We start from the raw sequence: 115,343 nt of genomic DNA on the forward strand, positions 1-115,343 counted from the left end.
GCCGAGGATGCGGCCGATGCCTGGGGCATCTCGCTGGAGCAGCTCTTTTCCGGCGTCAACGTCGTGCTCTATTCCGGCACCGGCATGCTCAACACGCTGCTGTCGCGCACCGGCCGCCGGCTCGGCCTGATCACCACCAAGGGTCTGGAAGACATGATCCTGATGGGCCGCGGCCTGCAGGCCTGGGCCGACTATTCCTATGCCGACAGGCTGCATGCGGTCACCCACCACCATCCCGATCCGCTGGTGCCACGCCGCCGCACCCATGGCGTCACCGAGCGCATCGACCAGTTCGGCGACATCGTGCTGCCGCTCTACGAGCATGAGGTTGCGATCGCGGCCAAGAAGCTGATCGCCGACAAGGTCGAAGCGATCTGCATCATGACCATCTTCTCGCACGTCAATCCGGTGCACGAAAAGCGCATCGCCGAGATCTGCCGCGAGGAGGTGCTGAAAGCCGGCGCCGACATCCTCGTCTACACCAGCCACGAGGTCCGCCCGGTCATCCGCGAACAGTCGCGGCTGAACTCGGTGCTGATCGAGGCCTACGCGACGTCCCGCGGCCGCAAGCAGCTCAAGGGCATCGAGGACGTCTCGAAGAAATACGGCTTCAAATACGGCGTGCAGACTTTGCTCTCTTTTGGCGGCCTGACCTCGATCAATCATCCGCGCCTGCACGAAACCATGATTTCGGGCCCGATCGGCGGTATTCTCGGCGCGGCCTATGTCGGCAAGCTCATCGGCAACGACTCCCTGATCTGCTCGGACATGGGCGGCACCTCCTTCGACATGGGCGTCATTTCGCGCGGCCAGACGCGGATCGAGAACGAGCCGCTGATGGACCGTTTCAAGCTCAACGTGCCGACGCTGCATCTCGACACGATCGGCGCCGGCGCCGGCATGATCCTCAAGGTCGACCCGCTGACCAAGAAAGTCTCGCTCGGGCCGGAAAGCGCCGGTTCCGACCCCGGCCCCATCTGCTTCGCCAAGGGCGGCACCGAACCCACCATCGCCGATTGCGACGCCATACTAGGCCGCCTCAACCCGTATTATTTCCTCGGCGGCAAGGTCGTCTTGCAGGTCGAGAAGGCGCGCAAAGCGTTTGAGGAAAAATGCTCCAGCATCCTTGGCGTCGGTGTCGAGGAGGCTGCCGAAGGCATGATCGACATGCTGGAAGACGATGCCAACAACGCGCTGCGCCGGGTCATCTCCGGCCAGGGCATCCATCCCTCGGAATTCACGCTGCTGTCCTATGGCGGCTCGGGTCCGCTGCATCTGGCCGGCTGCTCCAGGGGCATCGGCTTCAAGGACATCATCACCTTCCAGTTTGCCGCCGCCTTCTCGGCCTTCGGCTGCACCACCGCCGATTTCATGCGTCGGCATTCGGTCTCGACGCAGCACGACATCGGCGCCCGCGCAAGCGATGACGAGCTGCTCGCTTTCGGCAAGAAGGTCACCGACGTCTGGAATGATCTCACCAAGGCGGCGGTCGACGAGATGATCAGCGACGGCCATATCAGAGACAAGATCAAGACCGTGCCGTTCCTGATGATGCGCTACACCGGCCAGCTCGAGGATGTCGAGGTCATGGCACCGCTTGCCGAGGTCAATTCGGCTGACGACATGCGTAGGGTCATCGACGAATTCGAGGCGGTCTACGCCAAGGTCAACCATCGCGTTTCGCGCTATGGCGAAGCCGGCTTCACCATCACCGAGCTCGGATTGATCGCCACCGCCGACAAGGTCAAGCCGGTGCTCTTGAAGCGCCCGCTCGGCAAGTCGGCCCCGGCAGCAGCGCACAAGGGCGTGCGCGAGGCCTATATCGGGGGACGCTGGCACAAGGCCAATCTCTACGAGATGGACCTACTGCAGCCCGGCCATGAGGTGATCGGTCCGGCCATCATCGAACATCCCGCCACCACGCTCGTTGTTCATCCGCAGGACCGTGTCCATGTCGATGAGTGGACGCTGCTGCATTACACCCATTCTTGAAAGGGCACCGCCATGTTGGACAAACCTGCCTCGGCCCTGCGCCTGCGCGAACGGCTGCTCGAATCAGAACGGCTGATGGAAGAGACCGGCTGCTATGACGGCATCACCGAGCTCACGCTACGCAACCAGGACCCGCTGAAATTCGAGACGCTGCACACCAAGCTGCGCGCCTATTGCGTCTCGGCCCGCGAAATGGCCCGCCGCATCTCGGCCTCGCCCGGCGTGCGCGAAGTCGGCGAAATGGTGGTGGCGATCTATACGCCCGAGGGCGATGCGATCGCGCTGTCCAACGGCATCATGGTCCACGTCCACACGATGAGCCGCTTCATCAAGTGGATGATCAAGAACGATTACGAGGAAAACCCGAAGATCCGCGAAGGCGACATCTTTGCCAACAACGATGCCTTCATCGGCACCGTGCAGGTGCCCGACGTCATGGACGTGGTGCCGATCTTCCATGAAGGCACGCTGGTCGGCTGGGCAGGTGCCGTCTGCCACGAGCTGGAGGCCGGCGGCATCACGCCCGGCGGCGACGTCTGCCTGGCGCAGGAGCGCTTCACCGAAGGCCTGTTCGTCTGCGCCGAAAAGATCGGCGAGAATGACGAGATCCGGCGCGACTACGTCATCCGCTGCGAGCGCAATCTGCGCATGCCGATCTACTGGGTGCTCGACGAGAAGGCCAAGGTTGCCTCCTGCATCGACATGCGCGAAAGCGTCAAGCAGTTGATCTCGGAGATCGGCCTCGACTACTGGATGAAGGTATCGAAGGAGTTCATCGAGGAGGGTCGTCGTGCCCAGCTCGCCCGTACCCGCCAGCTCACCGTGCCCGGCATCTATCGCGGCCACACCTTCTATGGCCATGTCACAGCGGGCAAGCCCGGCTTCCAGCTGCTTGGCGATCCCGACTGGCTCTACAACATCCCGATCGAGATGGAGATCACCACCGACGGCAAGATCACCATGGACTTCGAGGGCACGCAGCCCTGGGGCTACCATTCGATGAACTGCACGCCGGCCGGCATGGATGGCGGCATGTTCGTCACCTTGACCCAGCACATGAATTTCGAGGGCCTGGTCAATGACGGCGCCTGGATGGCGACCGAGCTGAAGCTGCCGCACGGCACCTGGACCAACCCCGACAATGAGATGGTGGCGACCGCCACATCCTGGGCGCTGCTGCTGCCGGCCTATGGCGTGTTCCAGCGCCTTTTGTCGCGCGGCTTCGTCGCGCGCGGCTTCGTCGAGGAAGCCTTCGTTGGCCAGGTCAACAGCCCGATGATCGAGATGGGCGGCGAAAGCCAGTACGGTACGCCGTTCGGCATGGCGCATTTCGAATGCGCCGCCGCCGGCTCCGGCGCGCTGGCCATCGCCGATGGCCTCGACACCGCCTATGTCGGCTGGAATCCGGAATCTGACATGGGCAACATCGAGGTCTGGGAACAATCGATGCCGATGGTCTATATCGGCCGCTCGATTGTCCCCAATTCAGGGGGCGCCGGCAAATATCGCGGCGGCTGTTCCTTCGTCTCGACCTGGCTGATCAACAAGACCTCGCACCTGCGACTGCACACCTCGGAACACTCCTCGCGGGTATTCGACAATGGCGGCATGTGTGGCGGCTATCCCGCGCCGACCTGCCAGAAGCATCGCGCGGTACGCAATTCCAACATCCATGAACTGGCGGCAAAAGGCGAACCGCTCGCGCATGCCCCAGGTATCGATCCGCATGTCTCCGACTACGAGAAGAACATCGGCGGCGACCATGCCGTGGTCGAAGGCCCCTACATCACCTCGCCGCACAAGTCGGGGGACATCTTCAGCCATTCCTACAATGGTGGCGGCGGTTACGGCGACGTGCTGGAGCGCGATCCGGTCAAGACCGCCTGGGATGCCGAGAACGGTTTTCTCACCCGCCAGGCGGCGATCCAGATTTTCGGCATCGTGCTGAAGGACGACGCCGAGGGTTATCCGGTTGCCGATATCGACGCCATCGTCGAACGTCGTGCCGCCATGCGCAGAGAGCGTCTGGCCAAGGCGATCCCGGTTTCGGACTGGATCGCTGCCGAACGCGGCCGTGTCGAGAAGGCCGACTTCGCGCCCGAGGTGAAGAAAATGTATGCCAGCGCGATCAAGCTATCGTCGCGCTTCACCAGGGATTTCAGTGATTTCTGGACCGTCGACGCCAGATCGATCTTCATGCCGGGAGCAAAGCCATGACCTCATACAGCAAGGAAGTCCTCGGCGATCTCTCAGCAGGCAAGCTGCCCTGGCCGCAGACAAAGCGCATCATGAGCGCCTACAAGGACGACGACCGCTTCTTCAAGATGCTCGCCGTCTATCAGGACCGTGTCGCATGGAAGGACCCGATCCTGCTGCCGGTCTCGGATCACCTCTTCATCTGCCAAAGCGGCGATGAACGGATCACCCGCTGCGAATGCGGCCACTCCTTCGGCGACTACCGCAAGAACTGGAAGCTCAAGGCCGCGATCAACGTGCGAAACACCGAGGCAGCGCTGCGCGAGATCTATCCCAACAGCGATATCCCCGATCCGCAATGGATGGAAATCCGCGAATTCATCTGTCCACAATGCGGCACCATGCACGAAGTGGAAGCGGCGGCGCCGGGCTACCCGATCGTCCATGATTTCGAGCCAGATCTCGAAGGCTTCTACCGCGAGTGGCTGGGCAAACCGCTTTAGCGAAACTCGATGTTACGGCCGCGTTGCCGGCAAGGTAGCGCTCCTAGCCGGCGACGGACTATGAATAAACGCATCGTACGTCGCATCGGAGACTGCCCACCATGACAGACCTTTCCGGCCGCAGCGCCATCGTCACCGGCGGGTTTTCCGGCATGGGTTTCGCCATTGCTACGGCCCTGGCGCAAGCCGGCGCCAATGTCGCCGTCGGCTCCTACATCGCGCCCGCCGGCGCCGACAGATCCGACGCCGCCTACTATCCCGGCGCCGATGAACTCGAGCGCGTGCGGTTGGCCCTGTCGGCACACGGCACCAGGGTTTGTGCCGCCCATCTCGATGTCCGCGACAGCGAGGTGACCAACCGGTTTGCAGCCGACGCGCAGGCCGCCATCGGCCCGGCCGACATACTGGTCAATGCCGCGGGCACCACCGCAGAACAGCCGGTCTGCGGCCATTCCGACGCGCTGTGGGACAAGATCGTCGACACCAATCTCAGCGGAGCGTTCCGCGTCACCCGAGCTGTGCTGCCCGGCATGATCGAGCGCGGCTGGGGCCGTATCGTCAACATCGGCTCGACGGCGGCTTCCGTCGGCTGGAAGGACAACCCGGCCTACTGCGCCTCGAAGGCCGGGCTGCTAGGCCTTACCCGCTGCGTGGCGCTGGAAGGCGCCGCGCACGGTGTCACCTGCGTCATGATCAGCCCGACCTGGGTCGAGACCGAACTGATGCGCCGCAACGTGGCGCAGGTCGTCGAGCGTGAGGGCAAGGGCAGAACCGCCGAGGAAGCGATGGCCGAGATCGCCAAGGGCAATCCCCAGCAGCGCATGCTGCAGCCGCAGGAAATCGCGGCTCTAGCCGTGTTCCTGTGTTCGGATCTGGCCAAGGGCATCACCATGGAAAACATCCAGATCACCGGCGGGGCGCTGTGGTAGTGTGTTCTCCTCGCCTGATCAGAGCTGCCGTGCTGGGTGGGCTACCGGCTGACCTCTCCCTGTTCGCTGGAGCAATTCCACGAAAAGTGTGAACGGGTTCCAACAGGAATTGCATCAAAACAAAGGGTTAGAGCAGTTCGTCGTTCCCGCAAAACGGTGAACGGCTCCGATGTAAGACAAGGTGACCGGATTTGCCATTGAGCATGGCGTGCGATAGGTTATATTGCACTGCACAATGGAGATGCCGTTTATTGCACGCCCCTGTTTGCGGACATGCCGGCTGGCTTGCGGCCGGTCTGGCTTGCCGACCTTGGGCCGCGTCGCCGGGACTCTGAGATGAAAATTCCAAAGGCCCTGCTGGTCGACCCCGAGAAGAACTCGGTCTATGGCGCCTTTGCAGTGGCCGTATCGGTCTGGGCGTTCTCCTATTCCGTCATTTTCGGCCAGGTGCTGATCCTGGCCTACTACGCCGTCTGGCTTCCGCTTATCCTCGTCGACTACCGGCGCTTCCTGCGGCAGTTGTCTAGCGCCTGGCTGCCGTTGCTGTTCGCGGCCTATGTCTGCTTCTCCGTCTTCTGGTCGCAGGCGCCCGGCATCACCGCCAGAACCGCGGTCCAGTACTTTTCCCACATTGCCTGCGCCTATGTCGCGGCGCGCACCGTCAGCGTACGCACCCTGACGCTCGGCGCCCTGATCGGGATATTCTTCGTCCTGCTCTATTCGCTCAAGGTCGGGGCTTATTCCGAGGACGTGCTTGACGGCACCTACAACTTCGTCGGCGCCTTCGCCTCCAAGAACCAGGTCGGCTTCGTCGGCTCGCTTGGCATCTATTTCTCCGTCGTTTTTCTTACTTTCCTGCGGCGTGGTCGGCTGAGCTTCATACTAACGGTGCCTGTGGTGCTGTTGTCGGCCTTTGTGCTGGTGGTCTCGCATTCCGCCACCTCGATGGCCTCGATACCGGCGGTCCTGGCGCTGATTGCGCTTCTTGCTATGACCAAGCTTTTGTCGCGGCGCTATCGCCGGGTGATCTTCGTGGTCGGCGCTGGTCTGGTCGTCGTGGTGGCCGTTGTTGCGCTCAATCTCGGGCTCATGGACTTCGTGCTTGGCCTCTTTGGTAAGGATTCGACACTCACCGGGCGGACATATCTTTGGGAGCAGGGCTGGAACGCTGCGCAGCGCTCGCCGATCCTCGGCGTCGGTTATGCCGCCTATTGGGTGCAGGGCTTTGCCGAAGCCGAGCGGCTGTGGAACGAATTCTACATCACCACTCGCACCGGCTTCCATTTCCACAACACCTATGTCGAGGCGCTTGTCGAGCTCGGCTTCACCGGCGCGATAATGGTGTCGCTGATCTTGCTGCGCACGCTTTATGGTCACGTTTCGACGGTGATCTTCAAGGCATGGCAGGCCGAATCGGTGGTGCTCTTCGGCGTGATGGTGCTGCTGCTCATCCGCTCCTTCGTCGAGGTCGAGATCCTCAACCCTTACATCATGGGCTCGTTCCTGATGTATTTCAGCTACTTCAAGCTGGCGCGGCTGCCGGTCACCCGCACGCGCTGGTCGCCGGCCTTCGAGCCGGCGGAGGCGGCAAGGGGCGAACCAGCCTGGCCCGGGCATGCCGGCCGTCCGGCCGCCGATCAAGCAAGCCCATGCGTGTCACCCAAAACTGCATAGCGGCTTTGGAGCAGCGACATCCGCGTGAATTCCTTCAAAGCAGCGCGCCGTATCGGTTCGCGGCCTAAAATCGCACATAGCAAAATCTCCGCCAGGCGGGCCTGACGGAGATTGGAATTCTTTGCTCTGGATGGATAGAAAGCGCTGGATCGCGACGTAGTCCCACAGCCTACTGACTGGCCGTCGGCGCCAGCTTCACCTTGATGACGTCGCCCGGCAGCACCGGCGTATCTTCCTTGGCGTCGATCTCGCTGGTCTTGCCGTCGGTCACGCGCACCAGCGAATAGATGAGCGCCGGCTCTTCATTGTTGTTTGTTATGGCGGCGGTCGTGGCCGGGTCCGATGCCTGGGCCATCAGGCCCTGTTGCATGTTGACCCTGAGTGCGGCTTCGTTGAGGTCTGCTTCGACCTGCTGCCGGTCGGCGGCAAGTCTCGAGTTCAACGTGTTCTGGGCATCGATGGCATCCTGCGTCGCCTTGCTGACCGACTGCTTGGCGGTGAGGATCGCCGTCTCATAGTCCAGGATCTTGCCCTGCAGATCGGTGACCGACTGTTGCGAGGAAAGCAGGCGTGCGTTGGCGACCAGGCCCTTTTGCGCCAGCGGACCGATACTGTCCGCCTGCTGCTGCGCCAGGTCGACCTGCTTTTGCTGGTTGACGATCTTTTTCTGCAGCGCCTCGATTTCGGACTGCAGGACCCCTTTCAGATCGTCAAGCGCCTGCAGCTTCAGCTTCAACGCTTTCTGGTCGGAGATCAGGATCTGCATTTCGTCGGCGACGATTGTCGCCAGGCGCGGGTCGCCCTCGACTTCCTTAGGCGCCTCGAAACTCTCCTTGCCGGCGAGATCGGCATCGATGCGGGCACGCTTGACGATCAACCGCACGCGCTGGTCGTCATAAATGTCGAAATTGCCCTTGGCGGTGATCAGATCCTTGCCGAGCTGGGTGCCGAAATCGGCGTTGCGCCGGATGCCGCCGGCGATGCTGATCGCCTTGAGCACGGTCAGCTCCGGCACATAGGGAAACTGGCCAGGCGTCTGGATCTCGCCCGAGATGTAGAACGGCCGGAACTGCACCATTTCCACCGAGGCTTCCGGCTTGTCCGACAAGGCAAGCTTGCGCTGCAGGGCGACGCTGATCGCGGCCGCAACATCCGACGTGGTCTTGCCGGCGGCCGGCAGTTCGCCGACGAACGGCACCGACAAATTGCCGGCTGGACCGACCGAATATTCGCCGTTTACCGCCGACCAGTCACGGAACGTGCCTTCCACCGTCTGCCACTCGGCGACGCGGATGTTGAGCTTGTCCTGCGAGCCGAGCCGGTACTCGTCGGCCATGGCCGGAACCGCGAGCGACAGAGCGAGGCACGTGGCGACGAGCCGTGCCGGCCGCATCGGGCCGGCAAGGCGAAAATACGCTGATATGTCTGTTTTCAACTGAACGTTTCCGATCCGTTTTGGCCCCATCCGCCCGATAGGCCTGCTGCCGAGTGCCTCCTTCGGAACCTGGCAGAATACTATGGCTGCAATGCGAGACCGGCCCATCGCCGAATAGCTTTGGACCGGATTGGCTTCGGGCCGTACCGGCCCGATTGCTGACCAGTTGCGGTCGGTCAGTAGGAACCGCGCGACATCCACACCGCAGGCACGGTCTTGAGGATGATGCGAACGTCTTCGAACAGCGACCAGTTCTCGACATAGTGACGGTCGAACGCGACGCGGCTGTCATAGGAGACATCGTTGCGTCCGCTGACCTGCCAGAGCCCGGTCAGGCCCGGCCGCGACTTCAAATAATAGACCGCGGCGCTGCCGTAGATCTCAAGCTCGTCACGCACCACCGGGCGAGGCCCGACAAGGCTCATATCGCCCTGCAGGATGTTGATGATCTGCGGCAGCTCGTCGAGGCTGAGCTTGCGCAGAACGGCGCCGACGCGGGTGACGCGCGGATCGTTCTTCAGCTTGCGGGTCGCGATCCATTCGGCGTTGGCTTCCGGATTGGCCGCGAGATAGGCGGCCAGCACACGTTCGCCGTCTTCGACCATGGTGCGGAACTTGAGGCAGGGGAAAATCCGCCCACCGCGTCCGATGCGCTTGTGGCCGTAGAAGATCGAGCCGCCGTCGGAAAGCTTGACCAGAAGGGCCACCATCAGGAACAGCGGGCTAAGCGCCACCAGGCCGACAAGTGAACCGAAAATATCGAAACTGCGCTTCAGCAGCCCGCCGATGGGTGGCGGAAAATCTACGCCGACATGCGAAAATGCCGCATTGGCCGACTTGGCAACGTCCCTCATGCAAAAGCTCCATACGTTGAACGGATGGTTTATGCCACGATACCAAAAAAATGCTGCAGCGCAACACACAATTTCCCATATGGCTGAAATAGTCACGTCAGGAATTGACTAAATAATAAACGCTCCTTGCCCAAATTTTGCCCTTTATGGCGGGTTTGTGACGAATAATTAGCAACCGTAGGAAATGTAATGCCTTTTTTCGGCGGGTTTTGGGCAAATCGTCCTTTGCCGCAGAGGGAACGGCTTTAACTGATTTTCGAATCACTGGCTTTGCTAAATTAATCAAGTAAAATACTAATCAACATTGTAGATTCTACTGTAGTATAAAGCGCATGACGAGTTAGGTCACCACCCCTGCGTGTGCATCGCAGCATGGCGGAGTCCAAGCCGCCGCCAAGCCGAAAATTATTGCAGGTTGCCCTTGCCGTCAGTTTCGCGCCTTAATAGAGTCGCAAATTATTCCTGATAGAGTCTGGATGGGTTGGGAAGGCCGGAAGCAACCGGCCGAAAAAGAGCAGCTAAATAAGCTCGCATGGCGAATGGGGAGATACTCGGGTGGGTAAGTCATCGCTTTTGCATGCTCGGGCCGGTTGACGGGCCGCCGAACATGTCATTACCAAAATTCGTCATTGGAATGGTTTTCGCCCTCGCGATCGTGGTCGCGTGGTCCTATGTCGACGGCGCGACGGTCACCACAACGGTGCTTCGCGTCATCGGCTGCGCTGTCCTCATCCAAATCGGTTATTTCCTGCTGGTGTATGTGATGATCGCCAGGAGCGCGCCGACATCGGCCGACAGGGCTCGCGACGCCGAAAGAAGCCTCGGCGCCGACAAGGCGGTTGAAGGCGAGAAGCTCTCGGCGAGGCGCAGCGTGCATTGAGTAGTCTGAAGCCGCAAGGTCGGCCTCGGATCATCTTGCAGCCGGACTCAGCCTGCTTCGGCCGGCTCGGGTTCCGATTGCTCGCCTGAAAGCATTTTCGACAGGCGGCTGCCGGCCTTCGCTTTCAACCTCTGATATTGCCCCACTTCGACGATTCGTCCGTTTTCGACTGCAACCACCCAGTCGGCGAAGGCGATCATCGATGGCCTGTGCGCAATGGTCAGGATCGTCATCGATCCGCGCAAGCCGTCGATCGACTTGGCGATCAGGGACTGGTTCTGCCAGTCGAGCGCGCTGGTCGCCTCGTCGAGAATGAGCAGCGAAGGTTTGCGCAGCAGCGCGCGCGCCAGCGCGATGCGCTGGCGTTCGCCGCCCGAGAGCCGGACGCCGCGGTCGCCGACCACCGTGTCGAGCCGCAACTCCAGCCGCTCGACGAAGTCGGCGCCATGCGCAGCGCGCAGTGCAGTCCACAGCTCCGCGTCAGTGGCTTGCGGCGCGGCAAGGCGCAGATTGGCGGCGATCGTATCGTGCAGCAGGAACACGTCTTGCGGCACATACGCCACCTGGTCGCGCCAGCGCCGGCGGTTGGCGGCGCCGATCTCGACGCCATCGGCCAGGATCTTGCCCTCGCTCGGTTCGAGCAGGCCAAGCAGCATGTCGGCAAGCGTGCTCTTGCCCGATCCTGACGGACCGATCAGCGCCGTTACCTTGCCAGCGGGAAGGCCAAAGGTGACATCGCTCACCACCGGCTTGCCGCCGGCCTCATAGGCAAAGGAGACATTGCGGATGTTGAGCCCGACATCGAGCGACAGCTTGGCATCCGATTCGAGGTTTGCCGGCTCGAGTTCGGCATCGAAACGCGCCTGCATGTCGCGCATCGAGGCATAGGCCGGCAGGTTGATCAGCACCTGCTGCGCCTGCATCTGCATGTCCATGAAACGCGGCGCGATGCGCATGAACACCAGAAGCAGGACAACGATCTCGGCCAGCGAGAGGTTGAAGCGGACCAAAGCGACATAGATGAACAGGCTCAGACCAATGACGCTGGCGACCTGGAACAGAGCGGTGGCGATGGTGCTGTTGCGGACATAGTTGATGTTGTCGGCCTTCATCTTCTCCAGCGTCGCGCGAAGCTGCGCGTAATAGGTCGCCTCGACATTCAGGCTCTTGGCCACCTTGATGCCGCCGAGGAACTCCGAGACCGTTCGGTACTGCTCCTGGCGATTGCTGGTCAAAACCCGGCCGAAGGCGCTGGCTCGTGCCCGAAACGGCTGCAGCGCCAGGAAGGTGACGATGCCGACGACAATGGCAAACGCCGTCATCACTGTCGAAATGAACAGCGAGACAACGAGATAACCCGCCAGAAGCACGGCGATCTGCACCAGCATCAGCAGCGAGAACGCCGCCGACTGCACGCGGTCGATATCGCCGGTCAGCGCATGGTCGAGATCGGAGCTGCGCATGCGCGCGAATATCCCCCACCGCGCCTTGCCGATGCTCTCGAACAGGTTCATGCGCAGGCGATTGATGAAGTCGAGCAGCAGCCGCGCCATGTAGACGGATTTATAGCGGTTGAACGCTGCCTGCAGCGCGACAAGCCCGACCAGCAGGCAAAGCACCGTGGTCAATTGCAGCGTTCCGTCCGGAGCCAGCCAGCGCACCCAGTCGCGGTCAGGCAACCTGACCGCGAAATTCTGCTCGGGTCGCCCGACCAGATGCAGCAGCGGCACCAGAAGCAGGATCGAGATGCCTTCGGTCAGGCTTCCCAGGATCAGGAACAGCAATGCCGTGAAGGTCCTGCGCCCGCCGATCCGGGCCATGGCGGCGCCGAAGCCGGCGACATCGCGGTAAAACGAAAAGCGCAGGATCTGCGATGCGGACATGTCAGTCACCGCGGCCCTTTGTCGGCCGCCAGATCGTTTTCGATCAGGGCGACGGCTTCGCCGATACGGTCGAGCCCGGTGGGCACTTCGAGGCGACAGACGCCGATCTGGCTGGCCAGGGCGGCGCATTGGCGAAGATGTGTCGTGGCAAAATCGCCGACCAGGGCTGGACGGCCGAAACGCGTCACATAGGAAAATTTGATGATTGCCGGCAGGGCGCCGATGCCTGGCAGCGGCGTGATCGCTGCCTTATCGCTGCGCTCGAGGATATAGATCCGGGTCGCCGGCACCGCGTCTGCCGCAAATCCGGCGTGCAGGCGATGCTGCATCTTGTCGATCGCCGCATGCACCTGCGGGCGTATTTCTGCCTGGCGGATGGGAAACGCGGCGGCGGCATCGGCGGCGAGCTTCAACTGCGGAAAACCCGGAACGATCATCGGCCGGTCCGTGAGATCGAGCGCCACGACATCGTCGGTCAGCAATCGATGCCCGGCACGAATCATCGCGCTCGCCGTCGTCGATTTGCCGGCGCCCTTGTCGCCCATGAAGACAGCGCTCTTGCCGCCGACCGCAATGGCGCTGGCGTGCAGGATGAGCAGGCCGCGCTGATGCAAAAGCAGCGCCATGACCGGGCCGAGCAGCGGAAACGCCAGCAGCGCGTCGTCGACATCGGGCGCCGGCTCCACCTCGATGCGGCAGGCATCGGTGATCAGGAAGGCGCCGACCGTCCGCCAGGCCAGATATTGCTGACGCGCCTCGAAGCGGAAAGCAGTTCCGGTCTCGGGCGAGGGTTTTGGCAAGTCGATCGGGCCGACTGCAATCACCACATCGACCGCCGCCGGCGCGCTCGGCTCCAGCTCGGGCAATTCGACCTGCGAGCTGATCGTCAGGCCATAAGCCCTGTAGAAGTGTTGCGCGCGAGCCTTGGGATGGCCGGCATCGCGGATCGAATCGGTGAGTGGCATGTTGGCCGGTGTCATGCATGGCTCCCGCGCTGTTGCACCTGCCTTAGCCACAGCGACAACGCGATCGAACGCCAGACATACTGGACATCGGGCAGGGTGGCTTCGTCCGGTTGCCGCGCGATGCGGCCGTAGGCGGCGGTCACTTCGGGCAAATTGACATAGGGCGCGATCAGCGCCGCATCCGCTACCAGCACCTTGTCGAGGAGATCACGGTGATTGCTGAGCATGCCTTTGACCAGGTTCGAGGTGAAATCGATCTTGTCGCGCCGCCACTGCACCACCGGGGGCAGGATACCTTCCATGGCGCGGCGCAGCACCGAGCGGCCAAAGCCCCGGTTCAGCTTTTCCGCGCCGGGCAGCGCCAGGCAGAACTCGACCAGCGGCTTGTCCCAGAAGGGGTAGCGCGGCTCGACGCCGAAATTGGCGGCGGCCTTGTCGAGAACCTCGAAGGCGTGCGGCACCATGCCGTTCGACAGCAGCCAGCGATGGGTCAAGGTCTCGCTGGCGCTGACCGCGGGCGGCATATAGCCGGCCCTGCGGAACCGTTCGACGAGGTCGGTGCGCATCGCCAGGTCCGGATTGATCAGGCCGCGCCAGCTCGTCGCCGGCCGCCCAGTGGGATGGCGCCGCAATTTGCCAAGCACGCGGTTCGCGAACCGCTTGATTCTCGCGACGCGCCAGGCAGGCCCGTAGAGGGTCAGGAACTTGTAGTAAAGGCCGAGCATGCCGTCGCCATAAGTGTTGGAAGCGCTGCGCAGCTCACGCCACAGCTCCATCCATTTGCCGGCATCGGCGAGTTCGTGCAGATGGCCGTGGCCTTGCGAAACCACCTCGTCGCCACCATGGCCGTCCAGCAGCACCTTCATGCCCTTGGCGCCGGCCGTCCTGTAGATGTCGCGGGTCAGCGACAGGCCGGGGGCCAGGAACGTTTCTTCCTGCTCCTCCAGAATGCGTTCGAATTCCGCGAAGGGCGCGTAGTCGCCGACGGAAATCAAAGTGCCGTCGACCTTCTGCTGGCCCAGCACCGCCTCGATGAACGGACGCTCATCCATCGGCGAGCCCTTTTCGAACACCAGCGAGAAGGTCGGCAGCCTCGGTCTTTGCTGGGCGGCATTCTGCAGGCCCGCCACGCAGGCGATCGAGGAGGAATCGAGGCCTCCGCTCAGCATCGCCCCGACCGCAGGCGTGCCGCGCATGCGGTTGCGGACCGATTGCGAGAACAGATGGCGGAATTCCTCGGCCGTGTCCGCCCGCATCGGTCTTGGCGACGGTTCGATCTGCCAGTAGCGGCGCAACACCACCTGGTTCCCGGTCACCGTCAGGCTATGGCGCGCCGGCAGGCGAAAGATATCGGCATAGGCAGTCGATTGCGGATCGTCGGGCAGCCCGGCGAGGAAGCCGGAAATCTGGTGTTCGCTGATGCGCATGTCGACGCCGCCGACATCGAGGATCGGCCCGATCTCGGAAGCAAAGACGAAACGCCGGTCGCTCGAATGGTAGTAGAAGGGTTTGACGCCGAAATGATCGCGCACGCAAAACAGCTTCTGGCGCTCGGCGTCCCAGATGGCAAAGGCGAAGTCGCCCTGCAGATATTCGGGACAGGCTTCGCCCCAGCGCAGATAGGCGCGCATCACAAGCACGGCGTCGGCAACCGAATTGTCCCGGATGCCGAGCCTGGCCAAGAGTTCGTCGCGGTTGTCCAGCCGGCAATCCGCGGTGATTGCGAGCTTGCCGCCGGCCATGGTCAGCGGGCCGGGGCCGGCTTCATCGGTGGTGTTGAGCCAGGCGTGGCCAAGAACGACGCCCTCGTCGATCCACCACGAACTGCCGTCAGGCGCGCGATGCTGCATGCGGGCAAGCATGCGCTGGATGTCGGCCGCGGCGGCCTGCCTGCCTTCCTGCCTCAGCAGAATTCCGGCGACGCCGCTCATCGCTCACTGGCCGTGGTCGACGAGATGGTTAAACCCGCCAAGCGAGCCGCCGAGCACGATATGGTCGCCGCTGACCAGCCAGGCATGCGCCTTCAACTCGGTGCCGGTATCGCGCTCGATGCCGATGCGGATTTTTGAGGCGTTGCCCTGGCGGGCAAGCAAATATTGGCCGGAAAGCGCTTGGGTCAGACAGCTTGCGCCAGGCACCAGGCGGGCAGCCGCAGCCACGCCCCAGGCGACACGCCTGAGATCGCCGATGTCGGCTGGTTCGCGCGCGTCGAGCCGGGTCACCATGCGGCGCACTTTGTTGTAGGAAAGCAGCGTCAGCCCCAGCCGCACCGCCACGACCACCGCAAGGCAGTGGGCGAGAAAGAGCATCTCCGGCCCGCTAAGTGAGAAAGCTCTAGACAAGTTCCTCATCATGGAGCCTCGCAAGCCCGGCGTCCGCCAAGCCCTTCAACAATCCATCGACATCGGCCTTGCAGCGTTCCGGATCGACATTGTAGCGATCCAGCACGGCGCTGCGGATTTCGGAAATCGGCCGCGGCTCCTGGATCAGCTCCCAGATATAGGCGCCGACGCTGTTCAGGCTGTAATAGATGTTGGACCTCATATCGAGCAGCGCCAGGCCGTTGCCGAATTCGCAGGCCACGGCATCCTTGCTCGCGCTCATCCGATCATGGTCCGTGGGGTTCCAGTCCATTCCTAAACCTCGCTCACAACCAACGCTTCGGCAATTCCGGACAAAGACGCGAGAGCCGGGGTTTGACCCCCGACTCTCCTTAGTGCGCTCTGTTTGCAGAGTCCGGACTTTGTCACCCCAACGAGAGAATACTCAGGAGAAGGTGAGTTCGCCGACCGGCGTATGTGCCGGAAACGAGGCGTCGAGTGCCGTAGTACCGCTACCGCCTTGCGTGATGGTCTCGATCGAGCCGTGGACCGTCAGGCTAGGGGTTTCGTACTCATGCTTTTCAACATTCTGTTCCAATTTACTCTCCACTTGTGGACTGGAAGCGGCCTGTCGATTGCCGGCAGCGAGCTATTGCTGCACCGCAATAGCTGCATGGCAGCATTTATGAGTCAAGCCTGATTTACCAGCCGTTAATCAATTCTCGGTTGCGACTCCCTTCAATGGTGATCAAAGCGCTTTGCATTTTCACATCCCAGGAGAATTCAGCAATTTTCCTTCGAATGCTCCTCACTTGGGCGCTGGCGCATTCCCACAAAATTGTTGCTGACGTACCCGTCACAAGCCCCGATCAGGCGGCGCCTTGCATCTAGGACTGTGTTGCGAAACGTTCAGGTTGCAGGAAATTGGCGCCAAAGGAAAAACTGGACGCGGCGCATGAATTTGGCGATGCTTTGCTTCGCACTTGCAATATAACGCGCCTGGCGAATTTTTTGCGGAGATGCTGCAGCAGATGGCCTTGCAGGAAGGGACCTTCGAAAGGTTGCGCGCCGCTGGCTGCGCCGACGAAGTGGCCTATGTGCAGGCGTGCCTGCGGCTGTTCTTCGCCTCCGGGGCGAGCCCCAGCGCCGCGCCTGCACCGGCCATCTCCGTTGCCGATGTTTGCGACATCGCCAGGCTGAACAAGGTCGCCACCTTCATGCTGAAGGCGCTGTCGCGCCCACCGGCGGGCGAGACGCCGCCGGGATTGCTCGAGTGGCTCGACACTTATCGCCGGCGCACGATTGCGATGAACTCGTCCGGCATCATGGATTCGATGGCCATCGACAAGGCGCTGCGCGGCAGCGGCATCGATTTCGTGTTCCTGAAGGGGCCCCTCCAGCAGCAACTGCTCTATGGCGACCATTTCATGAAGCCGTCCGGAGATGTTGACATATTGGTGTCGCCGGCCGGCTTCTTTAGGGCTCGCGATGCGCTGCGCTCGATCGGCTACGAGGTCGCCGGCAAGTCCCGCTCCGTCTGGTGGGTGCGCTTTCTGGGCGAGCAGCACATGGTTCGCAGCCAAGGTCGGAAATTGTCCACCGTCGATCTCCATTACCGGCTCCAGCAGCCGGGATCGCCCAGCCCGCGCGATACGGAAGGGTTCCTGCGCCGCAAGCGCGCGCTTGCGATCGCCGGCTCCAGCGTGCCGTTCATCTCGGCCTCCGACACTTTGCTTCTGTCCTGCATCAGTGTCGCAAAGGCGCTGTTCAACCGCGAGCCATGCGCGGGCTATGTCTGCGATGTCCGGGCCGCTGCCAGTCGGCTGAGCGAGGCCGAGCAGCAGACTGTGCTCGACTACGCGGTCGAGCAGGGGCTGGCTGACACCCTGCTGCTGGTACTGCGCGCCGCCGATGTGCTGCTTGGTGGCGCCGGCACGCTGCTGTCGGATCGGGCCACCAGGATCCTGTCACGCATCGGCAATGAAGACCTGTTCCACATGGTCATCGCGCCGTGGCTGTCGTCGCTCAGATGGCCGCAACGGCGCACCGTTTTGTGGGAATTGTGCGGCCGCGAACCTGTCCGCTACCTGACCGAGGCCGGCTGGGCCGCGTCAGCCGACCTCAGCCGGCGGATTTTCGAGCGGGAAAGCCGGTGACGATGAGGGTCGTCATGCAGCAGGCAGATAACGTTCCGTCCCGATCCGCTGGGGATGGATCGGGGTCCGGCGCCGCGCGCCGGGAGGGCGAGGGGCCTCGCGACACTTTATGCAATCGAAAGGCCACCCTATGTCCATGACAGAATCCCGGGTCTGCGTGATCATCGCGGCGCGCAACGCGGCCCGGACCATTCCCGCAGCCATCGCCTCGGCGCTGCGCGAGCCGGAGGTGGCGGAAGTCGTCGTCGTCGACGACGCCTCCACCGATGACACCGCAAAGGTGGCCAGCGCTGCCGATGATGGCAGCGGCCGGCTTTCGGTCATCCGGCTCGACGCCAATCGCGGCCCGTCCTTCGCCCGCAACGCCGCCATTGCCGGGTCGAAATCGCCTTTCATCAGCATTCTCGACGCCGACGATTTCTTCCTTCAGGGACGGTTTCGCCAGCTGTTTGCCAGCGCCGACTGGGATTTCGCCGCCGACAACATCATGCTGATCCGTGACGATACGGCGACCGATGTCTCGAAGATCGTCGCCCCGTCCTTTTCGGCGGACCCGGAATTCCTCGACTTCGAGCGGTTCATCGAGGGCAACATCTCCAGACGGCGTGTCCAGCGCGGCGAACTCGGCTTTCTCAAGCCGGTGATATCAAGAGCTTTCCTCGACAGGCATGGGCTGCGTTACGACGAGAACCTGCGTCTCGGCGAAGACTATGAACTGTACGCCCGCGCCTTTGCCCTTGGCGCACGCTTCAAGGTCATCCGTTCCTGCGGCTATGGCGCGATCGTGCGCGCCGATTCGCTGAGCGGGCGCCACAAGACACAGGATCTGAAGCGCCTCGCCGATGCGGATCTGGCACTGCTCAAGATCGACAGCCTGCCGGAAGGCTCCAAGGCCCTGCTGCGCAAGCACGAGCGGCATGTGCGTGACAAATACCGGCTGCGCAATTTCCTCGATGTGAAGGCCGAGCGCGGCATGGCGTCTGCCGCCGCCTATGCGCTGGCCAGCCAGTCGAACCTCATTCCTATCGTTGTCGGCGTGGCCGCCGACAAGCTCGATGCCTTGTTTCGCCACGCCGGTCTGTCCCCGCGGCAGCAGCCGGTGCCGCCCTTGCGCTTCCTCATGGCCGCTACCAGCACGGCGGCGCAAAAGTAGGCTCCGCCAAGTCCGGGACGGCGGCCGCAAGGCTGAAAAAATTGCCTTTCTGAAACTCGGAGGTTGCCTACACGCCCCGACGATGGCACTGTATGTTGCGGTGCAGCAATTTTGGAAGGCCAACCGGATGGCTTCAATTTTCGGCTTCAGGTCCAGGGACCCAGCGCGCGACAAGCAGACCGATCTGGCGCGTTTCGACCGTCTGGCAAAGCTGTTGGATCAGATCACGGCCGAGATTGCGGCCGAGAAGACCGGGTTGGAGGCCCGCTACCGGTCGAAGTCCACCAACGCGGCCTTCCTGGTCGAGTCGATGGAGAACGGCTCGGCGTCGGCAAGCAAGCTGTCGGAAGTCGGCGAGCTGACGAAGTCCATCCTGAACTGCGAAAAGCGCATCGCCGAGCTGGTGCGCCAGACGAGCCGGATGAAGGAACTGCGTCATTCACTCGACGCGATCGTCGGCGAGGATGGCCAGGGTTCTGATTCGCACGGGGAATATGTCAAACCCGCAGGTCGCTTCGGCTGAACACGGTCACACGAGACACAGAAGAGAAAGTTCGGGGACGGAGGATCGGGATCGGCCCGTTAGCAATGTGGGCCAATCGGTGACTTTGGGTTGGGGCGGAACAGCACAAAGGTGAATTGATATGAACGCAGATCCGAAGACGACGCCCATGGCGGCAATCGATGCCATGATTTCCGCGCGGCCAAATCGGCCAATGCGTCTTGTAAACCCAACGCGTCTTCTATCCGTTGGTGCGCTTCTGTTGTCGGCAGCCGCAGCTCTGCTCGGCGCCGCGCATCCCTCCCGCGCCCAGGACACCTCCCTGGAGATGCAAAGCGCACCGTCCTTCGTCGACGATTTCAAGAGTTTCGATCGTTCGCGCTGGTATGTCTCCGACGGCTGGTCGAACGGCAATCACCAGAACTGCACCTGGTCGAAAAGCCTGGTAAAACTTTCCGACAACATGCTGACGCTCGGCTTCGAAAAGCGGAAACTGAAGGACCGCGAGTTCGCCTGCGCCGAGATCCAGACCAAGCAGCGCTTCGGCTATGGGACCTATGAAGCACGGATGAAGACCGACACCGGATCCGGTCTCAACGCCGCTTTCTTCACCTATATCGGCCCTGCCGACAAACAGCCCTGGTATGAGATCGACTTCGAGGTGCTGACCAAGGATACATCCAAGGTGCAGGTCAACAGCTACATCGCCGGCAAACCCAAAAACGAGAAGCTGGCCGAGGTCGAAGGCGGCGCCGACAAGGGCTTCAACGACTATGCCTTCATCTGGGAAAAGGACCGGCTGCGCTGGTACGTCAACGGCAAGCTGGTCCAGGAAGTGACCAATCCCGAGCAATTGCCGACCCACTCGCAGAAGATATTCTTCAGCCTCTGGGGCAGCGACACGCTGAAAAACTGGATGGGCGCCTTTTCGGACCCCGGCCGCCAGGTGACGATGCAGGTGCAGCGCGTCGCCTTCACCGCGCTCGGCCAGCCGTGCCAGTTTCCGGAATCGCTGGCATGCAGTGTAAGCAGCATAAAGTAGATCTGAACCGGCCCGGCCGTATAAGGCCAAAGGGCGTGAACAGGAATTAACCCGAATGAATTTGACGGTCTTTGGAATTGGCTATGTCGGTCTCGTGCAGGCCGCGGTGCTGGCTGAGGTCGGGCACCAGGTGGTGTGCGTCGATGTCGATGAAAAGAAGGTCGAGCGGCTCAACCAGGGCCTGGTGCCGATTTTCGAACCGGGACTGGAGGCCCTGGTCAAGGAGAACCACGCCGCCGGCCGGATCAAGTTCACCACCGATGCCGCCGCCGGCGTCAAGCATGGCGAGATCCAGATGATTGCGGTCGGCACGCCACCCGGCGAGGATGGTTCGGCCGACCTCAAATATGTGCTGGCGGTGGCCGAGACCATCGGCCGCGAGATGGACAGTCCCAAGATCGTCGTCGGCAAGTCGACCGTGCCGGTCGGCACCTGCGAAAAGGTGAAGGCCAAAATCGCCGCGACGCTGAAGGCGCGCGGGCGCCAGGACCTGGCTTTCGACGTCGCTTCCAATCCTGAGTTCCTCAAGGAGGGTTCCGCCGTCGCCGACTGCATGAAGCCCGACCGCATCATCGTCGGCACCAACAGCGAGGACACCGAGGCGGTGATGCGCGAGCTCTACGCGCCGTTCAACCGCAACCACGAGAAGATGATCGTGATGGACGTGCGCAGCGCTGAATTCACGAAATACGCCGCCAACTGCATGCTGGCGACCAAGATCTCCTTCATGAACGAGATGGCCAATCTGGCCGAGCAACTCGGCGCCGACATCGAGGAGGTGCGCAAGGGCATCGGCTCGGATCCGCGCATCGGCTATCACTTCATCTATCCCGGCCTCGGCTATGGCGGTTCGTGCTTTCCCAAGGATGTCCGCGCGCTGATCAAGACCGCCGAAGGCGTCAAGTTCGACGCCAAGCTGCTGCGCGCCGTGGAGGAGCGCAACAATGCCCAGAAGTCGGTGCTGTTCGACAAGGTGCACCGTTATTTCAAGGGCAGTCTCAAGGGCAAGACCTTCGCGCTCTGGGGCCTCGCCTTCAAGCCCAACACCGACGACATGCGCGAGGCGCCGGCGCGCGTCCTGATGGAGGCGCTTTGGCAGGCCGGCGCCAATGTGCAGGCCTACGACCCCGAGGCGATGCAGGAATGCCAGGCCATCTACGGCCTGCGCGACGACCTTTTGTTGTGCGGCACCAAGGAGGCGGCGTTGCGCGGCGCCGACGCGTTGCTGATCGCCACCGAGTGGAAGAGTTTCCGCGCCCCGTCCTTCGACGCGGTGAAGGATGCCCTGACCACGCCGGTCATCTTCGATGGCCGCAACCTCTATGATCCCAAGGTCATCGCCCGTCACGGCATCGAGTATTTCTCGATCGGCAGGATGGCGGCGTGAAGGCAGGGCGGCACAACGCGGAGCCAGGTTCATGAAAGTTCTGTTTGCAGGCGGCACCGGCTACACGCCGCAATTCAGCGGGGGCGTCCAGTCGAGCACCCACCACCTGGTCGAGCAATTGCGCGAGAACGGTCACGAGGCATCCGTTCTGGCAGCCCTGTTCGGCGACGGCATGTTCGGCTTCAGGGCGCGCGCCAAGATGAAGCTGCTTCGTCAGCGCGCGGTCATCGACAATTTCCCGGGCTATCCGGTTGTACGGGCGTGGTTCCCCTGGGAAGCGGCCGACTTCGCCGTCAAAAAGTTGAGGCCGGATGTCGCGGTCGTGCAGTGCCACAATTCGGTGCCGATCGGCAGAGAGTTGCAGAGGCTTGGCGTGCCGCTGACTGTCTATCTGAGGAATGTCGAATTCGACGAATTGGCCGGCGATCTGCGTGAGCTCCATTCGGCGGTCTATATCGCCAACTCCGAGTTCACCGCGCGCGCCTATAAGGCAAAATTCGATATCGATTCGACGGTTATTCCGCCGACCATCAATCCTGCGTTCTACAGCACACCGACGACCGGTGAATTTGTCACGCTCATCAATCCATATGAGGAAAAAGGCTTCGATCTTGCGGTGCGCATTGCCGCCGCCTGTCCCGAGATCCCGTTCCTGTTCGTCGAAAGCTGGAAGCTCGACGACGATCATCGAGCCCGGATCGAAGCAACAATCTCTCCCCTCCAGAACGTCAAGCTGGAAAGCCGCACCAGCGACATGAAGACGGTCTACGGCCGCACGAAAATCCTGCTTGCGCCCAGCAAATGGGAAGAAGCCTGGGGCCGGGTGGCCTCGGAAGCGCATTGTAGTGGCATTCCCGTAGTCGGCTCGCGGCGCGGCGGTCTGCCGGAAGCGATCGGCGCCGGCGGCGTGGTATTGGACTACGACGCCCCGCTCGCCGACTGGGTCGCAACGGTCAGGCGGCTGTGGAGCGACGAGGCCGAGTACAAGCGGCTGTCAGCGACAGCACGTCAGTTTTCGGAGCGGCGGCAAATGAACCCCGACAGCCAGTTCGCAACGTTCATGGGCGTTCTCGACCGCGCAAGACGTGTCGGTTTGGAGCGCGCAGCCTAAACGCGTCGTGTTGCAGTTCAGCTGAGACGCTGCACGACCGTGGTCGCGCAAAGTTCCCGTTAGCCAGGTCGTGCGCCTATCCCTCCGGATCACTTTTAATTGCTGCAGTGCAATATTTTGTGGCACTGCAGCAATCAACGTGTATTCTGCCTGTCTACATTAGGGCTTGTGCGATATGGACCGCTTGGTTCGAGCAAGCCCCAACCTTATGGGCGGGTCATGCGCGTGGGCTTTGTCGTCGGCGAATTCCCTCTGCTTTCGGAAACCTTCGTCGTGGACCAGATGGCTGGGCTGCTGGCGCGGGGCTTTCAGGTCGAAGTCGTCTGCGAAAAGATGCAAGGTGACCACCGAATTGACCGGCAAAGCGAGCCGACGGCGACGCTGCTCGCCAGAACCCGACATTGGTGGCGATGGGCCGCTGGAATCAGCAAATTTGTACAACGTCTGCCGCCGCGTCTGCGATACAAGGCCTCGACCGTTCTCGACATCGCCTTTGCACGCCGCCTGAACCGCTGCGACGTGATTGTCGCCCACTTCGGACAGAACGGCGAGAGAGCAGCCGCACTGAAGAAATGGAAGGTGCTCAAACCACCGATCATAACCATCTTTCACGGCGCGGACGTGGCGATCCCGGCGCGGCAGGCAGTGCTCGCGACACAATATGCCGGGCTGACCAAGCATGGGACCCTGAACCTGCCCGTCAACGATTACTTCCGCACGATGCTGCTGGAAGCCGGCCTGTCCCAGGCGAGCACGACGGTCCACCATATGGGAATTGACACCCGCGAAATCGGCTATCGCTGGGAATCGTGGGAAGGCACCCAACTGGTCGTGACGACGGTTTGCCGCCTGGTCGAAAAGAAAGGCGTCGAGTTCGCCTTGCGAGCCCTGGCCTCCCTCAAGGCCTCCCAGCCGCAGCTAGACTGGCGTTACGACATTGTTGGCGACGGTCCTCTGCGGATGAATCTGGAGAAGCTGGCCGTAGAGCTGGGCTTGGCTGGTCGCGTAACATTCCTCGGCAGCCTCCCTCACGCAGAGGTGAAAAGACGGCTTCGCATGGCGCATCTCTTTTTGCTGCCAAGTATCACTGCCAGCGACGGGGATATGGAAGGCATTCCGGTCGCGCTCATGGAGGCCATGGCCGCCGGATTGATTGCGGTCAGCACGTATCATTCGGGAATCCCGGAGCTCATCAAGGATGGGGAGACGGGGTTGCTTGCGCCCGAGCGAGATATTTCAGCGCTTGCCGGCAAGCTTGCCTGGGCCGGGGAGCACCCGACCGAATGCGAGCGTATCGCGCTTGCCGCACGCCGCAAAGTCGAGGACGACTTCAACGCAGATGTTCTGAATGAACGTTTTGCGCAGATCGTTACCCAACTGGCCACATCGAGCCCTGCGCATGAACCTGCCGGTCATGTCGGCGTTTCCGAGGGCTTGGCGGATCCTTCATCTGCCGGCTGACACCGCTCCTCTGCGTTTGATCGGCAGACACGCCAAGCCGAGGGAAATCTTGCTACACTGCACCAAAAATGTTGCAGTGCAGCAAGACCTGTACTAACGTCCCTGCGGGTGGGCCAACAGCGGTAGAGTTCCATGCTGCATGTCTTGTGCCTCCGGCACCCTGTTTTCGGCCCGGCTTTTGTCAAGGGCACACCGGCTCTCCGCACGAGCGCATCCTGCCGATGAAGATTTGCTTCGTAGTCGACAAGTTCCCTTCATTGTCCGAAACCTTTGTTCTCGACCAGATAGCCGGATGCCTTGAGCGCGGCATGGAAGTCGGCGTCGTCTGCAACGAGACGTCCTTCGGCAGGGACAGCAACATCGATGATCCGCGCTGGCAGGCGCTGCCAGGAAAGGTCGTATGCTGGTGGGGTGGCCTGGGTCGCTATCGCCCGCTGCTCAGGAAATGGTCCGGCAGGTTCTGGGACAAGCTCTCGACCGCCATCGACATTGCTCATGCGCGAAAACTGCAGGGCGCCGACGTCATCGTTGCCCATTTCGGCAACAACGGCATGCGCGTGGCCCGCGCCATCAAGCGCGGGAGGATTTCCGCTCCCCTGGTGACGATATTTCACGGCCGTGATGTCGGCGAACCGCTGCATGACAATACGCTCGCGCGCTACAAGATTGTGTTCGAAAAGGGCGTTCTTCAACTGCCGGTGAATGCGTTTTTCCGCGATGCCTTGATTGAGGTCGGTGCATCGCCGGAGCAGGTTGTGGTTCACCATATGGGGGTGCGGCCGAGTGACATCGACTATCGGTGGCGTTCATGGGAGCAGGCTACGCTCTCTTTCATCTCGGTCTGCCGCCTGACTGAAAAGAAGGGCATCGAATATGCGCTTCGCGCGCTTGCTGGCCTGCCGCGGCGAGACTGGATCTACTCGGTGATCGGCGGCGGAGAACTTCTCGAGGAGCTGAAGGGGATCGCCGCAGAGCTCGGCATTGCCGACAGGGTGAATTTTCTTGGGCCCCGGCCGCACAGCGAAGTCAAACAGCGTCTGCGCGATGCGCATGTGTTCCTGCTGCCCAGCGTCGGCGCCCGCGATGGCGATCTGGAAGGCATTCCGGTTTCGCTGATGGAAGCGATGGCCGCCGGCCTGACGGTGGTCAGCACATATCATTCCGGGATCCCTGAACTGATCGACGATCACAAGACGGGTTTTCTCGTGGCTGAGCGGGACGTTGCGGCGCTGACCGGAAAGCTTGCCTGGATCGCCGAGAATCCGAAGCCGTGTGAAGAGATCGCTCTCGCGGCGCGCAAGAAGATCGAGGCCGAGTTCAACTCCGATCTGCTGAACCAACATTTCGTGGAAATCGCCATGCGGCTTGGCGAAACGAGGTCGCTTGCATGAACGCCAATCCGCCCCCCCAGTTCGGTCGTGTCGCCCTGCGCGGCGGGCTGGTAACCATCGGCGCCCAGGGCTTCAAGATGGCGATCCAGTTTCTCTCCGTCATCGTGCTGGCCCGTCTGCTCGTCCCCGAGGATTTCGGTCTGGTGGCTTCCGTCGGGCCGATCGTGGCCTTCGTCGGGCTGCTTCAGAATCTGGGCCTGCAGCAGGCTGTGGTTCAGCGCAAGGACATCAGCAACCAGCAGCTCAACCAGGTGTTCTGGATCAGCGCGCTCGTCGGGCTGGGTAGTGCCGTGGTAGTGGCCGGCCTGGCGCCTGCCATCGCCGCGTTCTATGGCGATCAACGTATGTCCGGCATCACCCTTGGCTCCGCCCTGCCGCTGCTTCTCGGCAGTCTCGCCGCAGTGCCGCTGGCGTTGATGAACCGGCACCTGCAGTTCGGCCAGCTCGCACTGAACGACGTGATAAGCGCCGCCGCCGGACTTCTGGCCGCCGCAATCGCGGCCTATGCGGGGTTGGGCTACTGGTCGCTGGTCATCGGCCCGGCGGTTTCGGCAGCTATCGCCCTGGCTGCCGCCTGGCTGGTGGCGCGTTGGACGCCTTTGCGGCCGGACCTGAAGGTCGATGCCGATATATTGTCGTTCGGCGCCAACCTGACCGGCTTCAACCTCGCCAACTTCTTCTCGCGCAATCTCGACAACATTCTCATCGGAAAATATTCCGGTGCGATCGAACTCGGCTATTACGACCGCGCCTACAAGCTCCTGTTGTTCCCGCTGCAGAACATCAACCAGCCGCTGACACGGGTCATGGTGCCGCTGCTCAGCCGCATTCACGATGACAAGGCCCGCTTTCGCGATATCTATGTGCGCACCAACTGGATGCTGGCGGCCGTTACCATGCCGGGCATCGCGGCGCTGACGCTGACCTCTAATCAGATCGTCGGACTTCTCTTCGGCGCGGGCTGGGCACCGGTCGCACCGATCTTTGCCTGGCTGGGCATCGCCAGCCTGGTCCAGTCCGTTTCAAGCACGACGGGATGGATATTCATCTGTCAGGGCAAGACGAAGACCATGTTCCATTGGGGCATCTATTCGTCGCTGACGACCGTCGCTGCCTTCGTCGTCGGCCTGCACTGGGGCGCCGTCGGCGTTGCCGCGGCCTATGCCATCAGCGGTTACGTGCTGCGCGTTCCCGTGCTGGCGCTACTGGTCCATCGCGTCGGTCCGGTGACCGCCGCCGACTTCCTGCTCATGCAGGGGCTTTTCATCGCCTCGTCCCTGCTTGCCTGGTTCCTGTACCTGTGGTTGCCGGCGTCTCTAACGGGCCAGTCAGACCTGCTCGCGGTCTTTTTGGCGCTTGCCCTCAACTACGGCATCGGTCTCGTTTTCATGCTTGCCGTCCCGCAGTCGCGACGCGCCTTGTTCACCACCCTGTCCAACGCCGCGCGCAATATCCGCTGAGCGGCCGGCGATCAGCGGCGCCAGCAGGTTTGTGGCCGACATTGCCGAAGCATGTTCTTCGAGCACGGCCTGAAGGCTTGTCTTGCGATAGCGGTCGAGATTTCCCGCAAACCGGCCGAGCTTTTCGCGCGCCTCTTCGGGCGTCACGGTGTCGATGTCGAGCAGCACATCGTCGACACCGATTCGCTTGGCCACTTCCTTGGTTTTGAACTCGTAGGCGATCGGCAGCACCGGCGTGCCGACGCAAAGCGACATGATCATCATATGCATGCGCGTCGCGACGACGAAGTCGAAGCCCTTCACCAGCGCCATCAACTGGTCCGGCGTGTGGAACGAAGCGTCCACCGTCACGTGGCTGGCGATCTCAGGATCGAGCTCGGCAACGATGGCCTGCGCGGTCTTGGAATCGTCATGGGCATATTCCGGCACACCCTGACACGTGGAGACGAAGGTCACCTCCTTGCCAAGGTCCCTGACAAGAATTGTGGCGATCTCGCGGACCGAATCCAGATAGCGGCGCATGCCGCCCTCACCGTCGCTGACGTAGTTCCAGTGGCGGACCGAAATAGCGACGCGGCCCGTCGACGCCGGCGGCTGGCTGGAAGCGAGACGCTTGCCGATCCTGTCGGTATCGGCCAAGGCGAATACGGCATCGGCCACCACGTGGCACTTGCCGAGATCCTTCACCAAGTCCCGGATATGGGTCCGCGACCGTTCGTCGCGCAACAGGATGAGCGGACTGCGGTCAAAGATCGGGCCGAGCTCCTGGCGGTTGTAACTTTTGTCGAACGGACCGAGGGATTGCGTGAAGAAGACCGGATCTTTGCCAAATACGGCATCGAGCCTGAACTGATTGAGGCGTCGTTCGAGATTGTAGTTCTCGACGAGATAGGTTCCCCCTGTGGTGACCACCATGTCCGCGTCGGCGTAGATATCGAGACCGCGCCGGTCGCGATGGCTGAAAAAATTGCCTAGCGCGCTGCTGCCAAACCAGCGCAGGGCCTGGAGAACGAGCCGATTGTAGATCGGCTTGAACCGGTCCCTCAGCCCGCTGCCATTCTTGTATCGGAACAGGGATTCCGACAGCAGCTTATGAAATTCGAGGTCGGGATAATCCGTCTTCGGATAGAGTCGTTCCGCAACCTCGGGCTGGCTGTCGAAGACGGCAAACCGCACGTCGCCTTGCACGATCGTCTTGAGAATGTGGCGGATCGCCAGCAGAATCGCCGCATCCCCGGTATTCAGGCAGACTGTGTTTTCAACGACGATCTTCATGGGATACCTCATTTCGTCAGCAGATTCCGCGGCGTGGCCTGCGGTGCCTAGGACGGGCATGGTGACCGAAAATACCCACGCCAGGACGATCCCGATGCGGCTCGCGTCACAATCCATCGCTGCATCGGGCTGGGTGACCAGCCAGAGCGGCGCTCAAGCCCGACGGAGGGTAACGCATCAATTTTGCAGTGCAACAAAAAACGTGCACTTATGCTACGGCGCACCAAAAATGTTGCGATGCAGCAAAAGCTGGGTTAGCATTCCCCTGGGTGGGCCAACAGCGGTCGAGTTTTCATGCTGCATGTCTTGTACCTTGTGCACGATGTTTCCGACCCGGCGGTGCGCCGGCGGATCATAATGCTCAAGGCAGGCGGCGCGCGGGTCACGTTGGCCGGCTTCCGTCGGACCACAAATGCTGTTCCCGACGTCGAGGGGCTGCAGCCGGTCGACCTCGGCGCGACGCGTGACGGCCGATTCGGCCAGCGTCTGGCGGCGGTCGCCAAGGCGGCGCTGTCGATAGGCTCGAAGCTTGCGGCGATGCCGAAGCCCGACCTCATCATCGCGCGCAATCTGGAAATGCTGGCGCTGGCCAGGCGCGCCAAGGCCGCCTTTCGCGGCGGCGTGCCGATCGTCTACGAATGCCTCGACATCCATCGCCTGGTGCTGCGCAATGACATGCTGGGCAAAGCACTGCGCACAGCGGAGCGTTATCTCGCCCGCGACGTGAAGCTTCTGGTGACGAGCTCACCGGCCTTCATCGCCAATTATTTCAAGCCGTTCGGGCAGGTCGCCGCACCGGTGGAACTGGTCGAAAACAAATACTTCGAAACCGCGCCGATCGCCTTGGATGACAGGTCAAAGGCCGAAAACCCTGCAGCACCCCCGTGGCGCATCGGCTGGTTCGGCGCGCTGCGCTGCCGCCGCTCGCTGGAGCTGCTGGCCGACTTCACGCGCCGTCAGGGCGGGCGCTTCGAGGTCGTCCTCCGGGGCCGTCCGGCACTCTCGGAATTCCCGGATTTCCACGCTTTTGTCGAGGCCGAACCCTATCTCTCCTTTCGTGGCCCCTACCGCAACCCGGAAGACATGGCCGCGATCTACGGCGAAGTGCATTTTTCCTGGGCGATCGATTTCTTCGAGGAAGGGCAGAATTCGGAATGGCTGCTGCCCAACCGCCTCTATGAGGGCTGCCGCTTCGGCGCCGTGCCGATCTCGATGGGCAATACCGAGACCGGGCGCTTTCTCGACCAGCAGGACATTGGCGTCCTGCTTTCCGATGCCACGCCCGAAATCCTGGAAACCGCGCTCGGCCGCATGGACCAGGAGCACTTCGGCAAGGCCAAGGCGCGTGTGCTGGCCCGCAACCCACGAACCTGGAGCTACGACCGCAGCGACTGCCGCGCCTTTGTCGACAGGCTGCGCGGTCTGGCGGCGGTCCCCGGTCCCTTCGTCACCGAAGCGCTGGCTTAGCGATGGCTGATGATGGGAAAAATACAGAGCATGGGAAGGCGCCGATGACGCAAACCGAAGCGCTGCCGCCAAGCCTGATCGTCATTCCGTGCCTGAATGAGGCAGCCCATATCGGCGCGTTGCTCGAGCAGCTCAGGCCGGCAGCGCTAAGGCTCGGCGCCCGCATCGTCGTTGCCGATGGCGGCAGCACCGATGGTACTTTGGCCATTGTCGAAGCGGTTGCGGCCAAGGACCCTCAGGTCGTCCTCCTGCACAACCCAAAACGTATCCAGAGCGCGGCGATCAATCTCGCCGTCGCCAGCCTCGGTGACGGCGCCGAATACCTGATCCGCATTGATGCCCATGGCGGCTATCCCGCCGATTATTGCGACCGGCTGGTCGAGGAGGCGCTCGCCACTTCAGCCGATTCGGTCGTCGTCTCGATGCTGACCAGCGGCAGCGGCGCGGTGCAGAAAGCGGTCGCGGCGGCGCAGAATTCCAAGCTCGGCACCGGCGGCTCCAAGCACCGGCACCTCTCGGCCGGCGAATGGGTCGACCACGGCCATCACGCGCTGATCCGGATTTCGGCCTTCACCGCGGTCGGCGGCTATGACGAGAGCTTCAGCCACAATGAGGATGCCGAACTCGACTACCGGCTGCGCCAGGCTGGCTACCGCATCTGGATGAGCGGCAAGACGCAGATGGTCTACTATCCGCGTTCGTCGCTGAAGGGCCTGTATTTCCAATATCTCGGCTATGGCCGCGGCCGCGCCAAGAATGTGCTCAAGCACCGTATGATCCCGAAAGTTCGGCAGATGATCCCGCTGCTGGTGGCGCCGGTCGTCCTTCTCGCGGTATTTTCCTTTATCCACTGGCTGGCGGCGGTGCCGCTGCTGGTCTGGACTTCGGTCTGTCTGGGCTACGGCGCTGTGACCGCCATCAGCCAGCGCAATCCCAACAATGTGCTGGCGGGCATTTCGGCGATGGTCATGCATTTCGGCTGGTCGCTCGGGTTTTGGCTGCAACTGCTCGGCTCGCGATCGCAGCGCGGGGTGGCATGATGGTCGCCGACAGCCGCCGAATCGACATCTGCGTCTGCACGTTCCGGCGGCCGGAACTGGCCGACACGCTGCGGTCGCTCGCTGCCATGGATATGCCTGCCGGTTTCGGCATCGGCGTCATCGTCGCCGACAATGACGACGAGCCGACCGCCGAGCCGCTGGTGACCGCGCTGGCGAGCGAATTGAAGCTCGTGGCCCGCTACCGGCACGCTCCGGCGCGCAACATCTCGGTTGCCCGCAACGCCTGTCTTGATGCCAGCACGGCCGATTTTGTCGCCTTCATCGACGACGATGAAACCGCTTCCCGGCAATGGCTGGCCGAACTGATTGCTATCGCGGAGACAAGCGGCGCCGAGGCCGTGCTCGGTCCGGTGCGGGCGCTCTACCGCCCGGATGCGCCGGACTGGATGCGCAAGGGCGATTTCCATTCGACCTTGCCGGTCTGGGTGCAGGGCGAAATCCGCACCGGCTACACCTGCAACGTCCTTTTGAGGATGAGCGCCGACAGCTTGCGCGACCGTCGTTTCAGCCTGGCGCGCGGCCAGAGCGGCGGCGAGGACACCGAATTCTTCAACCGCATGGTCAAGGCAGGCGGTCGCATCGCCTTTGCGCCGGAGGCGTGGGTCGAGGAAGTCGTGCCGCGTTCGCGAGCCGCTTTCGACTGGCTGCGCCGCCGCCGCTTCCGCTTCGGCCAGACGCACGGCCACCTCATCGGCCATGACGCAGGCGTGATAGAGCGTGCGAAGGCTGTCGGCCTTGCCTCGGCCAAGGCCGTCTATTGCTTCGGCATGGCGGCGTTGACCGCGATTAGCCCGGTCCGCCGCAACCGCAGCGTGCTGCGCGGCATCATGCATGTCGGCGTCGTCAGCGGCCTGGTCGGTATCAGCGAAATTCGCCAATACGGACTGTCTTCCCCGCAGCAAGGAGGCAAGCGTGCAGCCTGACGTCTCCTTTGTCATCGCAGCCTACAATGCCGCGGCCACGCTCGACCGGGCGATCGCAAGCGCCATGGCCCAGCGCGATGTCAGCGTCGAAATCATCGTCGCCGATGACCAGTCGCGCGACAACACGCTCGACGTCGCAAGAGCCTATCCAAAAGATGTCGTCAAAGTGGTTGCGCTGCCGGCAAATCGTGGCCCTGGCGGCGCCAGGAATGCCGGGCTCGAACTGGCTTCCGGCCGCTGGGTCGCGGTGCTCGATTCCGACGATGCCGTCCTGCCCGGGCGGCTTTCTGCCATGATCGCGCGGGCCGAAAGCGCGGGCGCTGTGATCGCCGTCGACAACCTCCAGGTGGTGCGCGAGGACGGCATTGCCGAAGCGACGATGTTTCCCGCCGAATATCTGGAGGGCCTGCGTGAAATCACGCTCGCCGACTACATCGCTGGCAACATCGTTTTCGAATCCACGTTCAACCTTGGCTATCTCAAGCCGATCTTCCAGCGCCGTTTCCTGATCGAAAACGGGCTTCGCTATGATGAAAGTCTGAGCATAGGCGAGGATTACATCCTGCTCGCCAACGCGCTGGCCAAGAGCGGAAAATGCGTCGTCGAGCCGACGACCGGCTATATCTACCACATCCGCACGGGCTCGATCTCGCGCGTGCTCGAGCTTCACCATATCGAGGCGATGCGCAAGGCCGACGCGGTCTTCGCCGAGACCAATTCCATGGACGCTGCTGCTGCGGCCGCCTTCGCCAAACGCGCCCGCAGCCTGCGCAAGGCGGCATCGTTCCTGTCGCTGGTCCAGCACATCAAGGCGCGTTCGCCGTTGAAAGCGATACGCACCGCGCTAAGTGATCCGGCGGCTGTCAGGCACATGTCGATGCCGATCGCCGTCCGCCTCAAAAGGGTGGCGGCGCAGTTTGCCGTCGGCGCGGAGAGGTAAGGAGGGCGAGTACATGAAGACGTTTGTTCGTGGCCTGCAACAGGCTGAAATCGATCTGCTCAGAAGGAATTTGCGATGAAGAAAATCAGGAAGGCAGTCATCCCTGTGGCGGGGCTTGGAACACGGTTCCTGCCGGCAACCAAGTCGATTCCGAAGGAGATGCTGCCCGTGGTCGACCGGCCGGTCGTCCAATATGCGGTGGACGAGGCCTTCGAAGCCGGCATCGAGCACATCGTGTTCGTCACCGGCCGCAACAAGGCTGTCATCGAGGACTACTTCGACCTGCACCCCGAACTGATTGGAACGCTCGAACAAACCGGCAAGAAGACCCAGCTGGAGGCGCTCGAAAGCATGCTGCCCGTGGCCGGCGCCACCAGCTTCATCCGCCAGCAGTCGCCACATGGTCTCGGCCATGCGGTGTGGTGCGCACGCGAAGTCATCGGCGACGAGCCCTTCGCCCTGCTGCTCCCCGATATGGTGTCGTTCGGTCGCCGAGGTTGCCTGGCTGAAACAGTCGATCTCTATCAGCAGACCGGCGGCAATGTGATCGCCGTCGAGCGCTGCGATCCCAGCGAGACCAGCAAATACGGCATCGTCGGGCGCGGCGCCGAGACAGGCAGCGGCTTCGAGGTGACGGCCATGGTCGAAAAGCCGGCGCCGGCCAATGCGCCGTCGAACTATTACATCAACGGCCGCTACATCCTGCAGCCCGAGATCTTCTCGCTGCTGGGCAACCAGCAGCGCGGCGCCGGCAACGAAATCCAGCTTACCGATGCCATGGTGCGGCTGGCGAAAAGCCAGTCTTTCTTTGCCCAGCCTTTCAATGGCCGCATGTTCGACTGCGGCTCCAAGGAAGGCTTCATAGAGGCGACCATCGCCTTCGCGCTGGCGCGCGACGACATGAAGGGACCTGTGCTGGAAATGCTGCAGGCGTTCGTGCGGTCGCATGAGCGTCAGGAAGTGGCCGCATAATGCCCATCTTTCGAGGGCATATGCGTTTGGACGATGGCGCGGCTCATGCCTGCACGCCTGGCCGCTCAGGCCCGGCGCCGGATGGCATGAAGCTTGCGTTGCATATCTTGCCCCCGATCTCCGCAGCTTCGGACGAGGTGGGACCTGACCCGTCTCGCTCCGGCGCCTGTAACCTAGAATTGGATCGAAGATGAATTATGCCAGCTTTCCTCTCGACAAGAGGATGCCATTGCCCAACCCCGATCAGGAAAAGGGTGAAGACTTCATCGACGTCGAGCGCCTGCTTGGCATGGCGGCGCGTCAGGTCAAGGTGGTGGCGGTCTGCGCCATCATCGGCCTGTTCCTGGGGTTGCTCTATCTGCAGACCACGCCCAAGCAATACATGTCGGTCGCCAGCGTGCTGATCGACGAAGGCCTGAACAAGGTCATCGACGACATCTCGGCTGCATCCGTCACCATGCAGACCGACGCCGCCCTGCTCAGCCAGATCGAAATCATCACCTCGGCGCGGCTGGCCTCGGTGGTGGTCGACAAGCTGAAACTCGACCAGAACGCAGAGTTCATGAACCCGCCGCAATCGGCGCTGGTCAAGGGCATCGGCTTCGTGCGCGGCGTGATCGGCTATTTCCGCTCAAGTTCCGCCGAGCAGATTCCCGGCATGGAAAACGTCGATGAGGCGACACGCCAGGCCATGATGCAGACGGCGCGCCACGACTATGCCGTGCTGAAGCTGCAGAGCGAGGTGCTGGCGCAGCGCAACGGCCGCTCCTATGTGCTCGCCATCGGTTACCAGTCGACCAATCCGGCGCTCGCCACCGCCATCACCAAGGCCTATGCCGACGCCTATCTCGCCGACCAGCTCAACGCCAGTTTCGACGCCACCGAACGCGCTGCGGTCTGGCTGCAGGGCCGGCTGACCGAGCTTCGTCAGAACTCACAGGCGGCCGCTATGGCGGTCGAGAAATTCAGGGCCGAGCATGGTCTGGCCGCCAACAGCGACGGCCAGCTGATCAGCGACAAGCAGATTGCCGATCTCACCGCGCAACTGATCGTCGCGCAGGCCGATACGGCGCGCGCCAGCGCCCGCTATCAGCAATACAAGACCATCGTCGAAAGCGGCTCGGACAATGCCTTCAACGATTCCGCCATCTCAAGCGATCAGCCGGCAAGCTCGGTCATTGCAACGCTCAAGACTCGCTATCTCACAGTCGCCAAGCGGCTGCAGGACGTGACGGCCAATTTCGGCGCCGACCATCCGCAGGCGGTGGCGCTGGCCAAGGAAAAGGCCGATCTGTCGACCCAGATTTTCGGCGAGTTGAAGCAACTGACCGAAAGCTATCGCAATGAATATGAAGTCGCGCTTTCACGCGAGACCTCACTGAGGCAGAAGATCGCCGACGCGGCCGGCAAGAGCTCCATCGACAACCAGAGCCAGGTCAAACTGCGCGAGCTCGACCAGCAGGCGCAGGCGCTCACTACGCTCTACCAGACCTTCCTTAGCCGCTACGAGGAGGCCTCGCAGCAGCAATCCTTCCCGGTCGGCAAGGTCCGCATCATCTCGGATGCCTCAACGCCGCTTTCCGCCTCAAGCCCGCGCACCTCCAGGGTGCTGGCGCTGTCGCTGGTGCTTGGCGTGCTGCTTGGCGCCGGCTTTGGGGGCCTGAATGAGTTCAACGAGCGCTTCTTCAGGACCGGCGAGGACATTCGCGATCGCGTCGGCCTCAAATTCCTCGGCTATTTGCCGATGATCGGCGGCAGGCTCGGCAAGGACGCCGACGACGGTGCGGCGGATGCCAAAGGCGCCAACACATTGTCGGCGGCCGAGAAACGGGCGCGCTTGCGGGTCAGCGTCGATGCGCCGGCATCGATGTTCTCCGAAACGCTGCGCAACGCCAAGATCGCCTTCGACGTTGTCATGGAAGGGCAGGGCAGCCGGGTCATAGGCGTGGTCTCGATCCTGCCAGGCGAAGGCAAATCGACGGTCGCCGCCAATCTCGCCGGATTGCTGGCCGCCAACGGCTCGAAGACGCTTTTGATCGATGCAGATCTGCGCAATCCTGGCCTCAGCCGCAACCTCGGCATGGAGGCCGAGCAGGGATTGATGGAAGCCGTGGTCAACGGCCAGACCTGGCAGTCGGTCGGCAAGGTCGACCGCCAGACCAAGCTGGCGATCATCCCGGCCGTGCTGCGTGGCCAGTTCTCGCATACCAGCGAGCTGCTGTCGTCGGCCGGCATGCGGCGCTTCATCGACAACGCCAAGGAGACGTTCGAGTACATCATCGTCGACCTGCCGCCGCTCGGCCCCGTGGTCGACGCCAAGGCGTTTGCGCCGCTGGTCGACGGCTTCGTGCTGGTTGCCGAATGGGGCCGCACGCCGCGCGCCATGGTGCGCTCGCTGCTGGAGCAGGAACCCTACGTCGCAAGCAAGGTCGTCGGCGCCGTGCTCAACAAGGTCGATCTGAAGAAGCTGCCGAAATACGGCTCGCTCGGCGGCTCGGAAAAGTTCTTCGACCGCTATTCGACCTACTATCTGGAGAAATCGGACGTGCGGGCGAAGACCGCCGCCTGAACGGAGCGCGATCCTGAAAAGGAGCGTGATCCGGAAAAGCGGATCCGGTTTTCGGAAAGGATCACGCTCAAACGAAGAAGCACGGCATGTCAGGAAAAGATCAGCTTGCCGAATTTACCCACGATCCTGAGCGCTGTCAGCCGGCCGCTTTGAAAGGCGCCGGTGTCGATGCCGAGCCTTCGCCCGTCAAGCCTGGGGATATCGACCGGCGTGTGCCCATGCACCACAAAGCGGTCGAGCAGATGGGCGGCGTTGAAGAACTCGTCGCGGATGTTGAGCAGATCCTGCTCATCCTGTGCGACCAGGTCGATACCCGGCCTGATACCGGCATGGACGAAAACGAATTTATCCGAACAGAGCAGCACCGGCAGGCTGCGCAGAAAGTCGATATGGCTGGCCGGAATGACTTCCTTCACGCGCCGGTCGACCTCGTCGCTCGAGGCATAGAGGCTGGCAAGCCGCGCCGGATCGACCCCATAGGAAAACAGCGTCTCGAGGCCGCCGACCGCCAGCCAGCGGTCCCGCGACAGATATCCGTCGAGATAGTTCAGCATTGCCACTTCGTGGTTTCCCGCCAGGCAGACGCGCAGGAAGCCTTGTGGCGGCGCCGCCAACAGATGGTCGAGCACGCGCGCCGATTGCGGCCCGCGGTCGATATAGTCGCCAAGCATCACGATGATCTTGCGGCCGCTGAACTGCTGCGCGTCGCGCTGAACATTCTGCTCAAGCGACAGCAATTCCTTGTAGCAGCCATGCACGTCGCCGACCGCGTAGACGATTGCGTCCTCCATATCCATCTCCAGGCGCTCGCGCGGCGCCGGCCGGGGAGGTCTGGACCGCTGAAACAACGCCACTGGGACCGTCAGACCCCGATGCCGCGGGCTTTGAGCGCCGCGGTGATCTCGTCAAGAATGGCGGGATCGTCGATGGTCGCCGGCATCGTCCATTCTTCCTTGTCGGCGATCTTCTGCATGGTGCCGCGCAGGATCTTGCCGGAGCGCGTCTTGGGCAGGCGCTTGATCGTCACCACCATCTTGAAGGCGGCGACCGGGCCGATCCGTTCGCGCACCAGCCCCACCACTTCGCCTTCGATGGCAGCGGTATCGCGCGACACACCGGCATTGAGCACGACGAAGCCGAGCGGAACTTGGCCCTTCATCACATCGGCGACGCCGATGACGGCGCATTCGGCAACATCGGGGTGCGCTGAAAGCACCTCCTCCATGGCCCCGGTCGACAGCCGGTGTCCGGCGACATTGATAATGTCGTCTGTGCGCGCCATGACATAGAGGTAGCCGTCCTCGTCGATCATGCCGGCATCGGCCGTCTTGTAGAAGCCGGGAAATTCCTCGAGATAGGCTTGCCGGAAACGCTCGTCGGCATTCCACAGCGTCGGCAGGCAGCCGGCCGGCAGCGGCAGTTTCACCACCACATTGCCAAGCGTGCCGCGCGGCACTTCATGGCCGGCATCGTCGAGCACGCGAATGTCGTAGCCCGGCATCGGCACGCCGGGCGAGCCGTATTTCACCGGCAGCAGGCCGAGGCCCGCCGGGTTGATGGTCATCGGCGAGCCGGTCTCGGTCTGCCACCAATGATCGACCACCGGCACGTTGAGTTTCTGCTCCGCCCATTTGATGGTTTCCGGGTCTGCGCGTTCGCCGGCCAGGAACAGAGTGCGGAATTTCGACAGATCGTATTTCGGCACGAATTCGCCCTTGGGGTCCTGCCCCTTGATGGCGCGGAAGGCCGTCGGCGCGGTGAACAGCGCGACCACGCCGTGTTCTGCGATCACCCGCCAATAGGTGCCGGCGTCGGGTGTGCCGATCGGCTTGCCCTCGAACAGCACGCTTGTCGCACCATGCAGCAGCGGTCCGTAAACGATGTAGGAATGGCCGACCACCCAGCCGACATCGGAGGCCGCCCAGAATACTTCGCCCGGTCTGACGCCGAACTCGTTTTCCATCGTCCATTTGAGCGCGACCATGTGGCCGCCATTGTCGCGCACGATGCCCTTAGGCTGGCCGGTCGTGCCGGAGGTGTAGATGATGTAGAGCGGGTCGGTGGCGAGCACCGGAACGCAATCGACGTTGGCGCCCGCGGCGCGCTCGCGGGCAACGGCGTCGGCAAAATCGATATCGTAATGCTCCCTCAGATCGCAGCGCAGCTGGTCGCGCTGCAGGATCAGGCAGGCGTCCGGCTTGTGGCGGGACATTTCGATCGCCTTGTCGAGCAGCGGCTTGTAGGCCACGACACGTCCAGGCTCCAGGCCGCAGGACGCGGAGATGACCAGCTTCGGCTTGGCGTCGTCGATGCGGGTGGCGAGCTCGTGCGAGGCAAAGCCGCCGAACACCACCGAATGCACCGCGCCGATGCGGGCACAGGCAAGCATCGCGACCGCCGCTTCGGCCACCATCGGCATGTAGATGATGACGCGGTCGCCTTTGCGAATGCCGCGGTTCTTGAGCACCGAAGTCAGCGCTACCACTTCGCGCTTCAATTCGGCATAGGTGAATTTCTTGACCGTGCCGGTGATCGCGCTGTCGTAGATAAGTGCGATCTGGTCGGCGCGGCCGCCTGCGACATGGCGATCGAGAGCGTTGAAGCAGGTGTTGCAGGTGGCGCCGTTGAACCAGCGCCCGTAAACGCCGGCCTTGGCATCGAAGACGCTGGTCCACGGCGAATACCAGTCGATCGCCTCGGCCGCATCGGCCCAGAATTGTTCCGGGTCGCGTTTCCAGCCGTCATAGACCTCGTGGTAGCGTGACGCCATTCATCCCTCCTCGGGAAAACTCTCTATCTTGCAATAGCCTATGCGGGTTTTCCCGGCCACGTCTTTCCCCAAATGCCATGTCTTTCCCGAAATTTGGGGCTTGGCCGATCTCGCCTTGGCCATAAATTGCAGGCACCATGGCCGGGTTTGAAATCGGGGCAGGGCGCGCAATGACGGTACGATACGGGGTTGGATCTGCCGTTGGAGCAGCGCTGCTGTTGACGATCGTTTCCGCCGCCCAGGCCGGCGATGCCGCCGCGCGGCGCATCATCGGCTTTTCCCCCGACGGCAAATATTTCGCCTTCGAGCAATATGGCGAGCTCGACGCTGCCGTTTCCGGCTGGTCGCAGATCGACATCATCGACACAAGCACAGACGAGTTCGTCGGCGGCAAGCCGATCCTTGTCCTCGACGAATCGGAAGAGGCGACCACGACGGTGGAGCAGGCACGGGCGCAGGCCGCAAAGCAGGCCGCGCCAATCCTGGCCAAATACGGCATCGCCGAGCGCGGCACGCGCACGGCCTCCGACAGGTTCACCTTCCCGGACGACACGGTCGAGTACAACGACATCCCCCGCCTCGAGCAGGCCGCGCAGAAATGGCTGTCGCCGTTCTATGGCGAAACACCGATTTCGACCATCCAGCTCGATGAGATCCTTGCCGACAGCAAGGAGGATTGCTCGGCAAGCTTTGATGACGCCAAGCCAAGCGACCAGGTTCTTCCGGGCGACAAGACACTTCAAGGGGGACAAGACGGGCAAGGCGCGCGGCTTCCGCCTGTCGCTGCAGGGGCAGGACGGCAAGCCGTTCAAGGTATTGCACGAGGACAAGGCTGTGCCGGGCTCGCGCAACTGCCCGACCTCCTACAGCCTGTCGGAATCCTACGAATACGCCCCGCCCGGCAGGCCGGCGGTACTGGCCGTGCTGGTGCAGCGCTTCAGCCAGCGCTTCGAAGGACGCGACCGCCGCTTCATCGCCGTAACCGGCCAGGCACGCTAAGCCGCGGCCCCTCTTGTGGCAGGCAGAAAAAGCTCATGCGCCCGGAGAAAGCAGGGCGTTCGTGTCGGATATCAGTCTTAAAGCGGCAAGGCCGCCAGCATCAGCCCGACGCCACCCGCAATCAATATGGCGGCTGCCAACGCTTTTCGATGACGTTCGAACGCGGTCGGCGCCCGCTCCCAATTGTAACGCATACCCAATGCTCTCCCAAAACCCCGCGACTCCATAGCCTACTTTAGGTAAGAAAAGCAAGACCTTGACCCTGCGAGATAGCCGGCTTGACGGCTTGCGGCGGTGATTACCAGCTGCAATCACCGACTATTTCTGGGGTGCTTCCCTGTTCTCAGGCTCTGAATGATGTGGAAGTTACCACAATCTGAAATTGGATGTCTCCATTAGGCTTCGGTTGCCTGTGTCGTGAGGATGGTGGCGTTGCCGGATTGCCACAGAACGGTCAGGCCGGCCTGTTCTCCCTCTCGTCCACGCAATGGACAGACCCGCATCGCCGCGCTATCTGCTCTCCAGGAAAATGGTGGAGGGGCTCCATGGCCCAAATCGGTTCTGAAATGGTTCTGCGGCTGGCGGACGACGCCTCGGTCCAGCATGTCGGCGATGGCGCCGTCGTGCTCTTGGCGCGCAGCGGCCAGCTTTACACCTGCAACGGCACCACCGAAGCCTTTCTCGACAAGGTGGACGGCGCCCGCAGCCTTGACCAGATCGTCGTCCTGTTGTCTGACGAGTTCGAGGTCGACAAGGGCACGCTCGACCAGGACATGGCGGCGCTGGCCGCCGAACTGGTGAGCGAAGGCATTCTCGCCGACCCGGCTCCCTGATGGTGGACGGCGTTCTCCTGCGCGCTTTGTTTCGTGTCCATTTATGGGCAAGCGCGCGGCTGATGCCGATCCTGGTCGGCCGCCGCAGCTTCGAATCGGTGCTGAAATGGGCGCCGCTCAGCGCACCCACCCCTTATCGCGGCCTGTCGTCAGCCTACATTGTCGCTGCCGTCAACCGGACCGTTCGGCACCCCTGGCTGATGCGCGACCGCAGATGCCTGCGCGAGGGCCTGCTCGCCCACCGCTTCCTGCGCTTTGCCGGCTTCGATCCGGATCTGCGCTTCGGCGTCGATCCGAAGTCGATGCAGGCGCCGCGTATGTCTGCCCATTGCTGGGTCTGTCTCGATGGCCGCCCGGTGGTCTCGGACAGCCTCCCCGGCATGGTGCAGATCTATCGCCATCACGCCGATGCCGGAAAGGCGCACGCTGCTTGACCGGTCCGGCGACCACCTTCTGCTATGATCTCCAGGGCCAGGTCATCAGCATATCGGCCTCGCGGGCCGATCTCTGGCCGAGCTTCGACCTCTTGCTCGGCACGTTGCGCGTGAGCGGGCCGGTCGAGCCCGATTTCCGCGTCGACATCGTCGAGACGCGGGAGTTACCGGAATCGCCTGCCGGAAAACTCGCTTTCGACGGCGAGGTGCCGGAGGACGGCCATTGCCGGCTGATCGACGGTGGCGGCACCGTTCATCTGGTCTTTCCCGGCCTGCAGACCGTCTCGATCAATGCCGATGGAGGCTGGGCCGAGATACGAGTTCATCCCGATGCCAAGGTCAAATGGACGGTGCTGATGATGGTGCTGGATGCAGCACTTGATGCCGGCGACCAGCACATGCTGCACACCGCCGGCCTGACATTGCCCGGCCGCGAGGCGCTCGTGCTGATCTATGCGCCGAGCGGCACCGGCAAGTCGACGACGTCGCTGGCGCTGGCGTCGCAAGGTTTCGGCCTGTGCTCGGATGACGCCATGATCCTCAAGGTTTTGGCCGGTGGCGGCATCACGGCCTGGGGCTTGCCGCGCAAGGTGAAGGTCCACCGCCACACCGCGGCAATGCTGCCCTTCGTGGCCCCTTGCCTTGGCGACAAATGGGACGCCAATGGCGAGCAGGCCGTCTCGCTGGAACGTCTCGCCGAGATCATCCGCATCGAGGAAACTGTCGGCAGACCGGTTGCGGCACTGTTTCATCTCGCCCGCTCGGCGGACGCGCAAACCCGGCTCGTGCCCATGACCAGGACAGACGCCATGGTGGCGCTTGCCACCGACAATGTTAGGACCGGCATGACCGGCCTTTTGCCGGCGCAGAGGCGCCGCATGGCAACCATCGCAACGCTGGTCAAAGCCGTCCCGACATTTACCCTGGAAGTCGGCGCGAACCCGGCCGAGGCGGCCCCGCTGATCCGCTCGGCGCTGGCGGCGCGGGACTAAAGCACACTTCAGGCAGAATGCGGCTTTGGCCTGGCGAGGCGCTGGATCCAGCGGAAGGCGTCGCGGCGCAGGCGCGAATGCATCTTGTCCCTGGAATTGACGCCGAGCAGCGTATCGCCGGTGATCAGCCATTTGGCCAAAAATATCGAGAGGTCGGGCTTGATGCGGTCGGCCAGTTCGATCGCGCGCGGTGCATCAAACAGCCGCCCCGTCACATTGAGAACCGTCGCCAGCTCAAGCTCGATGCCGCTCATGCGCGCCGCCTCGAACAGCCGCTCCTCATCCGCGGGCGACCGCAGCGCGCGCACCCCCTGCAGCACATCGACGCAAAGCTGCAGCCGGTGGAACTTGTGCCCGCCCGCGGCATGGACAATGGCGATGGTCAGCAGCGCGGCCGGCGTGTCGGCCTCGCTGCCGTCGATGATCTGCAATTCGCGAAAGCCCAGCGACAGCCGCCGCCGCATGCCGGAATCATGCACCAGGTTGCCGTGCAGTTCGATCAGCAGGCTGGTATTCTCCTTCTCCAGCCACTTGAACTCCTGCAGATCCTGCGACTGCGCCTCGCCGCTCCAGAGCTCGAAGCCGCATCCGGCAATCACCGTGTTGGCTTCAATGATGCTGGCCGGCTCGACCAGAATGTCGATGTCGGTGAACGGCCGGTCAGCGGCGTGGCGGTAAAGTTTGCGTGCGAAGACCGGACCCTTGACGATGCGGGCCGGAACATTTTTCGCCGCCAATGCCTTCATGATGCGGTCGCCATGATATTGCAGCAGCATCGATTGGCCGGTCGCCAGCGTCGAGCGATCACGCAGTTCCGACAGCTTTTGCCGCAAGGCTGCGTCCGCAGGCAGTTGGGCGTCGCCGATCTCGCTGAGCTTGCGCAGCATGATCGGCAGCACGCCGTGGAACTCGGCATTGGCGAGCAGTGCCAGCAAGCTTTCGGCAGCAACGTCACGGCCAATGGCAACCGTCGCCTCCGGGTCGGCGAAGGTCAGCAGCAGTTTTTCATCGGCAGGCGCAAGAGATGGCAGCATCAAACCCGGATTGCGTTCGCCCACATCAGCAATTCCCGTCCGGAATTGCGTCAAACAACCAACTCAGAGGAGCGTATGTTGCAGAAAAGCATGCATGAAGCCAGCGTGTGGTGGCAGAACCAGCTCATGAATTGACTTTCCACGGTTTCGGTCCATTCTTTTGCACTTGACTGAAAAGGGTGTTTGGAATGGCCAAGAAAAACTATGAAGCGCCCGTGCTGCGCAAGGCAGGAAAGTTGTCCAGCGTGGTGGCCGGGCCGTCGCTGCCGATACCGCGATAAGACTTCTACGGCTTCGGTTTGGATGAAGCCGGAGCGGTCGGCCGCAAGGCAAGCCGCGCTGCAGGCGGGCAATCTGTCGGCGTGACTGCGGGTAACGGTCCGTCCGGTCCCGCAGGCTAAGGCAAGTTCATAAGCCGCCTGTTCGGGATATGGGCAAGGCCCCTCCGTTACAGTCCCCAGCGCAGCGCGGCTGTGTGCACCGGCGCGTCCCACATTGACGTTGCCTCGTCATCCAGCATGGTCAGCGTGATCGAGCAGCCGGCCATGTCGAGCGATGTCACGTAGGACCCGACCAGCGAGCGGGTCACCGTCACGCCCTGTTTTTCGAAGATGTTTCGGGCGCTGTTGTACATCAGATAGAGCTCCATCAGCGGCGTGCCGCCAAAGCCGTTGATGAACAACAGTGCCGGGCCTTTCGCCCTGTCGCCGAGATCGCCCAGGATCGCGGCGCAAATCTCTTCGGCGATCGCATCGGCGCTTTTCAACGTGTCGCGACGCCGGCCGGGCTCGCCATGAATGCCGACGCCGAATTCCATCTCGCCATCGCCAATCTCGAAGGTCGGCCTGCCGGCCGCCGGCACCGTGCAACTGGTCAGCGCCACGCCCATCGAACGCGTCGCGCTGTTGATGCGACCGCCGAGCGCCTTGAGATCCGCCAGCGCCATGCCTTGCTCGGCGGCGGCGCCGACGATCTTCTCCACCACCAGCGTGCCGGCGACGCCGCGCCGGCCGGTCGTAAAGGACGAATTCTCGACGGCGACGTCATCATTGATCACCACCTGCAGGACGCCGTCGGCCATTTCGCCGGCCATGTCGAAATTCATCACGTCGCCTTCATAGTTCTTGACGATGAACAGGCAGCCGGCGCCGGTATCGACGGCGGCGGCCGCCGCCAGTATCTGGTCCGGCGTTGGCGAGGTGAAGACCTGGCCGGGGCAGGCGGCGTCCAGCATGCCGTGACCGACAAAGCCGGCATGCAACGGCTCGTGGCCGGAACCGCCGCCCGAGATCAGCGCCACCTTCCCCGGCTTCATCACCTTGCGGCGAATGAATTTGTGCTCCTCGCCCAGCACCAGGATGTCGGCATGAACTGCAACGAAGCCGTTGAGGCTTTCGGTCAGCACCGTGTCGACGGAATTCATAAACTTCTTCATGTGTCCTCCCGACACAACACGATCAGCCACCACTCCTGCCGGTGATGCTGGTGATCTTCTGGATGAATTCGTTGATCGCCTTGTCGAGCGCTGCATTCTGCTTGTCGTCGCCGAAATCGGGCACGATCAGCGAGACATGCCGGGTCTTGCGCATGCCTGCCGCAACCGACATCTTGCCGGGATGCGCCAGATGATAGGCAGCCAGAAACTGATCGCGCTCGGCCGGACTGAAATGGCAGACCGAAAAAATAGCCGGCAGATGTTTTGACGGGATCGGGGTCGAATAGGCCGCGCTGGAAATCTGGGTGACGAAGCTGCGGTGCTTGCCAAGCGCGTCGGCAAGGCGTTGTCGCATACCCGACGGTCGCTGGTCGATGACCTGCGACAGGATCGTCTTGTAGGCGCGGATCGCCTCTTCGGAGCCGGCTTCTGGTGTCTTGTCGGCCATCTCAGTCATCCTAGACCGATGCATCCGAGATGGCCGCCTTGGCCATGGCGAGTTGGGCGGGAGCCACCGAGAGATCCCGCAGGCCGGCCTCGAGCAGTGCCGGGATCGATGCCGGATCGCCGCCGGCATCGCCGCACAGGCTGACTGGGATTTTCGCGCGCAGGCCAAAAGCGGCAACCGAGCCGATCAGCCGCAACACGGCGGGATGGCGGACAGAATTAAGATGCGCCACGGCTGCGTTATCGCGGGCAGCCGCCATTACATATTGGGTCAGATCGTTCGAACCGATCGAGAAGAAGGCGACATCGGCGAACGCCTCCGGCGCGATCGCCACCGAAGGCACCTCGACCATGATGCCGAGCGGCGGCATTTTTTGCGCGATGCCGCGCGCGGCAAGCCCGGCCTGCTCCTCCACGAACAGAGCGGCGGCGCGTTGGTATTCCTCCGCGACGGCGATCATCGGAAACATCACCTTCAGATTGCCGTGCACCGCCGCGCGCAGCAGCGCCCGGATCTGTACGCGAAACACCTCCGGCCTTGCCAGCGACAGCCTGATGCCACGCAGCCCGAGGAACGGGTTGCTCTCCTCGACGGTGAAGCCCGGCACCGGCTTGTCGCCGCCGGCGTCGACGGTACGGATGGTCACCGGCTTGTCGCCTGCCCATTCCAGCACCTTGCGATAGGCCTGGTATTGCGTCTCCTCGTCCGGCGGCGCCTTGCCGAACAGGAATTCGGTGCGCATCAGCCCGACCCCGTCGCAGGTCGAAATGTCGATGCCGTCGACCTCGGACGGATCGGCGATGTTGACCTGCACGCGCACTGTCGTCCCGGCCCGGGTTACCGCCGGTTTCGCGAGATAGACTCCGGCCTTGTCTCGATGTGCCACAAACGAGGACGAGGACCGGTGGAACGCTTCGATCTCGGTCGTGGTCGGCGAAAGCACGATACCGCCATGCTCCGCATCGAGCAGAGCCAGACCGACGGGATTAGCCGGCGAAGCGCCAAGCCCCACCACCATCGGCACGCCGCGCGAGCGCGCCAGCATGGCGACGTGGCTGGCGGCGCTGCCGGCCCTCAGCGCGATGCCGCCGCCGGTGCTCCAGTCGGTCTCGAGAAAGCGCGTCGGCGCGATGTCCTCGCCATAGAGAATGGCGCCCGCTGGTGGAGCGCTCTCCTGCTCCTCGGTAAGGGCGCGCAGCACGCGGTCGCGGATATCGCTGATATCGGCGGCGCGAGCCCGGAAATAGTCCTGGTCTGACGTTTCGTAGCCGGAGATCTCGGCGTCCAGCGCCTGTCGCCAGGCCATGTCAGCCGGCATGCCGGACGCGATCGCGGCAAAAGCCGGGCCGGTCAGGGCATCGTCCTCAAGCATGGCGAGCTGGAATTCGAGAATGCCGGCGGCCTCCTCATCGGCGGTTTCAATCAGGGTCGCGAGCCGGTCAGCCGAACTGGCGATAGCTGCTTCCAATGCAGCCTTTTCCTCGCCGGCTGTCGCCTTCCGTGAGTAGTGCGCGGTGCCGTTGTCGAGATTGAACAGCGGCCCCTCGGCGTAGCCGGCGGAGGCCGAAATGCCTTGCAGCCTAAGCGGTTCGGGCATGGCCCGCGCCTTCGTCGAAATCGCGCCGCACCAGCTCGACCAGCGCTCTCACGGCATCATCGGCGCCGTCGCCTGTGGCCCGGATGTGCAGCATGGTGCCTTTCGGCGCCCTGGCCGCCATCACCTTGACGATGCTCTTGGCGTCGAACCATGGGCCGTTGGCAGAAAGCGCAATCTCCACCTCGGCCGCAAAGCTCTTGGCAAGCTTGGTGAACTTCACCGAAGGGCGCGCATGCAGACCCACCTCGTGGGTGATCAGGACGGTCGCTTCGGCAAAGGCGGACATCAGGTCAAAATTCCCGTTCACTCACGACGGCGACAATTCATGCGCCGTCGCCACCACTTCCTTCAGCGAGGCGCCGCCGGAGGACTCGGTCGCCGCCATCACCGCGCCTTCGACGATCGGCGCGTTGCAGACGATGATCTTCTGCGCCCGCGGCTCGCCGATCATTTCCACCGCCATTTCCGAATTGGTCTCGGCGCCGCCGAGATCGACCAGTATGGCGACGCCCGCCTCCGACCACGCCTTGTCGATGGCGCCTATGATCGCTTCGACGCTGGTGCCGAGCCCGCCATGGCCGTTTCCGCCGCACCATGCAAGCGGCACTTCGTCGCCCACCATCTGCCGCACCATGTCGGCCGTGCCTTCGGCAACCAGCGGGGAATGCGAGACGATGACGATGCCGACATTGCTCATGCTTGGCCCTCGACGGTTTCGGCGACGGTCCGCACCAGCAGCGCCACAGAGCGTCCGCCGGCATCCATATGACCGATTGAGCGGTCGCCGAGGAATGAGGCGCGACCGCGTGTTGCCTTCATCGGCACGGTCGCCTCGGCAGCCATGTCGGCGATATCTGCAATTTCCATGGCCGTCTTTCCTTCGACCAACGCGTCCTGCACAGGTTGCAGCACATCGAGCATGGTCTTTTGACCGACCTGGGATTTGCCTCTGGCGGCCACAGCTTCGATTGCCTTGCCGAAAGCAGCCGCCAGATTGGCACGATCCGGCTCTCCCGAAATCTCCTTGCCCAGCGCCAGGAACAATGTACCGAAGAGCGGCCCGGATGCACCGCCAACCGTCATCACCAGCTTGGTGCCGATCGCCTTCAGCGCCTCGGGCAGCGGCTTGGCCGAAAACGCCTCGGCATCGGCACGCAAGGCCTCAAACCCGCGCTTCATGTTCAGCCCATGGTCACCGTCGCCGATCGCCTGGTCGAGCGCGGTCAACTCTTCCGAGTGAGCGGCGATCGTGTCCGCGGCGGCGGTGATCAGCCTGGCAAGGTCGAACGCTGCCATGTCCAGATTCCCGGTTTCGATCCTGCCGGCAGTATCGCAAGAGTTTTCATTCGACAATCTAAGCATGCCGTCAGGCCGTTGCATGCAGCGCGGCGGCCGCGAACACTTCGGCCACGGCATGGGCGCCAGGGTCGACTACGCCCTGCAATTTGGTGCCGACATAGGCGGAGCGCCCGGCCTTCGCCTTCTCCATGGCCGCGGTCGCCTCGGCGCCGTGCCGTGCCGCTGTAGCCGCGGCATCCAGCCCCTTGGCATCGAGCGCCTTCAGCCCCGGCTCCAAGGCATCGACCATGGTGCGGTCGCCGACCCTGGCGCCGCCATAGAAGGTCATCCGGTCAAGCCCGGCAAGCAGCGCCTTGGACAGGGTTGCTCCGCCGTTCGAAGCCTGAGCCGCCGCCGTGAAGAAGATCGACAGCAAGACGCCTGAGGAGCCGCCCATTGCGACGCCCAGACTATCGCCTATAGCCGCAAGCGTGGCGGCAGGGTCGGCCAGCGGCAGCGCATCGAGCCGTTCCAGCACGCTGCGCGCGCCGGTCGCAACCGTCGAACCGGTATCGCCATCGCCCGCCTTGGCGTCGAGCCCGTTCAGTGTCTCTTCGAGCGCGATCAGCCGTTCGCAGACCGTGATGATCAAACGCCTGGTGCCGGAATCCTGGCTGGCCCTTTGGGCTGCGCTGTTTCCAGCCGCTTTCGCCATAGGCACGATAGCCGGCGCGACGACGGTTTTGGCCGGCATCCAGGCATGTGGGCCGACAGGCGCCAGCAAGGCTGCCTCGCGCGCCGCATCGAGCTTGATAAGCGACAGCGAAAAACCGTTCATGTTGAGCGCCGTCATCAGCGGTCCGGGGCCGATCGCAAGCTTCACGGTCTTGGCCAGCGGCGAGGCCAGCACGGCATTGGCGACCAGCGACATTTCGAGCGGCGGCACCGAGCCGAGATTGTTGATGAGCAACGCGTGGCTGGCGTTCGGGTCGAGCCGCGCGGCCAGCCGCTCCGCCATGATCGCCACAAGTCTGTCGGCGCTCTGCACGGCGATGCGCTCGACGCCCGGCTCGCCATGGATGCCGAGGCCGAGTTCGCCGTCATTTTCGCCGAACCGCTCTTCATGTGGCTGGCCGGGGATCGAGCAGGACGACAGCGACATGCCGAGCGAGATGATGTCCTTCGCCGCCGCGCGAGCCGCTGTCGCGATCGCCGTCAGACCGCTTCCCGTCTCCGACAAATGGCCTGATATCTTGTGCACGAACAAGGTGCCGGCGACGCCGCGCGGCTGGTTGATATCGGGCAAGGCAATGTCGTCGGCGACGATCGCCATCTCGACGCGAAACCCCTCGGCGCGCGCCTTCTCGGCCGCGAGGCCGAAATTGAGGCGGTCGCCGGTGTAGTTCTTGACGATCAGCAGGCAGCCAGCCGGGCCGGTCACCGCGCGAATGGCCGCCAGGACCGCCTCGACGCTGGGCGAGGCAAAGATCTCGCCCGAGACCGCCGCCGTCAGCATGCCCTTGCCGACAAACCCGGCATGCGACGGCTCGTGCCCGGCACCGCCGCCGGAGACGACCGCAACCTTTGCCTTGTCCCAGTCGGCGCGCAGCACGACCTTGATCTCGGGATAGCCGTCGAGGCGGGCGAGATCGCCGGAACCGATAGTCCGCAACAGCCCGTCCAGCGCCTCGGTGACGATCGTTTCCCTGCGGTTGAAAAAGTGCTTCATCGAATTCGTCCTGTATTCGTCAATCAGAAGCCGGTGCCGTGCCCTTGGCGAGACACCGAAAACCTCACATCAGTCTTTGTCCGTCGGCGCCGAAATAAAGTGGCGAGCGGTAGCGGATCACCACTTTGTCGCCCTCGGCCAGATCCGTATCGGGGTCGGTGAGCGTCACCAGTTTCTTCGGGCCGACCGTAACATGCAGATGGTTCTGGTCCCCGAGATGTTCGACCCAGTCGACGACGCCGTCGGCATGGCCGCTTGCGGTCTTCTCGATCGACAGATGCTCGGTGCGCGCGCCGATGGTCTTGGTTCCGGTCGGCGCCCCACCATCAGGCAGCAGCCCGGCCGGCATCAGGTTGATCGCCGGCTGGCCGAGGCGGGCCGCGACATGAAGGTTGGCCGGCTCCGAATAGATTGTGCGCGGCGTGCCGATCTGCACCAGCACGCCGTCATTGAGGATGCCGATGCGATCGGCCATGGTCATCGCCTCGATCTGGTCGTGCGTGACATAGAGCATGGTGGCGCCGAGTTCGGCCTGGATGCGCTTGAGTTCGAGCCTGAGATCGGCGCGCAATTTGGCATCCAGCGACGACAGCGGTTCGTCCATCAGATAGATCGACGGTTTGCGCACCAACGCTCGGCCGATGGCGACGCGCTGCATCTCGCCGCCCGACAGCTTGGTCGAGCGGTTGGCGAGCTTGTGGTGGATGCGCACCATCTTTGCCACCTCTTCGACGCGGCGGCGAATCTGGTCCTCCGGTACTTTCCGCGCCGGCGAGCGCAGCGGGAAGGCGAGGTTGTCGTAGACTGACAGATGCGGGTAGAGCGAATATTGCTGGAAGACGAAAGCGGTGTCGCGCTCGGCCGGCGACAGCGTCGTCGCATCGTGGTCGCCAATATGGATCGTGCCGCCATCCGGCCGCTCCAGTCCGGCGATCAATCTCAGCGTCGTCGTCTTGCCGGCGCCGGTCGGGCCGAGCAGCACGACGAATTCGCCATCGGCGATGCTAAGGTCGAGGCCATCGACGGCGACATGGTCGCCGAAGCTTTTGGTCACGCCCTTGATGTGCACGTCAGCCATGCTGCGCTCTCCCTTGAGAGGCGGTATCGTGGATCGCGGTGCGCACCGCCCGACCCGAGCCCTTGTCGAACAGCGACAGCCGCGCGCTGTTCAACGTTAGCCCGACATGATCGCCGGCAGCGAGCCGGATTTCGGCCGGCACCCGCGCCTTGATGATGCCGTCCGCCGTCTCCACCGCCACGATCTGCGTCGTGCCGAGATATTCGGTGCCGTAGATGGTGCCGCGCAGTTTCGACGCATCGTCGAAACGGATGTGCTCGGGACGGATGCCGAGCGCCATGTCGGCGGGCGCAATTTCCTCGCGCACTTCCGGCACCGCCACCTTGGCGCCCTGGACGACGATTTCCTTCGCCCCCTTCGCCAGCCCGCCACCGAAGCCCAGGAAATTCATCGGCGGCGAGCCGATGAAGTCGGCGACGAACATGGTTGCCGGGCGGTCGTAGATTTCGCGCGGGCTGCCGAACTGTTCGATGACGCCATGGTTCATGACGGCGATCTTGTCGGCCATCGACATCGCTTCCATCTGGTCGTGCGTGACATAGACGGTGGTGGCGTGGATGCGGTTGTGCAGCTCGCGCAGCTCATGCACCATCAGATCGCGGAATTCGGTGTCGAGCGTGCCGAGCGGCTCGTCCATCAGGAAGCATTTTGGCCGTCGCACGATGGCGCGACCGAGCGCCACGCGCTGGCGGTCACCGCCGGCAAGGCCCGAGACCGATTTGTTGAGCAGATGGTCGATGCGCAGCAGCTTCGCCGTTTCCTCGACACGGCTTCGAATCTCGGCCGAGGGCATGCCTTGCGCGAGAAGCGGGAAGCCGATGTTCTTGCGCACGTTCATATGCGGATAGAGCGCGAACAGCTGGAAGACGAAGGCGATGTCGCGTTCGCGCGCCCGGCGCATGGTGACGTCCTCGCCGCCGAGCAGGATCTGGCCGCCGGTCGGCAATTCGAGGCCGGCGACCATGCGCAGCGTCGTCGTCTTGCCGCAGCCCGAGGGACCAAGCATGACGAAGAACTCGCCATCCTCGACGATGAAGCTGGAATCCTGCACGGCGACGAAATCGCCGAAGGCCTTCCTCAAATGTTGGACGCGGATTTCGGCCATGATTATTTCGGGAATTTCGAGACGATGATGAACATCACTGTGCCGGCGAGCATGGTGATGAAGGAGTAGGTGTAGAGCGCGAGCGCGAAAGGCTGGAACAGCATCAGGAAGCCGACGGCGATGAGCGCCGTCGCAATGTTTTCCATGAGGCGGCGCCGGGCCCAGCGAGGCCAGGATGACTTTTTGGAGATGGCTGGGCGCGTCATGCGTAGCTGCCTTCCTTCTGCCCGGCAACGGGGCGAGACGGTTGCCAGGTGGTTCCCCCACTCCGTCGCTGCTTCGCAGCGCCACCTCTCCCCCCTCCGGAGGGAGAGGAAGGCAGCCTGCCTGAATGAAGTTCGCGTCCTTCCTCTACCCCGTCGATCGGGGGAGAGGTGTCGAGCGAAGCTCGACGGAGTGGGGGTCGACTTGACACACCAATCATTTGCGTACCGCGCCGAAGGTGATGCCGCGCAGCAATTGTTTGCGAAGCAGGATGGTGAAGACCAGGATCGGCACCAGGAAGATCGTCGTGCCGGCCGCCACCGCCGGCCAGTCCTGGCCGCCTTCGCCGATGATAGTCGGGATGAAGGGCGGTGCGGTTTGCGCCGTGCCGGAGGTGAGCAGTGCCGCGAAGGCATATTCGTTCCAGGCGAAGATCAGGCAGAAGATGGCGGTCGCGGCGATGCCGGTGGTGGCTTGCGGCAGCACGGTGCGCCAGAAGGCCTGCAGCCTGGTGTAGCCGTCGATCATCGCCGCTTCCTCATACTCGCGCGGGATCTCGTCGATGAAGCCTTTCAGCAGCCACACCGCCAGCGACACGTTTACCGCCGTGTAGAGCAGGATCATGCCCAGCGCGGTGTCGGACAGGCCGAGCTCGCGGTACATCAGGTAGATGGGAATCGCGACCGCGATCGGCGGCATGAAGCGCGTCGACAGGATGAAGAACAGAAGGTCGTCGGCCAGCGGCACCTTGAAGCGCGAGAAACCGTAGGCCGAGAGCGTGCCGAGGAAGACCGCGCAGAAGGTCGAGCCGAAGGCGATTATCAGCGAATTGACGAAGCGCGGCAGGAAATTGGACGGGCCGGCAATCACCATGTTGCGCTTGCGCGAGGTCTCGTCGCAGAAACCGGTCGCGGGTCCGAGCGAGTTGATGTAGTCGGGCGTTTGCCTGGTGCGCGTCGTGAACAGGTTGCAATAGCCCTCGATGCTCGGCTGGAACAGAATCTTGGGCGGATAGGCGATCGAATCCGGCGGCGTCTTGAAGCTGGTGGCGAAGATCCACAGCAGCGGCACGATCGAGATCAGCGCGTAGAGCACGATGATCGTGCCGGCGATCCGCTTCGAATTGGCCGAGGGGGCGACGACGGAGTGGGCGGTGGTCAGGCTCATCTCTGCTTCACCTTGTTCAGCGCCTTGACGTAGATGTTGGCCAGCCCAAACACCGCGACGAACAGGATGATGGCGAAGGCCGAGGAATATCCGGTGCGCCAGCTCTCGAAGGCCTGCCGCTTCAGCGTGATCGAGGCGACCTCGGTGGTCGAGCCCGGCCCGCCACCGGTCAGCAGGTTGACCATGTCGAACATCTTGAAGTTCTCGATGCCGCGAAACAGGACCGCCAGCATGATGAAGGGCAGCGCCATGGGCAGCGTGATCGACCAGAACTGCCGCCAGTTGGACGCGCGGTCGACCTCGGCGGCTTCATAGATGTATTCGGGGATGGAGCGCAGGCCGGCGAGACAGATCAGCATGACATAGGGCGTCCACATCCAGGTGTCGACGATGATGATCGACCACGGCGCCAGCGACACGTTGGACAGCATCTGGATGTCGGTCGGTGGTATCCGGGTGACGAACGAGATGGCGTAGGCGAACAGGCCGATCTGCGGCTCGTAGAGGAAACGCCAGAAATTGCCGACCACCGCCGGCGACAGCATCATCGGCACCAGGATGATGGTCGTCCAGAAGGCGTGGCCGCGAAACTTCCTGTCGATCAGCCATGCCAGCGTGAAACCGATCAGCGTCTGCAGCAGGATCGTCCAGAACACGAAATGCGCCGTCGTCTGCATGGCGATCCAGATGTCCTGGTCGCCGAGGATGCGCTGGTAGTTGGCGAAGCCGAGGTTTTTCACCACCTCGTTCGGGCGGTTCGCGCGGAAGTTGGTGAAGGACAGGTAGATCGCCCAGAACAGCGGGAAGATGTTGATGGCCAAGAGCAACAGGATCGTCGGCGAGATGAACAGCCAGGCGAGGCCCTTGTCGCTGATCCCCCGGACCTTGCGGGCCAACGGCTCCGGGGTCGCCCGGGCAACGTTCTCCGCAGTCCGATTGAGCATGGTGAGTCCTGCTTCGGTCACGTCAAGTCTCGACACTGGAATTTATCTGAACTGCGTCCCGTGCCAAGGGCAGCACGGGACCAAGAGCATGATGCCGAAAAGTGTGAAGCGGTTTTCGGACGACATCATGCTCTCTCTCTTTTTAGCCCTGAGGCGGATGATTTCTGATCGATTCGGCCTGAAAATCATCCGCCTCTGGGGTCAGGCTCGGGAGGAGCCGTTGGTCCGGTTACATCTTGCCGTCGTCCTGGAACACTTGCGTCCAGTCCTTGACCAGGCCGTCAAGCGCGTCCTTGGCCGAACCCTGGCCGGCAACGACATAGTCGTGGAAGCGCTTCTGCGACGCCTGCAGCAGCGGTGCGTAGCTCGGCTCGGCCCAGAAGTCCTTCACGATCGCCATCGAGTCGAGGAAGGTCTGTGCATAGGGCTGGCTGGACGGGAAGGCCGGGTCCTTGACCACCGCGTTCAGGCAGGAATAGCCACCGAGCGACCACCATTTGGCCTGCACATCCTTGTTGGCGAACCACTTGATGTACTTCAGCGCCGATTCCTGCTTGTCTGAATAGGACACGACCGAAATGCCCTGGCCGCCAAGCTGCGCAAACTGGGCGCCGCCGGGACCCTTCGGATTGACGAAGTAGCCGATCTTGTCACCGCCGACATTCTCGTCCTTCTGCAGGCCGGGCCAGGTGAAGGCGAAGTTCATGTGCATGGCCACCTGACCGGATTTGAAGGCGTCGACGCCTTCGCCCATATAGCTGTTCGAGGCACCCGGAGGCGTGCAGCAATCGTAGAGCGACTTGTAGAACTCCAGGCCTTTGACCGCGTCTGGCGAATTGACGAAGCCTTCCATCTCGTAGGGCTTCTTGGGGTTTTCATACTGGAAGCCGTAGCTGTAGAGCACGTCCATGGCGCCCATGGTGATGCCTTCCGAGCCACGCTCGGTGTAGATCGAAGCGCCATAGACGGTCTTGCCGTCGATCTCGCGCTTCTGGAAGAACTCGGCGACCTGCTTCAGCTGGTCGAAGGTGGTCGGTGGGCCGAGGTCCCAACCATATTTTTCCTTGAATTCCTTCTGCAGTTCCGGCTTGGAGAACCAGTCCTTGCGGTAGGTCCAGCCGACGACGTCGCCCATGGCCGGCAGCGCCCAGTAGTTCGGCGTGTTCTTCGGCCATTCGGAATAGCCGACGACTGTTGCCGGCACGAAGTCGTCCATGCTGATCTTCTCCTTGTCGAAGAAGTCGTTCAGCTTGACGTAGTGGCCGTTCTCGGCCGAGCCGCCGATCCACTGGCTGTCGCCGATGATCAGGTCGCAAAGTTTGCCGTGCGAGTTGAGCTCGTTGAGGAAGCGGTCGGCATAGTTGGTCCACGGCACGAATTCGAATTTCATGCCGATGCCGGTTTCCTTGGTAAAATCCTTGGACAGTTCGACCAGCGCGTTTGCCGGATCCCAGGCGGCCCAGCAAAGCGTCAGGTCTTCAGCGTGCGCCGCGTTCGAGACGGCTGTCGACGCGGTAATCGCCGAGGCCAGCCCCAACGCCAGTTTCAAGCTCGATTTCATGCCTTCCTCCCATTTGCGAAACGCGCCCGGATGGCCGTTTCAAGAACCCCTCAACCCTCGCTCCTCCGAGGGGCTAAACACGGCGCGCTATGCGTCGCCAGGGCGGCGCGGTGCGCCGCAGATGTTTAGTAATTTGTTTAGTGATGCAATTTTTACTAAACAAGGCAAGCGAATTCGTCGCTGCGCCGCAACATGGCGAAACGGCGATTGAAATCGTTGGGAAATGATTGCCGGACGGCTCGCCCGGAAGTTGCTTAGCCGGGGTCGCCTATAATTTTCGTCTGCGGCGTCACCGGCCGAACAGGGGGCGCGGGCGGCAGCAGCGCGCGGATGTCGGCGAAGGGAAATGTCGGCTCGAATCGGAAGGCCTCGGCCAGGGAGCCGGGAACGCTGTTGCATTGCCCGGCGCGAAACTCATTCTGGACGCGCGCTCTGTCGACATATTGCTCCGGCCACTGCGACTGGTGCGCTCGGATCGCCTGCGTCTTGATATCGCCGTAGGCGGAAATGTCGACGTAATGCGTCGGCGCAAAGCCGGTGCCGCCCATCGTGTCGGCATGCAGCACGGGGACGCCGAACGAGGCCGCGATGCGCACGCCGTCCGACAAAGCACGATGGTCGGCGTGATAGTCGTTGGGGGCATGCGTGATAACCAGATCCGCCGCGGTCTCGCGTATCAGCGCTTTCAGCGAAGCGATCAGTGCCGCATCAGCCACCAGTTCGCCGTCGGGAAAGTCGAGAAAGCGAAGGGTTGCGCCGAGCAGCGCCGCAGCGGCCGCCGCCTCGTCGCGGCGGACACGAGCCAAAACGCTCGGGTCGCCCATGCCGCCCCTGGCGCCATCCGTGGCCACGGCAAAAGTCAGTTCTGCGCCTTGCGTGGCATAGGCAGCCAGCGTACCGAACATGAATATCTCGATGTCGTCGGGATGCGCGCCGAGCGCCAATACCTTCACTGCACTCTCCCCGGAAATGGAAAAACGTGACGAACGGAATCCTGCTCGCCCTCATCGCCTATGCAAGCTATTCGTGCAGCGATGCCGTTATCAAGAGCCTTGGCGGACAGTTCACCGTCTTCGAGATCGGCTTCTTCATCACGCTGTTTGCCGGCTGCTTCCTGTTTTTCAGCCGCCCAGTCGATGAGCGCTGGCGCGACTTCTGGCGCACCGGGCGGCCATGGGCGGTGCAGGCCCGCGCCTGGGCCGGCATCGCCTCGGGCGTGCTCAGCGTCTACGCCTTCACCACCATTCCGCTGGCCGAGACCTATGCACTGATCTTCCTGGCGCCGCTTTGCGTTACCATTCTCTCGACCGTCATCCTGAAAGAAAAGGTCGGTCCATGGCGCTGGCTGGCGGTGGTTGCCGGCTTTGCAGGTGTCATGCTGGTGGTGCGGCCAGGTTTTCGCGAGTTGCATCTCGGACACCTTGCCGCCTTCACGGTGGCCTTCCTTGCCGCGGCGAGCGTCATCCTGATGCGGTCGCTCGCCCAGCAGGAAAAGCGCACCACCATGCTCGGCGTGCTCATCGGTTACGGGCTGCTGTTCAACGGGGCCGGCACCATCGCCACATCGTTCACCCTCCCCAACGCCATGCAGCTGCTGTGGCTGGTGCTGGGCGGCGCCTTTACCGCCGGCGGCCAATTGCTGCAGCTGCTGGCCGCCAAACACGCACCGGCCAACCGCATCGCGCCGACGCATTATTCGCAGATCGTCTGGGCGGTGATCCTCGGTGCGTTGTTCTTCCAGGAGTATCCGGACTGGATATCGCTGGTCGGCTTGGCCGTCGTTGGCGCGTCCGGCCTGCTCACCATGGTGCGCGAGGAGGTGCGGCTGGGCACGGTGCGCTGGAACCCGTTTGCGCGCACGAGGCTTTGATCCGGTTGCATGGCCATAGTGACCGCTGATATGCGGACGCAATGACGACGAGATCCTTGCCGGAGCTTCCGGTATCCGCCGTGCTGCCGGCCCTGAGCCAGGCGCTCGGCTCCGGCAACAGCGCCGTCCTGGTGGCGCCGCCCGGCGCCGGCAAGACGACGCTGGTGCCGCTGGCGCTGCTCGATGCGCCCTGGCTGGTCGCCGGCAAGATCGTCCTGCTCGAACCGCGCCGCCTCGCCGCCCGCGCCGCCGCCCGCCGCATGGCGGAATTGCTTGGCGAAGAGCCCGGCGCCACCGTCGGCTATGCCCTGCGCATGGAAAACCGCACGTCGGCACGGACCAGAATTCTCGTCGTTACCGAAGGCGTGCTGGCGCGCATGATCCTCGACGATCCGGAGTTGCCCGGCGTCTCGGCGGTGATTTTCGACGAATTCCACGAGCGCTCGCTCGACGGCGATTTCGGCCTGGCGCTGGCGCTCGACGTGCAGGGCGCGCTGCGGCCGGATTTGCGGCTGCTGGTGATGTCGGCAACGCTCGATGGCGCGCGCGTCGCGAAACTCCTGTCCGGCGCCCCGGTGATCGAAAGCCAAGGCCGCGCCTTTCCCGTCGACATCCGTTACGACGAACGGCCGGCCGGCGTTCCCGTCGAAGACACCATGGCCAAGGCTATCCGCTCCACCCTTGCCGAGGAGAGCGGCAGCGTGCTCGCCTTCCTGCCGGGACAGCGCGAGATCGAGCGCACCGCCGAGCGGCTGCAGGGCCGCCTCGGCGCCGACACCGACATCGTGCCGCTCTACGGCCAGCTCGACAACAGGGCGCAGGATGCCGCCATCAAACCGGCGCCGCCCGGCCGCCGCAAGGTGGTGCTGGCGACGTCGATCGCCGAGACCTCGATCACCATCGACGGCGTGCGCGTCGTCATCGATTCCGGCCTGTCGCGGCTGCCACGATACGAACCGGCGAGCGGCCTGACGCGGCTGGAGACGGTGCGTGTCTCCAGGGCGTCGGCCGATCAGCGTGCCGGCCGCGCCGGGCGTACACAGCCAGGCGTCGCCATCCGCCTGTGGCGGGCCGAGCAGACGGCGGCCCTTCCCGCCTTCACCCCACCCGAGATTCTCGAAGCCGACCTGTCCGGCCTACTGCTCGATTGCGCCGCCTTCGGCGTCGCCGATCCCGCAAGCCTGTCCTTCCTCGATCCGCCGCCCATTCCCGCGCTCAACGAGGCGCGGGCGCTGCTCCTGGCGCTGCACGCCATCGATGCGGCCGGCCGGCTGACGGAGGCGGGCGGCGCGATGCGCAAGCTGGCCCTGCCCGTGCGGCTCGCACACATGGTCGCTGAAGCCGCTGGCGGCGGCCACGCGCTCGAGGCTGCGATGCTAGCCGTCCTGCTCACCGAGCGTGGTCTCGGCGGCGACGGCGCCGACCTCGAACGGCGGCTCATCCGTTTTCGCACTGAGAAGTCGCCGCGCGCCGTTGGGGCAAGGCAGCTGGCCGAGCGGCTGGCGAAGCAGGCGGGCGGCGCCAAGAGCAGCGAAGCCGCTTCTGCCGGTCTTTTGCTCATCCACGCCTGGCCGGACCGCGTCGCCAGGGCGCGCGGCGAGCGCGGGCGTTTCGTGCTCGCCAACGGCTCCGGCGCCATGCTCGAAGCCGCCGATCCGCTGGCCGGTGAGACCTGGCTGGTCGTCGCCGATCTGCAAGGCAAGGCGCAAAACGCCCGTATAACCGCCGCGGCCGCGGTCCACGAGACCGACATCCGTGCCGCTCTCGCCGACAGGATCGAGACGCGCCGCGAGACAAGCTTCGACCGCGAGCGGCGCGCGGTGCGCGTGCGCGAGACCGCCAGGCTCGGCGCCATCACTTTGTCGGAGCGCATGCTGCCCGCACCAACTGGAACAGACGCCGACCGCGCCATCCTGGATGCCTTGCGCGAGCACGGCCTGTCGCTGCTGGAATGGAGCAAGGACGGCGAGACGCTGCGCCAACGGCTTGGCTGGCTGCATCGCGGCCTAGGCGCGCCTTGGCCCGATGTTTCGGAAGTCGCCCTGCTCGAACGCCTCGACGACTGGCTGCTGCCGTTCCTGTCGGGCAAGGCGTCCTTCGCCGCCATCGACCCCGGCACGCTGTCATTGGGCCTGATGGCGCTGGTGCCGCATGATTTGCAGCGCAAGATCGGCACACTGGCGCCGACCCATTTCGACGCGCCGTCCGGCAGCCATGTGCCGATCCGCTATGACGGCGAATGGCCGGTGCTGGCGATCCGCGTGCAGGAACTATTCGGCCTTGACCGCCATCCGGCAATCGCCAACGGCACCGTGCCGCTGACGCTCGAGCTGTTGTCGCCGGCGCACCGGCCAATCCAGACGACGCGCGACCTGCCCGGCTTCTGGCGCGGCTCCTGGGCCGATGTGCGCACCGACATGCGCGGCCGCTATCCCCGCCATGTCTGGCCGGAAAATCCGCTGCTCGCTGCGGCCACCGCCCGCGCCAAACCGCGAGGGACCTAGCGCTCGTCCTTTCCCGGCTATAATCCTTGGCCATGATCAACATCCTGCACGCGCCAGACTTCCAGCAAAGCCAGCGGCTGCGCCTCAACACGCTGATCCGGCTGCGCTGGCTGGCCATTGTCGGCCAGAGCCTGACGGTGCTGGTCGTCGCCTATGGGCTCAAATTCCCGCTGCCGGTCAGCCTCTGCTTCGCGCTGGTCGCCTGCTCGGCCTGGCTCAACCTGGTGCTGACCTTCCGCTATCCGGCAGCGCACCGGCTGACCCCGTTCTCAGCCTTTTTCATCCTGACCTTCGACAGCCTGCAGCTTGCCGGCCTGCTCTATTTGACCGGCGGCCTCACCAACCCGTTCTCGGTGCTGATGACCGTGCCCGTCGTCATCTCGGCGGCGTCGCTGCCGCTCCGGCTGACTGCGGTGCTCGGCGCGCTGGTCATGGCGGCGGCCACGTTGCTGGTCTTCTTCCACCAGCCGCTGCCATGGTATGAGGGCGCGCCGCTGCCCATGCCGTTCATCTATGTCGCCGGGATATGGATGGCGGTGTTTTCCTCGATCGCCTTCACCGCCATCTATGCCTTCCGCGTCGCCGAGGAAGCTCGCCTGCTCGCCAATGCGCTTGCCGCCACCGAACTGGTGTTGCAGCGCGAGCAGCATCTGTCGGCGCTCGATGGCCTCGCCGCCGCCGCCGCGCACGAACTCGGCACGCCGCTCGCCACCATCGCCCTTGTCTCCAAGGAAATGGAGAAGGCGCTGGGTAACGATCCGAAATATGGTGAGGATGTGAAGCTGTTGCGGTCGCAGAGCGAGCGCTGCCGCGAGATCCTGAAGCGGCTGACCAGCCTGTCCTCCGAGGGCGAGGCGCATCTGTCGCGTCTGCCGCTGACCTCGCTGGTCGAGGAGGTGACGGCGCCGCACCGCGATTTCGGCATCTCGATCAAGCTTCGGCCGGGCGAGCGCGTCGGCCCCGAACCGGTGGGACGGCGCAACCCCGGCGTCATCTACGGCCTCGGCAATCTGGTCGAGAACGCCGTCGACTTCGCCCGCAAGACCGTCACCGTGCGCTGGAGCTGGGACGAGCTCGACGTCACCTTCTCGATCATCGACGACGGGCCGGGCTTTCCGCCCGAAATCATCGATCGCATCGGCGAGCCCTATATGTCGACACGCCAGGGCAACGAGGCCGGCGGTGGCCTGGGTCTCGGGCTGTTCATCGCCAAGACCTTGCTCGAACGCTCCGGCGCCACGCTCGATTTCCGCAATTCGAGCGGACTGGGCGAAGGCGCGATCGTGCAGATATCGTGGCCGCGCACGGTCTTCCTCAACCCGGAATCGGTAGGGATCTCGATGTTCGACACCGCGTAAAAGCCTTGGCGGAGGCGGCAAAATTGGACAATGGCGTTCAGGAACTATATCTGCGTAAAATTAAGGCAGCAGGATTTTTTGAGATAATGACTGGCGAAGAAGCAATTGGCGCAATGGTCGAAGGCGAGGACACCTCGCTGCTCATCGTCGACGACGACAAGCCGTTCCTGACGCGGCTGGCCCGCGCCATGGAAACCAGGGGTTTCGTGGTCGAGACGGCCGAGAGCGTCGAGGAGGCAGTGGCCAAGGCGCGCGCCCACCCGCCGGCCTATGCGGTGGTCGACATGCGGCTTGGCGACGGCAACGGCCTCGACGTCGTCGCCGCCATCCGCGAGAAGCGCGACGATGCCCGCACCGTCATCCTCACCGGCTACGGCAACATCGCCACCGCGGTGACCGCGGTGAAGCTCGGCGCCATCGACTATCTGTCGAAGCCGGCTGACGCCGACGACGTGTTTGCAGCGCTCACCCGCACCGCCGGCGAGCGCGCCCCCCCCCCGGAAAATCCGATGTCGGCCGACCGCGTGCGCTGGGAACACATCCAGCGCGTCTACGAAATGTGCGACCGCAACGTGTCGGAAACCGCGCGCCGGCTCAACATGCATCGCCGCACGCTGCAGCGCATACTCGCCAAGCGCGCACCACGCTGAGGTTCACGCGCCGGTGGCGCCGGCCGCCAATTGCCGAACCTCAGCGCTGCCCCTCACCTGCCTGCCGGCATCCTCTCCCCGTATAGAGACGGGGGAGAGGGGCGCTCTCATCGCCGGTTTCGCCAATCGCCGGCGTTGCAGGAGACGACGGCGAGGCTGAAGCTGCCTCTTTCTCCCCGTCGCTATGTGGGGAGTTGAGGAATGGTCCGCGAAGCGGACGAAAAGCCAAACTGCTTGGCTTTTCGAATGACGAACGTCCGGCAGGACAATGAGGGGCGGCGCCAACGCTGGAAACAGTTGCGCTTGCCGTGCCATCGACCTTTGCCCATCATCGGCAATAACGCCGCCGGAAAACCCGGCAACGGAGCACAGATGCGCGACAAGCAGCCGAAATCCATCCTTCGCGAATTCCTCGATGGCGAGGCGGCGGGCGGCATCATCCTGATGGTTGCGGCAGCCCTTGCGCTGATCGTCGCCAATTCACCATTGGCCGAAACCTATTTCGCCGCTCTCCACGCCTATCTCGGCCCGCTCAGCGTGTCGCACTGGATCAATGATGGGCTGATGGCGGTGTTCTTCCTGCTGGTCGGCCTCGAGATCAAGCGCGAGATGCTCGACGGTCAGCTCTCGACCTGGCCGCGCCGCGTGCTGCCGGGCGTCGCCGCCGCCAGCGGCATGCTGGTTCCCGCGCTGGTCTATGTCGCCATCAACCGCAACAACGCCGCCGCGCTCTCCGGCTGGGCGATCCCGACCGCCACCGATATCGCCTTTGCGCTCGGCGTACTGTCGCTCGGCAACCGCGTGCCGGCGTCGCTCAAGATATTTCTCACCGCGCTCGCCATCATCGACGATCTCGGCGCCGTCATCATCATCGCCATCTTCTACACAAGCGGCCTGTCGCTGGCCTATCTCGGTGCGGCCTTCGCCGTCATCGCGGTGCTCATCGTGCTCAACCGCATGCGGGTGACGAGGCTGACGCCCTACCTCGTGCTCGGCGCCGTGCTGTGGGTGCTGGTCCTGAAATCGGGCGTGCATGCCACGCTGGCCGGCGTCGCGCTGGCGCTCACCATTCCGCTGAAAATCTCTGCCGGCAGCGGCCACGATCTCGACCATTCGCCGTTGCACCGGCTCGAACACGGCCTGCACAAGATCGTGCCCTTCTTCGTCATCCCGATCTTCGGCTTTGCCAATGCCGGCGTGTCGCTGGCCGGCCTCAGCGCCGCAGTCCTGGTCGAGCCGTTGACGCTCGGCGTTGCCGCCGGCCTGGTGCTGGGCAAGCTGGTCGGCGTCTTCGGCTCCTCGGCGCTCGCGATCCGGCTCGGCTTCGCCGACCTGCCGGTCAATGCCGGCTTGCTGCACATGGTCGGCATCTCGCTGCTCTGCGGCATCGGCTTCACCATGAGCCTGTTCATCGGCCTGCTTGCCTTCGCCGGCGACGTGGCGCTGCAGGATGCCGTCAAGGTCGGCATCCTGGCGGGGTCGTTCATTGCGGCGTTGCTGGGTGCCGCCGTGCTCCTGATGGCGCCGGCGGCAGGGGTGGAGGAGGAGGTGGAGTAGGTGTTCTTGGGTTCCTCGCCCCCGCAAAGCGGCATAGGCGCTAAGATAGGTATTGCCCTGCGGAATCGGGTGTGATTCTACACTGCGATGACACACGAATCGCTTGTTGATGACGGCTGGGCCGAGACGATTGAGCTTCTGGGCGGCGAAGAGTTGATCGCAGCAAGTGCCCGCGAGACGAAGGCGTTCCTGCGCCCGCGCGGCGTCAGGTCGGCGAGCGACCTGTTGCGCCTGACACTGGCTTACTGCCTTGGCAAGGTTGGCATGCGGGGCGTCGTGGCCTGGGCGGCGGCGAGCGGGATAGCCGACATTTCGGACGTGGCGTTGCTTGGCCGGCTGCGCAATGCAGGACCATGGCTGCAGCAGTTGATTGGGCACCTTTTGAAGCGCGAGGATGCAGGTTTGGCCAAAGGCCGACTGATCCGCATCCTCGATGCGACAGCGGTTGCCAAGGCCGGTGCGTATGAGAAGAAGAACAATGGTCTTTGGCGCATGCACTGCGCCTTTGAGCTTGAGCGCGAGCAGTTCGACTTCATCGAGATCACCGACCAGAGCGAGGCCGAGCTGATCGACCGCGTGCCGGTGGTGGCGGGCGAGATCCGCATCGGTGACCGCGCCTATCTGCAGGCCGAGCGGATCGCCAAGGTGATGGCGCAAGGCGGCGATGTTGTTGTGCGCGCGTCGTGGAAAAACGCGCGATGGCTCGACGCCAACGGCAGGGCGTTCGATCTCATCGGCTACCTGGAGAGCTGCCGGGAGGAAGTCTGCGAAACGCCTGCCCGGCTGGCACTCAAGAAGGGCGAGCCTGTGAAGATGCGCCTGATCGCCTTGCGCAAATCCGAGGCCGCGGCACAAGAAGCGCGGCGCAAAATCAACAAGGAAGCCAGGGCCAAGGGCAACAAGGTTCAACCGCAGACGCTGATTGCGGCCGGCTTCGTCCTGCTTGTGACCTCGCTTGACCGGGAGGAGTTTCCCGCCGATACGGTCCTCAAGCTCTACCGCATGCGCTGGCGCATCGAACTCGCCTTCAAGCGCCTGAAGAGCCTGATCGGGCTGCGCTCTCCTCCCGCCAAAGACCCAAGGATCGCAAGGCCTTGGATCCTTGCACACTTCCTCATCGCGCTCGTGACCGAACCCCTCTCGCAGGAGTTGGGTGTCTCTCCCCCTTGAGCGACGGGCGCCCGCTGCTGTGGCGCGCCACCCGCCAGATCGTCGCCTCTCTGATCGCGACCATCTTTACTCAACCTTCCTTGGCGGCCCTGCGCCAAAATCTCCATGCCTTGCGATATCGCTGGCGCGAACCACCACGAAAGCGCAAGTTTCAGTCCATGCCAAAGCTATCTTAGCGCCTATGCGCAAAGCGGGGCGAGGAACTTGAGCTTCGTCTACTCGCTCTCTCCCGCCAGCGCCGGCACCGCCACACCCGCCAGCTCCGCCGCCAGCAGCCGCGCCGCACCCGCCCGTGCAATGCGCAGCATCAGCGCCTTGCGCGTTGCTGCGGCCATGCGGTGCTCGGGCGCATCGCGCAGAATCTCGGCGCCGTAGCCGTCGGAGAGGATGAAGCCGCATTCCTCGGGGAAGATCTCCGATGGCACGCCCGGATGGGTGGCGAAGAAGAAGCGGTCGGAGTGCAGCCGGTAATCAGGCCATTTGCGGTCGACGCGAAAATCCTCGATCGAGGATTTGATCTCGATGATCCAGATGTCGCCCTGCCTGGTCAGCGCCACAAGGTCGGCGCGCCGCCCGGTGGCCAGCGACAGTTCGGGCAGCACATGCGTGCCCATTTGCATAAGCAGCCGCTGCACGCCACGCCGCACCAGCATGGCGCGTTCCGACTGGCGGCCATCGATCAGGGGATTGAGGAGAATCGGCGAAATGATCGGCATGGCACCCACCATGCCAGATTTTGTTCACGGTTTGAACCTATGCTTGGGCAAAATCCCGATTGACAAATTCGGCCAGATAGGAATATAATCCTGCTACGATTGATGATCCGAGAGGCATGTCACGTCATGGGCCAGGCGCTACGGGAAGTACTGCGGACAATACTGCGTTGGATCGAATCTCTGATCGGTGTCATCTCCGCGTTTGTGAGAAGCGGGATGGCCGAAAAGGTCCTGAAGTCTCGGATGAGCGAGGTCCGGCCGCTTATGTCACTGCCCGAAGCGGCCTTGCCTTCGCCCGGCCTAAGCCCGCCATATCATCAAAAATCGAGGCAGTCAGGGCCTGTTATCGCCGCGGCAAGCGTGGGCCAGTTCTGCAGAGGGCCCATGTCCCGCAACAGCCGTTGCACGCCACGCCGCACCAGCATAGCGCGTTCCCGACTGGCGGCTATCAGGGCGGATGCATACGAAACCTTGTAAATGACCAAGCCGTATACGAAACGACGACTCGTAAGCGTTAGGCGGAATTTGGTTCCGAAATTGGTAACATCCCTACGGCTGGGTAGCTCCTAGAGCCATTTGATGGCTCCCAGGATCAGCACGACAATAACTGCCATCACTAATTCCAGACCAGGCCTGACCTGCGCACGAAGTTGCGGTGAAAACCGGCATGCCAGCAGGACGCCAAGCCCACCACCGAGCGGCGTTAGAACCTTGTCGATAAACTCAACGGCATTCATGTCTTGACCCCCAAACCCAAGCGCGAGACTAGCAGAGCCAAGGTCGTGAGCAAATGGGTTTGTCAACCATACAATCACCTTTCGCAGGGCGACTATATACTTTACAACGCGCCCTGCGGATTGATCCCCGCTATGCTTGAGATAAGCTACCGGGAGGCAAAGCATATGAAGCGTAGAACCGCACTCACCGCGCTGCTCGTATCGTTGGGCACGATAGGCCTAATCTTGCTGGGGATTGGCCTTCTTGCTAGCGCGGGAATCGTAGCTGAGAAGGGTACTTGGCCGCATATTGTAGGTGGCTTCACTGCGGTATTGATGATGCCGATAGCTTTTGTGGCGTTTCTGTCCTGTATGTTTTCAGTTCTGACCACCCTTCTTTTTGCGGCTCTGCGGCGAGAGAAGCTGATCCCCTATCTCAGAGCGTGGCCATTCAAGTTTTTGCTCTGGAAGGAAGTCAGAGAAGAGTTTGAACCTACCTCAAGCTAGGTCTGCTTCTTACTCGTTCGGTCTGAAGGTGGCGGTCGCTTTCGGATTTTGACCCCAGCATATGCGCGCCTCATCAGACGATTATTCGGTTGCCAAACCTGGGTGACGGCTTGGTCCGAGCGTCTTCCGCGATCGCACCATATTCGTCTGGGTGCAGTCTGGTATTGATCCACAGCGGCCCTATGTCGTGCCGATCGACTTCCGTTCTTAGCTATAAATCGGCCGGACTAAAGTCTTACGTCGTGAGCGCGAAGGTCTGATGTAACCGCTTTGGTTCCGTTCTTGTCCATTGGACGTTCCGTAATTTTAGCCAAATGAGATATAGACCTTTGGAGGTTTTTCTTGCGCGTCCGGCGCCCAGTCTATCCCGGCGCCCGTGCTTCAAACCGTGGCCCGCCTGTCTGCGGCCTGCGCAGCCCCCGCAATGTCATCCAAAATCGGGCAATCCGGCCGGTCGTCACCATGGCAGGCCTGGATCAGCGTCTGCAAGGTCGTGCGCATCGACTGCAGCTCGCGCACTTTTTCCTCGATGGCGCTGACATGGGCGGCGGCGATCTCGCGCACATCGTGGCTGGCGCGGCTGCGGTCCCGGTAGAGCGCCATCAGCTGGCGGCAATCGTCGATTGAAAAGCCGAGGTTGCGGGCACGGCGCAGGAAGGCCAGCCGATGGATGTCGTCGCTGGAATAATCGCGATAGCCATTGCCGGCGCGCGCCGGCGCGATCAGGCCGATCTCTTCATAGTAGCGGATGGTCTTGGCCGGCAGGCCGGACCGCGCCGCGGCATCGCCTACATTCATTGTGATTCCTCGATGTGGTTCCCTGTTTCTAGGCTATCCGACAGGGCCGCCCATTGTTTTTCCTTCACAATCCCGTGAGTCCTGTTGCCGAAATGCCATAGTTGACGGCTTACCGGCACGTAAGCTCCTGCATATAGGCATCGCGCGCTTGGCAAGCAAAGCAAATGCCAGCATGAATGATTTCAGGAAAAGCGGCCGTAACGTGTCGCGACATCTTGGCGGGGCATCGGACCATTTCATGCGCATGAAGTCATTTGCAATCGTCGCCGCACTTGCGTTGTCGGCCGCGATCTCGGGTTGCAGCACGATCGGCTCGCAACTGTTCACCAACAACTACGGTTCGGTGAACGATGCAGGCTACCAACTGCCGCGCATCCCGATCGAGAGGGTGCCGCTGAAGTACCACCGGCAAGAGGTGAACTACGACACCTCGGAAAAGCCGGGCACCATCGTCGTCGATACCCAGAACAAGTTTCTCTACTTCGTCGAAGGCGACGGCCGGGCGATCCGCTACGGCATCGGCGTCGGCCGCGAAGGCTTTGAATGGCACGGCACCGCCCATATCGCGCTGAAGCGCGAATGGCCGACCTGGACGCCGCCGCGGCAGATGATCCAGCGCCAGCCGGAGCTAGCGAAGTTCGCGAGCGGCATGGAGCCGGGCTTGAAGAACCCGCTCGGCGCGCGCGCCATGTATCTGTTCAACAAGGGCGGCGACATGGGCTACCGCCTGCACGGCAGTCCGGAATGGAATTCGATCGGCAAAGCGATGTCGTCAGGCTGCATCCGGCTGATGAACCAGGACATCATCGACCTCTACGACCGCACTTCGGTCGGTGCCAAGGTCATCGTGATGTAGGACCTTGATCCGGAACCGAGGTCCACGAAAGCGAAAAGTGGAACCGGTTTTCGGGAAGATCAAGGTCAAGATAGGCGTTACCCTTCGTACGCGGACCGTCTAGGCAACAACGGACGTCCAAAACAGAAAACCGGGCAATCTGGCCCGGTTTTTTGTTGCTCGCTCGAATGCGTGAAGGGGTCTTAGGAGACCTGCTCGACCTGCTGTACTTCCGGCACGAAGTGGCGGAGCAGGTTCTGGATGCCGTGCTTCAGCGTCGCCGTCGAGGACGGGCAGCCGGCGCAGGCGCCCTTCATGTGCAGGAACACGGTGCCGTTCTCGAAGCCGCGGAAGGTGATGTCGCCGCCATCCTGGGCAACCGCCGGGCGCACCCTGGTGTCGAGCAATTCCTTGATGGTGATGACCAGTTGCTCATCGGCCTTGTCGTAGAATTCGCCGGTCTGGCTGGTCTCGGCAGCGGGGCCGGCGTTGACCATGACGGGCGCGCCCGACATGAAATGCTCCATGATGGCGCCGAGGATGGCCGGCTTCAGGTGCTGCCAGTCCGGGCCGTCCTTGGTCACGGTGATGAAGTCATAGCCGAAGAAGACGCCGGTCACGCCGGGGATCTCGAACAGGCGGCCGGCCAGCGGCGAGGCGCTGGCTGCACTGTCGGCGTCGCGGAAATCGGCGGTGCCTTCGACAAGCACTTCCTTGCCGGGCAGGAACTTCAGCGTTGCCGGGTTCGGCGTCGATTCGGTCTGGATGAACATGGCCGTCTCCGTGCCCCAGTCGGGCAGCTAGTTTGGAATAGTTCTAAATAGGCTCAATCGGCTGGACATTCAAGCGAAACGCGTCGCTCAAAACGGCTGGCTGGCGGAATGTTTTTGCTGGCTGGGAATGAATCCCGCGCGGGCTGTAAATCCAGGATCGTGATGTTATCCGAAACCGCTTCACACTTCCGGCATCACTCTCTATGCGAGGCTGTCGATCTCCTCGTCAGACAGGTTCTGCGGCACCACTGTGACCGGAATAGGGAAGGCGGCGCCCTTGCCGGCAACAGCCCCGACCAGCGGCCCGGGTCCTTCCTTGCCGGCACCTGCCGCCAGCACCAGGATGGCGATGTCCTGGTCTTCCTCGATCAGCTTGTGGATCTCCTCGGTCGGCTTGCCTTCGCGCACCACCATCTCGGGCTCGATGCCGAGCTTCTGGCGCACCTTGTTGGCGTAGCCGTCGAGTGCCGCGCGTGCCGTGGCATTGGCTTCCTCGCGCATGATCTTCTCGACGCCCAGCCAGTGCTGAAAGTCGTCCGGTGTGATGATGTAGAGCAGCACCAGCGTGCCGCTGGTGCTCTGCGCCCGCTTGGAGGCGTAGGCGACGGCGCGCTCGCACTCCGGCGTGTCGTCGATGATCGTCAGGAATTTCCTGCGATGGCCGGCTTCGCGACTGAGGCGTTTGGAGACCATGTCTATCTACTCGATGTTTTCGGCCGCAATCTGCCACCGCGGCAGACCGGCGGCAAGCCGCCGGCCTTGGGCCAGAATGGTGCGGTGCACTGACGGTGATCAGCCCTGCAACAGGCCTATAATGTCGCGTACCGTCTTCATGGTGGTCTCAGCCAGCGCGCCGGCGCGTTCGCCGCCGTCTCTCAGCACCGCGTCGACATAGGCGCGGTCGCCCTCGATACGGCGCATCTCGCCGGCGATCGGCGCCAGTTTTTCCACGGCAAGGTCGGCGAGCGCCGGCTTGAACACGGAAAACTGCTGGCCGCCGAATTCCTTCAGCACGTCCGCCTTCGACATCTCGGCCAGCCCTGCATAGATGCCGACCAGGTTTTCCGCTTCCGGGCGGCTTTCCAGGCCGTCGACTTCGCTTGGCAACGCTTCCGGGTCGGTCTTGGCCTTGCGGATCTTCTTCGAGATGGTATCGGCATCGTCGGTCAAATTGATGCGGGACAGATCCGACGGGTCCGACTTCGACATCTTCTTGGAGCCGTCGCGCAGGCTCATGATGCGCGCCGCCGGCCCGCCGATCACCGGTTCGGTTATCGGGAAGAACCCGTTTACCGTCTCTTCGCCGACCTGCATCTCGACGCCGACGCCAAGACTGGCGATGCGGCTCGAAAAATCATTATTGAACTTTTGCGCGATGTCGCGGGTCAGCTCCAGATGCTGCTTTTGGTCCTCGCCCACCGGCACATGGGTCGCGCGGTAGAGCAGGATGTCGGCCGCCATCAGCGAGGGATAGGCAAGCAGGCCCAGCGAGGCGTTCTCGCGGTCCTTGCCGGCCTTGTCCTTGAACTGCGTCATCTTGTTCATCCAGCCGATGCGCGCCACGCAATTGAAGATCCAGGCAAGCTCGGCATGCTGCATCACCCGCGACTGGTTGAAGACGATGTGCTTCTTCGGGTCGATGCCCGAGGCGAGGAAGGCGGCGGTGATCGAGCGGGTCTGGTCTGCGAGGTCATCATGGACGAGTTGTGCCGTCAGCGAATGCAGGTCGACGACGCAATAGATGCAGTCTGACGTGTCCTGAAGCGCAACGAATTTCTTGATGGCGCCGAGATAGTTGCCGAGATGCAGATTGCCGGTCGGCTGTACCCCGGAAAAGACGAGCTGTTTGAAGGCGGTCATGGGTTCCTCATGGCTTGTGGAGGGCCGTATTAAGCGTGTTTCCGAAAAGTTGCAGACCTTTCGGAGCCAATCACGCGGCTGGAAACCACGCGCGGCGAAAGTCTTGCGACGGCGCGCTTATGGACGAAGGGGCGGAGAGGATCAAGACCGGTGTTGCTGTTAGCTCGCCCGGACTATTCGTCCAGATCGGCGTTTGGCGCTGGCGCCGCTGCCTTGCCCGAGCCGCGTTTCACATTGCGCCGGATCATTCCGAAATCGGCGCCGCCGGTGGCGAAAGCCGTGACGAAGTAGAGCAGCGCCCCGCCGGCCACCAATGAGAGAAGCGTCACGGCCTTGATCACCAGTGGCGAGCCGGGGCCGAGCCTGACGGCCAGCCAGTGCTCGGCGAAATAGAGCGCCACCGCCATCACCGCAGCCGACAGCACCAGGCGCGGAATGCGCTTCAGCAGCGGCGCGTCGCGGCCCCAATGGCCGCGTCGGATCAGCACGGCAAGCAGCATCACAGCGTTGACCCAGCCGGCCACGGCCGAGGCCACCGCAATGCCGGGCGCGCCCATGCTCGGGAACAGCGTCAGTGCCGTGATCACGTTCACGCCGACCGAAATGGCGGCGAACATCATCGGCGTGCGCGTATCCTCGCGGGCGAAATAGCCGGGAGTGAAGGCCTTGATCAGCACGAAGGCCGGCAGGCCGAGGCCAAAGATCGCCAGGATTGCGGCCACTGTCGGCGTCGAGCCGTTGGCGGCGAAGGCGCCGCGCTCATAGACCAGCCGCACGATCGGCTCCGCCATCACCCACAGTGCCGCCGCCGCCGGCAAGGTCATGAACAGGGTGAACTCGACCGAGCGGTTCTGCAGATTGGCCGCCTCGACCAGATTGCCCGATTTCAGCGCCCGCGACAGCTCCGGCAACAGCACGATGGCCACCGCGACGCCGACGACGCCGAGCGGCAGCTGGTAGATGCGGTCGGCGTAAGCAAGCGAGGACACGGCGCTGTCCTGCGCCGACGCGATCGCCGTGCCGATCAGCTGGTTGATCTGGGTGATGCCGCCGGTGATCGCCGCCGGCAGCGCCAGGATCAGCAGGCGCTTGACGTTGGGCGTCATCTTCGGCCGGCGAAAGCCGATGGCGATGCCGGCATTGCGCACCGCCACCCAGACGATGGCAAGCTGCACCAGCCCCGCCGCCAGCACGCCCCAGGACAGGCTGAAACCGACCTCACGGGCATCCATGCCGTGGTACCAGGCGTAGCCGAGCACGCTGATCAGGATGATGTTGAGGAAAGCCGGCGCCACGGCAGCCGCGAAATAGCGGCGCAGCGAATTCAGCATGCCGGCCATCATCGCTGCGAGCGACATGCAGATGAGATACGGGAACATGATCGTCGCCAGCAGGACGGTCGTCTCGAATTTGCCCGGCGTGTCGGCAAAGCCCGGCGCCACGAGATAGCGCACGATCAGCGGCATCGCCAATTCCATGACGATGGTCAGCGCCAGAAGTGCGGTGAACAGGACGCCGAACACTTCCTCCGAAAAGCGCTTGGCGCCGTCGGTGCCGTGGGTCTCGATCTCCTTGGCAAACAGCGGCACGAAGGCGGCGTTGAAAGCGCCTTCGGCAAACAGCCGGCGAAACGTGTTTGGAAACTGGAAGGCGGCGTTGAAGGCGTCCGCCACCGGCCCGGTGCCGAGTGCGGCAGCCATCAGCATCTCGCGGCCAAAGCCAAGGGCGCGGCTCATCAGCGTGCCGGACGCAACCGTGGCGAATTTCTTGACGAGGCTCATGCGCGGGGAGATTGCCTGGATGGTTGGGACAAAGGGGATGATTGGGACAAAGGGGGTGATTGGGACAAAGTGATGGTCACTCGGCCGCCGCCTTGGCCTTGCCGCCGCGCTCTGGGACAACGCCTTCAAGCGCCGCGATCAGCCTGGCGTGGATGGTGGCGGTGCGTGCCGGGTTGTCGATCTTCTGCCCCGTAAGGTCGGTGACATAGAAAGTGTCGATCACCTTCTCGCCGAAGGTGGTGATGTGAGCCGAGGCGATGTCGAGCGAGAGATCGGACAACGCACTGGTGATTTCCGACAACAGCCCAGGCCGGTCCAGTCCCTCGACCTCGATCACCGAAAACCGGTTCGACAGCGTGTTGCGGATTTCGGCGCGCGGCGGAATCTTGAACACCTTGGCGCCGCGCCGCGGCCGGGTGCGCTTCTCGATCATCTCCGGCAGCCAGCTCTTGCCCGACAGCACGTCCTCGATCAGCCGGCCGACGCGCTCGGCGCGACGGCGCTCATCCTCATCGCGGTCGAATTCCCGTGAGATCAGGATGATGTCCAGCGCGCGGCCGTCGGACGTGGTGAAGATCTGCGCGTCGACGATGTTGCCGCCGGCGCCGGCACAGGCGCCGGCAATAACCGAAAGCAGGCGCGGATGGTCCTGCGCCAGCACGGTGATCTCGGTCACCGCCTCGAATTGGTGAGTCCTGACCACGGTGGCGAGCTTCTTGCCTGCCGCGTCGGCTTCGCGAATGAATTCGGCATGGCGCAGCTGATCGGGGAGGTCGACCGTCAGCAGATAGTTCTCGTAATGCAGGCCGACATAGCGCTTGCGGGCCTTGTCCGGCCAATCGGCCAGCGCCTCGGCCAGCCGCTCGCGCGCCGCCGCCGTCCGCTTGGCGCGCGACACTTCCGAGAAGCCGCCGGTCAAAAGCAGTTCGGTCTCGTAGTAGAGCGTGCGCAGGAGCTGGCCCTTCCAGCCGTTCCACACGCCCGGCCCGACACCCCTGATGTCGCAGACGGTCAGGATCAACAGCATTTTTAGCCGCTCAACCGATTGCACGATCGAGGCGAAATCCTCGATCGTCTTGCGGTCGTTGAGGTCGCGCGTCTGCGCCGTCATCGACATCACCAGATGGTTCTCGACCAGCCAGGCGACTGTCTCGGTGTCGGCCGCCGACAGCCCCATATGCGGGCAGATGCGGCGCGCGATCCGGGCGCCGGCCTCTGAGTGATCCTCCGGCCGGCCCTTGGCGATGTCGTGCAGCAGCACCGCGACATAGAGCGCCTCGCGGCTCTTCTCTAGCCCCGGCATCAGCGTGTGCGAGAGCGGATGCACCTTTTCGCCGTCGCCGCGCTCGATCTCGGCCAAGACGCCGATGCAGCGGATCAGGTGCTCGTCCACCGTATAGTGGTGGTACATCGAGAACTGCATCATGGCGACTATTCTGCCGAAATCGGGGATCAGCCTGCCGAGCAGGCCGGCCTCGTTCATGCGCCGCAAATTAAGCTCGGCATTGCGGTCCGAGGTCAGGATGTCGAGGAACAGCCGGTTGGCCTCCTCGTCGCGCCGCAGCGACTTGTTGACCAGACCGAGCGAGCGGGTGAGCAGCTTCAGCGCATCGGGATGGAACTCCAGCCCGTGCTTGTCGGCGAACCAGAACAGCCTGAGCAGATTGACCGGGTCGCGCTCGAACACGCTGTCGTCGGCGACGTTGATGCGGTGATTGTCGACAATGAAGTCCGACGTGCCTGCCAGCTTGCGCTTGCGGCGCTGGAAGGTGAGGAAGATGCGGTTGAAGCCGGGCACATGCTTGGCCTGCTCTTCCTCGAGCGCGGCGCAGAAGATGCGGGTGAGGTCGCCGACATCCTTGGCGACGAGGAAGTAATGCTTCATGAAGCGCTCGACCGCCGACAGACCGGGATGGGTGGTGTAGCCCAGCCGTTCGGCGATCTCGCGCTGGATATCGAAATGCAGCCGTTCCTCTGGCTTGCCGGTGAGGAAATGCATGTGGCAGCGCACCGCCCACAGGAAGTCTTCGGCCTTCTGGAATTCGCGGTACTCGGCCTCGGTGAAGACACCTTTCTCGACCAATTCCTCGCCGGTGCGCACGCGATAGAAGTATTTGGCGATCCAGAACAGCGTCTGCAAATCGCGCAGGCCGCCCTTGCCGTCCTTGACGTTGGGCTCGACCAGATAGCGGCTTTCGCCGGCCTTGGCATGGCGATCGTCGCGTTCGGCGAGCTTGGCCTGCACATATTCCGGTCCGGTGGTGCGCACCACTTCATGGTCGAAGCGAGCGAGCAATTCGTCGAAGAGCTTCTGTTCGCCCCACAGGAACCGCGCTTCCAGGATCGTGGTGCGGATGGTGATATCGCTGCGCGACAGCCTGAGACACTCGTCGATGTTGCGGGTGGCGTGGCCAACCTTCAACCCGAGGTCCCACAGCATATAGAGCATATATTCGACGATCTGTTCGCCCCACGGCGTCTGCTTGTAGGGCAGCAGGAACAACAGGTCGATGTCGGAGCCCGGCGCCAGCGTGCCGCGGCCATAGCCGCCGACGGCGACGACCGCCATGCGCTCTGCGGTCGAGGGGCTTTTCACCCGGTAGACGTGGGTCGCGGCGAACTCGTAGAGGGCGCGGATGATCTCGTCCATCAGATGCGACAGCCGGGCGGCGCAGGCCGTGCCGCTGCCATCGTCCATCAGCATGCGCTCGGCAACCTTGCGGCCCTCGGTCAGCCGATCCTTCAGCAGCCGGAGCGCACCGACGCGCGCGCCGGGCTCGATGCCGCTGGCCGCCGAGATCAGCGCCGTCATGTCGCGGCGCAAAGCCTCGCTGTCGATCAGCGCGTCGAGCTTGAGGGAGATTTTTGCCATGGATTGCCGGTGGGCCTCGCCTTTGCGCGGCGTCTATAGCGCGTTTTCACGGCGCTGTGTATGGGGCGGACGGACGCGTCGGCCGCGATACCAGAAAGGGATGATCATCTCGCGCCGGAGCCGGAAGAGATCGGCGATCTGCCGCGTCAACCGCCTGGTCTCGATCCTTACCTTGGCGGTGATTGGCCTGGGGCGCCGTTTACCTATCCCGCTTGCCACCCATTCCTCTGTTCGCTCCTGCTTGAGCAGGCTTGGCAATCTCACCGGACTGTCGCCGAGGAATTGTGCCTGCAGGCACAATGCTGGGACGAGTTGGTAAATGACCTTGTCGGACGAGGTAGCAAAACGCGGATTGAAGATGAGGTGATCGACGGGAATGCTGATCTCATTCGTTGCGGCAAGAAGGTCCCGCGCGGCCTGTCTGGACAGGATGTATCCCGCCGTACCGATATGGAGCCCGTGCAGTCTGCTCGCAGAAAAACCGTGGCCGCAGGCAACTTGCTTGCGTGAAATTACGGTCCGGTTGAAGAACGTTTCCAACTTGACGATGTCCGCATCGGCGGGAATCCAGCCCGCATCGGCAAGCAAAGCGCCGGCTTTGTCCGGGAAAACGACATCGTCCTCGAAAATCGCCGCGTAAGCATCCTCACCTGCAGCGATCGTCGACCAACACTGTTGGTGGCTGAGCAGGCAGGCAATCTCGGCGTCGGCCAGGCGCAAATGCTTCTTGCCCTGCGGCATTTCGGCCAGATCCGGCCGATCTCGCGCATCGATGGCGGCGACCCGCTCGAAGGCGATGCCGATGCGCGCGAACTCCGCCGTTACATGGGCGAGGCGATCGCGGGACCGATCGAGATTGATAATCAGGCATTTCATTTGGGTGGGATCGATGCAGTGGGACGCGCGTCCATAGCATGGGAACAAAGTTGCGTAAGCGATTTTCCCTCGATGTGCGCGATGACGGCCACGATCGAAAAGTGGAAATCGCCCCTTGACCTTCCAGTTACTGGAAGCACTACCTCCTCACCCAGACAGATATAAGGCACTTTTCGATGGCGCATTCCGAGCATCACCACCACGCGCACGCGGCCGATGGCAACTGCTGTACGGCAAAGGCTGCTGAGCCGGCCGCCGAAGCAGTGGTGCGCGATCCGGTCTGCGGCATGAGCGTCGATCCGGCAGCCGGTAAGCCGACGGCCGAGCATGGCGGCCGTCTCTTTCACTTCTGCAGCGAGGGTTGCCGTACGAAATTCGTCGCCGGGCCCGAAAAATACCTGACCGCCACCGACCCCGTCTGTGGCATGAGTGTCGACCGCGCTACCGCCAGGCATTTTTTCCGCCACGAAGGCCAGGGTTTCTATTTCTGCTCGGCCGGCTGCCGGGCGAAGTTCGAGGCCGAGCCGCAAAACTATCTCGGTGACAGGCCGACGCCGTCGCCAGTGCGGAAAGGCACGCAATACACCTGCCCGATGCATCCCGAAGTGATAAGAGACAAGCCCGGCTCCTGCCCGATCTGCGGCATGGCGCTTGAGCCGATGGGCGTTCCCACTGGCGATGAGGGCCCGAACCCCGAACTGGTAGACTTCACCAGACGGTTCTGGGTCAGCGCGGTGCTGTCCCTGCCGCTGCTGATCGTTGCCATGGCGCCGATGCTCGGCCTGACGTTCCAGGCGTTTGTCGACGGGCGAACGATGGTCTGGCTGGAATTGGCGCTGGCCAGCCCCGTCGTGCTGTGGGCGGCCTTCCCGTTCTTCCACCGAGGCTGGGAGTCGCTGGTCAACCGCAGCCCCAATATGTGGACGCTGATTTCGCTCGGTGTCGGCGCTGCCTATCTCTACAGCGTGGCGGCCACTCTGTTCCCGGACATTTTTCCACACCAGTTCCGCGGTCATGGCGGCACAGTGCCGGTCTATTTCGAGGCAGCCGCCGTCATCGTCGCGCTGGTATTCCTCGGTCAGGTGCTCGAATTGCGGGCGCGCGAAAAGACCGGCTCGGCCATCCGTGCGCTGCTCGACCTGGCGCCGAAGACGGCACGGCTGATCGGGGAGGACGGCTCCGACACCGACGTGCCGCTCGTTGCGGTCAAGGCCGGCGACCACCTACGCCTCCGTCCGGGCGACGCCGTGCCGGTCGACGGCACTGTAACGGAAGGCCGTTCCTCCATCGACGAATCGATGATCTCGGGCGAGCCGCTGCCGGTCGAAAAAACGAAAGGCGATGCCTTGACCGGCGGCACGCTCAACAAGAACGGTTCGCTGATCATGCGCGCCGAAAAGGTCGGCTCCGAAACGACGCTTTCGCGCATCGTCGAGCTGGTCGCAAAGGCGCAGCGTTCGCGCGCGCCGATTCAAGGTCTGGCCGATCGCGTCTCCTTCTACTTCGTGCCGGCCGTCGTGCTGGTGGCGCTCGCGGCCTTTGCCGCCTGGGCGATCTTCGGTCCCGAACCCAGCTTGATCTTTGCCATCGTCTCGGCGGTCTCGGTGCTGATCATCGCCTGCCCCTGCGCGCTCGGCCTGGCGACGCCGATGTCGATCATGACCGCCACCGGGCGCGGGGCGCACGCGGGCGTGCTGATCAAGGACGCGGCCGCGCTCGAGCGCTTCGCTTCGGTCGACACGTTGATCGTCGACAAGACCGGCACCTTGACCGAAGGCAAGCCTCGCTTGACCGATGTCGTCGCTGCCGAAGGCCTGTCTGAGAATGAATTGCTGGCGCTCGCCGCCGGCCTGGAAAAAGGCTCGGAGCATCCGCTGGCCGAGGCCATTGTCGGCGGCGCCGGCGAACGCGGCCTGACGCTCGTTGAGGCCGGCGGCTTCGACGCCGTCACCGGCAAGGGCGTATCCGGCACGGTGTCTGGCAGGAAGGTTTCGCTCGGCAACGCCGCCATGATGGCCGATGTCGGCATCGACACCGCTTCCCTGTCGGCCAGGGCCGAGGCGCTGCAGGCAGAAGGCAAGACGGCGATGTTCGTTGCGGTGGACAAAAAACTGGCCGGCATTGTCGCGGTCGCCGATCCGGTCAAGGCAACGACAGCCGAGGCGATCAGGGCGCTGCACGACAGAGGCTTGCGGATCATCATGGCGACCGGCGACAACGAGCGCACGGCGCGCGCCATCGCCAAAAGCCTTGGTATCGACGAGGTGCGCGCCGGCCTGCTGCCGGAACAAAAGGCAGCCCTTGTCGAGGAGTTGCGTGCGAAAGCCGGAATCGCCATGGCCGGCGACGGCGTCAACGATGCGCCGGCCCTGGCCAGCGCCGATGTCGGCATCGCCATGGGCACCGGCGCCGATGTCGCTGTCGAGAGCGCCGGCATTACGCTGGTCAAGGGCGATCTCAACGGCATCGTCAGGGCGCGAACGCTCGCGCAGGGGACGATCCGCAACATCCGCCAGAATCTGTTTTTCGCCTTCCTCTACAATGTGCTTGGCGTGCCGGTTGCTGCCGGCGTGCTATATCCGCTCACCGGCACGCTTTTGTCGCCGATGCTGGCGGCGGCGGCCATGAGCCTGTCTTCGGTTTCGGTGATCGCCAACGCATTGCGGCTGCGGACGTTGAAACTCTGAGCAAAGCCCCCAGATACGAATTTCAATCAACAGGAGATCATGGATGACCTTGGCTAAGAAAATCGTGCTTTTGATGATGGCGGCGGGAATGCTGCTTGCCGTTTTCCTCGAAAGCGTCCCGGCGCAATCCGAAGAGATGAAACACGACATGGGCGCGATGGGCGCGCAAGGTCCTTCGACCGACGGCTACAAGGCGGCGATGGACAAGATGCACACCGACATGATGATCGAATATTCCGGCAATGCCGATGTCGATTTCGTGCGCGGCATGATCCCGCATCATCGGGGCGCGATCGACATGGCCAAGGTGGAACTCGCCAATGGCAAGGATCCCGAAATCCGCAAGCTGGCCGAAGATGTCATCGCCGCGCAGGAAGCCGAGATCGCTAAGATGCAGGCCTGGCTCGCCGCCCATCCGGCGAAGTAAGGCAGCAACGGCCATGCCGGAGAGATCCATTCTGGATTTCTCTCCGTGGTTGTGATGCCATTCACATCGATTACACGGCGCCAGGAGCCCACATGCCATCGACGATAAGAGCCACCACGCTGCCTTCGGGCGAGGCCGTCCAGGTGCTGGGACAGGGCACATGGAAGATGGGCGAGGATTCCCGCCGCCGCGCCGGGGAGGTCAATGCCCTGAAGCTCGGGCTGGACCTCGGCATGACGTTGATCGACACCGCTGAAATGTATGCCAGCGGCGGCGCCGAGGAGGTGGTGGCGGAAGCCATTGCCGGGCGCCGCGACGAACTCTTTCTTGTCTCCAAGGTATTGCCGTCCAATGCCTCGCGCACCGGCGTGGCGCGGGCCTGCGAAAACAGCTTGAAGCGCCTGCGCACCGACCGCATCGATCTCTATCTCCTACATTGGCCGGGCAGTGTGCCTCTAGGCGAAACGGTCGACGCTTTCGAGGCGTTGAAGAAGGCCGGCAAGATCCGTCACTGGGGCGTCAGCAATTTCGACACCGACGAAATGGAGGAACTGACCGGTCTGTCGTCTGGCGATCATGTCCAGACCAACCAGGTACTCTACAATCTGTCGCGGCGCGGCCCCGAATTCGATCTCGTACCGTGGAGCCGGCAGCGCGGCATCCCGCTGATGGCCTATTCGCCGGTCGAGCAGGGCGCGCTGGCGCGCAATTCTAGGCTGGAAACCATCGCCGCCCGCCACAACGCCACGGCAGCACAGATCGCGCTTGCCTGGGTGATGGCGCAGCCCGGTGTCATCGCCATCCCGAAGGCCAGCAGCCAGGAGCACGTCCGCCAGAATGTCGCCGCGCACGATATCAGGCTGACGGCCGAAGACCTCGCCGAACTCGACCGCGCCTTTCCACCGCCGACGCGCAAGCGCGGGCTGGAGATGATCTAGATTGGAACGGGTTTCGACCGGGTATCATCATACGGCGTATAGAGTCGGAGCCATGACGGTCACGTCGCTGCGCGACGGTTACGTCGACATGCCAATCAGGCGGCTGCGCCAGCCCGGAGACCGGACATTCGGTGACAACCTGCCCTCGCATGTACCGCTCGTCGACGGTGCGCTCAGGCTGTCGGTCAACGCCTTCGCCATCGATGACGGCGACGACATCACGCTGATCGACACAGGGGCTTCGAACGCCTGGCACCCGACAATGGGGCACCTGCCCGAGGCGCTGCGCGAGGCGAAGATCGCCACCGACCGGATTCGGACTGTTGCTTTCACCCACACCCATCTCGACCATATACACGGGCTCATCCTTGCCGATGGTGGCGACGGCTTCCCGCAGCTCTCTCGCCTGCTTGTCCCGCGCGCTGAGCTCGGCATGTTTCGCGACGTGGCGAGGCTGGAATGCTTCCACGATCGCGCCCAGCCTCTCGATGCTGGACAGCGCGTCAGCGCTGACATCGATACGATCGGCTCCGCTGGCCATGAAGCCGGCCACACTTGCTTTCGCGTTGTGAGCGCAGGCGAAACACTGTTGATCTGGGGCGACATCGTACATGTGCCGTCGCTTCAATTCGCTCGACCCGAGATCACGTGGGAATTCGACGCAGACCAGCAGCAGGCGAGGGCAAGCCGGTTGCAAATGCTGGCGCTTGCGGCCAACAACGACTGCTACGTCGCCGGCGCGCATCTTGATTCGCCCGGCGTCGGCCGGGTTTTTCGAACCGAGACGGCTTTCCGCTTCGAGCCCTTGTAGCACTCTAGCCGAGCGCCGCCCGCGCCCCTCGCAACGCGCGCGAAAACACTGCGGTGTCGTCGAAGGCGCGCGCCAGCGTGAGCGCGCCCTGGATGGCGCCGACCGTTTCTTCGGCGAGTTCGTCCGCCCTGGCAGCGCTGTGCCCGCTTCGGGTCAGCGCTTCGGCAAGATGCGCCACCCAGCGGCCGAAATAGCTTTTGATCGCAATGGCGAAGAGGTCGCGGGATTCGTCCAGCGCGAAGGCGCCGATCAGGCACACCCGGCGTCCCGAGCGGAAATAGCTGTCGGTCGCTTCGAACATCCGATCGATACCCGTGCGAGGGTAGGCCCTGTCCTGCAACGGCACGAAGACATTCTCCTCGAACCAGCCATCTATATGGGCAATGACAGCCGCCGCCATCTCTTCCTTGCCGCCGGGGAAGAAGTGGTAAAGGCTGCCTTTGCCTAGGCCGGTCGCCGCACCGATCCGCGCCAGGCTCGCCCCTTCATAGCCGTGTTCGCGGAAAACCTCGCCGATGATGGAGAGCAAATCGGCGCGATCGGACGCGATCCTGCGCATGCGCTAGTTTTTCCGCTTGAGCATGATCTTTGCCGAAAACCGCGACACAGCTCTAGGGATCATATTCTAAAATCCGAGTTCGGACAGGCCGGGATGGTCGTCCGTCGGCGGCCGAGCGGCCAGTGATATTTGCGCTCACCCTCGGCGATCGGCAGGTCGTTGATGCTGGCGACGCGCCTACGCATCAGCCCGGCCGCGTCGAATTCCCAATTCTCATTGCCGTAGGAGCGGAACCAGTGGCCACTGTCGTCGCGCCATTCATAGGCAAAGCGCACCGCGATGCGGTTGTCGTTCCAGGTCCAGACCTCCTTGATCAGGCGATAGTCGAGCTCGCGAGCCCATTTGCGCGTGAGGAAGGAGACGATCTCATTTCTGCCCGAGACGAACTCGGCGCGGTTGCGCCAGGTGCTGTCCTGCGTATAGGCGAGCGAAACCCGTTCGGGATCGCGGCTGTTCCAGGCGTCTTCGGCAAGCCGAGCCTTCTGCGCGGCGGTCTCGGCGGTGAAGGGCGGCAGCGGCGGACGGCTCATGTCATTCTCCCATAGGCAAAGGCGATGGCGAGCATTGTACCAATCGGTACAATTGGTCAAGGCCGAAATCGGGCTAGGTTTTCCCCGCCAGCCCCTTCAGCCGGTAGAGCGCTTCCAGCGCCTCGCGCGGCGTCATCTCGTCTGGATTGATCTCACCCAGCGCTGCGCCCAATGCGTCGCTCTCCGCAGGCTTTGCCGCTTCCCGCTTCATTGCCACCGAAAACAGCGGCAGATCGTCGACCAGTCGGTTGGCCTTGCCGGAGACATCGCCTTCCTCGAGCTGATGCAGCACCTCTTTGGCGCGGCCGACCACCGCTTCCGGCAGACCGGCAAGGCGAGCGACCTGAACGCCATAGGAGCGATCGGCGGCACCCTTGCCGACCTCGTGCAGGAAGACGACGTCGCCTTCCCACTCCTTGACCCGCATCGTGACATTGTGCAGTCGCGGCAGCTTGCCGGAGAGTGCCGTCATTTCGTGGAAATGAGTGGCGAAGATCGCCCGGCAGCGGTTCTTCTCGTGCAGATACTCGACCGCCGCCCAGGCGATCGACAGGCCATCGAAGGTGGCGGTGCCGCGGCCGATTTCGTCGAGGATCACCAGCGCCCGCTCACCGGCCTGGTTGAGGATCGCGGCCGTCTCTACCATCTCGACCATAAAGGTGGAGCGGCCACGCGCCAGATCGTCCGAGGCGCCGACGCGCGAGAACAGCCTGTCGACGACGCCGATATGGGCCGATGTCGCCGGCACGAAGGAGCCGGTCTGGGCAAGGATGGCGATCAGTGCGTTTTGCCGCAGGAAGGTCGACTTACCGCCCATATTCGGACCGGTGAGCAGCCAGATGGCGCCGGCCTTGGCACCGTCTTGCGGCGACAGATCGCAATCATTGGCGACGAACGGCCCTTCGCCCGAACGGCGAAGCGCCTGTTCGACCACCGGATGGCGTCCGCCCGAGATGTCGAAGGCGAGGCTGGAATCGACCAGCGGCCGGCACCAGGCTTCGCTCTCCGACAACAGCGCGAGCGCCGCCGACACGTCGAGTACGGCGAGCGCATCGGCGCCGGCGCGGATCTTCTGCGCCTCGCCGACCGCCTCAGCCGTCAGCGTATCGAAAGCGGCAAGCTCGATGCTCAGCGCCCGGTCAGCGGCATTGGCGATTTTGGTCTCGAGTTCGGCAAGTTCCGTCGTGGTGAAACGCATGGCATTGGCCATGGTCTGGCGGTGGATGAAGCGTGCCTTGGCGCCATCGCTGCCGGTCATGATCGAATGATGGTTGGCGGTCACCTCGATGTAATAGCCCAGCACATTGTTGTGGCGGATCTTCAGCGAGCGGATGCCAGTCTCCTCGATCAGCGAGCGCTCCAGCCCGGCGATCACCTTGCGAGACTCATCGCGCAGCGCCCGCATCTCGTCGAGCTCGGCATGGTAGCCGCCGCGCACGAAGCCGCCGTCGCGCCTCAGCAGCGGCAGTTCCTCGCCAAGAGCCTGGGTCAGATGCCCGGCCAGCGCGCGCGGCAGCGCCTTTATCGCGGCAAGTGCCGCTGTCAGCTCCGCGGGCAGGACGGCCGTTCCGAACAGTTCGGCAATGGTGGCCGCCGCTTCGAAGCCGGCACGCAGCGCGCCGAGATCGCGCGGGCCGCCGCGGTTGAGCGCCAGCCGCGACAGCGCCCGCGGCATGTCGGCGACGCTCTTCAGGCCTGACCGCACCGCCTGGCAAAGCTGCGTCTCCGCACGGAAGAACGACACAGAATCGAGCCTGGCGCCGATCGCCGCCGGGTCAGTCAGCGGCGCCATCAGCCGGTCGGCGAGCAGCCTGGCGCCGCCGCCGGTGACCGTGCGGTCTATAGCCTTGAACAGCGAGCCGTCGCGGCTGCCCGACAGCGTGCGCAACAGTTCCAGATTGCCGCGTGTCGCAGGATCGATGAACAGCGTCGAGCCCTGCTCCTCGCGTTCGGGACGCGACAAAGGCGGCCGCTCGGCCTTCTGCGTCTTTTCGACATAGGCGATGGCGCCCGAGATCGCCGACAATTCGGCGCGCGAGAAGGCGCCGAAACTGTCCGGCGTCGCCACTTCGAAGAAACGCGCGATCCGCCCCGCTGCCGAAGCCGAATCGAAAAGCGACGGCGGCTGCGGGCTGGCAACGCGGCCAATGACGTCGAACACCGGCTTCAACTCGGGATCGTAAAACACCGGCTCGGCGACGATCAGCTCGCGCGGGTCGACGCGGAAGACATCGGCCAGCAGGCGGTCGGTCGTGGTTTCGGCGACGCGGAAGACGCCGGTCGAGATCTCGATCCAGGCCAGGGCGAAGGCGTCACCGCTGTTGCCGCCCTTCACCCGCCCTAGCGCCATCAGGAAGCTCGATTCCGACGGCGCCAGCAATTTATCCTCGGTGATGGTGCCTGGCGTCACCAGGCGCACCACGTCACGGCGTACGACCGATTTGCCGCCGCGCTTCCTGGCTTCCGCCGGGTCCTCGATCTGCTCGCAGACGGCAACGCGAAAACCTTGGCCGATCAGCTTTTGCAGATAGTCGTCGGCCGCATGCACCGGCACGCCGCACATCGGAATGTCGTTACCCTGGTGCTTGCCGCGCTTGGTCAGGACGATGCCCAGCGCCTTGCTCGCCTTTTCGGCGTCGTCGAAGAACAGCTCGTAAAAATCGCCCATGCGGTAGAACAGCAGAGAATCCGGGTTCGCCGCCTTGATCTCGATATATTGCTCCATCATCGGCGTGACGCTGCCGACGGGCGCAGGCGGTGTCACCTCGGGGGCGTCGGTTTCTGCTGAAGTGTGCATGTTCATGCCCGCACGCTAGCAGATGTGGGTGCGGGGTTTAATGCCGGCGGCCCGAAAAGCAGGGGACGACCGGCCTCGACGGCGGCTTGTGCTCCCTCTACGCCGGGTGAAGCCGTTGGTTGCTTCGGGCGCCAACCAGACCCTATGATCGCCATGGCGGGGATAAGCGGCATGGATCAGGACAAACAGGAGGCGTTCGAAGAGCTGGTCGGTCCGGCTGGATCGGCGCTTGAGCGCCTGCTGCTGTTGGCGGCGCGGCGCGTCCACCGCACCAAAGGCAAGCTCAGGGGGACACTGCGCAAGCGCGTCCCCTTCCTCCTGCCGACACGCGGGCCGCTGTCCGATGTCGATGGCGGCATCGACATGTCGCTGCATGTGCTCAGCCGCGACCCGCTGGTGCTCTATGTCCCGATTGGCGGGTCGCGGCCGCTCTATCCGCTGGCAGCGCTCGGCCGGCGCCTGGCGGCGCGCCGCGTCACCTTCCTGACGATGCAGACCTGGACCATGGAGCGGCCGGCTGTCATCGCCCGGATGGGCCGCGATCTCGCCTGGTATGCCGGCCGGTTTCCGCTGCACGAAATCATCTTCCTGTGCAACACCGAGGAAGAGCGCCGTCTCATCGCAGCTGCGGGCGGCAATGCCATCTTCTCCAACCACAATCTGATGGTGTCGGAGGATATATTCCGGCCACTGCCGGACGTGCCGGTCGAATTCGACGCGGTCTACAATGGCCGCATCTCGCCGATCAAACGCCATCACCTGGCCTTCGACATAGAGCGGCTGGCCCACATCACCTATTCGATCGGCGAATTGCCGCCGGTTGCCGCCCGCGCCTTTGTTCGGCGACTGCAGGCGCGTTCGCCGCTCCACCAGATCGCCAATCCGCTCGTCGACGGCTGGCCGGGCAAGCTGACGGCGCAACAGGTCAACCACGTCTACAACCAGGCCGCCGTCGGGCTGTGCCTGTCGGCCGTGGAAGGAGCGATGTACTCCTCGATGGAATATCTGATGGCCGGCCTGCCGATCGTCAGTACGCCGAGCCTTGGCGGTCGCGACGTCTATTTCGATCCGGATTATTGCATCGTCGCCGATCCGGAACCGGCTGCCATTCGCCGCGCCGTCGAGACGCTGCGAGATCGTGCCATACCGCGTCAGCACATCCGCCGCCGCACGCTGGAGAAGGTTCACGCCCAGCGCATCGAACTCATGGCGTTCCTGACTGCATTGCTGCGGCGCAAGGGAAGCCGTGCGCCACCCATCGAGACGTGGCCTTTCCCCGGCACAGACGGCATGATGCGTCGGGGAACGGTGCGCGAAATCGCTGCCTTCGTCAGCGAGCCAGAGCCGACGTGACGCCGTTCGACCTTGGGGGATTTCGCTGCGGGCGTGAAGATCGCTTGGCGGTTTACAGCGGTGGCGTGTAGCCTTAATTCGGAAGTTTCAAAAACACGCACCCGTCTCAAGGGGGCGACACCGGCGAGGAATTCAAAAGCATCATGGCCAAGAAAACCGAAAATAGCGGCCCCTCCGTCAGCGCCGAGGAGGCGCTGGAATTCCACGCCATGGGCCGCCCCGGCAAGCTGGAGATCGTCGCCACCAAGCCGATGGCGACGCAGCGCGATCTGAGCCTCGCCTATTCGCCGGGTGTCGCGGTTCCTGTGCTGGCCATCGCCGAAGACCCCAGCCGCGCCTTCGACTACACGACGCGCGGCAACATGGTCGCCGTCATCTCCAACGGCACCGCCATTCTCGGCCTCGGCAATCTCGGCGCGTTGGCCTCCAAGCCGGTGATGGAAGGCAAGGCGGTGCTGTTCAAGCGCTTCGCCGATGTCGATTCCATCGATCTCGAGGTCGACACCGAGGATGCCGACGAATTCATCAATTGCGTGCGCTTTCTCGGCCCGTCCTTCGGCGGCATCAACCTGGAAGACATCAAGGCGCCGGAATGCTTCATCATCGAGCAGCGCCTGCGTGAATTGATGGACATCCCGGTCTTCCATGACGACCAGCACGGCACCGCCATCATCTCGGCCGCCGGGCTGATCAACGCGCTGGAGATCACCGGCCGCGACATGAAGACCACGAAAATGGTCTGCAACGGCGCCGGCGCCGCCGGCATCGCCTGCATCGAACTGATGAAGGCGATGGGCTTTGCCCCCGAGAACATCATCCTGTGCGACACCAAGGGCGTCGTCTACCAGGGCCGCACCGAAGGCATGAACCAGTGGAAGTCGGCGCATGCGGTCAAGACCGACACGCGCAGCCTGGCCGAGGCGCTGGACGGCGCCGACGTCTTCCTCGGCCTGTCGGCCAAGGGCGCATTGACCACCAAGATGGTGCAGTCGATGGCCAAGAACCCGATCATCTTCGCCATGGCCAATCCCGACCCGGAGATCACGCCGGAGGAAGTGGCCGAAATCCGCACCGACGCCATCATGGCCACCGGGCGTTCGGACTACCCCAACCAGGTCAACAATGTGCTGGGCTTCCCCTACATCTTCCGCGGTGCGCTGGATGTCAGGGCCACCACCATCAATGACGACATGAAGATCGCCGCAGCGAGAGCGCTGGCCGACCTGGCGCGCAAGGACGTGCCCGATGATGTCGCCGCCGCCTATCAGGGCAACCGGCCGAAATTCGGCCCCAACTACATCATCCCGGTGCCGTTCGATCCGCGCCTGATCTCGGCCATCCCGCTCGCTGTGGCCAAGGCGGCGATGGAGTCAGGCGTCGCCCGCAAGCCGATCCTCGACCTCGACCGCTACGCGCAGGAACTGTCGGCCCGCCGCGACCCGATCGCCTCGACCTTGCAGCGCATCTACGACCGCGTCCGCCGCCAGCCCAAGCGCATCGTCTTTGCCGAGGGCGAGGAAGAACAGGTGATGCGCGCCGCCGTCTCCTATGTGAACCAGAAGCTCGGCACCGCGATCCTGCTCGGCCGCGACGATGTCATCAAGGAAAACGCCAGGCACGCCGGCATCGACCTCAACAAGCAAGGCATCGAGATCATCAATGCCAGGCTGTCGCGCCGCAACGGCATCTATACCGATTATCTCTACGAGCGCATGCAGCGCAAAGGCTTCCTGTTCCGCGACTGCCAGCGGCTGATCAACAACGACCGCAACCATTTCGCCGCCTGCATGGTGGCGCTGGGCGATGCCGACGGCATCGTCACCGGCGTCACCCGCAACTATTCCACGGCGCTCGACGATATCCGCCGCGTCATCGACGCCAAGCCCGGCCACCGCGTCATCGGCGTCTCCATCGTGCTCGCGCGGGGCAAGACAGTCCTCGTCGCCGACACCGCCGTGCACGACATGCCCAATGCCGAGCAGATCGCCGATATCGCCGAGGAGGCCGCGGGCTTCGCCCGCCGCATGGGCTACGAGCCGAGGCTCGCCATGCTTGCCTATTCGACCTTCGGCCACCCGCAGGGCGAACGTTCCGAGCGCGTGCAGGAAGCGGTGCGCATCCTCGACAAGCGCCGCGTCGATTTCGAATATGACGGCGAGATGGCCGCCGACGTGGCGCTCAACGCCCGCGCCATGGCCCAGTACCCGTTCATCCGGCTGACCGGCCCTGCCAATGTGCTGATCATGCCGGCGTTCCACTCGGCCTCGATCTCGACCAAGATGCTGCAGGAACTCGGCGGCTCCACCGTCATCGGCCCGCTGCTGGTCGGCTTGAACAAACCGGTCCAGATCGTCTCGCTCAACGCCAAGGATTCGGACATCGTCAACATGGCTGCGATCGCGGCCTATAGCGCGGGAGCCTGATTCGCGGCAAAATCGCCAACCCATAAGAGATTGATAATATTCGGCTGCTATAGGGAACGTTCTCGCCCCCTATGGCCTTATGGCATTGGCGGCGCGCTCAGACCGCCAAAACGGGGGTGCGGCCATGAAGCATGACACGGCATCTGTGGTCGGCCACGGGGTCTACCACGACGAGCGGCTGGACGCGCTGCTCAGCATCACCGGCCGCATGGACGGTTATCTCTACCGTTGCCGCAACGATGCGTCCTACACCATGCTCTACATCAGCGACGGCATTTTCACCGTCAGCGGTTATCGGCCGAGCGACTTCATTCAAAATGCCGTGCGCGACTATGTCTCGGCCATCCACCCGGATGATCTCGCTGCCGTCTATGCCGCCGTCGATACCGCGCTCGAGGCGCGCTGCAACTGGAACGTCGACTACCGCATCGTGCCGCAGGTCGGCGAGCCGCTCTGGGTCCGCGAGATCGGCGGCGGCGTCTGGGACGAGGCCGGCGAACTGGAATTCCTGGAAGGTTTCGTCGTCGACATCAGCGACCGCAAGGTCGTCGAGGATCTCAACGCCGAGCTGCTGCTCGAACTCAAGGCCGCCAATGAGGAACTCTCCGTACAAAAGCGCGAGATCGAGCTGGCCAAGCAGCACAGCGACCACTCGGCCAACCACGATGCATTGACCGGCCTGCCCAACCGGCGCGCCTTTCACAACGAGCTGAGGTCGGTGATCGACCGCTGCGACAGCACCGGCCAGGCGGCCGGCCTGCTGTTCATCGACCTCGATAGGTTCAAGAAGGTCAACGACACGCTCGGCCACGAGGCCGGCGACGCGCTGCTGCAGGAGGTGGCGGGTCAGCTTCGCACCATCCTGCGCAGCGCTGATTTCGTGGCGCGGCTCGGTGGAGACGAGTTCGCATTCCTGTTTTCAGGAGAGGCTAGCCGGGCCCGACAGAAGGCCGTGGGCGTCGCCGAACGTATCCTGGAAAAGCTGCGGATCAAGGTGCCGACGCCGAATGGTGCCATCCATGTTGGTTGCACCGTTGGCGTCGCCATCTACCCGGCGGAAGCGTCCGATTCGGAGGCGCTGATAACGCTCGCCGACCGACTGATGTACATCGGCAAAAAGAGCGGCCGCAACCGGCTGGTCACCGCCGGGGCTTTGGAACCCGGGCCTACGTCCGACGGCCTTCGCCGCACCGCCTGAGCGGAGCGCCGGACAGCCTGAACCGGCGGGCACCCTCATCTGGCTGGGCGCTGCGCGCCGAAAGATGGCCCTACAGCAACCCCGCCAGTTGGGCCGCGCTGCGCAAATTCTGCCGCGGCCTTGGCCCAAGCTGCTGGATCACCAGCCCGGCGGCTAGCGAGCCGAGATCGCCGCAATCCTTCAGGCTGCGCCCGCTCGTATAGCCATAGAGGAAACCGGCGGCGTAGAGGTCGCCGGCGCCAGTGGTGTCGACCAGTTCGCGGATCGTCGTCGCCTGGATGGTGACGGTCTCGTCGCCGCGCACGATCACCGAGCCTTTTTCGGAGCGGGTGACGGCGGCAATCTTGCAGTCCTTGCGGATAGCCGCCAGCGCCTCGTCGAAGGATTTTGTCTGGTAGAGCGACTTGATCTCGTGGCTGTTGGCAAAGACGATGTCGACAGTGCCCGAGCGCATCAGCTCGAGGAACTCGTCCCGGTAGCGGTCGACGCAGAACGAATCCGACAACGTCATCGACACTTCGCGCCCGGCCTCGTGTGCGAGCTTCGCCGTCTGCCGGATCGCCTCCTTGGCGCGCGGCGGATCCCACAGATAGCCCTCGAAATAGGTAACCTTGGCGCCGGATGCCTTGTCGGCCTCGACGTCTTCCGGGCCGAGTTCGACGCAGGCGCCGAGATAGGTATTCATCGAACGCTCGCCATCGGGGGTGACGAATATCATCGAGCGCGCCGTCGGCGGCTGTCCCTCAAGCGGCCTGGTGTCGAAGGCAACGCCCTGGGCATGGATGTCATGGGCGTAGATTTCGCCGAGCGGATCGTTCGACACCTTGCCGAAGAAGGCGGCGCGGCCGCCGAAGCTGGCGACGCCCGCCGCCGTGTTGCCGGCGCTGCCGCCCGAGGCCTCGATCGCCGGCCCCATGCGGCTGTAGAGCAGCTCGGCGCGCTTGGTGTCGATGAGGTTCATCGCACCCTTGATGATGCCGTTGGTCTCGAGAAAAGCGTCGTCGCACTGGGCGATGATGTCGACAATGGCATTGCCGATGCAAAGCACGTCAAAATCCGGCATCAATGTCTCCGCCTCGGAACCTGCCGGCTTTCTGCCGCGCCCGGGCGGGTCTACAGCATCACCCCGAAAAATGGCAACCGATTTCCATCCTTTGCCGGCCCAAGCCGGCGCGCGCGCCTGGGACGAGGCTCCATCACAGTTCGACCGTGGCCGAAGCATCTGACCGCCGGGTCGCCTACAAGCTTGGCCTCAAATCAAGCGCTGGAAGCACCCGCATGCAAGCAAAGACCGACATGACCACCGAACTGGCGCTGCTTGGCGTGCTGGCCGCCCTGTGGGGCGCGTCCTATACCTTCATCAAGATCGGTGTCGAGACGATCCCGCCGATATCCTTCATCGCTGCCCGCACCTTGATTGCCGGCGCCATCCTGCTCGCGCTGATCCGCTGGCGCGGCCTCGCCATGCCCAAGGACAGCGCGACCTTGTGGCGGTTCATGGTCCAGGCCTGCCTCAACAGCGTCGTGCCATTCACGCTGATCGCCGCCGCCGAGCGCTCCATCGACGCCGGCCTCGCCACCATTCTCAACGCGACCTCGCCGATCTTCACCTTCCTGCTGACCGCGCTCATCACCCGCCACGAAACCGTAACCGCGCGCAAGCTGTTCGGCGTCGGTGCCGGCATCGCCGGTATTTGCCTGATCGTCGGCACCCAGGCGCTTGGCGGGCTCGGCCATCAATTGTGGGCGCAGCTTGCCGTCGTTGCCGCCACGGTCTGCTATGCCGGCGCCGCCATCTTTGGCCGCGGCTTTAGGGGACTCGACCCGATGCTGCCGGCCGCCGGCTCGATGCTGTGCGGCGCAGTCATCCTCGTCCCCTTGAGCCTGGCCTTCGACCGCCCGTGGACGCTGTCGCCTTCAATGGCGTCGATACTGGCCTTGTTGGCATTGTCGGTGTTCTCCACGGCGCTGGCCTTCTGCATCTTTTTCCGCCTCATCCACACGCTTGGTTCGGTCGGCACGACGTCGCAGGCCTATCTGCGCGTGCCGATCGGCGTCGGCATCGGCGTCGTGTTCCTCGGCGAAAGCCTCGGGCCGACGGCGCTCTGGGGCATGGGCTGCGTCGTCGCCGGCGTTGCGGCGATGACCATCCCAGCCCGCTCCCGGGCGCTGGCGCGCTAGATAATGATGAGATTTGGTTGAAATCTCATCATGATCTAACCCTTTGTTGGAGCATGATTTTTCCAAAAACCGGTGCCCACTTTTTGGGATCATGCTCTAGTTCCCGTCCGGAATTGCGCCCGCTCCAGCAGGCTTGCGGCTGACAGGGTCTCCACCTATGTCGGAGATATCCTTTGTTCCTGGGGGTGGAAACGCCGTGATCTCCAACGCTGCCCGCGCCGCCTTCAGCCGGCTGTTTTCTCCCGAATTCCGCGCGGTTTTCCTGAAGACGCTAGGCTTGACAGTGCTGGCGCTGGTCGCCTTGTGGTTCGCTTTGACCGGGCTTGTCGATTGGCTGGCGCTGCCATGGGTTCACTCCTTGTTGCCCGGCCTGCCGTCATGGGCCGGATGGCTGGGCGGCATCGTCGCCGCAATCGCGCTTGCCTTCGGGATGGCGCTGCTGATCGCGCCGGTGACGGCAATCGTGGCGGGCCTGTTTCTCGACGACATCGCCGAAGTGGTCGAGCGCACCGACTATCCCGCCGATCCGGTCGGACGCGCCATGCCGGCGCTGCGCTCGCTGGTGCTGTCGGTAAAATTCTTCGGCGTCGTCATCCTGGGCAACATCGTTGCCCTGCTGCTTCTGCTGGTGCCGGGCATCAACATCGCCGCCTTCTTCATCGTCAACGGCTATCTGCTGGGACGTGAATTCTTCGAATTCGCCGCCATGCGCTTCCGCCCGGAAGATGAGGCGAGGGCGTTGCGCCGGAAACATGCCGGCACCGTGTTTCTGGCCGGGCTGCTCATTGCCGCCTTACTCGCCGTGCCGCTGCTCAACCTGCTGACGCCGCTCTTCGCTGCCGCGATGATGGTGCATCTGCACAAGGCGGTCGGCGCGCGGGAGAGCGCCAGGCGATAGGCCTATCAACGCAGAAGAAAACCGCGTCCCAATTCGTCATCCGGCTCGACGGTGAATTCTGCCCGGCCCGAATAGTAGGCGCGGCCGCCGACGCGGGCGATGATCGCATCATGCGGGCCGGCCATGGTCGTGCGCGCCACCGCGCCGGAAAAGCGCGAGCCGGCGATGCTTTCGAAGGACCGCTCCTGACCAAGGTTGATCTCGCCCTTGGCATGCATTGCCGCCAGCCGCGCGGTGACGCCGGAGCCCGTCGGCGAGCGGTCGACCTCGGCATCGGCAAAGACGCAGATGTTTTTCGTTGCCTCGCCGGAGAATGCATGTCCATCGGTGAGGATGGTGCCGTAGAGGAAAGCGAGATCGGCATGGTCGGGATGCGATAGAGGGAACGCCGCCTTCAGCCGTTCGGTCAGCGCGGTTGCCGCGTCGACGAAATCGCGCACCCGGCTGCGGCCGAACTCCAGGCCGAATTGATGGCAGTCGGCCAGCGCGTAGAAGGCGCCGCCATAGGCGATGTCGAACGCAATCTTGCCGTATCCCGCCAATTCGATTTGTTGGTCATGGGCAAACAGAAAGGCCGGCACGCTTTCGAACGACACCGCGCCGGCCTTGCCGTCCCTGACCTCGACCGAGGCGACGACCATGCCGCACGGCGCCTCGATGTTGACGGTGGTGGTTGGCTCCTGCTTGACCACTAGCCCTTCGTCGACGGCGTAGCGGCCGAGCGCGATGATGGCATGGCCGCACATCGTCGAATAGCCCTCATTGTGCATGAACAGCACGGCGAGGTCGGCGCCGGGCAGGTCGGGCTCCACCAGCAGCGCGCCATACATGTCGTAGTGGCCGCGCGGCTCGAAGATCAGCAGCTTGCGCAAATGGTCGAGGTGGTCGCGCACATAGGCGCGCTTTTCCAGGATCGTGCCTTTGGGAATGTCTGGATAGCCGCCGGTGACGATCCTGAGCGGCTCGCCGCCGGTGTGCATGTCGACGACGGTGAGCGTCATGCGCCGGGACCCCTAGCCTGAGGATTTGGAAAACAGCGCCTGCAATTTGCCGAACGGCATGGCGGCGCGGGTGAAGCCGAACGTGCCGTCCTGCTGGATCTCTCGCGCCGCAGTTTCCAGCATGCCGAAGGCGAAATTGGTCAGCCACGGCCCAAGCGAGATGCGCTTGACCCCGGCCATGGCGAGGTCGGCGATGGTGAAGGCCGACAGTGCCATGACGTTGACCGGCCTGCTCACCGCCGAGCAGACTTTCTGGATGGTCTCGACATCTTTGAGGCCGGGCGCATAGAGCACATCGGCGCCGGCCTTTTCGAAGGCCTGCAGCCGCTTGATCGTGTCGTCGAGATCCGGTTTGCCCCAAAGGAAATTCAGGCCCGTGCGGTGAAGACGAAATCATGCTTGAGCGCCCGTGCGGCTTCAGCAGCAGCTGCAACGCGCTCGACGGCGTGTGAAAACTCATAGATGGGCTTGTCGGGATCGCCGGTATGGTCCTCGATCGAGCAGCCGGCGAGACCTGCCGCTTCGGCCGCAAAAACCGTCTCGGCGGCACTCGTCGCGCTGTCGCCCTTGCCTTTCTCGAGATCGGCCGACACCGGCAGGCTGGTTGCCGCCGTCAGCTCGCGGCAATGGTGGATCATCGCCTCGAAGGTCACTGCGCCATCGGGCAGGCCGCGCGAGAAGGCAAAACCGGCGCTGGTCGTCGCCAGCGCCTTGAAGCCGAAGGAGGCCAGGAGCTTGGTCGTGCCGACATCCCAGGGGTTGGGCATGACGAAGGTCGAGGCGTGCAGGTCGCGAAAGATCTTGCCCTTGTCCATGAGTGCTCCCTTCAGATGCGGAATATCGGCAGATTCTATCGTGAAGAAATGCACCGGGCAAACGAATGCGGTTGGCTCAGAAGCGTTTGGCGTTCTCTCCTGCCAATCTATCCAGCGCGTCGGAATCCTTGACGTAGTGCAACGTCTTCTTGTCCCAATGATAGGCAACGGAAATTGCGTGGGCTTCAGGCTTGGGCGGCTGGCCGTCGCAGCTCTCGCCGTTGAGCACCGTGGCGTCGGTCACCGTCACTTTGACTGCGGCATAAGGCTGCCCGTCAGCGATCGTCTGGAAAGCAACGTCCTGCTTGCGGCTGTAGGCGCACAGGTTCTCATCGAAGGTCAAGATCATGTCGATCAATTGGAATTTGTCGTCGCGCACCATGATCAGCGGCGTGATCGCGTAGTTTTGGCTTGAATTGAAATGCGCGCTCATGGTGATCACGATGTCGTCGTTCGGCCCAACGGAAAGCTTGCCCGGTTCACGGAAATAGGTGCCGCGGTCGAGCGCGACATTGACGGCGTCGAGCAGCTTCGGCTTGTCTGTGATGTCGTAGAGCGCCAGCACGGCATAGCCTTCGGCGCTGTCGGGAGAGTCGCCGAGGTCGTAGAGCATCGCCAGCCGGTCCTTGCCCCCGGCCTTGATGGCGAGCACGCCGGCGTTGGAGAGGCCCGATGTCTCAGGCGGCGAACCGCCGCCATCCGGTCCCTCGATGTGGCGCATCTCGATCGGCAATCCACCCCGGTAGAAACCGTTGCTGTCACCTGCGAGGCCGGGAATGACCATCCTTGCGAGGTCCAGATAGGTCACATCCATGTGGCCGGGGATGGCGCTGCCGAATTCCGGGAAGCTGACGGCTTGCGCGCCGGCTGCGGTCCAAAGCCACGGCAGCAGCACAAGCGCTAGAGCAATTTCGGGAAAAGTGTGTGCGGTTTTCCGGCCGGAAATTGCAACAAAACAAAAAGATAGAGCGGTTCGCCGTTTCCATGAAACGGTGAAACGCTTTAGGATGGAGCGAAGCAGGTTCGTTGGCATGGGCGCCTCAGGCTGGCCGCGCGGAACCTAACACAGCTTCAGTGGATCGGCACCAGCCCGGCAAGTTCGCGCATGTCGTCGAACAGGACGCCGCCGGCGCTGGCCAGGCCATCGCGGTCGGAATAGGGATCGCCATGATAGGCATAGACACGCATGCCCGCGGCAATGCCGGCCTGCGTGCCGGCAACGCTGTCCTCGATGACGATGCAGTCGGCCGGCGCAAAACCCATGGTCTTTGCCGCATGCAGGAACAGGTCCGGGAACGGCTTGCCGCGGCTGACCATGGTCGAAGAGAACATGGCATGCTCGAACAGCGGCAGCAGCCCGGTCTGGCCGAGCGTGATGTGCATCTTCGAGATACGCGCGGAAGTGGCGACGCAATAGGGAATGCCGGCCGCGCGAACCGCCTCGATGAAGTCGCGCACATAGGGGATCGCCTCGACGCCATGCGCAAACAGATCGGGCAGGCCGGCATTCCAGCGATCGACGAAATCGGCGCCGAGCCGCACCGTGGTCGTCTCTTCGATTTCCTTCTGCACCGAAGCCATGCTGCGGCCGGAAAAATATTTGCGGCAATATTCGAATGTGGTGGGATAACCGGCGGCAACAAACCACTCGGCAAGCCGCCGGTTGGCAAGGTTCTCGGTGTCGACCAGGATTCCGTCGCAGTCGAAGATGACCAGTTTCGGTATGCTCATTCAGGCGGTGCCGGTCGATCCGAACCCGCCCGCGCCGCGCGTCGTGGCGCCGGCCAGCGAGCGCTCCTCAACCGTCACCTGCGTCACAGCGGCAAAGACGATCTGGGCAATGCGCATGCCGCGCGTCACCGCGAAATCCTCGTCGCCGAGGTTGACCAGCAGCACCTTAACCTCGCCGCGATAGTCGCTGTCGACCGTGCCTGGTGAATTGAGGACGGTCAGCCCATGCTTGAAGGCAAGGCCGGAGCGCGGCCGCACCTGGCCTTCCATTCCTTCGGGAATTTCCAGGATCAGACCGGTCGGCACCAAGGCGCGCTTGCCAGGCAGGATCAGCAGCGGCCGGTCTTCCGGCACCGCGGCGCGCAGATCCATGCCGGCGGCGCCGGTGCTTTCGTAAGCGGGAAGGGGAAGTCCATCGCCATGCGGCAACCTGACGAAGCCGACGGTTGGACCGATGACGGAGGAATTGTGGAGGGCTGCGCGCATAAAATCGATCCTATCGGCGCGAACGGCGATTCGGTCAACTCGTCCGCAGGCCTATCAACGGCTTTCTTTCAGGCGTGAGTGTGACCTAGCGCAATTCCATCGGAACGACGGTCGTCTCCTTGATCTCCTCCATGACGAAGGAGGCCGAAACGTCCGACAGCGCCACCTTGGCGATCAGCCGCTGATAGAGCCGGTCATAGGCCTTCATGTCAGCGACGCGGGCGCGCAGCACGTAGTCGAGATCGCCGGACATGCGATAGACCCCGGTGATCTCGGGAAAACCGGTCACCGCCGCACGGAACTTCTGCAGCCAGTCCGGGTCATGATTGGAGGTGCGGATCAGGATGAACACCGAAAGTCCGAGCCCGAGCTTGTCGGCATCGACCAGCGCCACCCGTCCGGTGATGACGCCGTCCTCTTCCAGCCGCTTGACCCGGCGCCAGCAGGCGTTGCGCGACAGCGACACTTTTTCGGAGAGCTGATCGACCGATAGTGTGCCGTCGCGTTGCAGCTCGGCCAGCAATCTTCGGTCGATTTCATCAAATTCAAGCGCCATGTGGGATGAATGTCCCGAACCACGGCGTTAGACAAGGACAAATTGAGACCGATGAACCTTTACCCCGTGGCAGGATACCCACATCGGGGCTTATCCCGGCAGGAGGGATCACCATGACGACGCTGTTTTCGAAGCTGTTCACCTCTCACCCGGCCAAGGTGGGCGAGACCTATTTCAGCCATATGGCCTTTGCCGCCTGGTTCTGCTCGCGCCTCCTGATGGCCGCTGGTGCGGCACTCGTTCACGCTTTCTTGCCGTTTCTCTTCGAAACTACGGCAAGCCGAATCGTTCGCGAACTCTACGAGCGGACGCACAACAGAGGCTCGCACGCGGTCAAGGAGCCCCAGGCTCTCTTGGATCGCGCCTAGGATTGGTTAGAAGCCATGTGCCGATGGGCGGCCTATCTGGGTGAAGCGGTCTTCCTCGAAGACGTCGTCACCGCACCTTGCCACTCGCTGATCGCCCAGAGCCATTGCGCCCAGGAAGCCAAGTCGCCGACCAATGGCGACGGTTTCGGCCTTGCCTGGTATGGCGACCGGCCCGAGCCCGGCCTCTACCGCGACATCCTGCCGGCCTGGTCGGATCCCAATCTGAAAAGCCTATGCCGGCAGATCAAATCCGGCCTGTTCCTCGCCCATGTCAGGGCGTCGACCGGCGGCGCCACCAGCCGCATGAACTGCCATCCCTTCATCTCCGGCAACTGGTCGTTCATGCACAACGGCCAGATCGGCGGCTTCGAAAAGATCCGCCGCGCGCTGGAGAACTCGCTCTGCGACGCCGTCTTCGACCAGCGCGAGGGCACCACCGATTCCGAATTGTTTTTCCTGCTGATGATCGACGAGGGTCTTGCTGGCGACCCGCAAGGGGCAGTATCGCGCGCCACCGCTCGGGTTCTGGAGGCGTCACGCCACGCCGGTCTCGAACCGGCCTTGAAACTCACTGCGGCCCTTTCGGATGGGCGCGCGCTCTATGCCGTGCGCTACGCAAGCGATGCCCACGCACCGACCCTGTACACGTCGCTCCGCAACGGCGGTCGTTGCATCGTGTCCGAACCCTTCGACCGCGAAGGCGGCGACTGGCAGGCGATCCCGCCGGCGAGTTTTGTCACGATCACTGGCGATGGGATGAGCATTCGGCCGTTCGTGCCGGCTGTGGCAAGGCTGGCACTGGTCGTCTAGGCCCTAGTCTAAGCCGCATTCCTTCGCGCCCCCCTCTGTCCTGCCGGACATCTCCCCCACGAGGGGGGAGATTGGAGGTCACGGCGGCCTTCGCCAATTTTCAACGCAGGAAAAGGGGCGCCGAAGCCAAAGCTGCCAATCTTCCCCCAAAGTGGGGGAGATGTCCGGCAGGACAGAGGGGGGCGCCGTAGAGCGCCAACCTCTACCGACCGGCAAGCGCAATTTTGATCAAGCGCCGATGATCTCCGAATGCTGAACTTGGTTTTAAACCGCGATACGTTTGGCAGCAGCCGGAGCAATCATGGACCTCGCCTTTTCCTCGACCATCGATCTCGCCGCCGCAATCGCGGCGCGAAAGATCTCCGCCGTCGAAGCTCTGGACGCCCATCTGACCCAAATCGACCGACACAGCGAGGCGGTCAACGCGGTCGTCAATCTCGATCGGGAAGGCGCCCGCGAGCGCGCGAAACAAGCCGACGCGGTGCAGGCGCGCGGCGATGCGCTCGGACCGCTGCATGGCGTGCCTTTCACGTTGAAGGACATGCACCAAACCGCTGATATGAAGACCACGGTTGGTTTCGCACCATTCGCCGACTATGTGGCAAAGGCAGACAGCCCGGTCGTCGCCCGATTGAAAGCCGCAGGCGGCATCCTGATTGGAAAGACCAATGTCGCGACGATGCTGGGCGACTGGCAATCGGACAATCCGCTGTTCGGTCGCACCAGCAATCCGTGGAACCGATCGCGCACGTCAGGCGGGTCCAGCGGTGGCGCAGCGGCAGCGGTGGCGACCGGCATGACGCCGTTCGATGTCGGCACCGACATGCAGGATTCGATCCGCCTGCCGTCGGCTTTTTGCGGCGTCTACGGGTTGAAACCGACCGAGCACCGCGTGTCCCTGGCCGGCGCCTTCCCCGATCCGAACGGCGCGGCGCGTAGCGTGCGGCTGATGTCCTGCCTCGGCCCGCTGGCGCGCAGCGTGGAGGATCTTGCGCTGATCTACAAAATCATCGCCGGCCCGGACGGAGCAGACACCGACCTCGCGCCGGTGCCCGTAGAGGCCATGCCCAGGCTCGACCTCAAGACATTGCGCATCGCCGTCGCGCCGTCCTTCCCCGGCTTTCCGGTGGCTGGTAAAATCGCTGCCGCGGTCGAAAGCCTGGCCAAGCGGTTGCAATCAGCAGGGGTGATTGTGGAAGAAGCGAACTTGCCTGAGATCGATCTGCATGACGATCTGGAGCAGGGCGGCGATCTGATCGGCATGATGCTGGAGGCAGCGCAGCCCGAACCGCCGGAGCAGCCAACGCCGATCACCAATTGGTTCGAGGCGCTCGCTCGCCGCGACCGCTCGATCCTGGCCTGGGACAGGTTCTTCGAAACCTGCGATGCCTTGCTGTGCCCGGTCGCCATGACCACGGCCTTCGCGCATTGTGAGCCCGGCACGCCGATCGAAGTCGACGGCAAGGAGCAAAGCTATTGGATGCTACCGGCCTATGGCGCGGTCTTCAATTATTCCGGCCATCCGGCACTCTCGCTGCCCTGCGGGCAAGACCGCGACGGCCTGCCCATCGGCCTGCAACTGGTCGGCAAGCGCTGGTCGGAATCGCGGCTGCTCGGCATCGCCAAGGCGATCGAAGCGCTGACCGGCGGCTTCAAGCGTCCGCCGGGCTACTGAGCAAACCGACCCAACCCATAAGGCGTCAGCAGCGGATCACGCTCGCCGTCGAGAATTTCGCGCGTGGCGAACAGCCCGACCGCCGGCGCCAGCGTGACGCCGGAATGCATGACGGCGACATAGAGGCCGTCGACGCCCTCGGCGCGGCCGATGATCGGAAAGCCGTCGATCGGCGTCGGCCGGTAGCCAACCGTGTGAAATTCGAATTCCAGCCCGTCGGCGCCGCGCAAGGCCGCCTTCATTGCTGCGAACAAATCGCGCGCCGTGGCGTCGGGGTTCTCACCTGGATCGCCGCCGGCGAAATCCGAGCCGGCAATGATGCGGCCCTCCGCCGTCTGGCGCATATGCAGCTTTTCGGCATGCACCAGCCCGTTGAGCAGCTTCTTGTATGGCCGCGAGTGGACGATCAGGCCGGGCGGGGTCTCGATAGGTAGCTTGATGCCGGCGGTAGCGGCAATATCGGGCGCCCCGACGCCGGCTGCGATCACCACCTCTTCGGCTGCCATCAGCCCATGCGATGTATCGACACCGGTAATCCTGCCATAGGTCTGGACAAGTGCGGTTACAGAACTGGAGAGAACGCGCGCACCTTGCCGTTCTGCGTCGGCCAGCAGCGCCTTGGCCGCTGCGACCGGTTCGGCCACGCCTTCTTCCGCGACATAGACAGCCAATTCCGGTGGCTCGACGAGACTGGGCTCGATTTGCGCTGCCCGCCCGGCGTCGACGCGTTCGATGCCGTAACCCCAGGAAGCGTGCTCAGCCGCGTAGGCTTCGAGCCTGCCTGCCGGCAGATCCCAGCACAGCCCGCCGCACCAGGCGAGCGGCAGGCCGGGCAGCTCGTTTGCCAGCCGCTTCCATTCGGCCATCGCACGGATGCGCAGCCGGAAATAGATTTCGGGATTGCCCCAGCTGGCGTTGATCCAGGCAAAGGAGTTTGGCGTGGCGACGCCGCCGGCACCACTATCGGAAATCACAGTCACCCGCGCCCCGGCCTTGGTCAGGTGCCAGGCGATGGACGCCCCGATAATGCCGGCGCCGATGACGATGACTTCTTTAGCGCTGCTCATACCGGACCTCTCAAATTGGGCTCCTCTGATGCCACCGCAGCGGGTTAAGCTCAAGGGCGGTCGAGGCCTGCCGGCCCGAAACGGTCGACAGGCTGGCAATGCGCTGCTAGAAGCCCGCGCCACAGACAGGATTCCAGAAATTGGCTGAAGACATCGAACAGGCGGTATCGCGCCGCCGCACTTTCGCGATCATCGCCCACCCCGACGCCGGCAAGACGACGCTCACCGAAAAGCTGCTGCTGTTCGGCGGCGCCATCCAGCTTGCCGGCGAGGTCAAGGCCAAGAAGGACCGCATCCAGACCCGGTCCGACTGGATGAAGATCGAGCGCGAGCGCGGCATTTCGGTCGTCACTTCGGTGATGACCTTCGAATACGAGGACAATGTCTTCAACCTGCTCGACACGCCAGGTCACGAGGATTTCGCCGACGACACCTATCGTACGCTCTCGGCGGTCGACTCGGCCGTCATGGTCATCGACGCCGCCAAGGGCATCGAGCCGCGCACGCTGAAACTGTTCGAAGTCTGCCGGCTGCGCGACATCCCGATCATCACCTTCATCAACAAGATGGACCGCGAAAGCCGCGACCCGTTCGAAATTCTCGACGAGATCGAGCAGAAGTTGGCGCTGGACACCGCCCCCATCACCTGGCCGATCGGCCGCGGCAAGACTTTTGCCGGCACCTACCACCTGGCGCTCAACGCTGTGCGCAGGGGCGATGCCGAGAAAGACCGCACGCCGGTCAACGGCCCCGACTCCAACCGCGTCGCCGGCCTGCTGCCGGAAAACGAGCGCGAAGCCTTCATCGAGGAGCTGGAACTCGCGCGCGAGGCCTGCCGACCTCTTGATATTGACGCGTTCCGTGAGGGCCATCTGACGCCGGTCTATTTCGGCTCGGCGCTGCGCAATTACGGCGTGCGCGACCTGATCGAGGCGCTCGGCGCCTTCGGCCCGCCGCCGCGTGCGCAGGACGCAGACACCCGCAAGGTCGAGGCGACGGAGGAGAAGATGACGTCCTTCGTGTTCAAGATCCAGGCCAATATGGACCCCAACCATCGCGACCGCATCGCCTTCGTGCGCGTCTGTTCGGGCAAGCTCGAGCGCGGCATGAAGGCCAAGCTGGTGCGCACCGGCAAGCCGATGAGCCTGTCGGCGCCGCAGTTCTTCTTTGCCCGCACCCGCGTCACCGCCGACGAAGCGTTTGCCGGCGATGTCGTCGGCATTCCCAACCACGGCACGCTGCGTATCGGCGATACGCTGACCGAAGGCGAGGAGATACTGTTCCGCGGCGTACCCAACTTCGCGCCGGAAATCCTGCGCCGTGTGCGCCTCGGCGACGCGATGAAGGCGAAAAAACTCAAGGAAGCGCTGCACCAGATGGCCGAGGAAGGCGTCGTGCAGCTGTTTTCGCCCGAGGATGGCTCACCTGCCATCGTCGGTGTCGTCGGCGCGTTGCAGCTCGACGTTTTGAAGGAGCGGCTGAATTTCGAATACACGCTGCCGGTCGAATTCGAAATGTCGCGCTTCTCGGTCTGCCGCTGGATCTCGGCCGACGACAAGGGCGAGACGCTTCGCTTCATCGAAGCGCATCGCGGCGACATCGCCCGCGACCTCGACAACGACCCTGTGTTTCTGGCCCAGCACGCCTTCTCGCTGAACTACGAAGCCGAACGCTGGAAGGCGATCCGCTTCGCAACCGTCAAAGACTACCAGGTCCGCGACAAGGCGGCGTAAGGCGCCCCTTTTCCTTCTGCCCGTTTACGCGGAGAGGGTGCCCGAAGGGCGGATGAGGGGCAGCGCCGACGTTGAAGGGTCAATTGGCTCCAACGCGCGCCGGCCCTCCGCATGGCTCAGGGCGTTCGAAGCTCGAAAAGCCAAGCAATTGGCTTTTCGTCCGCTACGCGGACCCCTTCTCACCCCTCCGCAGCTTCCTCGATCTTCGCAATATCGATCTTGCTCATCTGCATCATCGCCGACATCACCCGCCCGGCCTTGGCCCGGTCCGGATCCAGAAGCAGGCGCGGCAGTTGCTCCGGCACGACTTGCCAGGAGACGCCGAACTTGTCCTTCAGCCAGCTGCATTGCGACGGTTCGCCGCCGCCTTCGATGAGCTTGTCCCAGAAATAATCGACCTCTTCCTGGGTCTTGCAGTCGATCGACTGTGACATCGCCTCGTTGAACTTGAATTGCGGTCCGCCGTTGAGCGCCTGGAACCGCACGCCGTCGAGTTCGAACGTGGTCACCAGCGCCTTGCCGGCATCGGTATGGCCTTCGGGCCAACGCAGCACGCTCAGTACCTTCGAGTTCTTGAAGATGGAGACGTAGAAATTCATCGCCTCTTCGGCCTGGCCATCGAACCACAGGCAGGTGGTGATCTTTTGCATGTCATGCTCCTCGGGTGTTTGGTTGCGATTACAGGTGAAGCGGCTGACTTATAGAAATGGTACCATTCCCTTGCCGTCGTCCCAAGGACGGATGCCGGGCTAGCGATCCGACACTGGCCGGCAATCTTTTTCGAAACCCTGATTTCAGCGAGACTCTGGCGCATTGCAAAAATGTGGCCAGACCATACTTGCCGGTCTATAAACCCTGCGATCCAAATCCAGCGCCGCCACGCTCCGCGTTGAGCGCAGCCAGCCAGCCAAGGAAAATTCATGCCTGCCTATCGCTCCCGCACCACCACCCACGGCCGCAACATGGCCGGCGCCCGCGGCCTGTGGCGCGCCACAGGCATGAAGGATTCGGATTTCGGCAAGCCGATCATCGCGGTGGTCAATTCCTTCACCCAGTTCGTGCCGGGTCATGTCCATCTGAAAGACCTTGGCCAGCTGGTGGCGCGCGAGATCGAGAAGGCCGGCGGTGTCGCCAAGGAATTCAACACCATCGCCGTCGATGACGGCATCGCCATGGGCCATGACGGCATGCTCTATTCGCTGCCGTCGCGCGAGCTGATCGCGGACTCGGTCGAATACATGGTCAACGCGCATTGCGCCGATGCCATGGTCTGCATCTCCAATTGCGACAAGATCACGCCCGGCATGCTGATGGCCTCCTTGCGCCTCAATATCCCAAGCGTCTTCGTCTCCGGGGGGCCGATGGAAGCCGGCAAGGTGGTGCTCGCCGGCAAGACACAAGCGCTCGACCTGGTCGACGCCATGGTTGCCGCCGCCGACGACAAGATCTCCGACGAGGACGTCAAGGTCATCGAGCGCTCGGCTTGCCCGACCTGCGGCTCGTGCTCGGGCATGTTCACCGCCAATTCGATGAACTGCCTGACCGAAGCACTGGGGCTCTCGCTGCCGGGCAACGGCTCGACGCTGGCAACCCACGCCGACCGCAAGCGGCTGTTCGTCGAGGCGGGTCACCTTATCGTCGATCTCGCCCAGCGCTACTACGAGCAGGATGATGAGACGGCGCTGCCGCGCAGCATCGCCTCGAAGGGCGCCTTCGAGAACGCCATGACGCTCGACATCGCCATGGGCGGCTCGACCAATACGGTGCTGCATATCCTGGCCGCCGCCCACGAGGGCGAAGTCGATTTCACCATGGAAGACATCGACCGGCTGTCACGGCGGGTTCCGGTGCTATGCAAGGTCGCACCGGCCAAGTCCGACGTGCATATGGAAGACGTCCACCGCGCAGGCGGCATCATGGCCATCCTCGGCCAGCTCGACAATGCCGGGCTGCTCAACCGCAACCTGCCGACGGTGCATACGGCAAGCCTCGGCGAAGCGCTCGACCATTGGGACATCTCCCGCACCTCGAGCCAGAGCGTCCGCGACTTCTTTCTCGCCGCTCCGGGTGGCGTGCCGACACAGGTCGCCTTCAGCCAGGACCGCCGCTGGGACGAGCTCGACCTCGACCGCGAGAAGGGCGTCATCCGCTCAGCCGAGACGCCGTTCTCCAGAGACGGCGGGCTTGCGGTTCTGAAAGGCAATCTCGCGCTCGACGGCTGCATCGTGAAGACGGCCGGCGTTGACGAGTCGATCCTGAAGTTCACCGGCCCGGCCCGCGTGTTCGAAAGCCAGGACGCTTCCGTGAAGGCGATCCTGTCCAACGAAATCAAGGCCGGCGATGTCGTCGTCATCCGCTATGAAGGACCGCGCGGCGGTCCCGGCATGCAGGAAATGCTCTACCCCACGAGCTATCTAAAGTCGAAAGGCCTCGGCAAAGCCTGCGCGCTGGTCACCGACGGCCGCTTCTCCGGCGGCACATCAGGCCTGTCGATCGGCCATGCCTCGCCCGAAGCAGCGGAAGGCGGCACGATCGGACTGGTGCAGGAAGGCGATACGATCGAGATCGACATCCCCAACCGCACGATCCGGCTTGCTGTCAGCGACGCTGAACTCGACGCGCGCCGCGCGGCCATGGAGGCAAAGGGCGCCATGGCCTGGAAGCCCGAGGAAAAGCGCAAGCGCAAGGTGACGACCGCGCTGCGCGCTTACGCCGCCTTCGCCACCAGCGCCGACAAGGGCGCGGTGCGGCACGTGCCGGAGTGATCCAGCCCGGCTAGTGGTACTGGCCGTACCAAGGCGATTTCGGATCGGGAAGATAGGGCCAATCCGTGCGGGTTGGCAGCGATCGCTTTGCGTCTTCCGCCTGTGATGGTGTCAAGAAGATGCCGAACAGGTCGTTTCCACCGTTGAGCGCGTAGTATCGCACGCCCGAATGGGTGAGTTGGTCATTGATGATTTTGAAGAAGACATAAGTGGCCGTGCCCCAGCTTTTGTCTTCGCTGCCCACCCTATCCGGGGCGTATATCACGAACTCCTGGCCAGCCGAGCGCACGGCATATCGTGAAGCGTACATGTCTACGCTTTCCTCGATTGCGATTGGGTCTTTCACATATTGCCGAAGCTCGGGCAAAACTTCTTGGTAGGTCTTTGCGATTCCTTGTTCGGCGAGGTTCTCCGCGTCGAGGTGATGCGCCTTGTCGTAGTCGAGAGCCATGGCAGGAGATTGCGCGGCAAAGGTGCCCAACAAGACGGATCGTAGAAAGGACATGAACCGAGCAGCGCGCATACTCGCACTCCGTTATGGCATCAGCTGATATTCATAAAGCTTCTGATACAGCCCGCCTTGGTTGAGCAGCGTGCGATGCGCGCCGCTTTCCACCACCTTGCCGGCCTCCAGCACCACGATCGTGTCGGCCTGGTGCACGGTCGACAGGCGGTGGGCAATGACGATGGTGGTGCGCCCGACCGTCAGCTGCTGCAGCGCGTCGCGGAAAAGCGCCTCGGATTCGGCGTCGAGCGCGCTGGTCGCCTCGTCGAGCAGCAGGATTTCGGCATTGCGCAGCATGGCGCGCGCGATCGAGATGCGCTGGCGCTGGCCGCCTGACAGCAGCGCGCCATTCTCGCCGACATCCGTGTCGTACCCTTTCGCCTGGGCGCTGATGAAGTCATGTGCATTGGCGGCCCTTGCGGCGGCCATTACTTCCTCGTCCGTGGCGCCCTCGCGCCCGAGCCTGATGTTGTGCATGATCGTGCCGGCAAACAGGAACGTGTCCTGGCTGACATAGGCGATCTTTTCCCTGACCGAGGTGAGCGTGGCACAAGAAATGTCCTGCCCGTCGAACATCACCCTGCCGACCTGCGGGTCGTACATGCGCATGATCAGGTTGAGGATGGTCGACTTGCCGCTGCCCGAGGGTCCGACCAGCGCCGTCATCTTGCCTGCGGCAAGCGTCAGGTCCAGTCCCTCGAACACCGGCGCGCTTTCGGGGTAGGCGAAGCTGACATTGTCGAAATGGATCTCGCCCGGCCCGGCCCGCAGCGGCTTTGCATCCGGCTTTTCGGCCAGCGTCAGCGGCCGGTCGGCGAGCTGGAACATCATGCGCACGCCGACAATGCCGGTTTCAAGCGAGATGCGTACGCGGGCCAGGCGCTTGGCCGGCTCATAGGCCAACAGCAGCGCCGCGATGAACGCCATGATGTTGCCCGGCATCTGACCGCCGCCGCCCAGAACCAGGAAGCCGCTGACAAAAACGGCGCCAGCGATGGCCAGCCCCGCAAGCGTTTCCATCACCGGGCTGGTGGCGGCCTCCAGCGTGGCGATGTTGTTGGCGCGGCTCTCCACGTCCGACACGGCCTTGTACATGCGCTTGCGCATGGCGCCTTCGAGACCGAAGGATTTGACGACGCGCACGCCGATCGCCGTTTCCTGCATCACCTGCACGATCTGGCCGAGCGAACGGAATTCTTGCGAGGCAATTTTTCGGACGCGCTTCAGGATACGATTGACGCCGTAAATGGCGATCGGCCCGATCACCAGACAGATCAGGGACAGCGCCGGCTGCTGCCAGACCATCACCCCCACCAGCGCAGCCAGCGTCACCAGGTCGCGAACATAGGACGTGACGATTTGGTCGAGCACGCTGCGCGCGGCCTGGGCATTGTTCGTCATGCGCGAAATCAGTTCGGACGAAGAGGTCGAATGATAGAATTCGATGCCTTGCGCAAGAATGCTGTCATAGATCTTGCGCTGCCGGTCGGCGATGATGGCATTGCCGACCCTGCTCATGAAGTAGGCCTGGATGAAGTTTGCGAAGCCCTTGAGAATGAAAATCGCTCCGGTCGCCGCCGCGATCAGATTGACCTGCCCAATCCGCTTGTAAACCACGAATTCATTGGTGATTTCGCGCAGCATATAGGCGCTGGCTGCTGTCGTTGCCGCCACAACCAGCATCGACAGAATGGCCGCAGCGTAGCCAAATCTATGCGCGTGAAAGGATTCCCGCAAAAGCCTTGCGATAAGGCGCTGGTTTTCCGTCGAACGGAAGAAGCGAAACAAATGGCCGATCCCATGCCTGACTGACGAATTTCGGATTCGCCACCGGGGCGAAAGGCGGCTTATAGAGCGAGTTGTGGCCGGATGGAACCTTTCGCTGTCGCGGAGACAATCGGCTGCGGCACGGTGTCTTTTGCGCCACGATTGCGGCGACTGATCTGCAGGGAGATGACGACAGATGGATTTCGACCTTGTTGTGCGCGGCGGAACGCTGCCCGACGGCACCGTCGCCGACCTGGGCATCATCGGCGAGACGATCGTCGCCATCGAGTCCGAACTGCATGTCAGCGCCGGCACGGCGATCGACGCCCGTGGCAATCTGATCTCGCCGCCCTTCGTCGATCCGCATTTCCATATGGACGCCACGCTGTCCTACGGCATTCCACGCATCAACGCTTCGGGCACGCTGCTGGAAGGCATTTCGCTGTGGGGCGAACTGAAGCCGCTCTTGACCCATGACGCGGTGCGCGAGCGGGCGCTCGCCTATTGCGACTGGGCGGTCTCGATGGGCCTGCTCGCCATCCGTACCCATGTCGATGTCTGCGACGACCGGCTGCTGGCGGTCGAGGCGCTGCTCGACGTCAAGAAGATTGTCGCGCCCTATATCGATCTGCAACTGGTCGCTTTCCCGCAGGATGGCTTCTACCGTTCGCCGACGGCGCGCCAGAACACGCTGCGCGCGCTCGACATGGGCGTCGACATCGTCGGCGGCATCCCGCATTTCGAACGCACCATGGCCGACGGCACGCGCTCGGTCACCGAACTTTGCGAAATCGCGGCGAAGCGCGGGCTGATGGTCGACCTGCATTGCGACGAGACCGACGATCCGTTGTCGCGCCACATCGAGCAGCTTGCCTATGAGACGCAGCGCCTTGGCCTGCAGGGCAAGGTGGCCGGCTCGCACCTGACTTCCATGCACTCGATGGACAATTATTACGTCTCCAAGCTGCTGCCGCTGATCGCCGAGACCGGTGTCTCGGCGATCCCCAATCCGCTGATCAACATCATGCTGCAGGGCCGCCACGACACGTTTCCCAAACGCCGCGGCATGACCCGGGTGAAGGAGATGCAGGCGCTCGGCATCCGCGTCGGCTGGGGCCAGGATTGCGTTCTCGACCCCTGGTATTCGCTCGGCACCGCCGACATGCTCGACGTCGCCTTCATGGGCCTCCACGTCGCTCAGATGTCGAGCCCTGCCGACATGGCGCGCTGCTTCGACATGGTCACCAACGTCAACGCCGCCATCATGGGCCTCGATCATCTCGGCCTTGCCGTGGGCAAGCGCGCCAGCTTCGTCATCCTCGATGCAGGCAACCCGATCGAGGCCTTGAGGCTGCGTGCCGAACGGCTGTGCGTCGTCGCCAGGGGCAAGGTGGTGGCCGAGCGCACGAAGCAGGAGACACGGCTGTCGATCGCCGGCCGTCCCGGACAGGTGAACCGGCGGCACAAAGCTGCGTAGAAACAGCCGATTTCCGCCGCTGGTCTTACCGATTTGCCTCGTCAAAGCGGCCGCTTGCAGCTAGGGAGCCGCATGGCCCAGTCGCTCGTCCGCACCTTTACCATCAGGAACGTGCTTTTGGCCGGCATCCTTTTGATGCTGGCCGGCGACTTCATGTTCGCGCTGAACGACGCGATGGGCAAATGGCTGGTCGCCAGCTTCTCGGTGGGGCAGGTGGTGCTGATCCGATCGATCGGGGCCTTCATCGTGCTCGGCCCGATGATCGCCAACCAGGGCGCCGCAAAGCTGTTCCAGATGGAGCGGCCAGTCCTCCAGCTTCTGCGCGTGGTGGCGACGACGGTCGACACAGCCTTGTTCTACGCCGCCGTCGTCTATCTGCCGCTGGCCGATGTGATGAGCTTCTACATGGCCGGGCCGATCTATGTGGCGGCGCTGTCGCATTTCCTGCTCGGCGAAAAGGTCGGCTGGCGCCGCTGGGCCGCCATCCTGGTCGGCTTCTGCGGCGTGCTGATCATCTTGAAGCCCTCTTCGGCGGCGTTCTCGCAGTCCTCGCTGTTCGCACTGGTCGGCAGCATCGCCTTCGCCTTCGCCATCATCCTCAGCCGCCGCCTGCGCGGCACCAGCGACACCACGTTGGTCACATGGCAGACGATCGGCACGCTGCTGGTTGGCGCCGTGATGACCATCGGCGCCTGGAAGGCGCCGTCGGCACTCGATTTCGGCGCCATGCTCCTGCTCGGCATCGTCTCCTGCAGCGCGCATCTGATGATTACCAGGGCGCTGAAACTGGCCCCTGCCTCGACGCTGGCGCCGCTGCACTACAGCCTACTTCTATGGGCGGTGATCTTCGGCCTGGCCTTCTTCGGCGACGTGCCGGGACCGCGCATCCTGATCGGCTCGGCCATCGTCGTGCTCGCCGGCCTGTTCATCTTCCACCGCCAGAAGGTGGTCGAAACAGTCGTGCCGCCGGAGAACGTGCCGAAAGGCGTGAATTGACCTAACCTTGCCGCACTGCCGCCAGATGCCGTGAAAACTCAGGCGTTTCCATCAGCGCCTTGCAACGGGCGAAGCGGCCGTCGGCATAGGCGCGGAAATCCTCGACCGGGTTGTTGTTGGCAAGCTGGATCAGCCCCCACAGCGTCCACAACAGGTCGCACATCGCCTTGTAGATAACGACGCGGCCGCGGTCGGCCGGTTTTGCCTCGCCGCCGAAATAGGCCCGCATCATCTCTTCCTCTTGCGCGATGTCGAATCGGCCTTCGACCGAGAGGTCGCCGAGATCCCAGAGCGGGTCGTTCATCCCCGAATATTCCCAGTCGACGATCCACATCCGCTCGCCCGTATCGAGAAAATTCTCGCACAGCGGATCGCAATGGCAGGCGGCAAGCGGCAGTCTATGCGCGGCAAGGGACGCACGCACGGTGTCGGATTCGCGCACCACGTCGTGGTAGCCCGGCGGCAAGGCAACGTCCTTGGTCGACAAGACCTTGAGATAGTCGTCGATCATCGCAAACAGCTCGAAGCGGAACGGAAACACCGCGCCGGACGCGTGCAGCTTGCGGAAGGCTTCGCCGGCGCGGGCCGGGCTGCCGGCGCGCAGCTTGAACTTTTGCGGCGACATCGTCACTGCGCCGGCAACGAAGCGGCTCGCCAGCACGCCTGTCGCGGGGTCGACATGCAGCACCTCGGGACTGACGCCGGCTTTGGCCGCCTCACGCGCCGCCACCGCTTCATTGGCGCGGTTGATGTACTCCTCCGTGCCTTTGCCGGGGATACGCAGGCAGATATCACCGGCCCGGAAGACGAGATTGGTCATTCCGCCCAGCCGTTTCAGCGGCCCATCATAGCCCGCCAACGCCGGAATCGCCGCAAGTGTTGCGCGTGCCTCGTCCGTCCCCATGCCTGTTGCCCCTGGCGTGCTATTTCTTGCGACAACGGTTCCACAGTTTTCGCCGTTTGGCTATCATCGGTTCCAGGGTGAGCAGCGAGCTGGCGGAGAAACAGCCATGGCGGACGACAAGGATCATGGCGGGCTTGGCGCCGCCTATGCGGCGCAACGGCCCGAGGACGTCGCCGCGATCTATGACAATTGGTCGGAAACCTACGATGCCGATATGTCGGCCGCCGGCTACCGCCATCCGACGATCTGCCTGGCCCTGCTCGCACGGCATCTGCCGCGCGGCGCGGCCCCGCTTCTCGATGCCGGGGCCGGCACCGGGCTGATCGGCGAGTGGCTGGCCATCACCGGCTATCCCCAGGTCGAAGCGCTCGATATTTCGCAAGGCATGCTGGCCAAGGCGGCGGCAAAGGGCGTCTATTCGGCGCTGCATTGCCTGGCGCTCGGCGGCCCGCTGCCCTTTGCCGACAATGCCTATGCCGGCATCGTCTCGGCCGGCGTTTTCACCTCCGGCCATGTCGGCGCCGGGGGACTGGATGAACTGATCCGCATCTGCCGTCCCGGTGGCGTCATCGTGCTGACCATCAAGAACACGCTGTGGAACGCCGGCTTCGCCGAACGCATCGCTGTACTCGAAGCTGAGGGCAGGGTTGTCCCCGCCGAGGAGACGGCGCCCTATGTCTCGATGCCGGGCGAGGCGGATACCGTGCCCAGCCGCGGCCTTGTGCTGCGCGTGAGCTGAATCCTTTGACCTCAAATCCGGGCTCGGGCTATGCCTTGATCCTGCTCATCGAAGGATCGTACATCGGTTCGAGATGGATCTTCGCCGGCGTCCGTTCCATCGCGACCACCAGCTCATAGTAGCCTGAGCTGAGAAAATCGTCGCTGACGCCATCGGCGTTGCGGACATAGCCATAGCCGATGTTCTTAGCCAGCGTGTAGCCATAACCGCCGCTGGTGAGATAGCCGACCGGTTCCCCATTGCGCAAAATCGTCTCGCGTCCGACGAGGACGATTTCGGGATCGTCGACCGTGAAGCCGGCAAAGCGTTTCTTCAGGTCGGCGCCGCTAATCTTTTCGAGCGCCCGCCGGCCGACGAAATCGGTGTTCTTCCTCAGCTTCACCGCCCAGCCGAGGCCGGCCTCCTGAGGCGTGTCGTTGGGGGTGATGTCGGAGCCCCAGGCGCGGTAGCCTTTCTCCAGCCGAAGTGATTCCAGCGCCCGGTAGCCGATCGGCCGGATGCCGTGCGGCTTGCCTGCCGCCATCAGCGTGTCGAAAATCTCGCCGGTGGCGGCGATCGGCACATGCAATTCCCAACCAAGCTCGCCGACATAGGTGACGCGCAGCGCCCGAACCGTATGGCCGGCAGTCGTGATCTCGCGGATATGGCCGAACGGGAAGGCGGCGTTCGAGACATCGGCATCGGTCACGGCAGCCAGAACGTCGCGGGCCCGCGGTCCCATCAGTGACAGCGTGCCGAAATCCTCAGTGACATCTTTCAGCGTCACGTCGAGACCCTTGCCGACATGGTCGCCGATCCAGGAGAGATCATGCGTGCGGAAGCCGGTGCCGGTCACGATGTAGAATTTGTCTTCGGCGAGCCTGGCCACCGTCAAATCGGCCTCGATGCCGCCGCGCGTGTTGAGAAGCTGCGTGTAGGTCAGCCGTCCCACCGGCTTGGCGACATCGTTGGCGCAGATCCAGTCCAGCGCCTTGGCCGCATCCGAACCCGTCATTTCGTATTTGGCGAAGGACGACTGGTCGAAGATGCCGACTTTCTCGCGCACATGGCGATGCTCCTCGCCGACCGGGCCAAACCAGTTCTGCCGGCCCATGGAATAAATGTCTTCGGGTCTGGCGCCCTGCGGCGCGAACCAGTTCGGCCGTTCCCAGCCGAGCTTGGAGCCGAACACCGCGCGGTGCGCTTTCAGCCGCTCGTAGAGCGGCGAGACGATGCGCGGCCGGCCCGAGACGTACTCCTCATGCGGAAAGCCGATCGTGTAATGCTTGCCATAGGCTTCCAGCGTGCGATCGCTGACCCATTGCCGGTCGCGGTGCAAATTGGAAAAGCGCCTGATGTCGACCACCCAAAGGTCGAGCGGCGCTTCACCATCGACAACCCATTGCGCCAGCACCCAGCCGGCGCCGCCGCCGGAAGCGATGCCGAAGGCGTTGAAGCCGGCGCCGACGAACATGTTGGCGCATTCGGGCGCGACACCGAGGATGAAATTGCCGTCCGGCGTAAAACTCTCCGGCCCGTTGATCATCTGCTTGACGCCGACCGTCTCCAGCGCCGGCACGCGCGCGATCGCCTGGCTCATATGCTGTTCGAAATGATCGTAGTCGTCGTCGAACAGGCGGAACTCCCAGTCATCGGGGACATCGCCGCCGGGCAGGCCGGTCGTCCAGGCTTGTGGGTTCGGCTCATAGCCGCCCATCACCAGCCCGCCGACCTCTTCCTTGAAATAGGTACGGCGGTCGGGATCGCGGATTGTCGGCGCGTCGGTCGCCAGCCCGTCGATCTTCTCGGTGATGATGTACTGGTGCTTGACGGGTTGCAGCGGCACGGAAATGCCGGCCATCGCGCCGACCTGGCGCGCCCATTGCCCGGCACAGTTCACCACCTTGTCGCAAGCAATGTCGCCCTTGTTGGTCTTCACCGCGGTGATGTGCCCGTCCGTCATGTCAAATCCGGTGACGCGGACATCCTCGAACAGCTTCGCGCCATGCATGCGCGCGCCCTTGGCCAGCGACTGCGTGATGTCGGAGGGGCTGGCCTGCCCATCGGTCGGCAGCCAGGAGGCGCCGACGAGGTCGCTGGTCTCCAGCAGCGGCCACACCTTTTTGACCTCCCCCGGCGACAGCAACTGCATGTCCATGCCGAAGCTCCTGGCCGTCGTCGCCAGCCGTTTATATTCGGTCCAGCGGTCGGCAT

General features: G+C 63.3%; 98 protein-coding genes and 4 pseudogenes (2 of these 102 running past the window's edge). 51 read left to right on the forward strand and 51 right to left on the reverse strand.

Features of this window, described 5'->3' with window-relative positions; genetic code table 11:
- The 5 genes from ACYG9Z_RS16970 to ACYG9Z_RS16990 form a co-directional block, all read left to right on the forward strand.
- Positions 1–1,992, forward strand: the 3' portion of a protein-coding gene (locus ACYG9Z_RS16970) for a hydantoinase/oxoprolinase family protein (protein ID WP_023752403.1). It extends 168 nt beyond the left edge of the window; only the last 1,992 of its 2,160 coding nucleotides appear in the window; its start codon lies beyond the left edge, outside the window; the stop codon is at positions 1,990–1,992.
- 12 nt (positions 1,993–2,004) lie between these two features.
- Positions 2,005–4,209 carry a hydantoinase B/oxoprolinase family protein gene (locus tag ACYG9Z_RS16975; protein ID WP_023752402.1) on the forward strand — a complete coding sequence of 735 codons (2,205 nt, stop codon included), beginning with the start codon at positions 2,005–2,007 and terminating at the stop codon, positions 4,207–4,209.
- Entirely contained in the window at positions 4,206–4,691 is a 486-nt protein-coding gene (locus ACYG9Z_RS16980; RefSeq protein ID WP_023684242.1) for an acetone carboxylase subunit gamma, read from the forward strand. Before ACYG9Z_RS16975 ends, ACYG9Z_RS16980 begins: the two co-directional genes overlap by 4 nt.
- A gap of 101 nt (positions 4,692–4,792) precedes the next feature.
- Complete coding sequence (locus ACYG9Z_RS16985; RefSeq protein WP_023684241.1) at positions 4,793–5,620, forward strand: SDR family NAD(P)-dependent oxidoreductase; 828 nt, start codon at positions 4,793–4,795, stop codon at positions 5,618–5,620.
- 336 nt (positions 5,621–5,956) lie between these two features.
- Positions 5,957–7,294, forward strand: a complete 1,338-nt coding sequence (locus tag ACYG9Z_RS16990) for an O-antigen ligase family protein (RefSeq protein ID WP_023684240.1) — start codon at positions 5,957–5,959, stop codon at positions 7,292–7,294.
- 169 nt (positions 7,295–7,463) lie between these two features.
- On the opposite strand, the gene ACYG9Z_RS16995 is transcribed toward ACYG9Z_RS16990, so the two are convergent.
- Complete coding sequence (locus ACYG9Z_RS16995) at positions 7,464–8,687, reverse strand: polysaccharide biosynthesis/export family protein (protein WP_032903882.1); 1,224 nt, start codon at positions 8,685–8,687, stop codon at positions 7,464–7,466.
- Positions 8,688–8,905: 218 nt separating this feature from the next.
- Positions 8,906–9,583 (reverse strand): sugar transferase, encoded by a 678-nt coding sequence (locus tag ACYG9Z_RS17000; RefSeq protein WP_023668816.1) that lies wholly within the window; start codon positions 9,581–9,583, stop codon positions 8,906–8,908.
- A gap of 607 nt (positions 9,584–10,190) precedes the next feature.
- On the opposite strand from ACYG9Z_RS17000, the gene ACYG9Z_RS17005 reads away from it, so the two are divergent.
- Positions 10,191–10,463 (forward strand): hypothetical protein, encoded by a 273-nt coding sequence (locus tag ACYG9Z_RS17005; protein WP_023668815.1) that lies wholly within the window; start codon positions 10,191–10,193, stop codon positions 10,461–10,463.
- A 47-nt stretch (positions 10,464–10,510) separates the two neighbouring features.
- Here ACYG9Z_RS17005 and ACYG9Z_RS17010 read toward each other — a convergent pair whose 3' ends face one another.
- From ACYG9Z_RS17010 to ACYG9Z_RS17035, 6 genes are all read right to left on the reverse strand, one after another.
- A complete protein-coding gene (locus tag ACYG9Z_RS17010) occupies positions 10,511–12,346 on the reverse strand; it encodes an ABC transporter ATP-binding protein (RefSeq protein ID WP_023752401.1) in 1,836 nt (611 codons plus the stop codon).
- Between the two features lie 5 nt (positions 12,347–12,351).
- Positions 12,352–13,326 carry a phosphoenolpyruvate carboxykinase (ATP) gene (locus ACYG9Z_RS17015; protein ID WP_023752400.1) on the reverse strand — a complete coding sequence of 325 codons (975 nt, stop codon included), beginning with the start codon at positions 13,324–13,326 and terminating at the stop codon, positions 12,352–12,354.
- Positions 13,323–15,242, reverse strand: coding sequence for a lasso peptide isopeptide bond-forming cyclase (locus tag ACYG9Z_RS17020; RefSeq protein ID WP_023752399.1), 1,920 nt, complete (start codon positions 15,240–15,242; stop codon positions 13,323–13,325). The genes ACYG9Z_RS17015 and ACYG9Z_RS17020 overlap by 4 nt, the downstream gene beginning before the upstream one ends.
- A gap of 3 nt (positions 15,243–15,245) precedes the next feature.
- Entirely contained in the window at positions 15,246–15,620 is a 375-nt protein-coding gene (locus tag ACYG9Z_RS17025; protein WP_023702339.1) for a lasso peptide biosynthesis B2 protein, read from the reverse strand.
- 25 nt (positions 15,621–15,645) lie between these two features.
- Complete coding sequence (locus ACYG9Z_RS17030) at positions 15,646–15,915, reverse strand: PqqD family protein (protein ID WP_245259933.1); 270 nt, start codon at positions 15,913–15,915, stop codon at positions 15,646–15,648.
- A 162-nt stretch (positions 15,916–16,077) separates the two neighbouring features.
- Complete coding sequence (locus tag ACYG9Z_RS17035) at positions 16,078–16,230, reverse strand: lasso RiPP family leader peptide-containing protein (protein WP_023684233.1); 153 nt, start codon at positions 16,228–16,230, stop codon at positions 16,078–16,080.
- A gap of 433 nt (positions 16,231–16,663) precedes the next feature.
- Here ACYG9Z_RS17035 and ACYG9Z_RS17040 point away from each other — a divergent pair, with 433 nt between their 5' ends.
- The 9 genes from ACYG9Z_RS17040 to ACYG9Z_RS17080 all read left to right on the forward strand — a co-directional run bounded on the left by ACYG9Z_RS17040 (position 16,664) and on the right by ACYG9Z_RS17080 (position 27,295).
- On the forward strand, positions 16,664–17,788 hold the full coding sequence (locus ACYG9Z_RS17040) for a nucleotidyltransferase family protein (protein ID WP_023752398.1): 1,125 nt from the start codon (positions 16,664–16,666) through the stop codon (positions 17,786–17,788).
- A 130-nt stretch (positions 17,789–17,918) separates the two neighbouring features.
- Entirely contained in the window at positions 17,919–18,941 is a 1,023-nt protein-coding gene (locus ACYG9Z_RS17045) for a glycosyltransferase family 2 protein (RefSeq protein WP_023702337.1), read from the forward strand.
- A 127-nt stretch (positions 18,942–19,068) separates the two neighbouring features.
- Positions 19,069–19,464, forward strand: a complete 396-nt coding sequence (locus ACYG9Z_RS17050; RefSeq protein ID WP_023752397.1) for a cytochrome P450 family protein — start codon at positions 19,069–19,071, stop codon at positions 19,462–19,464.
- 121 nt (positions 19,465–19,585) lie between these two features.
- The gene (gene exoK / locus ACYG9Z_RS17055) at positions 19,586–20,485 is read left to right on the forward strand and encodes an endo-1,3-1,4-beta-glycanase ExoK (RefSeq protein ID WP_023702335.1); all 900 of its coding nucleotides are present in this window, start codon (positions 19,586–19,588) and stop codon (positions 20,483–20,485) included.
- A 55-nt stretch (positions 20,486–20,540) separates the two neighbouring features.
- Positions 20,541–21,872 carry a UDP-glucose dehydrogenase family protein gene (locus ACYG9Z_RS17060; protein ID WP_023702334.1) on the forward strand — a complete coding sequence of 444 codons (1,332 nt, stop codon included), beginning with the start codon at positions 20,541–20,543 and terminating at the stop codon, positions 21,870–21,872.
- Between the two features lie 31 nt (positions 21,873–21,903).
- Positions 21,904–22,983 carry a glycosyltransferase gene (locus ACYG9Z_RS17065; RefSeq protein ID WP_023711257.1) on the forward strand — a complete coding sequence of 360 codons (1,080 nt, stop codon included), beginning with the start codon at positions 21,904–21,906 and terminating at the stop codon, positions 22,981–22,983.
- 219 nt (positions 22,984–23,202) lie between these two features.
- Positions 23,203–24,444, forward strand: coding sequence for a glycosyltransferase (locus ACYG9Z_RS17070; protein ID WP_023752396.1), 1,242 nt, complete (start codon positions 23,203–23,205; stop codon positions 24,442–24,444).
- A gap of 221 nt (positions 24,445–24,665) precedes the next feature.
- Positions 24,666–25,835 (forward strand): glycosyltransferase, encoded by a 1,170-nt coding sequence (locus ACYG9Z_RS17075; protein ID WP_023684225.1) that lies wholly within the window; start codon positions 24,666–24,668, stop codon positions 25,833–25,835.
- Positions 25,832–27,295: a lipopolysaccharide biosynthesis protein gene (locus ACYG9Z_RS17080; RefSeq protein ID WP_023684224.1), complete on the forward strand. Its 1,464-nt coding sequence runs from the start codon at positions 25,832–25,834 to the stop codon at positions 27,293–27,295. The genes ACYG9Z_RS17075 and ACYG9Z_RS17080 overlap by 4 nt, the downstream gene beginning before the upstream one ends.
- A gap of 225 nt (positions 27,296–27,520) precedes the next feature.
- Here ACYG9Z_RS17080 and ACYG9Z_RS17085 read toward each other — a convergent pair.
- Positions 27,521–28,687, reverse strand: a pseudogene (locus tag ACYG9Z_RS17085) (polysaccharide pyruvyl transferase family protein); the annotation flags it as partial.
- A gap of 177 nt (positions 28,688–28,864) precedes the next feature.
- Here ACYG9Z_RS17085 and ACYG9Z_RS17090 point away from each other — a divergent pair.
- From ACYG9Z_RS17090 to ACYG9Z_RS17115, 6 genes are all read left to right on the forward strand, one after another.
- Entirely contained in the window at positions 28,865–30,037 is a 1,173-nt protein-coding gene (locus tag ACYG9Z_RS17090; protein WP_023684222.1) for a glycosyltransferase, read from the forward strand.
- Positions 30,038–30,081: 44 nt separating this feature from the next.
- Positions 30,082–31,077 (forward strand): glycosyltransferase family 2 protein, encoded by a 996-nt coding sequence (locus tag ACYG9Z_RS17095; protein ID WP_023684221.1) that lies wholly within the window; start codon positions 30,082–30,084, stop codon positions 31,075–31,077.
- A complete protein-coding gene (locus ACYG9Z_RS17100) occupies positions 31,074–32,021 on the forward strand; it encodes a glycosyltransferase family 2 protein (RefSeq protein WP_023684220.1) in 948 nt (315 codons plus the stop codon). Before ACYG9Z_RS17095 ends, ACYG9Z_RS17100 begins: the two co-directional genes overlap by 4 nt.
- Positions 32,011–32,961, forward strand: a complete 951-nt coding sequence (locus tag ACYG9Z_RS17105) for a glycosyltransferase family 2 protein (protein WP_023752395.1) — start codon at positions 32,011–32,013, stop codon at positions 32,959–32,961. The genes ACYG9Z_RS17100 and ACYG9Z_RS17105 overlap by 11 nt, the downstream gene beginning before the upstream one ends.
- A gap of 75 nt (positions 32,962–33,036) precedes the next feature.
- On the forward strand, positions 33,037–33,933 hold the full coding sequence (gene galU, locus ACYG9Z_RS17110; RefSeq protein WP_023668795.1) for a UTP--glucose-1-phosphate uridylyltransferase GalU: 897 nt from the start codon (positions 33,037–33,039) through the stop codon (positions 33,931–33,933).
- A gap of 190 nt (positions 33,934–34,123) precedes the next feature.
- On the forward strand, positions 34,124–36,502 hold the full coding sequence (locus ACYG9Z_RS17115; RefSeq protein WP_023742523.1) for a polysaccharide biosynthesis tyrosine autokinase: 2,379 nt from the start codon (positions 34,124–34,126) through the stop codon (positions 36,500–36,502).
- Between the two features lie 89 nt (positions 36,503–36,591).
- On the opposite strand, the gene ACYG9Z_RS17120 is transcribed toward ACYG9Z_RS17115, so the two are convergent.
- Both ACYG9Z_RS17120 and ACYG9Z_RS17125 read right to left on the reverse strand, forming a co-directional pair.
- A complete protein-coding gene (locus tag ACYG9Z_RS17120) occupies positions 36,592–37,293 on the reverse strand; it encodes a metallophosphoesterase family protein (protein ID WP_245259932.1) in 702 nt (233 codons plus the stop codon).
- Positions 37,294–37,364: 71 nt separating this feature from the next.
- Positions 37,365–39,272: a propionyl-CoA synthetase gene (locus ACYG9Z_RS17125; RefSeq protein WP_023752394.1), complete on the reverse strand. Its 1,908-nt coding sequence runs from the start codon at positions 39,270–39,272 to the stop codon at positions 37,365–37,367.
- A gap of 170 nt (positions 39,273–39,442) precedes the next feature.
- On the opposite strand from ACYG9Z_RS17125, the pseudogene ACYG9Z_RS17130 reads away from it, so the two are divergent.
- The 5 genes and pseudogenes from ACYG9Z_RS17130 to ACYG9Z_RS17150 all read left to right on the forward strand — a co-directional run.
- A pseudogene (locus ACYG9Z_RS17130) lies at positions 39,443–39,727 on the forward strand (DUF2259 domain-containing protein); the annotation flags it as partial.
- Positions 39,728–39,965: 238 nt separating this feature from the next.
- On the forward strand, positions 39,966–40,271 hold the full coding sequence (locus ACYG9Z_RS17135) for a DUF2259 domain-containing protein (RefSeq protein WP_023752393.1): 306 nt from the start codon (positions 39,966–39,968) through the stop codon (positions 40,269–40,271).
- Between the two features lie 545 nt (positions 40,272–40,816).
- A complete protein-coding gene (locus tag ACYG9Z_RS17140) occupies positions 40,817–41,104 on the forward strand; it encodes a PqqD family protein (RefSeq protein ID WP_023684213.1) in 288 nt (95 codons plus the stop codon).
- Positions 41,104–41,538 (forward strand): lasso peptide biosynthesis B2 protein, encoded by a 435-nt coding sequence (locus tag ACYG9Z_RS17145; protein ID WP_023745211.1) that lies wholly within the window; start codon positions 41,104–41,106, stop codon positions 41,536–41,538. The genes ACYG9Z_RS17140 and ACYG9Z_RS17145 overlap by 1 nt, the downstream gene beginning before the upstream one ends.
- The gene (locus ACYG9Z_RS17150) at positions 41,535–42,530 is read left to right on the forward strand and encodes a phosphoenolpyruvate carboxykinase (ATP) (RefSeq protein WP_023752392.1); all 996 of its coding nucleotides are present in this window, start codon (positions 41,535–41,537) and stop codon (positions 42,528–42,530) included. Before ACYG9Z_RS17145 ends, ACYG9Z_RS17150 begins: the two co-directional genes overlap by 4 nt.
- Positions 42,531–42,538: 8 nt before the next feature.
- Here the strand turns inward: ACYG9Z_RS17150 and ACYG9Z_RS17155 are convergent, their stop codons facing one another.
- From ACYG9Z_RS17155 to ACYG9Z_RS17225, 15 genes are all read right to left on the reverse strand, one after another.
- Positions 42,539–43,564: a nucleotidyltransferase family protein gene (locus tag ACYG9Z_RS17155; protein WP_023752391.1), complete on the reverse strand. Its 1,026-nt coding sequence runs from the start codon at positions 43,562–43,564 to the stop codon at positions 42,539–42,541.
- Positions 43,565–44,012: 448 nt separating this feature from the next.
- Complete coding sequence (dhaK, locus tag ACYG9Z_RS17160) at positions 44,013–44,999, reverse strand: dihydroxyacetone kinase subunit DhaK (protein WP_023752389.1); 987 nt, start codon at positions 44,997–44,999, stop codon at positions 44,013–44,015.
- Positions 45,000–45,021: 22 nt separating this feature from the next.
- Complete coding sequence (locus ACYG9Z_RS17165) at positions 45,022–45,447, reverse strand: hypothetical protein (RefSeq protein WP_023668784.1); 426 nt, start codon at positions 45,445–45,447, stop codon at positions 45,022–45,024.
- Between the two features lie 10 nt (positions 45,448–45,457).
- Complete coding sequence (gene ptsP / locus ACYG9Z_RS17170) at positions 45,458–47,044, reverse strand: phosphoenolpyruvate--protein phosphotransferase (protein WP_023702322.1); 1,587 nt, start codon at positions 47,042–47,044, stop codon at positions 45,458–45,460.
- Positions 47,028–47,330, reverse strand: coding sequence for an HPr family phosphocarrier protein (locus ACYG9Z_RS17175; RefSeq protein WP_023729629.1), 303 nt, complete (start codon positions 47,328–47,330; stop codon positions 47,028–47,030). The genes ptsP and ACYG9Z_RS17175 overlap by 17 nt, the downstream gene beginning before the upstream one ends.
- 21 nt (positions 47,331–47,351) lie before the next feature.
- The gene (gene dhaM, locus ACYG9Z_RS17180; RefSeq protein ID WP_023668781.1) at positions 47,352–47,741 is read right to left on the reverse strand and encodes a dihydroxyacetone kinase phosphoryl donor subunit DhaM; all 390 of its coding nucleotides are present in this window, start codon (positions 47,739–47,741) and stop codon (positions 47,352–47,354) included.
- A complete protein-coding gene (gene dhaL, locus ACYG9Z_RS17185; RefSeq protein WP_023668780.1) occupies positions 47,738–48,340 on the reverse strand; it encodes a dihydroxyacetone kinase subunit DhaL in 603 nt (200 codons plus the stop codon). Before dhaL ends, dhaM begins: the two co-directional genes overlap by 4 nt.
- A gap of 70 nt (positions 48,341–48,410) precedes the next feature.
- Positions 48,411–50,051 carry a dihydroxyacetone kinase subunit DhaK gene (locus ACYG9Z_RS17190; protein WP_023703564.1) on the reverse strand — a complete coding sequence of 547 codons (1,641 nt, stop codon included), beginning with the start codon at positions 50,049–50,051 and terminating at the stop codon, positions 48,411–48,413.
- A gap of 64 nt (positions 50,052–50,115) precedes the next feature.
- A complete protein-coding gene (locus tag ACYG9Z_RS17195) occupies positions 50,116–51,129 on the reverse strand; it encodes an ABC transporter ATP-binding protein (RefSeq protein WP_023752388.1) in 1,014 nt (337 codons plus the stop codon).
- Positions 51,122–52,234, reverse strand: coding sequence for an ABC transporter ATP-binding protein (locus tag ACYG9Z_RS17200; protein ID WP_023752387.1), 1,113 nt, complete (start codon positions 52,232–52,234; stop codon positions 51,122–51,124). The genes ACYG9Z_RS17195 and ACYG9Z_RS17200 overlap by 8 nt, the downstream gene beginning before the upstream one ends.
- A 2-nt stretch (positions 52,235–52,236) precedes the next feature.
- Positions 52,237–52,440, reverse strand: coding sequence for a hypothetical protein (locus tag ACYG9Z_RS17205; protein WP_023752386.1), 204 nt, complete (start codon positions 52,438–52,440; stop codon positions 52,237–52,239).
- Positions 52,441–52,654: 214 nt separating this feature from the next.
- Positions 52,655–53,605: a carbohydrate ABC transporter permease gene (locus ACYG9Z_RS17210; RefSeq protein ID WP_023694180.1), complete on the reverse strand. Its 951-nt coding sequence runs from the start codon at positions 53,603–53,605 to the stop codon at positions 52,655–52,657.
- A complete protein-coding gene (locus ACYG9Z_RS17215; protein ID WP_031198535.1) occupies positions 53,602–54,549 on the reverse strand; it encodes a carbohydrate ABC transporter permease in 948 nt (315 codons plus the stop codon). Before ACYG9Z_RS17215 ends, ACYG9Z_RS17210 begins: the two co-directional genes overlap by 4 nt.
- 229 nt (positions 54,550–54,778) lie before the next feature.
- Positions 54,779–56,110 carry an ABC transporter substrate-binding protein gene (locus tag ACYG9Z_RS17220; RefSeq protein WP_023684201.1) on the reverse strand — a complete coding sequence of 444 codons (1,332 nt, stop codon included), beginning with the start codon at positions 56,108–56,110 and terminating at the stop codon, positions 54,779–54,781.
- Positions 56,111–56,364: 254 nt separating this feature from the next.
- Positions 56,365–57,063 carry a PIG-L deacetylase family protein gene (locus tag ACYG9Z_RS17225; RefSeq protein WP_023715560.1) on the reverse strand — a complete coding sequence of 233 codons (699 nt, stop codon included), beginning with the start codon at positions 57,061–57,063 and terminating at the stop codon, positions 56,365–56,367.
- A gap of 26 nt (positions 57,064–57,089) precedes the next feature.
- Between ACYG9Z_RS17225 and ACYG9Z_RS17230 the strand changes: the two genes are divergently transcribed.
- The 6 genes from ACYG9Z_RS17230 (at position 57,090) to ACYG9Z_RS17255 (ending at position 65,219) form a co-directional block, all read left to right on the forward strand.
- Positions 57,090–57,980: a DMT family transporter gene (locus tag ACYG9Z_RS17230; protein ID WP_023684199.1), complete on the forward strand. Its 891-nt coding sequence runs from the start codon at positions 57,090–57,092 to the stop codon at positions 57,978–57,980.
- A gap of 41 nt (positions 57,981–58,021) precedes the next feature.
- Positions 58,022–60,484 carry an ATP-dependent helicase HrpB gene (gene hrpB, locus ACYG9Z_RS17235; protein ID WP_460222836.1) on the forward strand — a complete coding sequence of 821 codons (2,463 nt, stop codon included), beginning with the start codon at positions 58,022–58,024 and terminating at the stop codon, positions 60,482–60,484.
- Positions 60,485–60,516: 32 nt separating this feature from the next.
- The gene (locus tag ACYG9Z_RS17240; RefSeq protein WP_023685147.1) at positions 60,517–61,842 is read left to right on the forward strand and encodes an ActS/PrrB/RegB family redox-sensitive histidine kinase; all 1,326 of its coding nucleotides are present in this window, start codon (positions 60,517–60,519) and stop codon (positions 61,840–61,842) included.
- A gap of 86 nt (positions 61,843–61,928) precedes the next feature.
- Positions 61,929–62,492 (forward strand): ActR/PrrA/RegA family redox response regulator transcription factor, encoded by a 564-nt coding sequence (locus ACYG9Z_RS17245; RefSeq protein WP_023752384.1) that lies wholly within the window; start codon positions 61,929–61,931, stop codon positions 62,490–62,492.
- A 372-nt stretch (positions 62,493–62,864) separates the two neighbouring features.
- On the forward strand, positions 62,865–64,049 hold the full coding sequence (nhaA, locus tag ACYG9Z_RS17250) for a Na+/H+ antiporter NhaA (RefSeq protein WP_023752383.1): 1,185 nt from the start codon (positions 62,865–62,867) through the stop codon (positions 64,047–64,049).
- An 87-nt stretch (positions 64,050–64,136) separates the two neighbouring features.
- A complete protein-coding gene (locus tag ACYG9Z_RS17255; RefSeq protein WP_023752993.1) occupies positions 64,137–65,219 on the forward strand; it encodes a transposase in 1,083 nt (360 codons plus the stop codon).
- Between the two features lie 215 nt (positions 65,220–65,434).
- On the opposite strand, the gene ACYG9Z_RS17260 is transcribed toward ACYG9Z_RS17255, so the two are convergent.
- Together ACYG9Z_RS17260 and ACYG9Z_RS17265 are read right to left on the reverse strand one after the other, a co-directional pair.
- Positions 65,435–65,935, reverse strand: a complete 501-nt coding sequence (locus tag ACYG9Z_RS17260) for an MmcB family DNA repair protein (protein WP_023736193.1) — start codon at positions 65,933–65,935, stop codon at positions 65,435–65,437.
- Between the two features lie 566 nt (positions 65,936–66,501).
- Positions 66,502–66,672, reverse strand: a complete 171-nt coding sequence (locus ACYG9Z_RS17265; protein WP_023685143.1) for a hypothetical protein — start codon at positions 66,670–66,672, stop codon at positions 66,502–66,504.
- Between the two features lie 165 nt (positions 66,673–66,837).
- Here ACYG9Z_RS17265 and ACYG9Z_RS17270 point away from each other — a divergent pair, with 165 nt between their 5' ends.
- Positions 66,838–67,158 (forward strand): hypothetical protein, encoded by a 321-nt coding sequence (locus ACYG9Z_RS17270; protein ID WP_023736191.1) that lies wholly within the window; start codon positions 66,838–66,840, stop codon positions 67,156–67,158.
- Between the two features lie 381 nt (positions 67,159–67,539).
- Here ACYG9Z_RS17270 and cueR read toward each other — a convergent pair whose 3' ends face one another.
- Entirely contained in the window at positions 67,540–67,956 is a 417-nt protein-coding gene (gene cueR / locus ACYG9Z_RS17275; RefSeq protein WP_023672853.1) for a Cu(I)-responsive transcriptional regulator, read from the reverse strand.
- A gap of 238 nt (positions 67,957–68,194) precedes the next feature.
- On the opposite strand from cueR, the gene ACYG9Z_RS17280 reads away from it, so the two are divergent.
- On the forward strand, positions 68,195–68,812 hold the full coding sequence (locus tag ACYG9Z_RS17280; protein ID WP_023692663.1) for a L,D-transpeptidase: 618 nt from the start codon (positions 68,195–68,197) through the stop codon (positions 68,810–68,812).
- Between the two features lie 182 nt (positions 68,813–68,994).
- On the opposite strand, the gene ACYG9Z_RS17285 is transcribed toward ACYG9Z_RS17280, so the two are convergent.
- The 6 genes from ACYG9Z_RS17285 to ACYG9Z_RS17310 all read right to left on the reverse strand — a co-directional run bounded on the left by ACYG9Z_RS17285 (position 68,995) and on the right by ACYG9Z_RS17310 (position 76,953).
- On the reverse strand, positions 68,995–69,564 hold the full coding sequence (locus ACYG9Z_RS17285) for a NifU family protein (protein WP_023685140.1): 570 nt from the start codon (positions 69,562–69,564) through the stop codon (positions 68,995–68,997).
- Between the two features lie 201 nt (positions 69,565–69,765).
- Positions 69,766–70,257, reverse strand: coding sequence for a universal stress protein (locus tag ACYG9Z_RS17290; protein ID WP_023672856.1), 492 nt, complete (start codon positions 70,255–70,257; stop codon positions 69,766–69,768).
- Between the two features lie 99 nt (positions 70,258–70,356).
- Complete coding sequence (trpS, locus tag ACYG9Z_RS17295; RefSeq protein WP_023672858.1) at positions 70,357–71,424, reverse strand: tryptophan--tRNA ligase; 1,068 nt, start codon at positions 71,422–71,424, stop codon at positions 70,357–70,359.
- 173 nt (positions 71,425–71,597) lie between these two features.
- Positions 71,598–73,205: a murein biosynthesis integral membrane protein MurJ gene (murJ, locus tag ACYG9Z_RS17300; RefSeq protein WP_023736190.1), complete on the reverse strand. Its 1,608-nt coding sequence runs from the start codon at positions 73,203–73,205 to the stop codon at positions 71,598–71,600.
- 76 nt (positions 73,206–73,281) lie between these two features.
- Positions 73,282–76,077, reverse strand: a complete 2,796-nt coding sequence (locus ACYG9Z_RS17305; protein WP_023715570.1) for a [protein-PII] uridylyltransferase — start codon at positions 76,075–76,077, stop codon at positions 73,282–73,284.
- Between the two features lie 33 nt (positions 76,078–76,110).
- Entirely contained in the window at positions 76,111–76,953 is an 843-nt protein-coding gene (locus ACYG9Z_RS17310; RefSeq protein WP_023690024.1) for a glycosyltransferase family 25 protein, read from the reverse strand.
- A gap of 176 nt (positions 76,954–77,129) precedes the next feature.
- Here ACYG9Z_RS17310 and ACYG9Z_RS17315 point away from each other — a divergent pair, with 176 nt between their 5' ends.
- From ACYG9Z_RS17315 to ACYG9Z_RS17330, 4 genes are all read left to right on the forward strand, one after another.
- Entirely contained in the window at positions 77,130–79,640 is a 2,511-nt protein-coding gene (locus ACYG9Z_RS17315; protein ID WP_023752994.1) for a heavy metal translocating P-type ATPase, read from the forward strand.
- Between the two features lie 43 nt (positions 79,641–79,683).
- The gene (gene copM / locus ACYG9Z_RS17320) at positions 79,684–80,067 is read left to right on the forward strand and encodes a CopM family metallochaperone (RefSeq protein WP_023685134.1); all 384 of its coding nucleotides are present in this window, start codon (positions 79,684–79,686) and stop codon (positions 80,065–80,067) included.
- 92 nt (positions 80,068–80,159) lie between these two features.
- The gene (locus tag ACYG9Z_RS17325) at positions 80,160–81,005 is read left to right on the forward strand and encodes an aldo/keto reductase (RefSeq protein ID WP_023703106.1); all 846 of its coding nucleotides are present in this window, start codon (positions 80,160–80,162) and stop codon (positions 81,003–81,005) included.
- Between the two features lie 52 nt (positions 81,006–81,057).
- Positions 81,058–81,816 carry an MBL fold metallo-hydrolase gene (locus ACYG9Z_RS17330; protein WP_023685132.1) on the forward strand — a complete coding sequence of 253 codons (759 nt, stop codon included), beginning with the start codon at positions 81,058–81,060 and terminating at the stop codon, positions 81,814–81,816.
- Between the two features lie 4 nt (positions 81,817–81,820).
- On the opposite strand, the gene ACYG9Z_RS17335 is transcribed toward ACYG9Z_RS17330, so the two are convergent.
- The 3 genes and pseudogenes from ACYG9Z_RS17335 to mutS all read right to left on the reverse strand — a co-directional run bounded on the left by ACYG9Z_RS17335 (position 81,821) and on the right by mutS (position 85,708).
- Positions 81,821–82,375 carry a TetR/AcrR family transcriptional regulator gene (locus ACYG9Z_RS17335; protein WP_023752995.1) on the reverse strand — a complete coding sequence of 185 codons (555 nt, stop codon included), beginning with the start codon at positions 82,373–82,375 and terminating at the stop codon, positions 81,821–81,823.
- A gap of 66 nt (positions 82,376–82,441) precedes the next feature.
- Positions 82,442–82,905: pseudogene (locus ACYG9Z_RS17340) on the reverse strand (nuclear transport factor 2 family protein).
- A 73-nt stretch (positions 82,906–82,978) separates the two neighbouring features.
- Complete coding sequence (mutS, locus tag ACYG9Z_RS17345) at positions 82,979–85,708, reverse strand: DNA mismatch repair protein MutS (RefSeq protein WP_023752996.1); 2,730 nt, start codon at positions 85,706–85,708, stop codon at positions 82,979–82,981.
- A gap of 165 nt (positions 85,709–85,873) precedes the next feature.
- On the opposite strand from mutS, the gene ACYG9Z_RS17350 reads away from it, so the two are divergent.
- The 3 genes from ACYG9Z_RS17350 to ACYG9Z_RS17360 all read left to right on the forward strand — a co-directional run bounded on the left by ACYG9Z_RS17350 (position 85,874) and on the right by ACYG9Z_RS17360 (position 90,676).
- Complete coding sequence (locus ACYG9Z_RS17350; protein WP_032934763.1) at positions 85,874–87,055, forward strand: glycosyltransferase family protein; 1,182 nt, start codon at positions 85,874–85,876, stop codon at positions 87,053–87,055.
- A gap of 143 nt (positions 87,056–87,198) precedes the next feature.
- Complete coding sequence (locus ACYG9Z_RS17355; RefSeq protein ID WP_023685127.1) at positions 87,199–89,478, forward strand: NADP-dependent malic enzyme; 2,280 nt, start codon at positions 87,199–87,201, stop codon at positions 89,476–89,478.
- A 124-nt stretch (positions 89,479–89,602) separates the two neighbouring features.
- A complete protein-coding gene (locus ACYG9Z_RS17360) occupies positions 89,603–90,676 on the forward strand; it encodes a sensor domain-containing diguanylate cyclase (RefSeq protein WP_023712860.1) in 1,074 nt (357 codons plus the stop codon).
- Between the two features lie 70 nt (positions 90,677–90,746).
- Here ACYG9Z_RS17360 and ACYG9Z_RS17365 read toward each other — a convergent pair whose 3' ends face one another.
- Positions 90,747–91,739 carry an adenosine kinase gene (locus ACYG9Z_RS17365; RefSeq protein ID WP_023692653.1) on the reverse strand — a complete coding sequence of 331 codons (993 nt, stop codon included), beginning with the start codon at positions 91,737–91,739 and terminating at the stop codon, positions 90,747–90,749.
- A gap of 215 nt (positions 91,740–91,954) precedes the next feature.
- On the opposite strand from ACYG9Z_RS17365, the gene ACYG9Z_RS17370 reads away from it, so the two are divergent.
- Both ACYG9Z_RS17370 and ACYG9Z_RS17375 read left to right on the forward strand, forming a co-directional pair.
- Entirely contained in the window at positions 91,955–92,857 is a 903-nt protein-coding gene (locus ACYG9Z_RS17370) for a DMT family transporter (RefSeq protein ID WP_023715576.1), read from the forward strand.
- A 196-nt stretch (positions 92,858–93,053) separates the two neighbouring features.
- On the forward strand, positions 93,054–93,755 hold the full coding sequence (locus tag ACYG9Z_RS17375) for a sulfate transporter family protein (protein ID WP_023685123.1): 702 nt from the start codon (positions 93,054–93,056) through the stop codon (positions 93,753–93,755).
- Between the two features lie 5 nt (positions 93,756–93,760).
- Here ACYG9Z_RS17375 and ACYG9Z_RS17380 read toward each other — a convergent pair whose 3' ends face one another.
- From ACYG9Z_RS17380 to ACYG9Z_RS17405, 6 genes and pseudogenes are all read right to left on the reverse strand, one after another.
- Positions 93,761–94,756 carry a proline racemase family protein gene (locus tag ACYG9Z_RS17380; protein WP_023685122.1) on the reverse strand — a complete coding sequence of 332 codons (996 nt, stop codon included), beginning with the start codon at positions 94,754–94,756 and terminating at the stop codon, positions 93,761–93,763.
- A 12-nt stretch (positions 94,757–94,768) separates the two neighbouring features.
- Positions 94,769–95,571 (reverse strand): annotated as a pseudogene (locus tag ACYG9Z_RS17385) (isocitrate lyase/PEP mutase family protein).
- 76 nt (positions 95,572–95,647) lie between these two features.
- The gene (locus ACYG9Z_RS17390) at positions 95,648–96,466 is read right to left on the reverse strand and encodes a hypothetical protein (RefSeq protein ID WP_023685120.1); all 819 of its coding nucleotides are present in this window, start codon (positions 96,464–96,466) and stop codon (positions 95,648–95,650) included.
- Positions 96,467–96,642: 176 nt separating this feature from the next.
- Positions 96,643–97,302 (reverse strand): HAD family hydrolase, encoded by a 660-nt coding sequence (locus ACYG9Z_RS17395; RefSeq protein WP_023685119.1) that lies wholly within the window; start codon positions 97,300–97,302, stop codon positions 96,643–96,645.
- Positions 97,303–97,788, reverse strand: coding sequence for a dUTP diphosphatase (dut, locus tag ACYG9Z_RS17400; protein ID WP_023690041.1), 486 nt, complete (start codon positions 97,786–97,788; stop codon positions 97,303–97,305). It lies immediately after the preceding gene.
- 85 nt (positions 97,789–97,873) lie between these two features.
- Complete coding sequence (locus ACYG9Z_RS17405; protein WP_023672880.1) at positions 97,874–98,344, reverse strand: Lrp/AsnC family transcriptional regulator; 471 nt, start codon at positions 98,342–98,344, stop codon at positions 97,874–97,876.
- Positions 98,345–98,457: 113 nt separating this feature from the next.
- Between ACYG9Z_RS17405 and ACYG9Z_RS17410 the strand changes: the two genes are divergently transcribed.
- From ACYG9Z_RS17410 to ACYG9Z_RS17420, 3 genes are all read left to right on the forward strand, one after another.
- Entirely contained in the window at positions 98,458–98,712 is a 255-nt protein-coding gene (locus ACYG9Z_RS17410; protein WP_023685117.1) for a DUF6356 family protein, read from the forward strand.
- Between the two features lie 15 nt (positions 98,713–98,727).
- Positions 98,728–99,522: a class II glutamine amidotransferase gene (locus ACYG9Z_RS17415; protein ID WP_023752998.1), complete on the forward strand. Its 795-nt coding sequence runs from the start codon at positions 98,728–98,730 to the stop codon at positions 99,520–99,522.
- A gap of 301 nt (positions 99,523–99,823) precedes the next feature.
- Positions 99,824–101,197, forward strand: a complete 1,374-nt coding sequence (locus ACYG9Z_RS17420; protein WP_023725823.1) for an amidase — start codon at positions 99,824–99,826, stop codon at positions 101,195–101,197.
- On the opposite strand, the gene ACYG9Z_RS17425 is transcribed toward ACYG9Z_RS17420, so the two are convergent.
- Positions 101,191–102,264 (reverse strand): NAD(P)/FAD-dependent oxidoreductase, encoded by a 1,074-nt coding sequence (locus tag ACYG9Z_RS17425; protein ID WP_023752999.1) that lies wholly within the window; start codon positions 102,262–102,264, stop codon positions 101,191–101,193. The genes ACYG9Z_RS17420 and ACYG9Z_RS17425 overlap by 7 nt on opposite strands.
- Before the next feature lie 140 nt (positions 102,265–102,404).
- On the opposite strand from ACYG9Z_RS17425, the gene ACYG9Z_RS17430 reads away from it, so the two are divergent.
- On the forward strand, positions 102,405–103,997 hold the full coding sequence (locus tag ACYG9Z_RS17430; protein ID WP_023738134.1) for a peptide chain release factor 3: 1,593 nt from the start codon (positions 102,405–102,407) through the stop codon (positions 103,995–103,997).
- 179 nt (positions 103,998–104,176) lie between these two features.
- On the opposite strand, the gene ACYG9Z_RS17435 is transcribed toward ACYG9Z_RS17430, so the two are convergent.
- Entirely contained in the window at positions 104,177–104,647 is a 471-nt protein-coding gene (locus ACYG9Z_RS17435; protein WP_023738135.1) for a VOC family protein, read from the reverse strand.
- 270 nt (positions 104,648–104,917) lie between these two features.
- On the opposite strand from ACYG9Z_RS17435, the gene ilvD reads away from it, so the two are divergent.
- Positions 104,918–106,762, forward strand: a complete 1,845-nt coding sequence (gene ilvD, locus ACYG9Z_RS17440) for a dihydroxy-acid dehydratase (RefSeq protein WP_023712616.1) — start codon at positions 104,918–104,920, stop codon at positions 106,760–106,762.
- 10 nt (positions 106,763–106,772) lie between these two features.
- On the opposite strand, the gene ACYG9Z_RS17445 is transcribed toward ilvD, so the two are convergent.
- Positions 106,773–107,243, reverse strand: a complete 471-nt coding sequence (locus ACYG9Z_RS17445) for a hypothetical protein (RefSeq protein WP_156929827.1) — start codon at positions 107,241–107,243, stop codon at positions 106,773–106,775.
- Positions 107,244–107,297: 54 nt separating this feature from the next.
- Positions 107,298–109,055 carry an ABC transporter ATP-binding protein gene (locus ACYG9Z_RS17450; RefSeq protein WP_023698913.1) on the reverse strand — a complete coding sequence of 586 codons (1,758 nt, stop codon included), beginning with the start codon at positions 109,053–109,055 and terminating at the stop codon, positions 107,298–107,300.
- A gap of 175 nt (positions 109,056–109,230) precedes the next feature.
- Between ACYG9Z_RS17450 and ACYG9Z_RS17455 the strand changes: the two genes are divergently transcribed.
- On the forward strand, positions 109,231–110,511 hold the full coding sequence (locus ACYG9Z_RS17455) for an amidohydrolase family protein (protein ID WP_023712614.1): 1,281 nt from the start codon (positions 109,231–109,233) through the stop codon (positions 110,509–110,511).
- A gap of 72 nt (positions 110,512–110,583) precedes the next feature.
- Positions 110,584–111,507 carry a DMT family transporter gene (locus tag ACYG9Z_RS17460; protein WP_023738138.1) on the forward strand — a complete coding sequence of 308 codons (924 nt, stop codon included), beginning with the start codon at positions 110,584–110,586 and terminating at the stop codon, positions 111,505–111,507.
- Between the two features lies 1 nt (position 111,508).
- Here the strand turns inward: ACYG9Z_RS17460 and ACYG9Z_RS17465 are convergent, their stop codons facing one another.
- On the reverse strand, positions 111,509–112,411 hold the full coding sequence (locus ACYG9Z_RS17465) for a phosphotransferase family protein (RefSeq protein WP_023738139.1): 903 nt from the start codon (positions 112,409–112,411) through the stop codon (positions 111,509–111,511).
- A 106-nt stretch (positions 112,412–112,517) separates the two neighbouring features.
- On the opposite strand from ACYG9Z_RS17465, the gene ACYG9Z_RS17470 reads away from it, so the two are divergent.
- Entirely contained in the window at positions 112,518–113,150 is a 633-nt protein-coding gene (locus ACYG9Z_RS17470; RefSeq protein ID WP_023738140.1) for a class I SAM-dependent DNA methyltransferase, read from the forward strand.
- 28 nt (positions 113,151–113,178) lie between these two features.
- Here the strand turns inward: ACYG9Z_RS17470 and ACYG9Z_RS17475 are convergent, their stop codons facing one another.
- A protein-coding gene (locus ACYG9Z_RS17475; RefSeq protein ID WP_023738141.1) for a GcvT family protein crosses the window boundary here: on the reverse strand, positions 113,179–115,343 show its 3' portion. It continues 289 nt past the right edge of the window; only the last 2,165 of its 2,454 coding nucleotides appear in the window; its start codon lies off the right edge, out of view — the gene reads right to left on this strand; its stop codon occupies positions 113,179–113,181.

Source organism: Mesorhizobium sp. RSR380A (genome assembly GCF_054719385.1).

Coding starts and splice junctions, on each gene's coding strand:
- ACYG9Z_RS17255 (WP_023752993.1), top strand. CDS start 64,137: ATGACACACGAATCGCTTGTTGATGACGGCTGGGCCGAGACGATTGAG.
- nhaA (WP_023752383.1), top strand. CDS start 62,865: ATGCGCGACAAGCAGCCGAAATCCATCCTTCGCGAATTCCTCGATGGC.
- ACYG9Z_RS17355 (WP_023685127.1), top strand. CDS start 87,199: ATGGCCAAGAAAACCGAAAATAGCGGCCCCTCCGTCAGCGCCGAGGAG.
- ACYG9Z_RS17365 (WP_023692653.1), bottom strand. CDS start 91,739: ATGCCGGATTTTGACGTGCTTTGCATCGGCAATGCCATTGTCGACATC.
- ACYG9Z_RS17165 (WP_023668784.1), bottom strand. CDS start 45,447: ATGGCCGACAAGACACCAGAAGCCGGCTCCGAAGAGGCGATCCGCGCC.
- ACYG9Z_RS17135 (WP_023752393.1), top strand. CDS start 39,966: ATGACGCCAAGCCAAGCGACCAGGTTCTTCCGGGCGACAAGACACTTC.
- exoK (WP_023702335.1), top strand. CDS start 19,586: ATGAACGCAGATCCGAAGACGACGCCCATGGCGGCAATCGATGCCATG.
- ACYG9Z_RS17380 (WP_023685122.1), bottom strand. CDS start 94,756: ATGACGCTCACCGTCGTCGACATGCACACCGGCGGCGAGCCGCTCAGG.
- ACYG9Z_RS17215 (WP_031198535.1), bottom strand. CDS start 54,549: ATGCTCAATCGGACTGCGGAGAACGTTGCCCGGGCGACCCCGGAGCCG.
- ACYG9Z_RS16985 (WP_023684241.1), top strand. CDS start 4,793: ATGACAGACCTTTCCGGCCGCAGCGCCATCGTCACCGGCGGGTTTTCC.
- ACYG9Z_RS17455 (WP_023712614.1), top strand. CDS start 109,231: ATGGATTTCGACCTTGTTGTGCGCGGCGGAACGCTGCCCGACGGCACC.
- ACYG9Z_RS16995 (WP_032903882.1), bottom strand. CDS start 8,687: ATGCGGCCGGCACGGCTCGTCGCCACGTGCCTCGCTCTGTCGCTCGCG.
- ACYG9Z_RS17260 (WP_023736193.1), bottom strand. CDS start 65,935: ATGCCGATCATTTCGCCGATTCTCCTCAATCCCCTGATCGATGGCCGC.
- ACYG9Z_RS17205 (WP_023752386.1), bottom strand. CDS start 52,440: ATGACGCGCCCAGCCATCTCCAAAAAGTCATCCTGGCCTCGCTGGGCC.
- ACYG9Z_RS17285 (WP_023685140.1), bottom strand. CDS start 69,564: ATGTTCATCCAGACCGAATCGACGCCGAACCCGGCAACGCTGAAGTTC.
- cueR (WP_023672853.1), bottom strand. CDS start 67,956: ATGAATGTAGGCGATGCCGCGGCGCGGTCCGGCCTGCCGGCCAAGACC.
- ACYG9Z_RS17425 (WP_023752999.1), bottom strand. CDS start 102,264: ATGAGCAGCGCTAAAGAAGTCATCGTCATCGGCGCCGGCATTATCGGG.
- ACYG9Z_RS17280 (WP_023692663.1), top strand. CDS start 68,195: ATGCGCATGAAGTCATTTGCAATCGTCGCCGCACTTGCGTTGTCGGCC.
- murJ (WP_023736190.1), bottom strand. CDS start 73,205: ATGAGCCTCGTCAAGAAATTCGCCACGGTTGCGTCCGGCACGCTGATG.
- ACYG9Z_RS17095 (WP_023684221.1), top strand. CDS start 30,082: ATGACGCAAACCGAAGCGCTGCCGCCAAGCCTGATCGTCATTCCGTGC.
- ACYG9Z_RS17100 (WP_023684220.1), top strand. CDS start 31,074: ATGATGGTCGCCGACAGCCGCCGAATCGACATCTGCGTCTGCACGTTC.
- dhaL (WP_023668780.1), bottom strand. CDS start 48,340: ATGGCAGCGTTCGACCTTGCCAGGCTGATCACCGCCGCCGCGGACACG.
- ACYG9Z_RS17210 (WP_023694180.1), bottom strand. CDS start 53,605: ATGAGCCTGACCACCGCCCACTCCGTCGTCGCCCCCTCGGCCAATTCG.
- ACYG9Z_RS17395 (WP_023685119.1), bottom strand. CDS start 97,302: ATGAGCATACCGAAACTGGTCATCTTCGACTGCGACGGAATCCTGGTC.
- ACYG9Z_RS17415 (WP_023752998.1), top strand. CDS start 98,728: ATGTGCCGATGGGCGGCCTATCTGGGTGAAGCGGTCTTCCTCGAAGAC.
- ACYG9Z_RS16980 (WP_023684242.1), top strand. CDS start 4,206: ATGACCTCATACAGCAAGGAAGTCCTCGGCGATCTCTCAGCAGGCAAG.
- ACYG9Z_RS17065 (WP_023711257.1), top strand. CDS start 21,904: ATGAAAGTTCTGTTTGCAGGCGGCACCGGCTACACGCCGCAATTCAGC.
- ACYG9Z_RS17115 (WP_023742523.1), top strand. CDS start 34,124: ATGAATTATGCCAGCTTTCCTCTCGACAAGAGGATGCCATTGCCCAAC.
- ACYG9Z_RS17470 (WP_023738140.1), top strand. CDS start 112,518: ATGGCGGACGACAAGGATCATGGCGGGCTTGGCGCCGCCTATGCGGCG.
- ACYG9Z_RS17290 (WP_023672856.1), bottom strand. CDS start 70,257: ATGGTCTCCAAACGCCTCAGTCGCGAAGCCGGCCATCGCAGGAAATTC.
- ACYG9Z_RS17460 (WP_023738138.1), top strand. CDS start 110,584: ATGGCCCAGTCGCTCGTCCGCACCTTTACCATCAGGAACGTGCTTTTG.
- ACYG9Z_RS17010 (WP_023752401.1), bottom strand. CDS start 12,346: ATGTCCGCATCGCAGATCCTGCGCTTTTCGTTTTACCGCGATGTCGCC.
- ACYG9Z_RS17335 (WP_023752995.1), bottom strand. CDS start 82,375: ATGCGCAGGATCGCGTCCGATCGCGCCGATTTGCTCTCCATCATCGGC.
- ACYG9Z_RS17315 (WP_023752994.1), top strand. CDS start 77,130: ATGGCGCATTCCGAGCATCACCACCACGCGCACGCGGCCGATGGCAAC.
- ACYG9Z_RS17175 (WP_023729629.1), bottom strand. CDS start 47,330: ATGTCCGCCTTTGCCGAAGCGACCGTCCTGATCACCCACGAGGTGGGT.
- ACYG9Z_RS17325 (WP_023703106.1), top strand. CDS start 80,160: ATGCCATCGACGATAAGAGCCACCACGCTGCCTTCGGGCGAGGCCGTC.
- ACYG9Z_RS17070 (WP_023752396.1), top strand. CDS start 23,203: ATGCGCGTGGGCTTTGTCGTCGGCGAATTCCCTCTGCTTTCGGAAACC.
- ACYG9Z_RS17370 (WP_023715576.1), top strand. CDS start 91,955: ATGCAAGCAAAGACCGACATGACCACCGAACTGGCGCTGCTTGGCGTG.
- ACYG9Z_RS17025 (WP_023702339.1), bottom strand. CDS start 15,620: ATGCTCTTTCTCGCCCACTGCCTTGCGGTGGTCGTGGCGGTGCGGCTG.
- ACYG9Z_RS17015 (WP_023752400.1), bottom strand. CDS start 13,326: ATGACACCGGCCAACATGCCACTCACCGATTCGATCCGCGATGCCGGC.
- ACYG9Z_RS17000 (WP_023668816.1), bottom strand. CDS start 9,583: ATGAGGGACGTTGCCAAGTCGGCCAATGCGGCATTTTCGCATGTCGGC.
- ACYG9Z_RS17195 (WP_023752388.1), bottom strand. CDS start 51,129: ATGGCTGACGTGCACATCAAGGGCGTGACCAAAAGCTTCGGCGACCAT.
- dut (WP_023690041.1), bottom strand. CDS start 97,788: ATGCGCGCAGCCCTCCACAATTCCTCCGTCATCGGTCCAACCGTCGGC.
- ACYG9Z_RS17155 (WP_023752391.1), bottom strand. CDS start 43,564: ATGCTGCCATCTCTTGCGCCTGCCGATGAAAAACTGCTGCTGACCTTC.
- ACYG9Z_RS17410 (WP_023685117.1), top strand. CDS start 98,458: ATGACGACGCTGTTTTCGAAGCTGTTCACCTCTCACCCGGCCAAGGTG.
- ACYG9Z_RS17330 (WP_023685132.1), top strand. CDS start 81,058: ATGACGGTCACGTCGCTGCGCGACGGTTACGTCGACATGCCAATCAGG.
- ACYG9Z_RS17140 (WP_023684213.1), top strand. CDS start 40,817: ATGGCCCAAATCGGTTCTGAAATGGTTCTGCGGCTGGCGGACGACGCC.
- ACYG9Z_RS17360 (WP_023712860.1), top strand. CDS start 89,603: ATGAAGCATGACACGGCATCTGTGGTCGGCCACGGGGTCTACCACGAC.
- ACYG9Z_RS17265 (WP_023685143.1), bottom strand. CDS start 66,672: ATGAATGCCGTTGAGTTTATCGACAAGGTTCTAACGCCGCTCGGTGGT.
- ACYG9Z_RS17245 (WP_023752384.1), top strand. CDS start 61,929: ATGACTGGCGAAGAAGCAATTGGCGCAATGGTCGAAGGCGAGGACACC.
- ACYG9Z_RS17020 (WP_023752399.1), bottom strand. CDS start 15,242: ATGAGCGGCGTCGCCGGAATTCTGCTGAGGCAGGAAGGCAGGCAGGCC.
- ACYG9Z_RS17200 (WP_023752387.1), bottom strand. CDS start 52,234: ATGGCCGAAATCCGCGTCCAACATTTGAGGAAGGCCTTCGGCGATTTC.
- ACYG9Z_RS17305 (WP_023715570.1), bottom strand. CDS start 76,077: ATGGCAAAAATCTCCCTCAAGCTCGACGCGCTGATCGACAGCGAGGCT.
- ACYG9Z_RS17310 (WP_023690024.1), bottom strand. CDS start 76,953: ATGAAATGCCTGATTATCAATCTCGATCGGTCCCGCGATCGCCTCGCC.
- ACYG9Z_RS17190 (WP_023703564.1), bottom strand. CDS start 50,051: ATGAAGCACTTTTTCAACCGCAGGGAAACGATCGTCACCGAGGCGCTG.
- ACYG9Z_RS17420 (WP_023725823.1), top strand. CDS start 99,824: ATGGACCTCGCCTTTTCCTCGACCATCGATCTCGCCGCCGCAATCGCG.
- ACYG9Z_RS17075 (WP_023684225.1), top strand. CDS start 24,666: ATGAAGATTTGCTTCGTAGTCGACAAGTTCCCTTCATTGTCCGAAACC.
- dhaM (WP_023668781.1), bottom strand. CDS start 47,741: ATGAGCAATGTCGGCATCGTCATCGTCTCGCATTCCCCGCTGGTTGCC.
- ACYG9Z_RS17060 (WP_023702334.1), top strand. CDS start 20,541: ATGAATTTGACGGTCTTTGGAATTGGCTATGTCGGTCTCGTGCAGGCC.
- mutS (WP_023752996.1), bottom strand. CDS start 85,708: ATGAACATGCACACTTCAGCAGAAACCGACGCCCCCGAGGTGACACCG.
- ACYG9Z_RS17080 (WP_023684224.1), top strand. CDS start 25,832: ATGAACGCCAATCCGCCCCCCCAGTTCGGTCGTGTCGCCCTGCGCGGC.
- ACYG9Z_RS17030 (WP_245259933.1), bottom strand. CDS start 15,915: ATGAGCGCGAGCAAGGATGCCGTGGCCTGCGAATTCGGCAACGGCCTG.
- ACYG9Z_RS16975 (WP_023752402.1), top strand. CDS start 2,005: ATGTTGGACAAACCTGCCTCGGCCCTGCGCCTGCGCGAACGGCTGCTC.
- ACYG9Z_RS17050 (WP_023752397.1), top strand. CDS start 19,069: ATGGCTTCAATTTTCGGCTTCAGGTCCAGGGACCCAGCGCGCGACAAG.
- ACYG9Z_RS17090 (WP_023684222.1), top strand. CDS start 28,865: ATGCTGCATGTCTTGTACCTTGTGCACGATGTTTCCGACCCGGCGGTG.
- copM (WP_023685134.1), top strand. CDS start 79,684: ATGACCTTGGCTAAGAAAATCGTGCTTTTGATGATGGCGGCGGGAATG.
- ACYG9Z_RS17405 (WP_023672880.1), bottom strand. CDS start 98,344: ATGGCGCTTGAATTTGATGAAATCGACCGAAGATTGCTGGCCGAGCTG.
- ACYG9Z_RS17120 (WP_245259932.1), bottom strand. CDS start 37,293: ATGGAGGACGCAATCGTCTACGCGGTCGGCGACGTGCATGGCTGCTAC.
- ptsP (WP_023702322.1), bottom strand. CDS start 47,044: ATGCCCGAACCGCTTAGGCTGCAAGGCATTTCGGCCTCCGCCGGCTAC.
- ACYG9Z_RS17040 (WP_023752398.1), top strand. CDS start 16,664: ATGGCCTTGCAGGAAGGGACCTTCGAAAGGTTGCGCGCCGCTGGCTGC.
- ACYG9Z_RS17465 (WP_023738139.1), bottom strand. CDS start 112,411: ATGGGGACGGACGAGGCACGCGCAACACTTGCGGCGATTCCGGCGTTG.
- hrpB (WP_460222836.1), top strand. CDS start 58,022: ATGACGACGAGATCCTTGCCGGAGCTTCCGGTATCCGCCGTGCTGCCG.
- ilvD (WP_023712616.1), top strand. CDS start 104,918: ATGCCTGCCTATCGCTCCCGCACCACCACCCACGGCCGCAACATGGCC.
- ACYG9Z_RS17045 (WP_023702337.1), top strand. CDS start 17,919: ATGTCCATGACAGAATCCCGGGTCTGCGTGATCATCGCGGCGCGCAAC.
- ACYG9Z_RS17270 (WP_023736191.1), top strand. CDS start 66,838: ATGAAGCGTAGAACCGCACTCACCGCGCTGCTCGTATCGTTGGGCACG.
- dhaK (WP_023752389.1), bottom strand. CDS start 44,999: ATGAAGAAGTTTATGAATTCCGTCGACACGGTGCTGACCGAAAGCCTC.
- ACYG9Z_RS17125 (WP_023752394.1), bottom strand. CDS start 39,272: ATGGCGTCACGCTACCACGAGGTCTATGACGGCTGGAAACGCGACCCG.
- galU (WP_023668795.1), top strand. CDS start 33,037: ATGAAGAAAATCAGGAAGGCAGTCATCCCTGTGGCGGGGCTTGGAACA.
- ACYG9Z_RS17145 (WP_023745211.1), top strand. CDS start 41,104: ATGGTGGACGGCGTTCTCCTGCGCGCTTTGTTTCGTGTCCATTTATGG.
- trpS (WP_023672858.1), bottom strand. CDS start 71,424: ATGACCGCCTTCAAACAGCTCGTCTTTTCCGGGGTACAGCCGACCGGC.
- ACYG9Z_RS16990 (WP_023684240.1), top strand. CDS start 5,957: ATGAAAATTCCAAAGGCCCTGCTGGTCGACCCCGAGAAGAACTCGGTC.
- ACYG9Z_RS17435 (WP_023738135.1), bottom strand. CDS start 104,647: ATGCAAAAGATCACCACCTGCCTGTGGTTCGATGGCCAGGCCGAAGAG.
- ACYG9Z_RS17220 (WP_023684201.1), bottom strand. CDS start 56,110: ATGAAATCGAGCTTGAAACTGGCGTTGGGGCTGGCCTCGGCGATTACC.
- ACYG9Z_RS17005 (WP_023668815.1), top strand. CDS start 10,191: ATGTCATTACCAAAATTCGTCATTGGAATGGTTTTCGCCCTCGCGATC.
- ACYG9Z_RS17240 (WP_023685147.1), top strand. CDS start 60,517: ATGATCAACATCCTGCACGCGCCAGACTTCCAGCAAAGCCAGCGGCTG.
- ACYG9Z_RS17350 (WP_032934763.1), top strand. CDS start 85,874: ATGGATCAGGACAAACAGGAGGCGTTCGAAGAGCTGGTCGGTCCGGCT.